The following is a 115,343-nucleotide window of genomic DNA, read 5'->3' as shown; positions in this document are numbered from 1 at the left end:
TAATCATGGTGATGAGGATGCGGAAGTAGCAAATGAGGAAGAAGCTTTGTTTTATACAGTAGAAAATAACCCTGCTTTCTTAGTAGGTAGCTATAATGTTATTGCCATGCCAGATGAATCCCCACAACATGGTTCCATAGGAAGGCAAGTAGTAGTAGATCCTGATGACGCTGTGGCATCGCCTTTTGGATGGCATGATACAGATGGTGTTGCAGGAGCAGAATCTGAATATACTATTGGGAATAATACCGATGCGTATGATGACAGCTCGAGCACGGTAACGGGAACAGGTGATGGAGACGATACCGAAAGGGCGTTTGGAGGTCCAACGTTGACGTTTAGTGACCCTTTCAATACAAATGTAACTGTGGGAGATGGTAGTATTGATGCTGCTGTAACCAACCTTTTTTATTGGGCTAATATTATACACGATGTAACCTATCATTATGGTTTCGACGAAGCTTCAGGAAACTTCCAAGTGAACAATTACGGAAATGGTGGGGTAGCTGGAGATTCGGTTCGTTCCGAAGCACAGGATGGATCCGGTACTTGTAATGCCAATTTTGCGACACCCGCAGATGGAGGACGTGGAAGAATGCAGATGTACGTATGTAATACACGCGATGGAGATTTCGATAATGGAGTAATTGCCCATGAATACGGTCATGGTATTTCAAACAGACTAACAGGTGGAGCGGGTAATGCCGGTTGCTTAAATAGATTTACTACCCCAGAACAAATGGGAGAGGGCTGGAGTGACTTTTACGGACTTCTATTAACGATGGAAGTAGGTGATACGAGAAACGATTCTAGAGGAATTGGAACGTGGTTAGTTGGGCAAGCAGCAAATGGCCCTGGAATTAGACCGACACCTTACAGTACAGATTTTTCAGTAAACGGAACTACCTATAGTGCCTTGCCATCGTCTGTTGTTCCCCATGGAGTGGGTTACGTTTGGGCGACCATGCTTTGGGAACTCACTTGGGATCTTATTGATGACCAAGGTTTCGATACTGACTTTTACAATGGAACAGGGGGGAATAATATTGCCCTTAACCTAGTAACTGAGGGAATGAAATTACAACCCTGTAGTCCAGGGTTTGTCGACGGTAGGGATGCCATCCTTGCGGCAGATGCTGCCATTTATGGAGGAGCCTATAATTGTCTTATTTGGGAAGCATTCGCAAGAAGGGGATTAGGGTTTAGTGCGAGCCAAGGAAATTCATCAAGTATTGCAGATGGATCCGAAGCATTCGACTTACCTCCGGGATTAGGATCGCCTACCTTAGATACTGTAAGTTCAGTTTGCCTTACGAGTGGTGTACAAACCGGTCTTGGAGGTGGAACTCCTGTTGGTGGCGTGTATTCTGGAATTGGTGTTACCGATGACGGAAATGGAACTACATACACCTTCGACCCTTCAATAGGAGGTGTGGGAACCACGGTGGTATCTTATACCATTACCAATATATGTACTAGCTCTGTTGAGGTAGATACCGATTCCATTATTGTGGGCGATGGAACCTTAAATATTGTATGTCCTGCAGATATTACTACATGTTACCCGGAAATCGATTACGAATTCCCTAGACCAAGTGACGGTTGTTTTGGTAGAACTAGCAATAGAGTGTCCCAGAATAATAATGAGCTAATAAATAATGGAGTGGATTGCGCCGGGGATACTTCGGGGCACTTACGTAGGTTTAATTTAACAACAGAAGGAGTAGCGAGGGATTACCTCATTACGGGAATAGACGTTGGAATAAATACAACCACAGGAGCTAACATTACGGTAAACATATACCTTGATAATACAATAGATAATGCTATAACCACCTACACGGTACCAATTTCGGACACTGTAACGCCTTATGCTACTGCGATTAGTGCAGTGCCATCAGGTAGTGGTTTTGTACATACTGTGCCATTTGATGTCTTCTTGCCAGCAGGAACAGCATTTACGGTTGAAGTAATTTCCCCTTCAACACAAGACTTTATGATCGGATATAACGATTCCGGGACCAATAATGTCCCTGATGCCACAGCGACAGGTTATACCAGTTGTAGTGGAGGATTGGCGTATTCAGACCTTATTGCTTTCGATTTAGGGGAAAATGCTGTACTTATTCAGGTACAGGGTACAGAAAGTGATAGCTTAACAACGACTCAAACAGCTGGATTGCCTCCTGGAGAGACATTCTCATTGGGAACTACAACCAATACTTTCGAGACAACTGATGGTTCCAATACCGAAAGCTGTTCTTTCGATGTGAATGTATTGGGTAATTCGGTAACCACCTACACTGGTGGAGCTTGGAATAATGGAACACCAACCACTACTGCTGTTGCAGTTTTTGAAGATGCTTATGATACCTCAGGAGCAGGTAATAGCAGTATCGATGCTTGTTTATGTGAAGTAAATTCTGGCGGGGACCTTACAGTCGCAGCTGGGGATTATCTAAATGTACAGACAGATGTTATTGTGAACTCAGGCGGTTTACTTACTGTAGCGCATACAGGAAGCGTGGTTCAGACTAATGATACTGGTGTAGCCACCAACAACGGCACGATCAACGTTAACCTTACGACGCCTAACCTTGCCTCCCGTGACTTCATGGTCCTTGGTAGCCCCATGAGCGGTGAGACGCGCGAGAGCGTTTGGAGCAGTGCCTTTTTGGTACTGGAGGCCAACACGGTGGACTTCGTCCCCCACCCTGACGTAACGGCCCTGTTCCCCGGTGCGGAGAACTTCGCTGACGACAACAACGATTTCTGGACCGAGGTGGTGACCGGCACGGCCAACCCGGGCGAGGGCTACATCGTGCGGCCACAGGCGGGCTACGGCCAGCCCGGCGGTATCTTCAACTATACCTATGACGGCGGCACCCTCAACACGGGCGACGTGGACTTCACCGTGATACAGAACACCCCCGGCCCCACGGCCGCGGACAACAAGAACGCCAGTCCCAACGTACTGGCCAACCCATACCCGTCCGCCATCTGGGCCGACGACCTTATCAACGCCAACGCCATGATAGACGAGGTGTACTTCTGGGAGCACCTTACGCCCCCTAGCCCTTCGTTGCCTGGTGCTGGCAGCATGAACTTTTCCATGGAGGACATCTCCATGTACAACCTTTCGGGGGGTACGGCGGCGGCCTCGGACCCCGGGACCTCGACGGAGCCCAACGGGTACATATCCACCGGGCAGGGGTTCGGCATAAAGGCCAGTGCGGCCGGTACGGCGACCTTCACCAATGCCATGAGGAGGACGGGCAACAACAACACCCTCCGCCTTCAGGGGCAGGACAGGGAACGCATCTGGCTCAGCGTGACCAACACGGAGTTCGGGATGCAGAAACAGGCCCTTGTGGCCTTCGACCCGGTGGCGACACTGGGGATGGACGCCGGTTACGACAGCAGGAGGCTGGCCACGGTGGTATCGCTCTACACGCACCTACAGGACGGTAGCGGGGAACTGGGGATACAGAACCTTGGGGCCTTCGACGAGTCGATGACCGTCCCGATGGGCTTCAGCACACTGATCGATACCGATACGGAGTACAAGGTCTTCATCGGTAACCTTGAGGGCGCCCAGCTTTCCGGTTCCGGGGTGTACCTTGTCGATAACCTGACGGGGGTGGTGCACGACCTGAGGGCCGATTCCTATAATTTCACCAGTGGGATGGGGACGTTCCACAATAGGTTCACGCTACAGTTCACGCCTGGTATCCTGGGAACCGACGTGGCCACGCTGGAGAGCATAGTTATGTTCCCGAACCCGACCACTGGGGAGCTCCAGATATCGTCACCCTTGGCGATGTTGGAGAAGGTGGAGGTCCATGATCTGATGGGCAGGAAGGTGACCACGGTTTCTGGGAAGAGTAATGCCTCCTTGAAGTTGGACCTTTCGGGCCTTAACAGCTCGGTGTATTTTGTGACCGTGACCACGGATCAAGGAACAGTAACCAAAAAAGTTATTAGAAAATAGGATAATAGAACAATCTAATTCTTAAGAACGCCTCCATGACGGAGGCGTTTTTAATTGTATATACTTGTTTCGAAAGCACTTTGCTACACATCTGTAAAATGTTAGCTTGCAATAGATCTTCGAATTTTATGGCTTTCTGAAAAGTAGGAAGTATCAGAAAGTACTAAATAGATGTTTTTGAATGCTTATTTAATTGAATTACAGTTCATTAATTCCCAATAATATAATATATTTATATTTCTTACTATGGTAATGTAAGTACCATGTATAAATCTTTAGCTATGAGAATGAATATTATACCATCCGTTTGTATCCGCATATTATGTTTGGGAATCCTTTGCTTTTTATCAACTGCAACTACCAATCACAATAAGAACAATCATACCCAGAGTCAATTTTCGGAAATTACCACTACTAGTAATACGCATGTCCATGCTTTGGGTAATGAATCCATCCAAAAAGAGAAGGCAGAGGCGATGATAAAAGAGCACGCTATTGCATTAATAGCTCCCTATTTGGAAAAATCGTTGAAGCAAGCTATCGAGTCAACCAAGAGTGGTTCGGAAGATTTTCTAGGTTTTCCAGCCACATGTTTTGCACCCGATACGGACCCTAAAGTTGTCGAAGAGTTTTACAGGAATAGGACAGCACTGGAAAATAGTCTTGATTTACCAGATTTAGAAGGATCTCGATTTAATTTATTGAATCGATGGAACAGTACCGCTTCAGATGGTGGGGGTTTGGGTCAAGGTGACTTTACAACCCTAACTTGGAGCTATGTTCCCGATGGAACGCCTATAGGAAATGGAGGTTGTGGGGTTCCAGGTGAATCCAGCGACCCGAGTGACTTTATAGCCTTCTTTAATGGTATCTACGGTGGTCCAACAACTCCTGGCGATTTTACTACGGCACCGTGGCATGCTGTATTCGTTAGTATGTTCGATTCTTGGTCTGCAGTGAGTGGATTAAACTTTGTCTACGAGCCAAATGATGACGGAGCAACAGTGGTTACGGGCGGAACAGGAATAATAGGGACAAGAGGTGATTTTAGAATATCGGGGCACAGGGTTGATGGTAACAGCAATGTCCTTGCATGTAATTATTTTCCTCAAAATGGCGATATGATTATCGATACAGATGATAACTATTATTCAAACAATCCAGGGGTAGGAACTACCAATGTATTGACCCATGAGATTGGTCATGGATTGGGGATTTTGCACGTATGTCCGGTACAACAAACTAAACTAATGGAACCCTTTGTAACTACTGTGTTTTCAGGGCCACAAGAAGATGATATTTTAGCCACAAACAGGAATTACGGAGATCCCGAAGGAGCCAACGACACTTTCGGAACGGCTACTTTATTGGGTAGTACGTCAAATCCAGTTACTTACGACAAGGTTCAAAGGAGTATTGATGATAATGGCGATGTAGACTTTTATTCGTTTACGATTAGTGAATCAACCTTGCTATCGGGAACACTTACGCCAACAGGAACTCAGTATTTAAGTGGCGTCCAAAATGGAGATGGAAGCTGTTCTGCAGGATCGCTTTTTAACGCATTGACGGTTGCCGATATAATGTTTGAAATACTCGATACCGATGGTACATCGGTGCTGGCAACTGCAAACGCTAATGGCGCGGGTAGCGCTGAAAGTGTTACCGATGTTCCATTATCGGGTGCTGGAACCTATTATGTAAGGGTAAGTCAGCAGGGTGGTGCAGTAGACAATGTTCAAATGTATGACTTAAGTATTTCCCTGGCTGCGGCAGTATTAACTCCCGTGATTTCCTTTGCCTCAACTACAGGGAATGGAACCGAAGGTACCGATTGTGCATTTACAGATGTTGATGTTACCCTGAATATTCTTGCAGCACCCTCGGCGAACGCCGAAGTAAGCTTTAGTATTGATGGATCCTCTAGCGCTACGCAAGGCGTTGATTTTGATTTGATAACATCAAGTGTAATCTTTAACACCGGAAGCACTGCTTCTCAGACAATGACACTGAGGATATATCATGATGCTTTTGTAGAAGGAGATGAAACCATTATTGTGAACACCTCATTAAATGCCAATGGTGGAGATGCAACCTTAAACCCCTCAGCCGATACTTTCACCTATACGATAACCAATGACGATGCTGCCCCTGTGGCTTCTGTGGTTACTAATATTTTTTCTGCGGATTTTGAGGATGTAACGGGCTGGACAGTTATCGATAATGATGGGGATGGGAATCAATGGGGTATCTTTAACCCAATTGCGCATGGTAGCCTTACGGGAAGATGGGCAGGCTCTGTTACCAATCTAGCTGTTATTGGAGGAAGTGGTACCCTAACACCGGATAACTTCCTTTTTAGTCCTTCATTTTCGATTCCAGCAGATGCTACCAATACACAGATCACTTTTGAAATTGGTGACTTGGGAACAGTTGCCGAACATTATGCAGTATATTTTGCCTCGACGAATACAGTGGCTGCTGCATTGAGCGGTACCTTGATTGAAGAATCAAATACCATTGTGAACGATACCGAAACCCGAACAGTTAATCTTGCCTCATTGGCTGGACAAACCGGGGTTCTTGCTTTTAGGCATTACAATACTACGGGAAATAGCCTCTTAATGTTAGATACCATAGATGTTGTAGTTACCCAAGGTACGGGCGTGCAAACTGCAGTGAATACGGCTAATGCTAATGAATTTAATTTTGAAAATACAGGGACTGCCTATGCATATGACGATGTCTCGGACCTTATCATGGCGGGCTTAACAAACAACAATAGTTTTAATTATGGATGTACCTCGGTCAATGTAACCCGATCTGGTACCGGTGCACAAGCTTATAATGGGAGTAGTTCTCCTGATTTTGTGACAGACAAAACCTTTACCATTTCCCCAGCAAATACTACGGGTTCTGGTAATGTAGATGTTACCTTTTATTTCTCTGAAGCTGAAATAGCTGGATGGGAAGCAGCGACAGGATTGTCCAGAACGGCTTTGGTTGCGGCAAGAGGATCCGCTTCCAGTGTTACTGAAACGGCCACGCTCACCATAGGCAGTTTCGGCACCAATGTTACGCTTACTGGAAATTTTTCAGGATTGAATGGAACTTATTATTTTGGACCTGCCGCCGCATTTAGTTCTTGCCCGGGAGTCACCAAAACTTGGAATGGAACGAATTGGAGCCCTGCTGGAGCCCCTGATGCTACTAATGAAGTCGTCTTGACAGGAAATTATGACACCAATACTAATGGAAATTTGAATGCATGTGACTTAATAGTGAATACAGGAGTTACCTTAACAGTTCCCGGAGGATCTTTTACAAGTGTGGCAGGTAATATCACGGTCGATGGAACACTAATCGTGGCACATCAAGGTAGTGTAGTTCAGACGGATGCTAATCCATCTGTGATAAACAACGGCACGATCAACGTGAACCTTACGACTCCTAACCTTGCCTCCCGTGACTTCATGGTCCTTGGTAGCCCCATGAGCGGTGAGACGCGCGAGAGCGTTTGGAGCAGTGCCTTTTTGGTACTGGAGGCCAACACGGTGGACTTCGTCCCCCACCCTGACGTAACGGCCCTGTTCCCCGGTGCGGAGAACTTCGCTGACGACAACAACGATTTCTGGACCGAGGTGGTGACCGGCACGGCCAACCCGGGCGAGGGCTACATCGTGCGGCCACAGGCGGGCTACGGCCAGCCCGGCGGTATCTTCAACTATACCTATGACGGCGGCACCCTCAACACGGGCGACGTGGACTTCACCGTGATACAGAACACCCCCGGCCCCACGGCCGCGGACAACAAGAACGCCAGTCCCAACGTACTGGCCAACCCATACCCGTCCGCCATCTGGGCCGACGACCTTATCAACGCCAACGCCATGATAGACGAGGTGTACTTCTGGGAGCACCTTACGCCCCCTAGCCCTTCGTTGCCTGGTGCTGGCAGCATGAACTTTTCCATGGAGGACATCTCCATGTACAACCTTTCGGGGGGTACGGCGGCGGCCTCGGACCCCGGGACCTCGACGGAGCCCAACGGGTACATATCCACCGGGCAGGGGTTCGGCATAAAGGCCAGTGCGGCCGGTACGGCGACCTTCACCAATGCCATGAGGAGGACGGGCAACAACAACACCCTCCGCCTTCAGGGGCAGGACAGGGAACGCATCTGGCTCAGCGTGACCAACACGGAGTTCGGGATGCAGAAACAGGCCCTTGTGGCCTTCGACCCGGTGGCGACACTGGGGATGGACGCCGGTTACGACAGCAGGAGGCTGGCCACGGTGGTATCGCTCTACACGCACCTACAGGACGGTAGCGGGGAACTGGGGATACAGAACCTTGGGGCCTTCGACGAGTCGATGACCGTCCCGATGGGCTTCAGCACACTGATCGATACCGATACGGAGTACAAGGTCTTCATCGGTAACCTTGAGGGCGCCCAGCTTTCCGGTTCCGGGGTGTACCTTGTCGATAACCTGACGGGGGTGGTGCACGACCTGAGGGCCGATTCCTATAATTTCACCAGTGGGATGGGGACGTTCCACAATAGGTTCACGCTACAGTTCACGCCTGGTATCCTGGGAACCGACGTGGCCACGCTGGAGAGCATAGTTATGTTCCCGAACCCGACCACTGGGGAGCTCCAGATATCGTCACCCTTGGCGATGTTGGAGAAGGTGGAGGTCCATGATCTGATGGGCAGGAAGGTGACCACGGTTTCTGGGAAGAGTAATGCCTCCTTGAAGTTGGACCTTTCGGGCCTTAACAGCTCGGTGTATTTCGTGACCGTGACCACGGATCAAGGAACGGTGACTAAAAGAGTGATAAAAGAATAATTGAAAGATATATAGTTTGTAAGTGCCCTGATATATGTCAGGGCATTTTTTGTCTTAATTCAAAATAAAACCGTAAAGATTCAGTTTTTAAAAAGAATGAAGAAACTCATACTAGCACTAGCATCAATTTTCGGTATCTATTATTTCTTTTTTTCAGATAGGGGGCAGGTCGTTAAAAATGTAGCCTTGAGCTATGTGGTTACACCCAGTTATCTAAATGAAGAGGGACTTACGGTTGTAGATAGGGTTATTGTTCCCGATGGATATACGCGTTCAGTGTATAACGATGGGACCTTTCAGAAATACATACAAGAATACCCTCTTAAAGAGTTTGGAAGCGAAGTGATTAATTATGATGGGGAACCTTATGTGTACCAAGCTGGACATGTAGGTGTTTTCGATCTATCAGTACCTGCTAATGGACTTCAACAATGTGCAGATGCGCTTATTCGGTTGCGTTCGGAATACCTGTGGCAGCAAGAAAGAAAAGATGAGATAGGCTTCAATTTTACTTCTGGTGATTATTGTTCTTGGCAAAAGTATGCCGAGGGGTATCGACCAAAAATAAACGGAAACAAGGTCACATTCCATAAAATAGCCACTGTGGACTCTTCTAAGGAGAACTTTTACAAATACCTAGATCTGATATTTATGTATGCGGGAACCCTTTCGCTTTATCATGAACTTCCAAAGGTCAATACGTTAGAAGACATTGAGGTAGGTGACCTTCTTATTTATCCAGGAAGTCCTGGGCACGTTATCTTAGTTTCGGACATGGCAGTGAATGAAATGGGCGAAAAAATATTTATTTTTGCACAAGGGAATACACCAGCGCAGAGTGTTCATATCCTGAAGAACCCAAACGATGCCTCTATTAGTCCTTGGTATCAGATTTCATTGGGGGAGCGTTTGGAAATTCCTACCTATTATTTTGATAACGTACAGTTGGTCCGATTTAAAGAATGAGCAAACCTCTTACCGAACAGGAATTACATAATCTCGCCATGAACATTGTAGGCAAGGATTTAGAATCCCAGGGATTTGAATTTCTGGGTGTCAATTCAAAATTGAAAAAAGACCCACAATTCGTAGCCTTAAAGAATAAAGACCTACATTTTGTCATAGTAAGGGCTATTTCTTACCCGCAAGATGCCAATGCCTACGATCCTGTTTTCATGCAAACCATTAAAGACCATGCTACTAAATTTGAAGCTAAAACGTATTATGCAGGTGTTGGATTGGGCCATGGGAGCGATTATGGAAAACCGGTCATAAAGGATGAAGACTACACGCTAATTTATAACGGAATCCAAGAAATAAAATAAAGATGAAGAATATATTCCCAGCTATTTTATTAGTGCTATTATTTAGTTGTAAAGAGGAAAAAAAGGCTCCCGAACTTAGAACGATGCAAGGAAATGCATTCGGCACTACCTTTGGGATACAGTATTTTACAGAGGGTGATATAGATATACAGAAGGGCATTGATTCTATTTTTCAAGTCGTGAATACATCCGTGAGCACTTATATGCCCGATAGTGATATTTCGAAAATTAATCGAGGGGATTCTACTGTTGTGGTAGACGCTATTTTTAAAGAGGTTTTCGAATTGTCCGAATGGATGCATCGGGAATCAAATGGTTATTTCGACCCGACCATTGGTGTGCTAAGAAACGCCTATGGATTTGGGGATGAAAAACCGTTGGCCGAAATAGATAGTCTTACTTTAGATTCGTTGATGAATTATGTAGGCTTTAAGAAAGTACAGCTCACTGATAGAGGTACAGTGAAAAAGGACAATCCAAATATTTATTTCGACTTTAATGCGGTAGCTAAAGGGTATGGTATTGATCTTTTGGGTGAATATTTGGAGGCTAATGGTATAGAAAACTATCTAATTGAATTGGGAGGCGAATTACGTGCTAAGGGCACGCACATTACAAAGGAGCAACCTTGGGTAGCCGGTATTGAAAATGTAAATTCTGGATTAGAAGATCGGTCCTATGATCAAATAATTTACTTGAAAGATATGTCAATGGCTTCTTCGGGTAATTATCGAAAATTTCGAATCGATTCGGCAACAGGCAAAAAATATGTACATACAATTAATCCACTTACCGGTAAGGCAGAGCAATTATCTATAACCAGTGCTACGGTTCTTGCCCCAACATGTGCGGAGGCAGATGCCTATGCAACCGCATTTATGGCAATGGGATTGTCTAAGGCTAAGCGCCTGTTAAAGGAGTCCGTAGATATTGAGGCATATTTTACCTATATCAATTCTCGGGGTCAGGCACAATACTTTATGTCTGGGGGATTGATTAGTTTAATGAAAAAAGAAGAACAATAGATTATTTGTAGCAGACGGGTAGTAATTCTCCTTTCGGGAGACGGTATTTTTCAATTGTTTCTTCCGAGAATTCCTTGGTGTAATCCACTGGATCTACTTTAAAGCCCACATCAGCTAACTTATCGAAGTAATCCATTCCGTAGACCCGGACGTGGTCATATTGCCCAAAAATCTTAGCCCTTTCCTTAGGATCCGTAATAGTGTCATCTTCAAAGGTAGTTTCCCTTTCCCTTTCGTAAGGTACTTGTACAATAGCGCATCCGCTAGGGGAAAGCACTCTGTATAGCTCTTGCATTGCTTTGGTGTCGTCTGGAATGTGTTCCAATACGTGGTTGCAAATAATAAAGTCGAAACTATTATCCTCAAAAGGAAGCTGGCATATATCCGCTTTAACGTCGGCGATGGGTGAGTTAAGATCTGTGGTGGTATAGGTGATGTTTGTCAATCTTCTGAAACGCTTCAAAAATGCCTGTTCGGGAGCAAAATGAAGCACCTTTATGGGTTTGGTAAAAAAGGGGGTTTCATTTTTCAGGTACAACCAAAACAGCCGGTGACGTTCCAGTGAAAATGTTCCTGGAGCCAATACATTTTCCCTTACGTTTTCATAACCATACGGCAAAAATTTTCTATAAGACTTGCCATCTATAGGATCTGTATACCTATTACCTTTTAGAAACAAAGCCATTAAAGGCCTAAGAATATAACTTATGCGTATAAGTAGGGGGCGAGGTATTAGGTTTAGAAAAAACTTTGCGATTCGCTGCATAGCAGAAATTATAGCACCAATTCGTTTTGCCTGAATTCGTCTTCTTCGTCACTCACGATCCCAAGAGCTTCATAAACATACCCAAAAGTGGAAAGTAATTCAGGTTTTCCATCTACGATGGCAATATTATGCTCGAAATGTGCACTAGGCTTTCCATCTTTGGTCACGATAGTCCAGCCATCCTTTAATTGACTTACCCTATGGGTTCCCATATTAATCATAGGCTCAATGGCTACTGTCATTCCTTCCGGAAACTTTTTGCCACGGCCTCTTTTCCCATAATTAGGCATCTCTGGGTCTTCATGAAGTTTTTTGCCAAGTCCATGTCCCACCAATTCCCGAACCACTCCATAACCAAAGGATTCGCAATAATTCTGAATGGCGTATCCAACATCACCTACACGATTATTTATTTTTAATTCACGTATTCCAATGTAAAGGGACTCTTTGGTAACCTGAAGTAATTTCTTAACCTCAGGATCCACTTCTCCTACTTCGAAAGTATAGGCATGATCTCCATAAAATTCGTTCTTAATGGCACCACAATCTATGGCAACAATATCGCCCTCCTCCAAGGGTTTGTCCGTAGGGAGTCCATGCACTACAGCTTCATTAACGCTGGTAAGTAGTGTAGAAGGGCAGCCGTATAACCCTAAAAAACCGGGTACAGCACCTTGATCGCGAATAAACTCTTCAGCAATTTTATCTAAATAGTTGGTAGTAACACCTGGCTTTACTTCTTTGGCAAGCATCCCTAAGGTTTTGGAAACCACCAGTGCACTCTCGCGCATCAATTCAATCTCTTCTCTTGTTTTTGTTATGATCATAATCTATAAGCCAAACCAGTTTTTCTTCTTTTTCTTTTTTATGGAAGACAGGTTAATGTCTCCAATAATTTTCTGATAAATCTCGCCCCAACTCACCATTCCGCCAAAGTTTCTATCATCTATGAAGATATCGGCATTAATTTTTCTACTGTATTTAGAATCGTATTTCTCCTCTGGAAAACTCTTATTAACTGCATAAAAGGTAATGCCATTTTCTTTACAAAAGGCCACAGCTTCATCCAAGGCTCTTCCGTGTCGGTACGTCCATAATACAAGACGATGTCCATTTTCCTGGAGTTTCTTTAATGTTTCGAAGGCGAACAATTGCGGTTTACCAATGTTAGGATAGTTATCTTCTACAATTGTACCATCGAAATCCACAGCGATTGTCATGGTTTCTTTGATCATAAGGGGACAGTTGAAGCCACAAAATTACGAAGAATAATTTCGTTTAGGAACTTATTCTTGGTATGCATGTTTATAGGGATCCCCTTTAAGAATTGCGATCATATCTTTTTCAAGGGTTTCTTGGGCATATTCTACAATTCGGTTTAGTTCTTTGCCATCCCTGTAAAAAATAATGGTAGGCACATATTCTATATTCAAATCCTTTTCGAATTCTTGAGGAGTCGTTTTTTCATGAGTCATGGCAATCATTTCGACATTCTCATCATTGTAATCCACTTGATCCAGTATTTTGAAAAGTGCCGGTACTTCGCGCTGACTATCTTCGCACCAAGTTCCCATAAAGGTTTTAATTGTTACATCTTTCAATAGGGGAGCCAAACTATCCACGCTAGTAGAATCCAGTACGTGAAGGTTATAATTTTCGGCAAACCATTCATTGAAAGGTTCTTCTTGCAATCCTTTGCAATTGATCGTTCCCAGCAACATCTCGCCACCATCTTCCTCGTCTGGAACACGAACGTTAATGCCATCTAAGGCCACTTCTTTCTTTACTTCTTCTGTTTGTGTGTCCGGTGTTTCTTCCTTGTTGTTAGACTTACACGCAACGATAGAAACAAGCATTAAACAAATTAAAAGGTATTTCATTGTATCAGGTTTTAAACTAGGCTGTTTTGGGTCATTGCATCGGGCTTTGCTACATCCATTAGTGTCAGGATAGTGGGTGCGATGTCTCCCAATACGCCATTTTTTATAAATTTTATGTTTTTATCCACCAATATTAAGGGAACGGGATTCGTGGTATGTGCAGTATTGGGTGAGCCATCAGGGTTTCTCATGGTTTCACTATTCCCATGGTCTGCTATAATTAGGGTTGTATAATTTTTGGATAATGCCGTTTGTACAATTTCTTGGGTACATTCGTCAACCACTTCGCAGGCTTTCATAGCAGCTTCCATGACACCCGTATGACCTACCATATCTGGATTTGCGAAATTTAGGCAAATAAAATCGGCTGTTTCTTGTTCTATTTCCGGAATGATTTTATCCCGAATATCGTATGCGCTCATTTCCGGTTTTAAGTCGTAGGTCGCTACTTTTGGGGAGGGACAAAGAATCCGTTTTTCACCATCGTAAGGTTCCTCTCGACCCCCATTGAAGAAAAATGTAACATGCGGATACTTTTCAGTTTCAGCTATCCTAATTTGGGTTTTGCCAGCTTTGGCCAAAGTTTCCCCAAGGGTATCCTTAATATTTTCCTTATCGTAGACGACTTTAATGCCTTCAAAAGTGTCATCATAATTGGTAAGGGTGACATAATAGAGTGGCATTTTCTTCATTTCGTAATCCGGAAAATCTTCTTGACTTAATACCTGTGTCAACTCACGACCCCGATCTGTTCTAAAATTGAAAAATAGAATGACATCATCATCCGATATAGTGGCTAATGGAGCACCATCCTCGGTAACCACCAATGGCTCTATAAACTCATCGGTCACACCATTGTTATAACTATCGAGAATATCTTCAGAAATATTCGTGGTTGCTTTTCCTTTTCCATGAACCAATAAATCATAGGCTTTTTTAACGCGTTCCCAACGTTTGTCCCTATCCATCGCAAAATAACGACCAATTACTGAGGCCAATTTACCTGTAGACTGATTCATATGAGCTTCCAATTCCTGAACAAAACCCACTCCGCTTTTAGGGTCTACATCGCGACCATCTGTGAATGCATGTACAAAAACATCGTCCAAATTAAAGTCATTCGCAACAGTAAGGAGCCCTTTTACATGTTCTATATGGGAATGCACGCCACCGTCGGATAGCAGGCCTAAGAGATGTACCTTTTTTTGATGGTCCTTGGCATATTGAAAAGCTTCTTGTATGGTTTTTTCATCCTTTAGGCTATTGTTCTGAACTGCCAAATTGATTTTCGCAAGATCCTGGTATACAATTCTACCCGCGCCCAGGTTCATGTGCCCTACTTCGCTATTGCCCATTTGACCCTCTGGTAATCCCACATTCATGCCATGGGTAAGAAGTTGGGCATTAGGGTATTTATGTGGAAGGGAATCCATAAAAGGGGTTCTTCCTTTAGCAACAGCAGATACGTCTGGGTTTTGTGTAATTCCCCATCCATCAAGGATGAGTAGGATGACTTTTTTGTTCATGGAACAAAGATACTAAGATCACTATAAGATTCTTAGTCTATATCGACTAAGTTGACCTTTTAATTCCCGTATTTTTCTATGGAAGCTTTAATCTGTTCTATACGATTCTCTGGATCCGGATGTGTGCTCTTATGTTCTGGCACTCTATTAGGCCCAGCTGCAGCTTTAAGGATTTGCATGACGTCGATCATTTCGTAGGGGTCATACCCCGCCTTGATCATAAAACGAACCCCAAGGTCATCGCTTTCCAATTCGTCACCCCGCCCATTGGTCAACAATTTGTTTTGCCCAATACTAGCGATAATCCCTCCAGCATCTGCACCTACCGATCCGGCAGCAGAGAGGTCTTGCCATAAACCGGCTTCAGCAATACGCTCGCTGGAATGACGCCCCAATACATGACCTATTTCATGACCTAACACACCGGCCAATTGATCCTCATTTTCCAGTTTGGAATAAAGAGCAGCTGTAATAAAAATTTGTCCTCCAGGTAAGGCAAAGGCATTAATGGTTTGATCATCTGCCAATAAATGGAATTCGAAATGCCCAGCATATTCACTTTGGGCTGCAATACTATTAGAAACCAATCGATTGCCCACTTCATCCACCGTCCTTTGTGCTCCTTGATCGGGATGCAATCCACCGTGCTGTTGTGCCATCTGTGGAGCTGTATTCAGTCCCATGGCTATTTCTTGATCTGGGTCTAAGGCAATCGCTTGCACCCTTCCGGTATATGGATTCTCTTCCTTGCTATTGCAGTATTTGAAAAAGGCAAAAGCCGCAAGGGCCAAGCCAATGATGATTCTAATTTTCCAATTGCCTCTCATGATGGTACGTTTTATACTTCCATAAATTTACGAAAGTAATTGAGGGTTGATGTCTAAAATGTTCTCTTTTCGATATTTGGCTATGAAATCATCGGTGAAATGTTCATGCCCCATAATCTTCTCTTCGTTTAGAATATGCTTCACATCCAGTTTTTTGTAATCACTTAGCATCGGAATGGAAACAGGCGCGTAGCTAAAGTGCCAAGGTTCATATTTAAATCCTTTTCGCAGGGCATTGTCCGTATATACTTCATAAAAACCAAAAGATTCAGCATGTTTATCCATCCATTCCTTGAATTTGCAAAAAGGTCCTTTTCCATGAAAATGCTGTGCCTGTAATACGCTTTCTGGTCTTGGTGCACTCGCATCAATTAGATCTAAATCGGTACCCCAGTGGTGGCGTGAAGTTCCAGGAATGGTAGAGTATTCTATAATTTTTTCAATGGCTTCCTTAGGAAGCAATCCTTGTCCTATAAAACGTTTGTATTTACCTTCGAATATTTGTTTTTGCCTATCGAAACTACGATATGCCGAAACCACTTCTATGTCTATTCCCTCAGTTTTAGCAGCTGCTTTCATTTTTGAAAGGGCTTTGGCAGTTTCCCTATGCATGGTAGAAGTATAACTGTTACCAGCGATGTCCTCATTGTACTTGCCGATAAGTTGATCACGGGTATATCCATCTTGAACCATTCCCAATGAAAGTGAAGGGAACAAGCTGCATGCTCCGGTAATTATGAGTGAAGTTTTTATAAAATCTTTTCGGTTCATTTCTTACTTTAGTGTTCTCTAAAAGTACTATTAATTTACGATTTATGTCCATCGATTTTCGCATCATACCTTCAGAATCTATTTTGGATGCCTTACCACTTATCCACAAATTGAATGACGGAAGAATTTCTGAAGAGGTTCTTACCGAAAGACTTTTGGAAATGGCACAACAACACTATGAATGTTTGGGCATTTATGATGGCGAATCCTTGATTGGGGTATGTGGTATGTGGTTTCAGACCCGCCATTATTCTGGGAAAAGTTGCGAGGTGGACCATGTAATCATAGATGATGCCTACCGGAGTATGGGAATTGGTGATAACATGATGCAATTTGTGTATGAGCACGCCTTAAAAAGGGGCTGCCGTTGGGTAGAGTTGAATACCTACGTACATAATTTTCCTTCTCATAAGTTCTATTATAACCAAGGGTTTGTCGCCAAGGGATATCATTTCATTAAGGACATCACTAAGTAAGATCGGATAGGGAGGTTCCAGAGTCTACTTCATAAGCAGCCTGTCCTTGTTCAAAAATGCGAGCAGTGTGCGATCCTTTCAAATGAATCTGTTCTCCCGATACCTGCAACCAGCTTCCTTCCCTTAGACCAACTACCGGGACATTGTTTTGTGTGTGAAATTCCTTAATTCTGGTTTCACGGGTTTCTCCCATGTGTGTGGTTCCTTCCACTGGATCCAGATAATGAGGGTTTATATTGAAAGGAAGTATTCCTAAGGTCTTGAAAGAAGGAGGGTATACAATGGGCATGTCGTTTGTGGTTTGCATGGTAAGTCCACAGATATTGCTTCCTGCACTGGTGCCCAGATAAGGCGTTCCTTTATGAATTACCTCCCTCAAGACTTCCATGACACCTGTATGGTACAATTTAGAAACCAGTACAAAAGTATTACCACCACCGGTAAATATTCCTTTGGCATTTTGTGTCGCCTCTACGACGTTTTCAAACTCATGCAGCCCTTTAATCTTCTTGTCTATTTTAGAGAAAGCCTTAGCTGCCACTGCCGTATATTCATCGTGCGATATTCCACCGGGCCTGGCATAAGGGATAAAAATAATCTCATCTACTTCAGAGAATAAAATGGATAGCTCGGGAAGTAAGTACTCCAAATAGCCACTTCCATAAACGGTAGAGGTACTTGCCACAATAAGGTGTTTCATAACTAAGGTTTGAGTTCAAATTTAACAAAACCTTAGGTGGCGCCTTAGGATTTTTCTAAGAAAACTCAGACTATATTTACGTCGTGACTAAATATACCATCCTGCTTGCATTGCTTTTTACATCTGCGCTATTTGGGCAACAAAAAAGACTATTTGGTAAGATCGAGAACGACAAAGACGTAGAAGGTATTCATATTCTTAATACTTCTTCCCGCTATAACTCGGTTACGAATCAATTGGGGGAGTTTTTCATTACCGTAAAACCATCGGACACCCTGTTGGTCTCGTCCATTGCCTATGTGCCCGAGCAAGTTGTGGTTACAGAGGAAATTTATGAAGAAGGGTTTATTTCCATTACCCTGAGGGATTTGGTGAACGAATTGGATGAGGTGTACATTGGTCCAAGTCTATCAGGAAATCTAGAGCGAGACCTAAAAAAGATCGAAGTGGAAGATCCTATTAATTTTGATGATTTGGGCATTCCTGGATTCAAAGGAAAGGCAGAAGAAAAGATACCCAATCTTGTAGGGGAGGTAATCACACCGCTTTCCGTAAATATTGAAGGCCTATACAAGTATATAAGTGGATATTATAAAAAGTTGAGGTTACGCAGGAAATGGGACGCCCAAAATGTGCTGGTTTCACTTCTCATTTACCACTATCCACAAGGGTTTTTCAATGAAGCTTATGGAATTCCTGAAGAAAGAACCTATGATTTTCTGCTGTTTTGTGTGGAAACAAGCAATATGCAAAAATACTTCGATGGAGGGAACCATGCATTGGTAATGGAAATATTTGAAACCAAAGCTGCGGAGTACAAAGAAAGATTGGCCGAAAAAAAGGAATAGAATTTGTAACATTACTTGAAAATAGGCGTCTTATTAATTTTAGAATCGATTTAAAAAAATGAAATTTTTACGAATTGCGCTTGTCGCATTGCTTATTCCTGTGCTTACTTCTTTTACTGCACACAAGTTCTACGTAAGCATAACCAAGGTAGAGTTTGCCGAAGAAGAGCAATCCCTCCAAATAATTTCCAAAATATTTATAGATGATATCGAAGACGTATTGCAAGAGCGATACGACAAGAACTTGGTGTTGGGCGAAGGATATGAAAAGGATAGCGATGTGTCGCTAATGAAAAAGTATGTACTTCAAAAATTAGACGTTCAAGTTAACGGGGTGCCTATGAAATATGAAATCCTAGGTCATGAATATGAAAACGATATCGTTAAAATTTATATAGAAATACTTCAAATTTCTGAGCTGGAATCGATAATGATAGAGAACAAAATACTCATGGATATGTTCGAAGAACAACAGAATATAATTCATGTGAAACGATACAAAAAGCGGAAAAGTTTGGTGTTGGATAGGGATAATCCTAAAGGAACGTTAAACTTCGGGTAGTCGATCCGCAAAACCGCTCAGAAAAACTATTTTTAAAGGCTTTAAAATAATCAACAATCAAATAATAATTATGAGACTAGCAAAATACCTTTCCCTCGTTGTTCTGTTTTTAATGGCAGGCATGGCGTATGCTCAGGATGATGCAGAAACAGAAGAAGAGCGCAAGCCCGGACATTACAACAACAACCGCTTCAAGCAATTGTACGAAGAATTTTCTACCCCAAACATGTACCGATCCGGTAATGGGGCTCCAGGACCTAATTACTATCAGCAGCAGGCCGATTATGTAATGGATCTTACCATAGACGATAAAGAAGCGCGACTTTACGGAGAAGAAACGATTACCTACACCAACAATTCGCCAGATGCACTAGAATATCTTTGGGTGCAATTGGACCAGAATGTACGTGCAAGGGACTCGAAATCTCCACTTATCGAGCCAAGCGGTGCGTTTCCTGCAGAAATGACCGGTTCTTTCATCAACAAGTACATGGGAGAAGGATTCGACGGAGGTTTCAAGATTGACTGGGTAAAGGATGAAAAAGGGAACCCGCTTCCGCATGCCATCAATAGAACCATGATGCGTATTGAGATGCCTAAAGATCTTAAAACGGGTGAGAAGTTTGTATTCTCAATTAAGTGGTGGTACAATATTCCAGAACATACAGTAGATCGTGCACGTAGTGGGTACGAAACTTTTGCCGATGGTAACCGAGGATATGTTATTGCACAGTTTTACCCACGTATGGCTGTATATAACGATGTAGAGGGGTGGCAGAACAGTCAGTTCTGGGGACGTGATGAGTTCGCTCTTCCGTTCGGAGATTTCGATGTTACTATTACAGTACCGGAAGATCACGTATTGGATGCCACTGGGAAATTACTGAATCGCAAGGAAGTATTCAGTAAAGAAATGATGAAGCGTTTCGAAAAGGCAAAGAAGAGCTACACAGAGCCAGTGCTTATTGTAACGCAAGAGGAAGCAGAAGAAGCTTCAAAAGGATTTGCTACGAAAACAAAAACATGGAAATTCCGCGCAGAGAATGTACGTGATTATGGATTTGCCTCTTCCAGAAGGTATATCTGGGACATGATGGCTGTTAAGATTGGTAATAGGGATGTAATGGCCGTTTCGGTATACCCGCCCGAAGGGAATCCGCTATGGGAAGATTGGTCTACGAAAGTAGTGGCCAGTACCCTCGAAACATATTCCCGTATGGCATTCGATTACCCATATCACAAAGCTATTTCGGTACATGCAAAGAACCAGGGAATGGAATACCCAATGATCTGTTGGAATTACGGTCGTCCTAATGAGGATGGTACCTACAGTGACAGAACTAAATATGGAATGTTTGGTGTTATTATCCACGAAGTAGGGCATAACTATTATCCTATGATTGTAAATAGTGACGAGCGTCAGTGGACATGGATGGATGAAGGAATCAATACCTTTGTACAGTATGTTGCAGAGCAGGATTTTGGTGAAAAACACCCAGATGCCATTGCGCCAAACAAAAAGTACCCATCACGAAGAGGACCTGCAAAAACGATTGTTGATTATATGGCAGGAAACCAAGATCGTATGGCGCCAATTATGACCAAAGGATTGAATACCTATAGTTTTGGTTCGAATGCATACTCTAAACCTGCAGTAGGATTGAATATTTTACGAGAAACCATTATGGGACGCGAGTTGTTCGATTATGCCTTTAAAACGTATTCGCAAAGATGGATGTTTAAACACCCAACCCCGGAAGACTTCTTCCGTTCTATGGAAGATGCTTCGGCGGTAGATTTGGATTGGTTCTGGAGAGCTTGGTTCTTCACTACGGATTATACGGATATCGGCGTTTCTGAAGTAAAGAAGTTCTATGTTACTTCAAAAATGAATAAGGAAATCCGTGAGATGATGGAAGCAAGGGGACTTACGGAAAGTGACCTTCCCCCATTGGTGTATTTGGTTGAAGAAGGAAGCGAAGATTATGATGAGAGCATGAAGAATGCCACGCTAGATGATGTTACAACACTTCAGGAATATATCATGGATAACATGGAACCTTCCGAAAGAGCTAACCTGAAGAGCCCTAAGTTCTTTTATGAAGTAACATTCGAAAAGCCGGGTGGGATTCCAATGCCAATCATTGCCGAATATACGTACAGCGATGGTTCTACCGAAAGGGTAACCTATCCTGCTCAAATTTGGAGAAAAGATGATGCAGCGGTAGGCAAAGTAATTGCTTCCGAGAAGGAAATCACCAAGATTGTGGTAGATCCAGACGAGGAAACTGCAGATATTGATACTTCCAATAACACTTGGCCAAAGAAGAAGAAATTGGGTGAATTCAATGATTTCAAAAACAAAGTAAAAGGACAATAGTCTTTTTAGGATAGATTTAAAAGCCCTTTCTATTTGAAAGGGCTTTTTTAGTATGACTACATTCCTAAATTTGTATCTTTGCCTTATGACACTTCCTCTATTTATTAGTGGTGCCGAGATTGCATTCATTCTATTCATCGTCCTTATGGTCTTTGGTGCTGATAAGGTGCCAGAAATTGCCCGTGGTTTGGGTAAGGGAATGCGACAAATTAAGGATGCCACCAATGATATTAAAACAGAGATCACCAAAAGTGCCGAAAAACAAGGTCTCGATGTGGACATCACCAAAGACGTAAAGAAGGAGATCGATAAGGTAAAAGAGGATGTGAATGAAATAACAGGACCTATCAAACGAAATTTCTAAATGCTAGAGACGCTCAAGCAATGGGATAGGGATCTACTGATTTTTCTTAACAATTTAGGCAGTACTACATTCGACGGTTTTTGGGTTTTTATTACGAAAATTGAAAGCTGGATTCCCTTTTTTCTCTTTTTAACTTTTATCGTATTCTATTATTTCCGTAAAAAGGAAGGTGTAAAGGTGTTTTTATGGGGGGTTGCAACCTTTGCCATTACATTATTGCTTACCGATCTTACCAAGATAGGGTTGGAGCGCTTAAGACCTAACAATGTATTGGATCTGGCACATCAGTTAAGGGTATTGCAACATCCAGATAGTTTTAGTTTTTTCTCGGGACATGCTTCTACCAGCTTTGCCATAACTACCTTCTTGGTACTTATGATAAGGTCTTTCAATAAATGGATCTATTTGGCTTACTTGTGGCCACTTTTATTTTGTGCCAGCAGAATATACGTAGGCGTTCATTATCCTTCAGATATCATGGTAGGAGCCTTCGTAGGTACGACCCTGGCAATACTTTCATACCGCATATTTGTATATATAAAAAGAAAGAGCCCAGGATCTCCTCTTTCCTAGGCCTTTCTAAAGAACTCGACTTCTCGAATTTATCTATATGAAATAGTTTATAAGAAAAGGAATCCTCCCCAAGTCGACTACGTCTTGAGTAGGACCCCCAGATATATTATTGTGGGTATACAACAAAAGAGAAAGCACTGTCACGAGCAGTTCCCGTTGCATCCTGAATACGCACTGTAAAAGTATTAGCTCCTGTAGTTTCGTATCCTGCGATTTCCGGAACACCAAAACCAATCGTAAATGGTGTAATCGTTACTATGGTGTTAGCAGGATTAGAATCAAGGTCCAACGTAATTTCGTAAACTCCTGTAGCAGAATTGTTCACAGAGTCGATACCGTAACCTGTAGAGATTCCACCTAAAGAATCAATACTTCCGTAAGCAATTGCCGTACTGTTTCCATAAATTCTATTGGCTGCTGGTGAAGTAGTGGTTTGAGTACTTTCGTAGAATCCAGAAGTAGTAGTGTTACCTGTAGCCAAGTCGATAGACAAATTAGTGGTTCCACCGGCCATGTACAATACATCATCTCCTGCATCGGAATAACCAATACCCCAACCTGGGAATCCAGGAGAGTGCTGAGCGATCATTTTGTCTGGGTTTGTGGTTCCAGATCCATAGATCATAACCTGCGCACTTTGCTTACTGTGCAGTGCTGTTGCCACACTACCAATAGCAGTTTCACCTACAGAAGTTCCGTTAAGGCTTACGTGCAACCATGGCTCTATGTCTAACCAGTTTACATTGTCTAATGGGTTAACACTTCCTACCTGTACAGAGAATACTCCGTTTGCATCGGTAGTTGGATTTTGTGTTTCATTAAAAACACCAGCTCCACCAGCTCCATTCCTGATTTCGAAATCTACAGTAACTGCAGAGTTAATGATTAGGTCACCTGCTGCATTTCTAGCAACCGCTTGGTAGTTTATTAATTCGGCAGCAGCAAATTCCCTGCTGTCGTTGTTGTCTCCTTTTTGTACTGGTACTACTTTATCCGCAGGATCCTGGGCTTTTGTAGTAGTTGTGCTTACTCCCTCAAGACTTTGAGCAAAAGAAAGTGTAGTGACCATCATAAGGGCCATTAGGGTTGTGTATGTTATTCTAGCTTTCATGATTATGGTTTTTAGTTTTTAACGATTTTAAATGTTTTGGATTTTTGGGTGGACTCCTGTACTACTTTTAGTACATAGTTTCCGGTGCTTAATGCACTTAAGGATAAGGTTTCGGCAGACGAACTAGCTTCAATTTCCTTTTGCATTACCTGTTTCCCTTGCATATCGAACAGTAATGCTTGAAATGTTTCCCCTTGCATGTCCTTGAAAGAAATGTTTAGGTAGTTGCTAACCGGATTGGGATATACTGTAGCGCTTGCCTCGAGCGTAAAATCTTCTGCTCCAAGGGTAATCTCTACAATGGCACCCAGCCAAAATCCCTGTCCCAATGATGGGCCATTGGTAATAGAACCAATTACGGGTTCACCCAAAGTAAAACTTAGGGTGTTAGATGTACCACTAATGGTTGCACCCGAATTGCCCATAACCGTTTGGCCTAGGCTTTGCGACTGTGCCGCTCCGCAGGTGAGTACCACTAACAGTAATACATAGATTGTTTTCATAGTTTTCATATTTAATGTTACGTAATTAATGATCATTTTACTGAACATGAGTTTCGAAATCACAGTGACAAAGATGAGGAGATGGGACAACTTCATCAAGAGTCAAAGGGCTATTAATGAAGGTGTTATGTACTGTGTTTTTTGTAATGGTAATTCCCTACTATTTAGAAGGTAATACCGTACATTCCATAAGTTGTTTTCTTTTCAGAAATAGGGGAAAACCCCCTAGCCCCAAGGTTTTTTTCACCTTTTTGTAGATTGGTAGGGGCTGTAAAATACTAGAAATCAAATAAATATATATAAAATTATGTAACCATACAAGATGTTGACTACTGTTTTTCAGTATTTTATCTCTAATTTTATAGGAAACTTTAACACCATAAATTATGAAATCAAAAACCCCTTTTGCAGTATTAGTTCTAGTATTTTTCTGCTCCATCCTGTTCTTTGCCTCTTGCGAAGAACCAGTAGATCCACCTGCGCAGTCCATTAATTTTGATCAAGCTGCCGAGCTTCAGAATGAATTTGTGAGAACCCGATCGGCTATTTTGGATACCGCACTCGGTTTTCAGGACACCCGGGATTTCTGGTTTTCCTTGGACACTATCAAGGAGTACATAGAATATGTAGAATACGAAGCGAAGAAAAGAGGGTATGAAGACTTGGGTATTCGTATACATTTTGCGGCCTATTCGCAACCACAGGATAATGACCGCTATCCTTATTCTACGGTAGTACTGGTGCCTACCGCTAGAAATGGCAGAAGTACTGGGATTAAGCAAGGGTTTTTCCCGATGGAACCGGACGATGAACCCGCAGATAGTATTAATTCACTAAACTTCGGTCACGGAGGGAAGCCGCCAAAAGACCTATAATAAAATGGAGCTGACCGATCTATTTTATATCACCAATGTATTACAACTAACGGCAGCCATAATGGCTACCATTCACTTTAGAAAGTACAAACAATCCCATGAACGGTATTTCCTTTATTTTCTATGGTTTACAGTTCTTGTAGATGGTTCTGGAGCCCTGCTTGCAGACGTCTTTAAAGTGAATAATTGGTGGGTATATAATAGCTTTATCATTATCAGCTTTTTATTTTATTTCAATTGGTATCACAACATACTAAAGCGCCCCAACTTTAAAAGAACGGTAATTCCTTTTACGGTTATTTTTGGAATTGTGGCGCTTCTAAGTTTATTTTTAGATAGTTGGGAGAAGTACCACACGTATACATTTTTTACGGGCGCCGTATTTTTATTGGTGCTAACCGTTTTCCACTTTTATCAGTTATTGAATAGCGATGAGGTGCTAATCGTTAAATACAAGCTTAGCTTTTGGATATCCACCGCATTGTTGTTATTTTATATGGGAATGATTCCTTTGATATTTTTGATGGAGTATGACCCGATACAGTTTTTAAGTTATTTTATCATTTTAATTAGTTTGAATCTTATTCTCTATGGCTGTTACATTATAGGATTTTTATGGACGAAGAAGGAGTACAATCGTTTCTAGTAATTTTTTCGATTATCACTTTTTGCTTGGCCTTAACGGTAATTATACTGTTCGCCATTTTTCAAAAACGAAAGAATAAATTGTTACGTGAGCAGCAGGAAGCAGAAAATAGGTTTAAGGAGGAAATTATAGAAACCCAGGTAGAGATACGCGAGGAAACACTGCGTAATATTAGTTGGGAATTGCACGATAATATCGGGCAAATGCTCACCTTGGCCAAGATACAATTGCAGAATGAGGATGATCCGTCGCCGAGCATTCACGATGCGGCCGAAACCATTGGGAAAAGCCTTACGGAATTGCGGAGTTTATCCAAATTAATAAACCCCGATACCTTCAACAGTCTTTCCCTGGTAGAAGCACTTAAGTTGGAGATAGAGCGCTTTAACCGAATGCAATATTTAGAAGCCAGTCTCACTTTTTCTAAGGAAACATTTGAGCTGGACCACAAAGTGGAAGTGATCTTTTTTAGGATGCTTCAGGAGTTCTTTACCAATACCATTAAGCACTCCAAGGCCAATAGGCTCGAAGTTCATGTAAATTATGAAGACGATGTCCTTAATATTACAGCCAAAGACAACGGAATTGGGTTCGATACGAGCCAACTGGATTCCAAAAAAGGAATAGGTCTTACCAACATTAAGAGTAGGGCACGACTTATAAATGCAAATGCGGAAATTGTATCCCAAAAAGGGGAGGGGACACAATTGAATCTAACCTATAAAAATCAAGAATTATGAGTTATTCGGTAGTAGTAGTAGACGATCATAATCTATTATCCCAGGCCATTGGAGGATTGGTAGAAGGTTTTGAACAATTTAAGGTATTATACACCTGTAAGAACGGGCAAGAGCTATTGGATAAATTCAAAAACCCAAAGAACATCCCCGACATTGTCCTTATGGATGTAAATATGCCTATACTGAACGGTATTGAAACCACGGCCCATCTATATGAACACTTTCCCCAAGTTAGGGTATTGGCTCTCTCCATAGAAGAAGACGAGTCTACCATATTAAAAATGCTTCGGGCAGGTGCAAAGGGCTATCTTATGAAGGATGTCAAGAAATTTGAATTACAACAAGCCCTCCTAGAAGTAATGGAGAAAGGTTTTCATCATACCAACACCGTTACCAAGGTATTGGTCGATTCGCTTTCAGGTAAAGAGTCCCCACAGGATATTTTAAAGGAACGTGAAATAGAATTCATTAAGCTCGCATGCACCGAAATGACGTATAAAGAGATTGCCGACGTCATGTTTTTAAGCCCTAAAACCATAGAAGGGTACCGCAATGCCATTTTCGAAAAACTAAACCTACGAAACAGGACGGGTTTGGTAATTTATGCCATTAAGAACAAAATATTTGTTCCTTAAATAATACAAATTAGAAGAACTATTTCAAAATAAGAAGCCTTTAGGGCTAAAGATGATCTCCTCATGAGTGTTGCATTTATAAAATGTACCACCTTTTAACCCCAAGTTTGATTACAAAATGCACGCAAAAGTGTACTAAGTCTTGAGACCCCATCTTAAGGAAGGGAGTCCATTTATATAATTATCAATAAACGAACTAATTAAATACATTAATTATGAAAAGAATAACCACCTTACTGCTCCTAGTTTTTTTGTCATTCACCACCTATGCACAATCCGATTGCGAACCCTATCTGCCCATTGATGTAGGCACACAATGGGAAATGACCCATTACAACGCCAAGGGTAAAAACCAAGGTAAAACCAGTTATGAATTACTGGACAAGGTGTCCAATGGCAGCGAGACCATCTTTACCGTACAGACCAAAGCCTTCGATAAAAAAGGAAAGGAACTCCTTTCGAATACTTTTGAGGCGAAATGTGTGGATGGACAATTTGAGTTCGACATGGCCATGAAGATGGACGGTACCTCTATGGGAGCCTTCCAGAATATGGATTTTGAAGTAGATGCTTCCCGTTATGAGATTCCAAGCATGGATGCAGCAGCCGGCACGTCACTGGAAGATGGTAGTTTACGCATAAGCTCCACCGGAGGACCCATTGGCATTAATATGACCATTGATATTACCAATAGGATGGTAGAGGCCAAGGAGACCATTACCACACCAGCAGGCGATTTTAATTGCTTGGTATTAACCCAAGATGTAAGCACCAAGGTCGTTATGAACATAAAGGCCACATCTAAGGAATGGTATTCGCCCAATATTGGGGTGGTGCGTACGGAATCCTTCAACAAAAAAGGAAAGATGACTGGGTACAGCGAAATTACCAGTCTGACCAAATAATAGGACCCGTTAGAAAATGAAGCGGTCCAGACCGGGCCGTTTTTCGTGGCAGGAAAACCATGGAATTCGGCAGTATTCTTTATCTTCACAAGGATAAGGATCTATTGTCAATAATACGAAGTGAAAGTACTCGGAGTAAATGCAACCTATTTAAGCCCCGATCGCAGGAGAATGGGCGCCAAGGAACCCATTGTGCAAACACAAAGGATGCTCGCCCGTGTCCCAAATTTAGATCTCTGCGTATCCTACAATGAAGCCATCCTTTTGCTTAATGGTAATGCCTCTTTCGATACCGTTATTACGAGTTTTACCCCCATTCAGATTGTACATCCAAGCGATAAGGCACTTATTTCTGGAGCCAAGGATATAGAATCCTATAGAATGATAGGAGGCCCATCCTACTTTTCTGCCTTTTACTTTTTCGATAAGCTGGCCGAACGAAACCCCGATGCTCATTTTATTATTTATTCTGGAGCTTACTCTGGGGATCGAAAGCCCGATTCGCACATTTTAAACTTCTTGGAAAAACGTACCCGCAGTTTCGATTGGATTAATAAGAGCGATGCTGATTATGATGACAAGCGGAAAATAGAAAAATCCATTATAGATAGCCGTATCGAACTGGACCTTAGCCTAAATGCCGATAACCAGATTGTTATCGTTCCTAGAATAACAAGGGGTCCTGTAGATTATCGATTCGATAATGAGTCCCATTTAATCTCCAGGCCTTCTTTTGTAAACAATAAGTACATTCTAAATCAGGAGATTCTAGAGTTTCAGGAACTCATCAACAAAGATGGTGTTACCGAACACCAGATACAGAATTTCTTGGAACGCTTTCCCAACTTTCTGCTAGGCTCTAAATACAAATCGTTACGCAGCCAGATGCACCTTAAGCGATACGATAAGGGAGATCTTATTCCCGATTTTATTTTGGAACCCGTAAATAAAAATGACTTTTGGAAAATCGTAGACCTTAAGCTTCCCGATAAAAGAATCGTAAAGGAACGTGTAAACCGGGAGGGCTTCAATTCGCAAATTATGGATGCTTTAAGCCAGCTCCGAACCTATCGCAACTACTTCGATAATCCCGAATATCGAAAACTATTGCAACAGCAAGGTATTCATGCCTATAAGCCCGAACTCTCCGTTATTATAGGGCAGGACTACGGCAACTTGTCCTATGAAGAAGTGATCGAAGCCAAGGAACCGTTTAAAAACTACAACTTCGAAATCCTGACTTTTACCGACTTATTGGAACATGCCCATAACCTGAACAAGATCCTATAATCGGGTTGAAACACCATGTGGTTACTTTCGTGAAGCTCTATCGGTACCCGCAATATTTTCGGTTTCAGTAGGAATAAGTATCTTTATCCTACCAGTAAATAAGGAACATTACCTTTTTAAAACCCCAAATACTATGAAAAAACTATATTTTCTTTCCGTACTAGCTTTTCTTTTCTCGTTCAGTGCATTTAGTCAAAGCGTTTTAGAACTAGAAGCAGATCAGAGTATGTCCATTACCGGTAAAGGCCCCGGACAGGATGCCGTTGTGAACCCACATGCGGGCCATCCTAGTTTGGCCGTTGTCGATAACAGTGGCGAAAATGCATTTGAGATCAGGGTGCAAAAAGAAGGAAAGGTGGTAGAGACCATTACCATCAAACCTGGTGAAACCAAGCACGTAAAGTTATTACAGGGCTATGAAATGTACCTGGATAGCAAACTAAAATCCGAAGCTAAGGTAGAATTTCGGGTGCTAGCGTATTAAATGGCAATTTTATGAAAACCAGTATTGAGACTGAACGCCTGGTATTGAGGGAAATTACTTTCGCTGATAAGGAAGATCTGTTTCAATTGCACACCGATCCCGAAGTACAGAAGTACACAGGAGAACCCGTGGTAGAAACCATGGAAGAAATAGAAGAAGCCATAAGGGTAAGGCATTTCGATTATGCCACTTACGGTTATGGAAGGATGGCCACTATCTTAAAGGAAACCAATGAATTCATTGGTTGGGCGGGACTTACCTATTTACCAGAGTTCGACAAGGTGGACCTTGGCTATCGCTTTAAAAAGGAATACTGGGGCAAAGGATATGCTACCGAAGCCTCAGAAGCCATTTTACACCATGGATTTCGTGTACTCAATCTGGATCTCATTATAGCCATAGCCATGCCCGATAATAAAGCCTCTTTCAAGATTATGGAAAAAGTTGGTATGCACTTTGACAAACAAGCTCCATACGATGAAACTATTCAAGACGCCATATGGTACCGATTGGATAGGACAGATTATGTGGAAAAGGCAGCAACCTAAAATAGCGGTAGTCTCATTATTTATGTGTTAGCAAAGCACTTCCTTTCTGCAAGGTATATCATATCCATATGGTTAAGCGACCAGAACTTATTTTCGTAGTTTAATTACGGATAGGGATCATGTTACTAATTTTATGGTTTTGTGATTTTTCAAAAAAAAGAATAAATATTCCATTTAACGAAATAAAAAGGGCAGTTCGCTCATTTAGGTTTTTCCAGGATACCTAGCCAAGCTAATTTAGGGGAAACCAAAATTTAAAAAATGAAACTTCTGACCACCATCGTATTTTTATTATTTACGCTACCCAATTTGGGACAACAGGTTAAGACTCCAAAAAATTTAAAAAGGGCTGTTGTCTATCTCAATAAGCATACTTCAGATAGCATCAAAAATGCAATCAAATACAGTGCGAATGATACTATAAAAAAGTGTAGTTATCCATGGGGTGGACAATTCAAAACCATTTATCATTGGACAAGCAGCGATAATTTCGGATCAAAGATAAATTCCTATCTTAAAGAAAAAGGCATTACTAATCATAAAACCGAAGTAATACTCATTGCTTTTAAAGAATATCTGACAAATGGCACCTACAATGAGGAAAAGATATTTGCACCATTTCAGAGAATTGAACGTAAGTGGAAGGAAGAAGACAAGGTTAGATTTGTAACCGATAGTTTAAGGGGCTATTATATACCTAAAAACTTGCAGGATGCTATAAGTGTCCTAGATCGTATGTATTCAGATAGTTTGAAATTGGAGATTACCAAGCTTACTGAAAAAGATTATGTATATGGAAACTATAGGTTTGGTATGGGACTATTCATGCGAAACAATTGGCAACTTTGGGGAGGTTCACGATTATCCCATTTTTTTCGAGAAAATAAAATTGGACATCCCGAATCTATGTCTGTTGTGATTTTAGAGAGCTTCTACCGTTATTTAAAAGGTGAAGACATGCGCTTTCAGGAACAGATAAGCGATTATGTAGCTTGGGAAAAAAACAGGGAATTGGAAAATCGTATACGGGAAAAAGAAGCTGAAGAGGAGAAGTTGGAAAACTTTAACGAATACAATGTTGGTTCAATCGTAGATTATGTTTTCAATTATGACTTTGCCAGTAAGAAGCAAGAAGACCATTATTATAATGATACTTGCCTTGTGAAAGGGAGGATAGTGGAAAAGGATGCAGAAAACTTAAAAATTAAAGTGGAGTTGTTGGAAGGCTGCGACAGGAAGGGCATTGTAATTTATAATAATGACAACATAAGTTATTATGATATAGAGGACAAGACATGGTCAAGACCGAAAAAGCGAGTCGTAACCTACCTCAGAAAAGGTAAATCGGCTTGGTTCGAGGTAGATGACTGGGAGACGGAATATTGAGTTTGCCCAGAATGATAATTATTTTACCATGAACTACATTTTGTAAATAATTTAACCAGCATTATTTGTGTCATATTCATTTATTGGCAATATAGTAGGAGTTGGGAAGCCCGAGGAATTTGTGTATTTTCATCTACTATTAAAAACATACCATGAGAACCTTCGTACTCCTATTGCTTATAACCTTAGCGCTATTTCCTGAACAACTGTGGGGCCAAGATCCCCATCGGTTTGATGATGCCATAGCAACATTCAAAAAAATAGCGATCCCTGAAGGAAGGGAAGTGGTTGTATTTACCGGTAGTTCCAGCATTCGTTTTTGGGAGACCCTACAAGAAGACTGCCCGGAAAAGTTTACAATCAATACGGGGTTTGGTGGATCACAAATGACCGATCTATTATATTTTTTAGAAGAAACTGTCCTACGCTTTCGACCCACCACAGTATACATCTATGAAGGCGATAACGATATTGCCGAAGGAAAATCCCCTGAAGCCATTTTGCAGACTACCAAAGAAGTAACCTCTAGGCTACTTTCGGCCCTGCCAGACACTAAAATCTATTTTATTAGCGCCAAGCCCAGTCCATCCCGTTGGAACCATAAAGATGGTTATATGGCGTTTAATGACCTATTAAGGGACTATTGCAACCAACGTGACCAGTTATCATTTATAGATGTATGGTCGCCCATGCTTACACCCCAAGGACGTCCCATTCCCGGTATCTTTATTGAAGACAGCCTCCACATGAATGGAAAAGGCTATGAGCTGTGGCGGGATGTGATCTGTGGGGACGGGGAATAAGGTCTTAAGCATCTGAACTAAGATAGCATGAGTTTTCTAAAATCACTATTTAAAACAAAGGAAGAACCGATAAAATCATACGATGATTTTTGGAATTGGTTTGAACAGAATGAGAAAAAGTTCTTTAAAGTGTTGAAAAACCAAGGGAACATCAAAAGATATTTTTTTAATAAACTAGAATTGAAGTTGAATGAGCTAAAAGAGGGATTTTGGTTTTTAGCAGGAATGTTTGATGATAATACGGCAGAACTTATTTTAACAGCTGATGGAGTTATAAAGAATATTGTGTTTGTGGAAGAATTGGTCGAGTCTGCGCCAAAAATGAGTAATTGGAAAATTACAGCACTCAAACAACCTTCTGGTTCAAATTATTTTGGAATCGAAATGGATGGGTATAAGTTCGACGAAAGTAAGTTGAATTTCTATTCCACTGTTCATGAGTCCATGCCAGATGAAATTGACATTACTATAACTCACAGGGATTTCAATGAAAATAATAGAACGGTTATTACAAACGGGGTATATCTTGCTTTAGACAACTCTCTTGGCGAGTTGAACTCTATTACTAAAATAGATAGTATTACCATCATTAATCCAAAAGAAGCATCCAAGGAATTAATTCCAATAAAAAAGCTCAGGGATTATCTATCATGGAGAGAGAAAGAGTTCGTTGAAAAGTATATGGGATTTAGGCACAATACGGAAAACGACAGTTACTCAGGACTGGAAGGCACCTTAAAAAGTGGACTTCCGCTACTAGCCGTTTTAAATATGGACTTATTGGATTGGGATAGTAAAGCTTCTCATCCTTGGATTGCAGTACTGAGAATAAAGTACAACGGAAAGAATAATGGAATGCCAGATGATACTACATTTAGGTTAATGAACGAAATCCAGGAAAGAATTATGGAAGCGCTAAAAGATTCCGAAGGTTATTTAAACATAGGAAGGCAAACGGCAGATTCGATTCGCGAGATTTACTTTGCCTGTGTTGAATTCAGGAAACCTACCAAAGTTTTATACCGGCTACAAAAAGAATACCAAGTGAGAATTGAAATAGACTTTGATATTTATAAAGATAAGTATTGGAAATCATTCAATCGTTTTCTAAAAAAATGAAACAAGAACTAATGAGTTTTAATATCTAAGAATGGATTATTTGTCTAATCCGAGATGATCATTATAGGATAATACCTGTCATACATAGATTCAATTAATTATGTATCAATAAATGAAAAGTCGTAATTTAGGATTGGGTTTTTTTGTACGATGTTAGGAGCAACACTAATTTTTAATTGAAAAGCAGATGAAGCAATATTTATTTTTGTGCATGCTATTAGTTCTATTTTCACGAGGTTATTCTCAATTTGGTCCGCAACAAATTATATCCGAAGATGCATTCGGCTATCCAAAAATTACTACTGCAGATGTTGATAGTGATGGGGATCTAGATATTCTTCTAGCAGGCCAATACGATATTTCATGGTATGAGAATACAAATGGGATGGGTCTATTTGGAGGTAAACAGGTTGTCGCGGAGAACTCGGATGAATTGGCACTGGCTGTATCTGCAGCTGATCTGGATGGAGATGGGGATCTAGATGTGCTTTCTTCTTTTTCATATGATTGGACCGGAATAAGCAAGATTGCATGGAATGAAAACCTTGATGGGCTTGGACATTTTGGCCCGCAACAAGTTATTGATGATGGTACTAATGTGTTTTCGGTCTTTACTATCATGGGAGCCGATCTAGATAATGATGGAGACACTGACGTACTGATTGTGGATCGAAATTCGGATACAATTGCTTGGTACAAAAATTTAGGTGGATTGGGTGATTTTGGGAACAGAATAACAATATCCACCGCTTTGGACTGGCCAATTGATGCAGTTATCGCGGATATTGACAATGATGGTAATTATGATATTTTATCGCATGGTCTCGAGGGGGATCATATAGGTTGGTTCGAGAATTTTGATGGACTGGGATCATTTGGCGCAGTGAAAATTATAACTACAGAAGTTGACGGTCCCTTACATATTTATGCGGCTGATATTGACATGGATGGTGATTTGGATGTTGTTTCAGGATCCATTCATGATAATAAAATAGCTTGGTATGAAAATACAGATGGAGAAGGCACATTTGGGTCTCAGATGGTAATCATGGAAGAAACTTTCTCACCGAGAACATTGTATGTTGAGGACATTGATAATGATGGAGACATGGATATTATTACTTCTTTATACGAGAACGGAATGGGAGAAATTTTTTGGTTATCCAACTTAGATGGCCAAGGCAACTTTTCTGATCCTCAATTGATCTCCAATGAGGTTTTATATACCACCTCGGTTATTGCCAAGGATATCGATCTGGATCAAGATTATGATGTGGTTTCGGCTTCACATTTTGACCAAAAAATTGCATGGTACGAAAATCAGACCATTTTAAATACTTCAGATTTTAATTATCCGAAAAGCGATTTATTTCCAAATCCATTTGATACTGTAGTTAATGTAACATCAGAGTGGGGAATCGAAACTGTGCGTGTATTTAATCAATTAGGTGAGTTACTAATATCAAGAGACTATGTTAAGGAAATTGACACACGTATTTTACAGCAGGGTATGTATTTTTTTGAATTGGTATACTCTAGTGGGGAAACACAATACTTCAAAATGATTAAAAAATAAACAAATTAATACATTGTGGATGGATGGGGCGTGTAGAGTCAATGATTATTAGATAATATTAAATGAAGTAATAATAGGGGCTAGCGCTTTCCTAGCTGCCGATGCTTCAATGGGAGTAGTTCATGGTAAAATTAAATTCAATCATATCGCTTCCCCGCACTTACTTTTCAGAGAACATTGTAGAAATTATCCTACCGAACCCTACTCACCGTCAAGCCATCGCGTATAGGCAATAGCACAGTTTCCAATTTGGGATGTTCATTGAGCGCTTTGTTGTATTCCAGAAGCACTTGGGTATCAATATCGTCTTCGGCAACCCGTTCCACAACCTTGCCGCTCCATAATACATTATCACTTAAAATTACTGCGCCAGAAGGCAGTTTGGGCAGCAGCAGTTCCAGATAGTTAAGGTAGTTCCTTTTGTCGGCATCGATAAACACCAGATCAAAAGTAGTATCCAAGGAAGGAATGACCTCTAATGCATTGCCCAAATGTTGTACGATCTGTTCCCCATGACCGGACGCATCAAAATACTTGCGTTGCAGGTCGACGAGTTCTTCGTTGCTATCTATGGTATGTAAGCTCCCGTCCTTGGCCATACCCTCGGCCAAACATAGGGCGGAATACCCAGTGTAGGTTCCTATTTCCAGGATATGCTTAGGGTGCACCAATTTGGAAATCATGCTTAATACCCTTCCCTGAAAATGCCCGCTCAGCATTCTGGGAGCCAATACTTTTTGCCAGGTTTCACGGGTTAGCTGCTGCAATAGCTCTGGCTCCGGTTGGGAATGGGCTACCGCATAATGATCTATTTTTTCGGGTAAAAAATCCATACTAAAAAGATAAGCTCCGCAATGTTACTAAAAATTGCGGAGCATTTATTATTGTAAAATGGGGAATGTTTATTGAATGGAGAATTTTTAATTTTCGGATCCTTCCGATCCCTTTCCCTCTGCACCTTCTGCACTTTCTGCACCACCGGCAGCAGCCTCAGAACCACCTTCGGATCCTGTGATGGCGTCTGCCACGGCTTCTGCTCCAGATTCGGCTCCAGCAGCTACATCGGCAGCGGCTTCAGAACCACCTTCAGATCCTGTGATGGCGTCTGCCACAGCTTCTGCTCCGGCTTCAGCTCCATTGGCCACATCGGCAGCGGCTTCAGAACCACCTTCAGATCCTGTGATGGCGTCTGCCACAGCTTCTGCTCCGGCTTCAGCTCCATTGGCCACATCGGCAGCGGCTTCAGAACCACCTTCAGATCCTGTGATGGCGTCTGCCACAGCTTCTGCACCAGATTCAGCTCCAGCAGCTACATCGGCAACGGCTTCAGAACCACCTTCGGATCCAGTAACTGCGTCTGCCACGGCTTCTGCTCCAGATTCGGCTCCAGCAGCTACATCGGCAACAGCTTCAGAACCACCTTCAGATCCTGTGATGGCGTCTGCCACGGCTTCTGCTCCGGCTTCAGCTCCAGCAGCTACATCGGCAACGGCTTCAGAACCACCTTCGGATCCTGTGACTGCCTTGGCTACAGCCTCTGCTCCGGATTCAGTTCCAGCAGCTACATCGGCAACAGCTTCAGAACCACCTTCAGATCCTGTGATGGCGTCTGCCACAGCCTCTGCCCCAGATTCGGCTCCAGCGGCTACTGCTTCAGAACCACCTTCAGATCCAGTGCCTACAGCTGCACCAGCTGCTGCCGCTCCTACAGCTTCAGCGCCAGTGGGTTCTTCTGCATCAGATTTTCCAGTAAAAAACATAATCGCACCAATAAGCACCAGTCCAATCTTAATGGCCCAGGCTACGCCTTCGCCCCAAGAATAAATCCACATTAAAATGGTAGGAACCCGATCAATAAAATTGAGCACGATTGCAAATAGGCCAAAGAAGGCCATGTACATCCCTATTTTTCTCATAAAAATTAAATTTGGTTAATTCCTTTAAAGATAGGGAATTAAAAATAGGGGCTATTCCCCTAGAATGCGCTTTTTCATATTTTCTTTTGCGGTTTCATCATTTCCGTGCAACCACTGCAGTACATTGTCCTCCCACATGGCATCGCAATCTTCCTGGGTTACAATGTTCCGTTCTTTTGCAAGGTCCAATATCTTCCCAGGGTAAGACGATTGGGGTGCGCTTTCCATTTCGCCCAAGGGATATGGATCGTCCAAGCCCATTAAAACCTGTTGTGTGCCTTGATTTTCTATAAGAAGTTTTAAGGATCCCGTATCGTGGACCAAGGTGTCGAAAAAGATGTTGGGGTGTCCTACCGCCTTTCTGGGGTGGGATTTCCCTTCAAATAGGTCGGGTCTACCATCGAACCCTTGTATGCGTCTTCCCAGATTTATCTGGGCCAATTGCCCACCATGAGCAAAACAAGTGCGCATATTGGGATATTTATCGGCATAACCATTTAGGGTTAGGAAGTGATACGCATCGGCGCATTGAGCCAGCATCCAGATAAGGTGAAAACGCCAAGCTGTATTTTCCAATTTTATGAATTTTTCGCCATCATATGGGTGAATCTCTACCGCAAGGTTGTACTTACTGGCCAATTCAAAAATAGGCTCGTTTTCTTCATCAAAAATACAACGCCAGGTTCCAATAGTATCCATATAATGAGTCGGCAAACATAATAGGCTCATGCCTAATTCTTCTACACAGCGTTCTATTTCCCAGAGGGCACCACGTACAAAACCAGGATGCACCACAAACCCACAGGTAAATTTGGAAGGGTGATCGCGCTGTATGCCGGCATTAAAATCGTTCTGAAATCGCAACGCCTGCTTCATTTCTTCCAAGCGAAGACCATTACCGTACAACTGTGATAAATTGAGCACCACGGCATGATCTATATCGTACTTACTCATCCATTCCAGCTTTTCATCTAGGAAGAAACTGGAATCGGTCACTGGGCGGCTCCAATCTTTCTGAAGCATAAATTTTCGATCTTTATCTACCCAGAAGATACCTTTATCCTGCATAAACTGTGGGATTTCCTCAGGATAGGGAAGGAGATGAGAGTGCCCATTAATTCGTAGTTTTCGTCGCGCCATGAAATGGTTTTTAGAAAGTTAGGTGTTTGGGCGTGCCCCTATTTTGCTACGCTCTAGGGTCGGGCTTTCGCTGTTACACACCTCTGCCAAGCATAGGTGGGGTAACTGGCTCAATCCCTCACGCGAATTCTATAAAGTTACAAACTTTTGGTGCGTCCACCATCTACAGGGAGATTAATTCCGTTAATATAGCCCGCAGCAGGGCTGGACAAGAATGCCACAGCATTGGCAACCTCATGGGGTTGGGCAAATCGTCTTACAGGGACCAGTTTTTTCATAAAGTCTATAGCTTCATCTTCGGTCCGGTTGGTTTTACGCGCGGCATTGGCAACAATATCGTCCAAACGGTCCGTAGCTGTAAACCCAGGAAGGACATTGTTTACTGTAATGCCTTTAGGGCCCAGCTCTACAGAAAGTGTTTTGCTCCAATTGGCGACGGCTCCTCGAATGGTATTGCTCACCCCTAAGCCCTCAATAGGCTGTTTTACTGAGGTCGAAATAATATTAATAATCCTACCATAACCATTCAGCTCCATTCCCGGTACCACACTCTGAACCAGAATCTGGTTGCAAACCAAGTGCATTTTAAAGGCATTTTCAAATTCGGCCACTTCTGCCGCATAGGCGGTTCCTCCTTTGGGACCACCCGTATTATTTATAAGGATATGGTAATTCTTCTGTAGGGTAGCATTTAATAGTTTCTCTTTCAATTCGGACGGTTTAGTAAAATCGGCCACCAAGTAACCATGTTTCTGTCCGTGTTCCGTAGAAAGTTCGGTAAGCACGTCTTTTAGCTTGTCTTCATTGCGTGCTACCAGTGTTATGGCAGCTCCCATGCTGGCAAGTTCTAAAGCGGAGGCTTTGCCAATTCCAGCGCTACTTCCACAAACCAATGCGTTCTTTTGGGTGAGATCTAAATTCATCTATAGGGTATTACGATTCATTGTAAGTGATACATATATTTTTGGGTTCGGTAAAGAACTTAAGGGCCTCAAATCCACCCTCACGTCCAACTCCACTGTCTTTTACACCTCCAAAAGGTGTTCTTAGGTCACGGTTTAACCAAGTGTTGACCCAAACTATTCCGGCCTCCAATTTTTTGGAAACGCGCATGGTTCTATCCAAATCCCTGCTCCAAAGGGTCGCCGAAAGACCATATTTTACATCATTGGCCAATGCAATAGCTTCTTCCTCGGTAGAGAATGTGGTAATGGTTACCACTGGACCAAATACTTCTTCTTGCTGTATGGTGCAGTCATTGGTATCTACCTCGATCACGGTGGGTTGTACATAGTATCCATTTTCATGGCCGGGCACTGTGACCTGTTTTCCACCAAACAATATTCTACCCCCTTCTTTTTCTGCAATGTCCATATAGGATAGCACTTTTTCCATATGGGGTTTAGAGACAAGGGCCCCGAGGTTGGTGTCATTTTCCATGGGATTCCCCACCTTTAGTCTGGACACCTTGTCCACAAAGTCTTTTTTAAATTGGTCAGCGATAGATTCCTCCACATAAATCCTACTTCCACAAAGGCATATTTGACCTTGGTTCGCAAAAGAGGATTTAACGGTTACTGCCAACATTTTATCGTAGTTGCAATCGGCAAAGATGAGGTTCGGGTTTTTTCCACCCAACTCCAATGATAATTTTTTGAACATAGGAGCTGCGGTTCTGGCCAAATGTTCTCCCGTTTTTGTTCCCCCGGTAAAGGAGATGGCTTTGATATTTGGGTGTTCCACAATGGCTTGTCCGGCGTTGGGTCCGTTTCCCTGTACAATATTGAGTACACCTTTGGGTAGTCCTGCCTCGGTAAGGATGTCCCCTAAAAGACAGGCGGTCATTGGAGTCACTTCACTGGGTTTGGCCACCACACAATTACCCGCAGCAATAGCTGGGGCCACTTTCCAAGTAAAAAGGTATAACGGTAGATTCCATGGTGAAATACAGCCCACGACCCCGATGGGTTGCCGAAGGGTAAAATTCATGGTTTGTCTTCCAACACTTTCATGTGCTTCGCTTGCAAATTGGGTAATGGCATGGCCAAAGAATCGAAAATTTGCACTGGCCCTGGGAATATCAACCGCTCTTGCCAAGGAAAGGGGTTTCCCGTTGTCCCTGGATTCTGCTTCTGCAAGTCTATCCAAATTGGTTTCAATAAGGTCTGCTATTTTAAGAAGGATGCGACTGCGTTCTTCAATTGGGGTTTGCGACCAAGCGGGGAAGGCACTTTGTGCTGCTTCAAAAGCAACTTGCACATCTTTGGAGGTACTATCGGCAATCTGTGAATAGACTTCTCCAGTGCTAGGATTGTAATTATCTATCCAGGAATTATGTAATGGATCGCTATAGGTGCCGTTTATGTAGTTACGTATTTTCAAGATTGCCTATTTTTTGGATAATAATTCTCCTGCTTTGTTGTCAAGTACGTATATGACTGCTTTTTTCATGTCTTCATAATCAAAATCCTCCTGAAACCAAATGCCCCAGTTATAATGCGTTCCATTATAGTCGGTTCCCAAAACGTATTTTGCTTCATTCAAATTTATTGCTACTGGAGAGTTTTCGGATTGAATCTTTAACTCAATTTCGTTGGTCTCACTCACTAAGAAGAAAAGGTGCTTGTAATATAGTTTGCCATCACCTTGCTCATATCGTTCGAATACCTGAACCAACTGACCGTTCCAATTAAACTGATCGAAACAGAACATATCCTCCAGATAGCCTTCCAAAAGTCCTGCCTCCTGGGCCTCGTACATTTTTTGCTTCAATGGTATGGCTTTGTCGTATTCTTTTTTACCATAGTATACTTGTATGAGTTTGGAAACAGAAGGGTAGTCTTCTGGAATCAATCCCAATAATTCCAAATAAGCCGCTTCTGCCTTGTCGTACTCCTGTTTAAGGAATTCATATAATCCAATATTGTAAAGGGCAATGATATAGGATTGGGATTGTTTTGAAATGTTATTTTTTGACTGATAGAACGCTTTAAGGGCTTCTTCTGGTTTGTTTAGGGCAGCATACACTTGCGGAATCATGGTAAAAGCCCTTTCTGCAGGTTCTTTTTGCTCTATGGCTTTATTGTAGGCCGTTAGGGCTTGATCAAATTCTTTCAAGCTAAAATAGGTGTCCCCCAATCCGCTGTAATGCTCAGAGTTGGTAGGGTCTAATTCTATGGCCTTGTTTATTGAAGTAATCGACTCTTGAAATTGTCCCGAAAAGCTCAGGGTAATTCCCTTCATGAAATGTGCACTTGCATTATTGCCGTCTTTCTCAATGGCAAGGTTCATGAATTTTATGCAATTGGGATCATCTTCTTTCGCATAATAAGTCATTCCAACAATGTATAGTGCTTTTGAAGATAATCCTTCGGTATTTTCACCATAGCGTGTTATTATTTCATCCAATTCACCTGCTTCGTATGCTTGCTGTATTTCGAGTTCAATTCCCTCTTGCGCTATAATGCTTAGGCCAAAAAGGAAAAACAAGGCAAGTGTAAAATACTTTGTCATATTATAGTGGTTTGTAGGCCATGGCCTTAATTTCTACCACAAGATTAGGATGGGGTAGTTGATGCACCGCTACTGTGGTTCTAGCTGGTCCAGTTTCTTTATTGAAATACTCGGCATATACTTCATTGTATCCAGCAAAATCGTTCATGTTCACCAAGAAACTGGTCACATCTACCACATCTTCCATGGAAGCACCTTCGGTAGCTAGATAGTCCTTTATATTTTCTAACACGGCCCGTGTTTGTTCCCTAACATCCAATCTCATGGATCCCATCTCATCTACTTGATGTACCCCTGCGAAGGTATTATCGGGCAAGCGCGAACTGGTACCGCTTATAAAGATGAAGTCACCCACACGTTTTACATGGGGATAGGCGCCACGTGGTGTTGCTTTTCCTTCTACTAATCTACTCTTATTGCTCATGGTTATGATAGGTTATATGCTACTTCATCGTCGTGAAGTATGTCTTGTGTTTCTTTTTGCACCAGTTCCAACTTTTCCTTTAGTGAAAGGTGATCAGGCAGTTTGCCATCATCAAGTAAGTTGAGAATAGCCTTATCCTGGGCCCTTCCTCGGGTCATGGCTTCGTGGTACGTAATGTTTTCATTAAAGGTTACCAACGAATATTTACTGTTGTATTCATTGGGGAACTCATTTTCGAAAGCTACTTCCAATTTCCTTTTTTCCTGGAACAATGCACTGGCAGTATGTTCTTTCATCTCATGGAAATTATCGACAGCCAAGTCTGCGATGGCATCTGTATCTTTCTTTCGGGCTTTTTCATACGCTTGAAAAACAGCCAACCAGTTTCCTTCGTGGCGATCCACTGCTTCATCAAAAACAATGACATCCTCGAAAGAGGCATTCATTCCCTGCCCGTAGAAAGGTACAATTGCATGTGCTGCATCACCCAGCAAAAGGGTCTTTCCGTAACTATTCCAAGGGGAACATTTTATGGTTCCCAGTGGGCCGGTTGGATTCTCGAAAAATTCTTCAACAAGATTAGGCATAAGGGCCACGGCATCAGGATACTCTTTGTTGAAATATTCAACTACCTTTTCTGGGGTGGTCAGATTATCGAATCCGTAATCGCTATCCGAATAGGGAAGGAAAAGGGTCACAGTAAAGCTTCCATCCAAATTAGGCAGTGCAATCAACATATCCTCGCCTCTGGGCCAAATATGCAATGCGTTTTTATACGTTCGGTATCCACCACCTTCGGCGGCAGGAATGGTAATTTCCTTGTAGCCATGTGTAAGCCAATCTTGCGAAAAACTGAAAAGAAATTTTTTATGATCGAACATACTCTTTCGTACCATGGACCCAGCACCATCGGTACCAAGGATAATATCTCCAGTATAGGTTACTTCTTCCTTGGTTTCGTAATCGAAGAACGTGGCAGACGGGCTTTCCAAATCAACTTGAATACATCCTTTGTTGAACACAATTTCCACGTTGTCCAATTTTTCTGCCTCATCGAGCAAAAGCATATTCAATCCTGGGCGGGAAATGGAATTGATGTATTCATCTTCGCGTCCACTATACTTGCTCAAGAAAGTGTTGCCTTCTTTATCGTGTATCATCCGGCCGTTCATTGGGATGCAAAGTGCACGGGCCTTGTCTTCAACACCAGCCAGCCGCAATCCCCTTAAGCCACGATCGCTAAGGGCTAGGTTAATGGAGCGTCCAGCATCCTGTTCAATTCTACGGAGATCTGGCCGTTTTTCTACAAGGGTAATGCTATATCCTCTTTGTGCCATGCGCAGCGCCAAAAGGCTACCGCAAAGTCCTGCACCTATAATGAGTATGTTTCCTTTTTCTTTCAATTGAGTATGTTTTTCAATCGTTGTATAAATTCGTAAACGTCTTCGAAACTATTATAAAGTGGAGTAGGTGCAACCCTAATTACATCGGGTTCGCGCCAATCGCTTATCACTCCAGCTTCTGTTAATTGGGTGTGCAATTGCTTGTTAGCGCTTTTCACCTGTATACTTAACTGACAACCGCGTTCCTCCGGATTTCTCGGTGTGATAATGTGTATTCTTGGATCATTCATTTCATCTACCAAAAACTCCAAATAGCCTGTTAGCTTTCTTGATTTCTCCCTCAGATTTTCAAACCCCGCTTCCATAAACACATCTAAGCTTGCCCTAATGGCAGCCATACTTAAAATGGGAGGGTTACTCAATTGCCAACCTTCTGCCCCTGGTAATGGATCGAATTCGTGCCGCATATTAAAACGCGTTTCCTTATTATGTCCCCACCAGCCAACAAATCTTTTTAGGTTAGGATTTTGGGCGTGTCGTTCATGTACAAAGAGGCCACCCAAACTTCCAGGGCCACTGTTTAAATACTTATAACTACACCAAACGGCAAAATCGGCACCAGTTTCGTGCAAGTTTGGAGCAATATTCCCAGCTCCATGGGCTAGATCGAAACCGACCATACAGCCATGTTTATGACCTAACTCGGTAATCTTTTGTAAGGGAAAGTGTTGCCCGCTATAGTAATTGGTGCTGCCAATCATTAATAAAGCTATTTCCTCCCCTTGCTCATTCATTATGGCTTCCAGATCTTCAAATCTGCAAAGTTCCTCTCCTTCCCTCGGCTTCCAAAGAATCAATCCTTCTTTGGGATCGAATCCATGAAAGCGCAACTGACTTTCCACCGCATATTTGTCACTTGGAAAGGCATCGCTTTCTACTATAATTTTGTATTTGGTCTTTGTAGGCTGATAGAACGAGACCATTAATAAATGCAAGTTGGTCGTTAGGGTATTCATAACCACCACTTCATTGGGTTTGGCACCCACAATGCTAGCCATGCTTTCTGTAAGGAATTCGTGGTAGGGCAACCATGGGTGGGAAGCATCGGTATGCCCTTCTACTCCAAAAGCAGCCCAATCTTTTAATTCTTGCTCTATATATGATTGTGTGCGTTTGGGTTGCAGCCCTAGCGAATTTCCACAAAGGTAAACAAGGGGGTTTCCTTTAGGGTCCTTAGGAAACAGAAATTCATTCCTGAAAGAGGACAATGGATCTTGTGCATCACATGTTTTGGCAAATTCGCGGTTGTTTTGGTAGGTCAATGTGTTGTTATTTGTGGTTAGGCTGTCGTGCATCTTATTTTACTTCGATATTGGTAAAGTGCAATTTGAAATTTCCAGTGCTGTCGCGATGCGTTTTCGCAATCTTTAATCCGTTAAAGTCTTCATAGTCTTCGAAGGAATTTATCATGGATGGTTTTGCCTGATTGCCCTCTCTAAAGACCCATTCCCGGATCATGAAGTCTTTTCCGAAGTAAAAATCGTAAGCATCGCCCGGAGTATAGCCCCCTTCAGATCCATAAGTAATGGTAAGCATGTCTAAAGTGTCTTTGGACAATGGCGCTACTTGGTTTTCTTTTTCCGAAAAAGAGGTGCCTTCATCCCAAATGAGCTGAAATTGAGGTAACAACCAATACTTGTCATTTATAAACGCTTGGTCTGCTTTGGTTTGCAAAGAGTCCAATGCTGTTCCTCTTTTGTAGGCAATGGAGTCTTGGCCATTCATATAAATAACTTCATCCGTTTTCGTAAACCAAATAAAGGAACGTTCGAAATGACGTTCGCCCCGGTCTACATTAAACGTGAATGAAACTTCATTGACATTTTTCCAGTGTTCGAATCCGCTCTTATAGGCAATGGTCTCAGCGGTCGATAATTCTTTTTCTTCGGTCTTTGTTTCATCTGCGCTTTCCCCTTTAGTATCACTATTGGTTGATGTGTCCTTACAAGCAAAAAAAGTGGCTACTACTAACAAAGCCCATAGGAATTTGTTCATGATTTTGGTGTTTTCAGTAAAAATACGCAAAGTATTTTTTGGCACATAATTTTTGTATTTTTAAAATATGGATATAAGAAAAGAATACACCAACGGAGATATTACCGTCGTTTGGAAACCGGGGCTATGTTTTCATGCGAAAGAATGTGTTAATGGCCTGCCTGGGGTTTTTAAGCCAGGGGATAAACCATGGATACAAGTAGATGCCGCCACCTCAAAAGATCTCATAACCACCATAAACAAATGCCCTAGCGGTGCGTTGTCCTATTACAAAAATACAGACGGCAGACCCTCGGAAGAAAAGGATAAAGATGGAATGGGGAAAGTCGAGGTGCTAGCCAATGGCCCGCTATTGGTGTATGGCACCATTGAGGTGAAGCATACCGATGGACGAACCGAAACCAAGAAACGAAGTACCGCATTTTGTCGTTGTGGCAAAACTGGAAATAATCCTTTCTGTGATGGTTCACATAATTCATAAGAATGGAGCTAGAGGTATACGAAAACAAGGAAAAAAGAAGGTTTGAAGCTTCGGTTCAGGTAAAGTTAGCATTCATTGAGTACATTCGCGCCAAAGGAGCGGTCTATCTTACGCACACTGAAGTTCCGCGTGAGTTGGAAGGAAAAGGTGTGGGTTCAGAATTAGTGGTTCAGGTGTTGCGTATATTAAAGGAAGAAAATAGTTTATTGGCACCTTTGTGTCCTTTTGTGGCGGCGTACATTAAGCGCCATCCAGAATGGAAGGAATTGTTGGCTCCAAATTACAATGTTTAGTTATGGATTTGAAAAAAGCCTTTGAGGTAAATAAGGAAACTTGGAATCAGAAAGTGGCGATTCATGCTGCCAGCGATTTCTATGCACTTGAGGATTTTAAAAAAGGGGAAACATCGCTAAACTCCTATGAATTAGAATCTTTGTGGGATGTGTCTGGTAAGAGTTTATTACACCTTCAATGTCATTTTGGGCAGGATACTATGAGTTGGGCCCGAATGGGAGCAAAATGTACGGGTGTGGATTTGTCTGACGAAGCCATTGGGTTGGCAAGAAGCCTTTCTAGTGAATTGAATCTGGATGCCAAATTTGTATGTTGCAATGTGCTAGATACTTCTGAACACGTTTCTGAACAATTCGATATTGTATTTACAAGCTATGGAACCATTGGTTGGTTGCCAGACCTGAAACCATGGGCTCGTATGATTGCGGAGCGATTAAAACCTGGAGGTGTTTTTTATATTGTGGAGTTTCATCCTATTGCTTGGATGTTTGACTATACGGTTTCTCCACCTGAAATGAAGTATGGGTATCATCAAAAAGAGGCTATTTATGAGGAATATGAAGGTACGTATGCCGAAGATGGAAAAACCAAAATGGTGAGCAAAGAGTATGGATGGAACCATTCTTTGAGTGAAGTGATTGGGGTCCTACTTGAAGCTGGTCTTACAATTGAAGTAGTAAACGAAATGGATGCTTCACCGTATGATGTATTTCCCGATTTGGTAAAAAACAGCGATGGATGTTATGAGCTAAAAGAGAAATTATATCCTTTGTTGTTTGAGGTGAAAGCTCGAAAATAATGACTTAGTCGAAGATAGGAATGGTTCTCCAGATAAGTGTTAAAGGGAAAATAATCAAGCTGATGATCAAGATGGTTTGCCCGTGTTTTCTATCTTGGTAGCTATACGAAAACACCTTTTCGCCATTGGGCAAGGTTTTCTTCGATTTCCACAGTAGATAGCCAATTACGATTCCTATAAAACCGCCCAAAATAGCAAAAAGGTATCCTGCATAAATCCAGGTCTTCTGGTTTCCTTCAGGTTTGGCAAGATCCTCAAGACGTTGTTTCTTTAACGAATCCAGTAATTCCTTGTCAACGGGCTTTCCCCTTTTTTTGAGTATTTGTTGTGAAAGCACATAATCGAATTCGTTCCATTCGTCGGGTTTCAATAGGATGTCATACAATTCTTGATCTTCGAATGAAAACAAATAGTAGTCTTTGTCTACGGTTTCGATGGCATTTTCGGCTTCTTTTTTTAGGATTTCCTCTGCTTTTTCGAAATCGTCTTTAGGGATGCGAACCTCAATACTGTATTGCAAAGAGCTGCCACCAAAGTTGGAATCGACGGGTGCTGAATTATCACCTATTTGGGTTTCGATGTTGTGTTGTTGTAAGGTGTTGGCAAGTTCTAATGCCAATTCCATATTTTTTAGCTGCTTAAAAATGCTGAATTCTTTTTGTGTCAAATTGTAAGGGTTGGTTAGAGACTGCAGTCAGTCGAGGATTCTATTTGCCATTCCTCCGGATCATATCCATTTCCAAAAACGGAATATTCGGGGAATCCACCGCTTAAATCCGACACGACAGTGTTTTGCATGTAGTTGGTAAGACCACAGAAGTCCGTTAGATTTGTATTCCCACCTACATAGAAATATATGGATTTTTCATTAACACTATCTACCAAATTTGAGAGATCATCCATGTTTTCCAATTGATCTAAGGAACCAAGGTTGATCCAAGTGGTGTATTGCAGACTATTTAAAGGGCTAAAATCACTCACATTGGGGAGATATAATAATTCTAATCCGCCGGATGATACCAAATTAAAACCTTCCAAAGAGGTTAGAAGTGGTAAGTTATTTAGTTCGAAGCGACCTGTATTTGTTTGTAGATTGGAAATACCCGATATAGAGTTCAAATTGGGGAGATCAATCAACTGAAATGTCTCGGGAAAACCTCCGCCGTTGATTTCAATTAAATTGGAGAACCCATCCAAGTTAGATATTGCTAAATCTTCCAAATTCAATTTTCTCGTAAAGTTCAAGGAAGGAAAAGACAATTCATTTACCAAAGGGAGGTTTTTGAATTCTAACCATCCAACCACGGTTTGAAGGTTATCTAAATTTCCGATATCCGCAAAACTCGCACAATCAACAATTCTAAGATCTCCGTCAATAGTACTAAGATTGGGAGCACCATTTAATGATGTAAGTGTTTCCAAATTATCAAATATCAATGATTTGGCACTTTGAAGATTATCAAGTCCATCTAGGCTCGAAATGGGGAAATCCACATACAAATCATCATTTAGTGCCTGTAGGCTATTGAGTCCTTGAAATGAACTTATATTGGGTGTGTCTTCCAAGCGAAACCAACCGATGGTTTCAATATTGTTCAAACCTTCAAAAGAAGTAAGGTTTGGTAAATCCAATAACCAAATACTCCAAACATTTGCAGGGCTTAAAATGCCATCAAAATTTTCAATTGCCATGTTTTCTACATAAAGCCTGTCTGCATTTTCTGAAAGCCCCAAGCCATCCAAGTTTGCTAAATTAGGGTTGTCCTTTATCTCTAACCAATCGATTTGATCCCTAATTCCTTGCAGGGCTGATACATCTTCAAGGTTTTGGTTGTTGGTAATGACTATTTTCCGAGGTCCTTCATTGAGATTGGTTAAATTTTCAAGCCCATTGAGATTTTCCAAATTAGAATCACTTATATATAAATTTCGGACACTCTCCAAGGAAGCTAAATTTGATATGTCCGTGACATTTGTTATGAGTAGATCAAGGCTTATAGAGGTGAAATAAAAATTATCGGCCTTTTCTTGGGTGTCAACTACATAATGTCCTGCGTGTGTTAGGTCTAATGAAGTAGTAAATTCAAAATTGGCGAAGGTTTGATTGCCATTCTGCTCTATAGCAAATACCACTCCGTTATAAGTGGTGGTTTCTTCCAGACCGTTTAAGTTATACATTGATCCTGTGTATCCTTCACGTACTGTTTGTCCACTCAATACTATTTCATAAACCACGGGAGAAGTATTGCCCTCCAACGTCCAGCTTATAACAGCATTCTGTTCACTAGTTTCGTTTACGGTAACCGTAAGGGTTAGGTTTCCATTTTCTGCATTACCGTCATTGTCATCATCACTGGAGCAAGCAATAAATAGAAGAATAATCGCAAATAGGTTGATTAGCTTTTTCATAGGTAAAAAATAAGCGAATCCGTCTGGATTCGCTTAAAGTTACTAAAAAAAGTGAATGGCTATTAATGCTTTTGATCGGCTTTCAACAATTGCGGGAACTTTTGTTGAAATCGGATCAATCTCGGAAGCGATACACCAAGGATATATGAGTTGTACGGATTCCGCTTTTCATAATTCTGATGATAGTCTTCGCCCACCCAAAACTTTTGGAAGGGTAGCACTTGTGCGGCCACTTTGCCTTCACCATAAATAGCTTCCTGTTCTTTTACTTTTTCGTCTATAATCTTTTTCTGTGCATCATTTTGATAGAAAATAATGGAACGGTATTGGGATCCGCGATCCGGTCCTTGTCCATTTACCTGGGTAACATTCTGGGATCCGAAATATACATCTACCAAATCACTAAAGGAGACTACGGAGGAATCATAAATGATCTCTACAGCTTCTGCATGTCCTGTAAGCCCTGTGTTACTGGATTCGTAGGTAGGATTTTTAGTATGGCCACCGCTGTATCCCGAAATGGACTCCTTTACGCCTTTTACACTTTCGTAAATGGCTTCAACACACCAAAAACATCCACTCGCAAAATAGGCACGTTCGTAACCATCATTTATTTTTACTTCTACTGGTGTTTGTTCTTTTTGGGCTTTGGCCTGATCTTCCTTGTGTTTCTTGCTCATATCTTGGCAAGATGCCTGGGTAGCCAACAATACTAAGGAAAAGGAAAGTAATACTATTTTTTTCATCGTTTTTAAAGCTAATTCGTTGTATTAGTTCGGAGATTTTTGCAAACCTTACCTAAAGAAACAAAAAAAGCCCTCACGAAGGTGTGAAGGCTTTGTTATATCTAATTGGATAAATCTTATTTCAATTTAGTAAAGAGTTTGTTCATTTTCTCTCTTTCTTCCTCTGCCAATGCAGGATCTACCAAAATACGACCACTGTGTTCATCTGTAATGATTTTTTTGCGGGATGCAATTTCCATCTGCACCTGCGGTGGGATCGTAAAGAAAGATCCACCGGAGGCACCTCTTTCTACAGGCACTACAGCCAATCCATTCTTTACATTGGATCGGATGCGCTTATATGCATTTACCAATCGATCTTCAATGTTCTTCTCGTATTTGGCTGATTCTTTAAGTAAGGCCTCTTCTTCCTTTTCGGTTTCGGCCAGGATTTCGTTGAGTTCCCCTTGCTTGTGCTTTAGGTGCTCTTCGCGTTCTTTTAATCGTCCCTTGGTCGTTTCGATCACTTCATTCTTCTGTTCAATCTGCGCCTTAAACTCCTTAATGTGCTTTTCGGCCAACTGAATCTCCAATTCTTGGTATTCAATTTCCTTGCTCAAACTATTGTACTCACGGTTGTTTCGCACGTTGTCCTGCTGGGAAGTATATTTTTTGATCAACCCCTTGGATTCTTCGATCAAGTTTTTCTTGTCCTTAATGCTTTCCTCGATTACCTCTAAATCGGCATTCATTTTTTCCAAACGGGTATTCATTCCCGCAACTTCATCTTCCAAGTCCTGTACTTCTAAAGGAAGTTCTCCACGAACATTTCTAATCTCATCCACGCGTGAGTCGATAAGCTGTAAATCGAACAATGCTCTTAACTTCTCTTCTACAGTACTTTCTGTTTTCTTAGCCATAAGTTTAATAATATGTAATAGGATTGGTGTTAACCCTTGATAAAATCACCTTGCTTTCCGTCAAGGCAGGTGCAAAATTAGTAATTTTTTTCCTAAGGTGAGCAACTAATAAATCTTTTGTATACTGCTCACTTTCATAGTGTCCCACATCTGTGAGCAAGATTCGGTTTTCTGCGCTGAAAAAGTCGTGGTATTTTAGATCGGCGGTTATGAAGGCATCGGCTCCTTTGCCTTGTGCCGCTTTAATGGCGAAACTTCCGCTACCGCCTAATACAGCTACTTTCTTAATGCTTTTTCCAGTGAGTGCACTATGGCGAACGCAGCCTGTTTTAAAAACGGCTTTGGTATGTTTGAGAAAGGCTTCTTCAGATAATGATTCTTCCAATTCCCCTATCATCCCCATCCCAATATGTTGGTTGGTATTGTTCAAGGTGGTTACTTCATACGCCACTTCTTCATAAGGATGGGCTTGGAATAGCGCCTTTAGGATAACAGGTTCTAGATGTTTCTGAAAAGTAATCCCTATTTCTATCTCCGGTTCAAAATGCGTTTCCCCCACATTGCCCACGGTAGGATTGGCATCTTCATTCCCTTTAAAGCTGCCCATCCCAGAGTGGTTAAAACTACAATTGCTATAATTGCCAATTTCACCTGCCCCGGCCGCAAAAAGTGCTTCCCGTACTTGCTCTGCCGCATTATGGGGCACGTACGTAGCCAATTTACGGATGGTTCCCGATTGGGGAATAAGTATCTGTCTATTTTGTAAGCCCATTTTTTCACACATCATGGCATTGACGCCATTCCATGCATTATCCAAAGCGGTATGAATGGAAAAAATGGAAATATTGTGGGCGATGGCTTTTAGTACGACTCTTTCTACATAAGTTTTCCCTGTGATGCGTTTTAACCCTTTGAAGATAATAGGATGAAAACTTACGATAAGGTTACAGTTGTTTTCGATGGCTTCCTCTACTACGGCCTCCAAGGTATCCAGAGTAACGAGGATGCCCGATACTTCATTCTGCGCATTGCCCACCAGCAACCCTGTATTGTCAAAATCTTCAGAATAGGCAAGGGGAGCCAATTCTTCCAACAGCTGAATCACATCTTTTACCTTCATATGGGTGTATTTTACCGTAAAGATAAAAAAGTATACTTTCGTTATATGAACTTTCGCAAACTCCTTTTTCCTTTTTCCATTTTGTATGACGGAGTGACCACCCTGCGCAACAAGGCCTATGATATGGGGTGGAAAGAAAGTACCACATATGATATCCCTGTCATTTGCGTTGGGAATCTTTCGGTGGGCGGTACAGGGAAATCACCCATGATCGAGTACCTATTGCAATTGTTGAAGGAAAAATATAATGTGGCTGTGCTGAGCCGAGGATACAAAAGAAAAACTTCCGGATACCTGGAAGTACAACTTGAAAGCACCGCCGAAGAGGTAGGGGATGAGCCCCTGCAATTCAAAAATAAATTCCCAGGGATAACGGTAGCGGTATGTGCGGATAGAAGGGAAGGAATCGAACAGTTGAAGAAAAAAGCAGGAGTCATTTTATTGGATGATGCGTTTCAACATCGAAAAGTGAAACCCTCCTATACTATTGTTCTAACGGCTTTTGATGACCTTTTCCTTGACGACCACTTACTTCCGGCAGGTAACCTGCGAGAATCAAGGGCTGGAATTCAGAGGGCTAATGTGGTTATTGTGACCAAATGCCCGCAAGATGTGCCGTACGCCACACTTCAGGAAATTCAATATCGAATGAAATTGAATCCGGAACAGCGCGTGTTTTTTTCAAGGATTGGCTATGGTAAGTTCATTCAGGGCAAAACGGAACAGTTGCCTGTTGAGTATCTCATGGATAAACCTTTTTCATTGGTAACGGGAATTGCCAATCCCAAGCCATTGACTGCTTATTTAAAAAAGCGGGGTTTTGTTTTCGAGCATTTAAAATACCCCGATCATCATCACTTTTCCCAAGGTGAAATAGAGCTGCTTAAGAAAAAGGAAATCGTGCTTACGACCGAGAAGGATTATATGCGTTTACAGCCCAAACTAGATAAGTTTGCTTTGTACTATTTGCCCATTACGACCGAAATTCTAAATGATCAGGCATTCACATTAAATGAATTGGTGTTGGATGCAATACAGGGTTTCCGCAACTCCTAATTATTCACCAGCAGGTTTCGGCTTTCTAGCGTACGGTAAATCTTTTCGAAGAACTCCTCTGTTTTAAATGGCTTTGGAATGATCTCGTTGAATCCAGCCCGATAGAAGTCATCAAGGTTTTCATCAATGGTTACGGCTGTCAAAGCAATTATTGGAAGGTCTTTATTGAATTTTCGAATTTCCTGGGTGGCTTCAATACCACTAATACCCGGCATGTGAATATCCATAAGAACCACATCGAAGTTTTTCTCTTTAACCAAGGCAACAGCATCCGAACCGTTATCTGCTACCAAACATTTCATCTTGTTCTTTTCAAGAATCTTTTTGGTAATCATTTGGTTAATTTTATTGTCCTCTACGACCAAGATGTTTCTGTTTTCAAGGGCCACGTAATCTACGTCGTAAATAATATTTTGTGGGTTTCTTACCTCCCGTACTTCTTCAACTAGGGCAAAGTTAATATCGAACCAGAATTTGGAGCCTTTACCCAACTGGCTTTCTAGTTGAATCTTACTTCCCATTAACTCCAGCAAGTTCTTAACAATGGAAAGACCAAGTCCTGTACCACCGAATTTACGGTTAATCTGCAAGGAAGCTTGAGAGAATGTTTCAAAAATACTTTTCTGCTTTTTCTTTGAAATACCCACACCATTATCTTCTATTTCAAAACGAAGCGTTACACGTTCCTTACTTTCACCCAACTTCTTTATACGAACATTTACATCACCGTTTTGGGTAAATTTCAACGAGTTACCGATAAGGTTAATGAGAATTTGCGAAAGTTTTAATGGATCCCCCATAAGCTTCTCTGGGATGCTTTCATCAAACTCGAAATGAAGGTTGTTCTTCCTGTCGTCGGCCGATTTTTTAAGCGCAACCAATACATCGTTCGCCCTCTTTTTAAGGTTGAAGGATGTTTTTTCTACCTCCACTTTATTCGCCTCCAATTTATTTAGGTCCAAAATATTGTTGATAAGCGATAGTAGGTATTCACCAGAGAACTTCAATGAATTGAGGTGTTCTTTCTGATGCGGTTTTGGATCTTCTTCAAGGAGTAAATGGGTAAGTCCAGTAACTGCGTACAAGGGTGTTCTTAACTCATGGGTAATGGTAGATAAGAATTGGGCTTTTGCCAATGATGCTTTCTCAGCCTTTTCCTTGGCCAATTGCAGCTCATTATTCTTGTCTTGTAATAGTTCGTTTGCCTTGGCCCTTAAGTTATTGTTCTTATACAAAGAAAGGGTAAGCAGGGAGAGTATAACAATTAGGGCAATACTAAGCCCTGTGGTCATCTTACCGAAATTAATGGAGCGTTGCTGCTTGTCAATATTGTCCTGCTGGTCTTCAATAATCTTATTGAGGTCACCCACATTGGTTTCTGCATCTATCCCCTTCGATATGGCGCTTAAGTATATTTGGTACAAAGAATCATTTCTGGTTTCATATATCCGCATGCTTTCTTCGGCTTGCGTAAAATTGTTTTCCTTGAGGGCGATATACGATTGAATTTTGTAACTATCTATCTCTAACCTTGTGTAATTGTTTTCCAAGATAATAGTCAAGGCGTCATCAAGTGCCTTTTTCGATTTGCCAAGCCCATTGTCCACATCGGTATTACTAAGATGTAGCAGTGCTTCGGCTTTGTTCAATAAAGTAAAGGCTCTTTGGTATTGCCATTTGGGTTCTTCAAAATTGGGCAAGGCAGCATCAAAATAATTTACCGCATTCTTATAGGAATCTTTCTTTAATTCAAGAATACCGAAACCGAGCAACACATTCGCCCTATTCTTTTCATCATTGTTTTTAGTAAACCAATCATCCGCTTTGCGAAGGAATTCTTCCGACTTCTGAAATTCGCCAGTCCTTGTGGAAATTAGCCCCATTAGTGTATGGGCCTCTGCCAATGCCCTTTTATCAGCGGTATTTTCCAGCAGGGTAATGATCTTTTGGGTTTCCAGCGCCGCCTTCTCATAATTCTGGATAAAATAATTGACCTGTGCTATACTGAAAAGGACTTCTACACGCTCACTATTGTATTGCGCCGAGTAGGAAAGCTTGTAAGCCTTGTTTAAATTGATAATTGCTTGATCGTAACTTTGCGTGGAAAGGGAAGAAACCGCATCGGCATGAAACTTTTTGATTAGGGCCAAAGTATCTTCGTCTTTTTGCTGGCCCCATATACATAGCGGGGTAAGTAGGATAGCAAAAAGAAGGGCAAGTTGCGGGTATTTTCTTCGTATGTAAAGCATTAATTTTAACGCACTTCGCCGATAAATATAGTTATTTCCTCGATAATTGTAAGATTAAATCTACAATTCTTGACGAATAACCTATCTCGTTGTCGTACCAACCGATGATTTTAACCATTTTACCGATCACCGATGTCATTCCGGCGTCAAAGATACACGAATGCGGGTTTCCCACAATATCGATTGACACAATAGGATCTTCGGTGTACTGTAAAATACCTTTAAGTTCGTTGTTTGCAGCATGTTCGAAAGCTAAATTAATTTCTTCAATACTGGTATTTTTTGAAACGTTGAAAGTGATATCTGTTAAAGAGCCATTGGCTACAGGAACGCGAATACCACAGCCCCCGATAACATCCGCTAGCTCTGGGAATACCTTGGTTAATGCCTTTGCAGCCCCAGTAGTAGTGGGGACAATAGATTGCCCTGCAGCACGAGCACGCCTTAAATCGCGATGGGGTTGATCATGCAAACTTTGATCGGTAGTGTAGGAGTGTACCGTCGTAATATATGCCTGTTCAATACCGCATAAATCATGGATTATTTTTAGCATGTGAGCCGCATTGTTGGTCGTGCACGATGCATTGGAGACAATGGTGTCTTCTTCAGCGATAATAGCATCGTTTACACCCAATACGATGGTCTTAATAGAATCTTCTGAAGGAGGAACCGAAAGGATTACTTTTTTGGCACCAACCTCAAGATGTTTTTCCAAACTTGCTCTATCCCTATATTTTCCAGAGGCTTCGATCACAATATCAATATCATTCCAAGGAATGTTTTCAATGTGCTTTTCCGAGGAAAACCGCACTTTTTGTCCGTTTACAATAATATGGTGCTCATCATAGGTCACTTCCCGTTCTAAAACCCCATGAATACTGTCATATTTAAGTAAATGACTGAGGGTTCTGGCATCCGATATATCATTTATAGCGACCACTGCAATGGACGGATGATCTAGCAATAAGCGAAAAAGATTCCTTCCAATACGTCCAAAGCCGTTTATTCCAATCGTTATTGGGCTTTTCATGAATTGTTAGCGGTTAAGTAAGGTGTTTCTGAGCCTTATATGAAGAACGGACCAAGGCACCACTTTCTACATGGCGGAAGCCCATTTCAAGTCCTATCTCTTCATATTTCTTGAATTGTTCTGGAGTAATGAATTCTTTTACGGGAAGGTGCTTTTTTGAAGGTTGCAGGTACTGGCCAATAGTAACGATATCCAATCCAACACCACGAAGGTCTTCCATGGTTTGAAGGACTTCCTCTTCAGTTTCACCAAGACCAAGCATGATTCCACTTTTGGTACGACGTATTCCTTCTTGTTTTAGATAGCGAAGTACTTCTAAACTGCGCTCGTATTTTGCTTGAATCCTTACTTCCCTGGTTAAGCGTTTCACGGTTTCCATATTATGGGACACCACTTCTGGAGCTACCTCAATAATTCTGTCGATGTTCCTTGTGTTTCCTTGAAAATCAGGGATCAATGTTTCCAGGGTGGTCTCTGGATTCATTCTTCGAATGGCTTTTACTGTTTCTGCCCAAATAATGGATCCCATGTCCTTAAGGTCATCCCTATCTACGGAGGTGACCACCGCATGTTTTATATCCATTAATTTGATGGAGCGAGCCACTTTCTCTGGTTCGTCCCAATCTACAGTTTCTGGCCGACCCGTTTTTACTCCACAAAAACCACAGGATCGCGTACAAACGTTCCCCAAGATCATGAAGGTAGCGGTTCCCTCGGTCCAGCATTCTCCCATATTTGGACAGCTTCCCGAGGTGCAAATTGTGTGCAGATTGTATTTGTCTACCAATCCGCGTAGTTCCGTATACTTTTTACCCGTGGGTAATTTCACCCGAAGCCATTTTGGCTTTGGTGCTGGTTTCTGAATTTCTAGGGATGTTGTTTCCATAGCTGTGCAAAGATACTACTTAAAACGTCCAAATTCCAATTGCAGTGTTTCAAAAAATGAAGGGTTGTCATAAGCCGGAAATAGAATAGATATACCACGCGCTAAACCCAATGAGCACCAGTATGGAAACGACACTAAATACCCGGTAGTATTTCTTGGGTCTGGCAGCGGCAGGTGTATGTTTTCCGTTTATAAGCTTGAAATTTAAAATGGCATAAAAGGGAGCGGTTAAAAATGACAATACGGTGGCCACTTTAATGAGAAGCCCCATTTCGGCAATAAAAAAGAAGAAAATGGATAGGGTTCCCAGCACTAAAACCAGCAACCAGGTGATATATCCTTTTTTCAGGGGTCGATTTGCAAAAATTTCGCTTGTTCTGTGCATCACTCGCGGGGAGGCATCCAGAGTCGTTAGGGTAGTACTGAACATGGTTGTTAATGCAGCTATGCCGATAATGATTTTGGCCCAATCCCCTAAGCTGGAGGTGTACATGGCAACCAATTGATTCGCAAATACAGTTCCATTGGATGAGAACTGTGTGCCACTATTAAACATAATGAGAGCACCCAAGGCAACAAATCCGATAGCCAAAATAGTTGTGGCAATGTAACCCACATTAAAATCGAACTTAGACTGTGAGGGCGTAATGGTCGGATCAATCTTTTTCTTTTCTACCGTCCATATGCTCTGCCAAATCGATATGTCCAGCGGAGCTGGCATCCAACCCATGAAAGCAATAAGGAAACCAATAGACATGGCATCCTTGGGCAGTACCTGCGAAAAAGTAACGCTTTGAGTTTCTTGAAAAGCTAGGGTAACAGCCAAGATTGTGCTAATGGTAAGCCCGATAACAATAATTTTCATGAGGCTGTCTAATACCTTGTACCTTCCCAGCAACAAAATCACAAAGCAAATTCCTATAATTACTGCTGTCCAGATTTTTGGATTACCTCCAAACAAAGAAGAGGCAATTCCAGCAGTTACAATGGTTACCGCTGTTTGTATGGTAAACATTGTGGCGAATGTGATAATGAAATAAGCAATTAGAACACCCCTGCCCATTTTTTCATACCCTTTGAGTAAGCTTTCCCCTGTGGCGCTGGCGTAGCGCGGTCCAAACTCGAAAAAGGGATATTTAATTAGGTTAATAAGGAGCAGTGCCCAAAGAAGTCCAAATCCAAAATCGGCCCCGGCCCTTGTAGATTGAACCAAATGGGATACACCGATGGCTGCTCCTGCAAATAAAAAACCAGGACCTAGTTTTTTAAGGGTTTCTTTCAACTTTTTCTGTTTTGGGTAATGACTTCCAGCAATAGTTTCCGTGCTCGTAACAAACGCACTTTTACGTTGCTCAAAGGTTCTTTCAAGATTTTGGAAATCTCATTGTAGCTCATTTCCTGAAAGTATCTCAAATTAATGATCTCTTGGTAATCAGGTTTTAATTCCTTTATACACCTCAGTAGTTCAGCTAGGTTTTGTTCGCGTATGAGTTGATCTTCTGGCGACGGTGTGCTGTCCACAATTTTTCTAACCTGTTCATCGGTAGCCTCTGTGGTTTGAGAATGTATCGAAGCATTTTTCTTCCGGCTTTTATCTATCTGAATGTTCTTGGAAATAGTTACCAACCATGTGCTGAAATTATAATTCGGATTGAAGCTGGAAATTTTATCAAAGGCCTTGGAAAACGTTTCAATGGTTATGTCCTCGGCATCGTGTTCGTTTTGTACCCTTTTAAGCTGAAAGCCATATACCGTATTCCAGAAATGATCTAACAAAAAGTTGAAGGCACTTTGGCTTCCCTCTTTGGCTTTCTCTATTTGTTCTTTTACTTCGACCGGATTTATTTCCACTTTTTAGGTTTTGAAATGGAATTGGTAATAAAGATAGTTAATTGAAATAATACCAAAAACAGTTCTAATAGTGGGATGAAGGGAGTCAGGTCTTTTTCCTTTAGAACTTTAGCCCCATTGCCTATGAAAATATATTGGAGGGCAATTCTAAATATGAAAACACCTAATGTCATTTTCCAATCAACAAATGCAAAGCACAACCCTGTCAATACCCAAAACAATAAGTTGCTACTGTAATAAGCGGCTAGCAAAAATCTATGCTTGGGTTTGTAATGAGTGGCCGTGGTCACATGCCTTCTTTTTTGGGTAAACCAACTTCCGAAAGAAGACTTAGGTTCGGAATGAGTGAAGGCATCTTCGTGAAAACATATGGAGGTATTATTTTTTGTAGCCGACTCATTTACAAACAAATCATCATCGCCAGAAGGAATATCCATATGGGACATAAAACCCCTATTGTCATAAAAAAGTTTACTCGTATAGGCCAAATTCCTGCCTACGCCCATATAAGGCATTCCTGCTTTAGCATACGAGAAATATTGAATGGCTGTCACCAATGTTTCGTACCTCACAAATCTATTGAGTAGGCCCTTTCTTTTTTCGTAGGCACCATACCCTAGCACGATTTCAGTCTCTTCCGATAATCGCTGGGTCATAAGGGATAACCAATTATTACTGGCGGGTTTGCAATCGGCATCGGTAAACAGCATGCGTTTATTCACTGCCCTTTTTATACCTAGTGTTAGGGAGTATTTTTTATTGGACCAAAAGGCTTCATTGTTTTCAATGTTTACGGTATGCACGCGATTATCCTTTTCGGCAAAGGACTCTATAATCTCCTGCGTATCATCTGTAGAAGCATCATTAATTAAAATAAGTTCAAAACTGGGATAGTCCTGTGCAAGCCAAAGGGGAATGTTCTTTTTAAGGTTGTCCGCCTCATTTTTTGCACATACAATAATGGAAACAGGGAATGCTCCATTTTTTTCCTGGGCCTCGGGTTGTAAAAAGGTGAATTTGGAAAAAAGGAGAAAATAGGCCGTATTAATAAGTACAACGGCTATGAATAACCACAGTAGCAACATTTTGGTAAGCTACAATTTAGTTGTGTTCTTTTTCGTTACAGCTGGAAAACTGTTCCGGGGTTTTTCCACAAAAACTGCAATTCTCGCCATCTTGGTTCAAAAAAGGACTTTGACTCGCACAGGTTCCGGCAAACTTGCCATCCTTCTTAGCCCATATTTTTACTGCAATTCCAGCGAAAGCCAGCAACAAAAGAACAAGCGTGATAAGTAGAATTCCCATATAAAACAATTAGGGTGCAAAAATACAATCTTTCTTACTGAAATGATAAGATTTTAGCTATTTTTAGCATCAAAATAATACAATCTCATTATGAATTTTTTCCGTTGGACCCTTTGTTTTGTATGTGTTGGAGTGTTATTCGTTTCATGTAAATCCGATTCAAAAAAAGAGGGTGATCAAATTGAAGCAAATGTACCCGCAAAAGAGGAAGTTGTTGCCGTGAAACAGGATTTGAACGATAAGAACCTCTTGGTAAAGACGATGTCAACCCCTGAAGCCAAGGTTTTTACCAGTGCTTTGGTCACCACCGGATTAACGGATTTATTGAACGCAGATGGGCCCTATACCATTTTTGCACCCTCTTCAGAAGCATTTGATGGGGTAAACAAGACCAAATTAAACTTCTACCTAAACCCTGAGAACAAAGAAGCTTTCACCCAACTTGTCCGAAATCATATAGTCGGCGTAGATATGAGTTCGGCCGATTTGTTGCAAGCGGTGAGAAAAAATAAAAACTACGAGTTAGAAACGCTTGGAGGTGCCGTTTTGAAAGTATCTGTGAAAGACGGCAACTTGTTTTTGACGGATGCGCAAGGCAATGAGGCGTCATTAGGTAAAACGGATATTTTGGCTTCCAACGGAAAGCTGCATATCATTGGTAATGTGCTCAGCGTAAACGCTAAATAACATTTACTTCGGGTTCTATATAGATTCCGAAATCTTCTTTTACTTTCTTTTGAATTTTTAATGCCAATTCCCATAGTTCGGAACCTGTGGCTTCTCCATGATTTACCAAAACCAACGCTTGGTTTTTGTGAACCCCTGCATCTCCATAACGCTGTCCTTTAAAACCAGCTTGCTCAATGAGCCAGCCCGCAGGGATTTTAAATTCGGTAGGGGAGACCTCGTAAAACGGGGCATTGGGATAAGCAAGACGGAATTTTTGAAAATCATCGGTACCAATCACAGGATTTTTGAAAAAGCTGCCACTATTTCCAATTTTAGCCGGATCCGGTAACTTGGATCTTCTGATGGCTATAACAGCATCGGACACATCCTTGATAGAAGGGGAAATCACGTTTTGTACTTCCAACTGATTTTTTATGGCACCATACGAGGTGCTTAGTTCGTGGCTTTTGGTTGTAAGCTTTAAAACCACACTGGTTATAATGTGTTTTCCTTTAGCCTCATTCTTAAAAATAGAATCCCGATATCCGAATTGACAGTCGGACCGATTAAACGTTCGCTCTGTAAGGCCGTCTATTTCCAAGGCCTTACAACTCACAAACACATCTTTTAATTCAACTCCGTAGGCTCCGATATTCTGTATGGGTGCAGTTCCCATATTACCAGGAATTAAGGAAAGGTTTTCTACACCACCATAGTCATGCGCTACGCAATGCATGACGAATTCGTGCCAGTTTTCGCCAGCACTCACTTCGAGGGTTATAGTACCATGGTCTTCAGAAAGGACTGTTATGCCTTTTAAATTCACATGAACAACCAAGGCGTCTATGTCTTGGGTGAGCAACAGATTGCTTCCGCCACCCAGTACAAAATGCGAGGGATGTACTTGCTTAGATAGAAGGGTTTTTAGTTCGGCAACTGTTGTGACCGATGCAAAATACCGTGCTTTGCAGTCGATCCCAAATGTATTGAAGGATTTTAAAGATTTATGTTCTTCAATTAACATTAATCTTGATATTGCTGTAATGCCTGCCTCAATATTTCAACAGCCTTAATAAGGCTCTCTTTTTTCAGTACGTAGGCAATTCTTACTTGATTTAAACCTTCGCCAGGAGTGGAATAAAACCCTGCTGCTGGAGCGACCATAATGGTTTCTCCATCCAAATCGAATTCTTCCAATAGCCATTGGGCAAAGCGATCACTGTTTTTAATTGGAAGTTGTGCTATGCAATAGAAAGCCCCTTTGGGAATACCCACGGTAACCCCAGGTATTTTTTGTAGTTCGGAAATCAAAGTGTTTCTACGATCTACATATTCTTCAATCACATCATCAAAATAACTTTGAGGCGTATCCAAAGCCGCCTCGCTGGCTATTTGGGCAAAAGTGGGTGGGCTCAATCGAGCTTGTGCGAATTTTAATGCAGTTGCAATCACTTGCTTATTTTTAGAAACCAAACATCCAATTCGCGCCCCGCACATACTATAGCGCTTGGAAACAGAATCGATAATGATACCGTTTTCCGCCATGCTCTCTTCCTGTAAAATAGAATAGTGCTCCAATCCGTCGTAAACAAACTCACGATATACTTCGTCCGCTACCAAAAACAGATCGTGCTTTTTCACGATTTGGGTTAGCGTCTGAATCTCCTCTTTTGAATATAAATAACCTGTTGGATTCCCCGGGTTACAAATGAGAATGGCTTTGGTATTGGGTGTGATTAATTTTTCGAACTCCGAAATAGGGGGCAACGCAAAATTGTCTTCTATTTTTGAGATCACAGGAACAATCTTCACCCCCGAAGCTGTTGCAAAACCATTGTAATTGGCATAAAACGGCTCGGGTATGATCACTTCATCACCTGCATCACAGATACTTCCCATAGCAAATAGTAAAGCTTCACTTCCTCCGGTGGTTACAATGATATCGTCGGCGTCAACTGGAATATTGTTTCGTTGGTAGTAGGCTGCTATTTTTTCACGGTATTCTTCCGAACCTTCCGATCTGGAATAGGCAAGCACATCAATACCGTGCTTAGCCACCGCTTCCATAGCCATGGAAGGTGATTTAATATCGGGCTGACCAATATTGAGATGGTATATATGTTTATTTTCTTTTCGGGCTTTTTCTGCGAACGGAACCAACTTACGAATAGGTGATTCCGGCATTTGTAATCCTTTACTGGAAACTGTTGGCATATTTTAAAAATTGAGACAACAAAGTTGCAAAATATTTATTAAAAACATTGCAATTGAACCTAATTTGAGGGTTTTTTTATATCTTCTTCATTCAATGAAAAATTGGCGTTCATTTCGTCCTATGGGAATAGGACTCACTTTGTTTTTCCTGATCTGTGGTTACGGGTATGGACAAGAAGGTTTTAGGCTTCCGAATGGACAAAAAAAGGATAGGATAGCATTCGATTTTGTAAATAATTTGGTGGTTATTCCTGTTGAAGTAAACGGCAAACCCCTTTCCTTCCTGTTAGATACCGGGGTGAACTACACCCTGTTATTCAGTTTATACGAAAACGATTCCCTTCAAATAAATAATGTGACACCTGTTAAGATACGTGGGGTTGGGAGTAACGGAAATATTGACGCACTAAAGAGTGTCCATAACAACCTTAAGATAGGTGATGCAGAAGACAAGGATCATACTTTCTATGTCATTTTTGATGAGGCCATCAATTTTTCCCCTAGAATGGGTATTCCCATCCACGGGGTTATTGGCTTCGATTTTTTTAAGGATTTTGTGGTTCGAACCGATTATGTTGCGGAGCACATTACAATTTTTGACCCATTGCAATACAAGAAGAAGCGGTGTAGGAATTGTGAAGAAATGGACCTGAGGATGATAGGTAAAAAGCCGTATATATCACAAAAGATAGAATCTAATGGAGCCACATACGATGTCAACCTTTTAATAGATAGTGGGGCTAGTGATGCCATTTGGTTATTCGACGAAGGAATGGGTATTGTAGAACAGCCGAAGAACTATTTTAAGGATTTTTTGGGCCTTGGTCTTAGCGGAGGCGTTTTTGGGAAACGATCAAAATTGGATAAGGTGCTATTGGGGCGGTTCGAAATACCCCGGGTGAATGTGTCCTATCCAGACAGTATAGCGCTTAAGAGTTTTAAGGCATTCAAGGATCGTAGCGGTACGCTTGGCGCTGGAATTTTGAAGCGATTTACGGTTACCATGGATTATAGGTCACGGCAAATGACCTTGCGCAAAAATAAATTTTTCGGGGATCCCTTTCACTATAATATGGCAGGTTTAATCGTAGAACATGATGGTTTGGTACCAGCTTCCGAGGTGAAAAATGGAACGGGTAGAAGCTTTAATTTTGCTTCTGATGAGAACGATAGCACAGGAAAGGTTAGCTTCAACCTGCAACCGGTTTTTACCTTCTTTTTAGCTCCAAAATATATCGTTTCGGAAGTCCGAAAGGGCTCGCCTGCAGATCTGGCTGAGATTCTTCAGGGGGACGAGTTAATATCGATAAATGGCAAGGCTGCCTATAAATATGACCTAGAGAGCATTACGGCACTGTTCTCCTCAAAAAGTGGTAGGAGGATTAACATAGTTGTAAATAGGGATGGGGCCATACTCCGAAAAAAATTCTTCCTTAAAGAAGTGCTATAAAAAAAGCCCCCTGAAAAGCAGGAGGCTATTTTCTCTACATGAATTTTTTATTTGGTCTTCTCCAATACGCTTTTATCGGCTAAGACCTCTCCTTTAATCTTCAAGGCCTTAATGGGCTCTGAAGCATTAGAGTATACGGTAATGGTCTTTCTAATCTTTCCAACTCTCTTTGTGTCATACTTTACCTTGATCACACTAGACTCACCCGGTTGTACAGGGTCTTTTGGTTTTTCAGGTACTGTACAGCCACAGCTTGATTTAACATCGCTTATAATGAGAGGTTCGTTTCCGGTGTTAGTGAATTCAAAAGAACGTACACCATCACTTCCTTTAGCGATTTGACCATAGTCTACCGTTTCTTGTTTGAACTCAATGTTGGCTTGTGCATGGGCGGCAAAACTAACTAAAGTTATTACTGCCATTAAAATAAATTTTTTCATCATTTTAAAATTTTGGGATTACTAAAGTAGGTAACTTTTGTACAACTGACAAAAGAAGTTATTCACTTTAATAATTTTATAATAAATAGGATATACCTACTTTTGCAAACTATATTTCAAAAATCAGACCAAAAATGGCTTTAGAGGCAAAATATAACGCTCAAAACGTTGAAGACAAGTGGTATAGCTACTGGATGGAGCACAACTATTTCCATAGTGAAGTAGACGAAAGAGAGCCTTATAGTATTGTCATTCCACCTCCTAATGTGACAGGTGTCCTACATATGGGGCATATGTTAAATAATACCATTCAGGATGTGCTAATCCGTAAAGCTCGTCTTAATGGGTACAATGCGTGTTGGGTACCTGGAACGGACCATGCTTCTATCGCCACAGAGGCCAAGGTGGTTGGGAAATTGAAAAAAGAAGGAATTGCCAAGGCAGACCTTACTAGGGATGAATTTTTAGAACATGCTTGGGAATGGACCCATAAGCATGGCGGAATTATTCTTGAACAACTGAAAAAATTAGGAGCCTCATGCGATTGGGAACGTACCAAATTTACCATGGATGAGGATTTGTCTCAGTCTGTAATAAAGGTATTCGTGGATTTGTATCGCAAAGGGCAGATCTACCGTGGATATAGAATGGTAAATTGGGATCCACAGGCCAAAACAACCTTGAGCGATGAAGAGGTAATCTATGAAGAGAAACAAGGGAATTTATACTACTTAAAATACCAAATAGAAGGGTCTGATGAATACGTTACCATTGCGACCACACGACCTGAAACCATTTTAGGGGACACGGCCATATGTATTAATCCCGAGGATGAGCGTTACGCCCATTTAAAGGGAAAAAAAGCCATTGTTCCTATTTGCAATCGCGTGATCCCGATTATAGAGGACGACTATGTAACTATGGAATTCGGTACTGGTTGTTTAAAGGTGACACCTGCCCATGATGAGAATGATAAGATGTTGGGCGATAAGCACAATTTGGAAGTGGTAGATGTACTGAATGATGATGCTACGTTGAATAGCTTCGGATTGCATTATGAAGGAATGGATCGCTTTGAGGCCCGTAAAAAAATCGCCAAGGAATTGGAAGGGATGGGTGTGGTTGAAAAAATTGAACAGCATATCAACAAAGTAGGAACCAGTGAGCGCACTGGTGCGGTGATTGAGCCCAAATTGAGTGATCAGTGGTTTTTGAAGATGAAAGCATTGGCCCAACCTGCATTGGATGCCGTTCTGGAAAAGGACGTGAACCTCGTTCCAGAGAAGTTTATTAATACGTATCGCTATTGGATGGAAAATGTTCGCGATTGGAACATTAGCCGACAGTTGTGGTGGGGGCAGCAAATCCCGGCATATTTCTATGGGGATGGCAAAGAAGATTTTGTGGTTGCCGAAAGCATGGAAGAAGCAATCGAATTTGCCAAAGAACGCACAGGAAATGCCAATATATCTGCTTCCGACCTGAGACAAGATCCGGATGTGGTAGATACTTGGTTTTCGTCTTGGTTATGGCCAATCACGGTTTTTAATGGGATTCTTGAACCTGACAATAAAGAGATTAATTATTACTATCCCACCAATGATTTGGTGACAGCACCTGAGATTCTGTTCTTCTGGGTGGCTCGTATGCTCATTGCAGGTTTTGAATATAGAAATGAAAAACCTTTCACCAACGTTTATTTAACGGGAATCGTGCGCGATAAACAACGCCGTAAGATGAGCAAGTCACTGGGTAATTCCCCTGATCCAATTGGCTTGATGGAGCAATATGGAGCCGATGGAGTTCGTGTAGGGATGCTATTGAGTTCACCAGCCGGAAATGACCTTATGTTCGATGAGGATCTTTGTAAGCAGGGGAGTGCCTTTATAAATAAAATTTGGAATGCCTACCGATTGATCGATGGCTGGGAAGTGTCCGAAAGTGAGGAAGAAACGGAAGCTGCGAAAATTGCGATCCAATGGTATCGTAGTAAATTTCAGAAGGTGCTGGCCGAAATTGAGGATCATTACAGCAAGTACCGAATTAGCGATGCCTTGATGGCTACGTATAAACTAGTCTGGGACGATTTCTGTTCTTGGTTGTTGGAAGCCGTTAAGCCGGCATATGGAAGGCCAATTTCTGCTGCCACCAAAGCTGAGGTAATTTCCATCTTGGAGGACAATCTTATTATATTACATCCTTTTGTTCCCTTCATTTCGGAAGAAATCTGGCAACATATTACCGAGCGTACCCCTGAAGAAGCTTTAATTATAGCTTCTTGGCCCAAGTCAACATCCTTCGATGCACAAATGATCGAGGATTTCGATTTGGCATCTGAAGTAATCTCTGGAATTCGTACCATTAGAAAGGAAAAAAACATTTCTTTTAAGGAAACCATCAATTTGTCCGTGATTAACAATGAAAAGGCTTCCGATGCCTTTGATGCATTGATTTCCAAATTGGGAAATATTGAAAACCTCGAGTACATTACCGAAAAGTTGGATGGTGCATTGACATTCCGTGTAAAATCGAACGAATACTTTGTTCCTATTGTTGGTGCTATAGATGTAGAAGCAGAAATTGCTAAACTCACCGAGGAACTTAAGTATACTGAAGGATTCTTGAAAAGTGTCCAGGGCAAGCTTAAGAACGAGCGTTTTGTGAACAACGCCCCAGAGCAAGTAGTAGCAAGCGAGCGCAAGAAAGAAGCTGATGCCTTGGCAAAGATTGAAACGATCAAGGCAAGCTTAGCTGGACTAAAAGGGTAAAACTATTGCATTTTCGAACTCGAGAGTTCAATATCGGCTGTAGCCCAAATGGTTTCTAGTTTTTCTGTGGTTTCCTTCAACATTTCGGTATCATTGAGATGTAAATAGGCCTGCTTTAGCCCATGCAGGGCCCAACCGTTTTTTGGATAGGTTTTTAGGTCTTCTTCAAAGGTTGCAATAGCATCTTCATAATTTCCGGCCTCCACCTGAACGGCACCTAAGTTATGTCGAACAGAAAAAAACCAATCGGGCGGTTCTTGATATACCAAAGCATCTTCTAACGCTACAGCTTCTTTTAAGAGCTGGATACTCTCGTTGTAATTGCCCTCACTAGCCAGTATTTCGGCTCGCAAAACGCGTGATGCGATTTGCAACAGTTGGTGTACATTGTTGAAATCCCAAATAGTAACCGTTTCTAATCCTTTGTTGTCGGCATAGGTCTGTAATGCTGCTAGCTCTTCCTTCGCGTTATCAAGGTTTTTCAACCCAATATAGGCCATTCCTCGAGCGTAATGCCTTATGGCATCGGGATATTCCAAAGAAACTCCCTCATTATTCATTTCAATTATTTCCTGCCATTTGCCGAACTTCACCATGACATAATATGGGATGGTATAATAATGTTGAATGGTTCCCCAACCTTCCATTTTCATGAGTTCCTTATTGGCATTTTCGGCTACCTTGTTGGCGGCCAATATTCCGAGTTCACTATTTCCTTCCAATGTAGCCGTCGCCGCCAGAAAGTGATAATTATGTGGATATAGAGTTAATGGATAGGTTCCTTGTGCATGACAAGTAGTAAGGTAGGAACTATCTACTTTCACCGATCTAATATTAGCTAGGGTTCCCTTATGATAATCGCCCGTTCGTATATAAATGTGCGAGGGCATATGAACCAGGTGTCCCGCTCCAGGAACAAGATCTTCATCATACAACTGGGCACTCCGCAATCCTCTTTCAGGATTAGCGGAAGCTTCTACCGCATGTATGTAGAAGTGATGGGCACCGGGATGCAAAGAATCGATTAAAAACAAATTGTCGAATTCGGATATGATTTTAGGTGTCCATGTTTTAGGCTCCCCGGCTATGTCCCATAAGTCCCAAGGGTGTAAATTCATTAAGGATTCTACATAAAGACAACCAACATCAGCATCTTGTGGATACGCTTCAAAAACTTCCTTCATGGCATCCGAATAGGCTTCATCTAGAGCCATTCTATCGTCTACCGGCTCTTTGACATAGCGTTTTGCAAGTGCCGCTATTAGCATCTTTTCCTTGGCGGTAGAATTGTCTTCTGACAGTTCGATAGCTTTCTGAATAGCATCATACGCTCTTTCATAGTTGTCGCTCTCCATTCCCGCATTGTAATTGGGGCCTAAAACATAAGCAAAACCCCAAAAGGCCATGGCGCAGGCAGGATCGAGTTTGGTGGCATAATAAAAAGAGCGAGCGGCTTCAGCATGATTAAAGCCATAAGCAAGTATTAAACCTTGATTAAAATATCGCTGTACTAATGAATCATTGGTGGTTATGGGAAAATTAAGTACATCGAGCCCTTCAATGATAGGTGCGGTATTGTCTATTTTGTACCAATCCTTATCCGATAAAACCGGAGGGGCACAACCAATTGAGGTGCGCTCGGTTATAGATGTCGTCTTAGGCTCTGGCTGTTTGCATGCAAATAGCAATAGGAATATGACTACGGGGAAATAATAGAGAGGTTTCATATCGTATTGGTTAGGTTTCCATAAAGATAAGAAGAATAGTATAAATATATCGTATAGATCTAATAGTCAACCACTTGTATAAAGAAGGGCTATTTTTCCTCAAACTCAGGGCAATCCAAACGAATGTCTTCACGGGCTAAAGGTTGTTGCAATAGGTTGCAATAGTCTGTACTTCCGTTTTTTTCATAGAACTTGCACTTAAAACAGGTCCGTTGTACGGCAAGAATCCCTTTTTGATTAAGCTGATAGATAAGTTTGCTCAATGTATGGAAGATGTCTTCTTGATCTGAAACATCCAACACATCAATTTGAGTTTTTAATGGAGCAGCAAAGTCCTTGCTCTCCGATACAATGTTTTGCCCTTTAGGGGATAACCGAATGGTATAACTTCTACTGTCGGCTGAAGAATGATCTTTCACGATCAGTCCTTTTTTGTCCAGAACCTTTACGGCATCACTTATGGTAGGTTTTGTTACGTTGAATTCTTTAGACAGATGACTCACATTGCAGAGCTCTTCTTTATGAAAAGCAACAAAGATGAGGATACGAATCTGTATGGGGCTTAGTCCAATCCTTTTGGCCTTTTCCCAGAGCAACACTTTAAAGACTTCAGAGATACGATCGAAACCTGCAATGATCTTGCTAGACATATCCTGCTGTTGCTGTTCTGGATTAAAAATGCTGTCTTTCATTATAAAGCCTGCCTTATAACTGGGAGGGGCAGGCTAAGTTAGTAATCCTAATTAAACTAATCACAATTTTCCATCTCAATGATATCATAACCCTTTAATCCAATCTGTGTTATCATAGTAGGTGTAGCTACTTCGATATGACAGAAACGGCATTCTTTTGTAGCGAGATTAGTATTGGAAATCGATTTCTTTTTTAAATACTCCTTACCGTATTCAAACACGGTGTTTTTGTCAGTAACATGATCCGGTACCAAAATATCGAAGTGCATAATACGGCCATCATGTCGTTTTACATAGGTGTCCCAAACAGAAACTTTCATTCGTTGTTGTTTTGTGTTTTATAGGTGAGAAGAATGTGTTTTCATTTTCATGAAGAGTAAGATAATTGCCCATAAAGTTAGCACTCCTAACTTTATGGGCTAAAAAATTAGGCCTTTACATCGGCCATGGAAGCACCGAAGTTAATGTGAAGTGCATTGCCGTTGGGTGTTACCAAGGCTGGGACCGATTGTACCCCAGCATTTTCTGCTTCAGGGATTCTCGAGGTGTCCTCACCTAGATGTACCACTTCAACGTTTTCCTGTCCGATAAGGTTTAGGATGTCGTGTTCCGCACTAATGCAAACAGAACATCCAGCGTGATAAAAAATGGATTTACTCATGTGTAGTTTTTTTAGTTAATGTATTATTTTGATACAAATATAGTAAGGAATCCTAACTAAACAAATTTTCTTCAGAACTTTTCACTTTAAAAGGTGATTTGTGGAAGATCAATAAATGGCTTTAGGTGAATTGAATGCACTGCTTCTTCAATTTGTTCAAATATCTAATTAGAATGAATAAAGGAAGGGACCAAATGATTCCATTTAGAATTGAAAGAACTGAAAAAAAAGTAAGTTGTTTTGGTAATGAACCATCCAAAACTTGTGTGATGGGAAACTCTTTTTTGATCTTTGTTTTGGCAAATTGGTAGAGGTGTGATACGGCTTCAATGAACCATAACTGTTGTTTCGCTGCGTTTTTTCGTCCAGTTTTTATATATTATCGAAACATTTACTGGTTGCATACCATGAAACTTCTTCTCAAAAACAATATTGGCTTTATAACTGATTCCATATTTCTCAAGTGCTGAATCAATCTTGTATTTCTCCCAATTCGCAATTTTTAGTTTATTCCTAAAACTGTTTAGTTTGGCAAATGCAATCGATAAAATAGTAATTCCTACTCCAATGATTTCAACTTGGTATAACCAAAAATACATTGTGCTGTGAAATAATTCAGCTAATTTCTTGTTTCCAGCGATCAATAAAAATCCAACACTTATAAGGAAATAATAGGTAAGGTGAATGGAATATTTCTTTCGGCGAATTCTTTCCAATTCAATAGTAACAGCCTCTATCTTGTTTTGAAACTTTCCATCCAGTTTAATATAAGAACAAGTGTTTTCGAAAGTTGGCTTTTTATTTGTCAATCCACAAGTCAAACCATCTTTTAGGCTTTTCTGTTCATGTTCGCATAACGCGCAATGGTGGTATTGACTCATTTACTCTAAATGCTAATGCAATTCACTTGGTTCACCTCTTTGCGGCCATTATCTTATTTACGGTACAAAAAATACTGGGTCACAGCTTCGATATATAGTTTCTTGGCTTCTTCGGCAGTGAGACCTTGGGTCTGGAATAGGGCATTGGTTTTAAAAGCATTTATAAGCGGATTGCTACTTCCGGGGGAAGATTGATCATTGGTAGCATGCTTGTAATAAGCGTATAGTTTCAACAGGACATCTGCAGGAAATGGATCCGTATGTTTATTGATACTTTCCACAGCATTATTAAAAGCGATATCCAGTTCTTCCGGCTTCATTTACTTTGTCGTTGCAAGGATACTAAGTCCTCCTTTTACTTTTTCGTTCAAAGATACATGTACTTTGGCATCTACTGGTAAAAACACATCCACTCGGGAACCAAACTTAATAAACCCACTATCGCTTGTTTGAATAACAGATTGACCTTCTTCTGCGTAGTTAACGATCCGTTTGGCTAAGGCTCCCGCAATTTGTCTATGAAGTACTTCGCCAAATTGTTCACTTTTCACTACCACAGTGGTGCGTTCGTTTTCTTCACTGGCTTTCGGGTGCCACGCCACTAGGTATTTTCCTGGATGGTATTTACTGAAGGTAACATCCCCGCCCACTGGATAACGCGTTACATGCACATTTAGTGGGTTCATGAACACTGAAATTTGAAGGCGTTTGTCCTTGAAATATTCCTTTTCGAACACCTCTTCTATCACCACCACCTTACCATCTACTGGAGATAGCACCTGTTCTTCGTTAGGGTTAAAACTGCGCTTGGGGTTCCTAAAAAACTGCAACACCAATACCAACAGGACAATGAGTGTAAGGAGCAATAGCATTCGAAGCCATTCCAATGTCACAAAATGATTTACTGCCAATGAAGCTCCAATGACAATAAAAAAAGTGATGATAATGATTTTGTGTCCTTCTTTATGAAACATAATCCATGATTTCTAAAAATGCATAAATAAACGGGCTAACGAATATAATACTATCCAATCTATCATAAATACCTCCATGGCCCGGCATCAGGGAGCCACTGTCCTTGACCCCTGCTTGCCGCTTGAATTTAGATTGGATAAGGTCTCCAAAAGTTCCCAATACGGTTACCATTACAGCCAAGAAAAACCACGATCCCAGGCTGAGTAATTGGGTATAGTTAAAGATAAGAAATCCTGCCAAAAATGTTCCAGCAAAACCTCCAATGAATCCTTCTACGGTCTTTTTAGGGGAAACACGTTCCAGTAGTTTCCTTTTACCGAAATTCTTCCCTACTAAATAAGCAAAGCTGTCGTTTGCCCAAATAAGTATAAAAACACCAATGATAAGCCAAATCTGATAGCTGCCATTGTGATATGGAATAAGGGTTAAGAATACAAAACCACTAATGATGTAAAAGATAAGAGCGATGTATTTCTTTTTTTCGAACATTGGTATCTTGCTCACCACCAATAGGTCTTTCAACAAAAAAAGATTCACAAAGATCCCTAGGATGGCATACACATAAATCGCATTTTCATCCCATACGAGATAACTAAGGAAATACAATAAAACAGCCAGAATGGGATAAGATATAAAGCTCTTGAGGTGTACCAATTTTTGAAACTCATAAATAGTGATCGCACCCAAAAGAAAGAAGAGAACAAGGAACCACTCTCGTGAAGCAAACATGGAAAATAGAATGATCGAGATATAAAGCAACCCCGAAATGCTGCGAACGATGAGTTCCTTCATAAACTATAGGTCTTCGAGTAGCAGCAAATATAGGTTTTTTGTGCTACTTCCATAACTCATAAAGTCTTTTTCCTTATTGTTTTCGAAGTCCTGAATAGTGGTAATATTACTGGGAATGTATTGGCGACTTTGGTTTTTTATGATGCGTAAACCCTCGCTAATGTTTTCTACCAACTGACTTGTGGTAGCTAAGATCACAAAGTTAGATGGCAGTTCATGTAATTTCTTTTCCTTTATCTGATTGGAGGAAAGCAGAATGGACCCATTGTTGGCAACGAGCGATTCACAATCGCACAGAAAGAAGGAAGCTTGGGTGTTTTTGCCGAAACTTAAGTTATAGCCCTGAAACTTGTCGCATAGCTTTTCGTTGATGCAAAAAACCTCCTTCTCGTACCAATCATTTTCCAAAAGGATGTTATCGAACGCCTCAGAGATTTCGTCCCAGTTTTCACAATACAGGAATTTACCTCCATTTTTATTGAAATTATAGGTGAATTTCTCGTCTATTGGAAGCTTTTCTTCAGGAAAATACTTACTATGGTCAGAGTTTTTTGCTTTGGGTTCTGACTTAGTACTTGATTTTAAAAGTCTTTTAAACAGACTCATGAAGGTCTAATTGAGGAGTTTATCAACGTTAATCTTCAAATATATAAAATATGGGGGTAAGTTTTGTAAGAAAAAATTAAACATTCCTACCCCAAAAGTTAAAATTGAAAGGTTATGTGGTCGCGATATTTTCCTCTGGAGTCTCTGTCTCTTCTTCTTTTCCGAAAGGTCTTTTTCCGAAGATACGTTCCAAACTCTCCTTAAAGATCACTTCTTTCTCAAGAAGTTCATTTGCCAATTCGGTGAGTTTGTCCTTATTCTTTTCAAGAAGGTCGATAGCTCTTTGGTACTGCTCCTCAATGATACGGGATATTTCCTTATCTATCAACTCGGCGGTCTTTTCACTGTACGGCTTACTGAAATTGTAGTCCGTTTGTCCCGAAGAATCGTAATAGGTCAGGTTTCCAATTTCATCATTTAAGCCATAGATAGTCACCATGGCACGGGCTTGTTTGGTCACCTTTTCAAGGTCACTCAACGCTCCTGTTGAAATTTTATCAAAAATTACCTTTTCGGCTGCACGTCCACCCATGGTAGCGCACATTTCGTCTAACATTTGCTCAGGACGAACAATTAGACGTTCTTCTGGTAGGTACCATGCGGCACCCAGGGATTGTCCTCGGGGCACTATGGTTACTTTTACCAATGGTGCAGCATGTTCTAGCATCCAACTTACGGTAGCATGACCCGCTTCATGAAAGGCAATCGCTTTTTTCTCGTCCGGTGTAATGATCTTGTTTTTCTTTTCGAGGCCACCAACGATTCTATCCACAGCATCCAAGAAGTCTTGTTTGCCTACTGCTTTTTTCTCGTTTCGGGCTGCAATAAGTGCCGCCTCATTACATACATTGGCAATATCTGCTCCAGAGAATCCTGGAGTTTGTTTTGCTAAGAAATCAGTATCTAGGGAATCGTCTTTTTTCAGTGGGCGCAAATGCACTTCGAATATTTCCTTTCGCTCACGCACATCGGGTAAATCAACATAGATTTGGCGATCAAATCGACCGGCCCGCATCAAGGCCTTATCAAGTATATCGGCACGGTTGGTTGCAGCCACCACAATAACATTGGTGTTGGTGCCAAAACCATCCATTTCGGTCAGTAATTGATTCAGTGTGTTTTCACGCTCATCGTTAGATCCGGAGAAGTTGTTTTTTCCCCTGGCACGACCAATGGCGTCGATCTCATCTATAAAAATAATGGAAGGGGACTTTTCTTTTGCTTGTTTAAACAAATCGCGAACACGGGAAGCTCCCACACCGACAAACATTTCTACGAAATCGGATCCGGAAAGCGAGAAGAAAGGTACTTTGGCCTCTCCTGCAACAGCTTTAGCCAATAAGGTTTTACCTGTTCCTGGAGGTCCTACCAATAAGGCGCCTTTTGGAATTTTACCTCCTAAAGAAGTATATTTTGTTGGATTTTTAAGAAAATCTACGATTTCCTGAACTTCCTCTTTAGCACCTTCTAAGCCAGCTACATCCTTAAACGAAGTCTTAACATCGGTCTTTTCATCGAATAATTTGGCTTTGGACTTTCCTATATTGAAAATCTGACCACCGGCACCACCTCCACCTCCGGCAGACATTCTGCGCATGATGAAAATCCAGATCCCGATAATGACAATAAAAGGCAGTAGGGTAAGTAATAGTTCTCCCCACATATTGGAATCCGTTTTCCATTCTATGTACGTGGCAAGTTGGTTATCCTGCTTTATTTCGTAAAAGTTATTCTCAAAATTCTGAAGGTCCCCAAATTCAAATTCATATACCGGATCATTGGGTCCAGGGGCCAGTATACTGTTACTGGATTTTGGTTTGTGTTCTTCCTTTGTCCTAGCATCTGGAGTAAGGTATACTTGAGCTTTGTTCTTGTTAATTATAATGATTCGCTCTACATCTCCATCTTTCAAGTATTCTTCGAATTCTCTTTGAGTGGTTTCTTTTGGGCGCGTTAAGTTACCTCCGCCAAAAAACTGAATCCCAACGAATAGGGCGAAAATACCAATGTATATCCACCATGCATTAAACTTGGGCTTTTTAGCTTCCGGTTTTTTATTTTCTTCTGCCATAGGGCGTTTTTCTAATTTTAATAAGTAGTTTCTATAGTAACCGTTTTGGCATCTCCCCAGAGGCCTTCAATATCGTAAAATTCTCTGATGTGCCTTTGGAATACATGTACCACGACATGTACGAAATCCATCAATACCCATTCTGCATTGTCACTTCCTTCAATGTGCCAAGGTTTTTCTTTAAGGGATTTGCTAACGGTTTTCTGAATGGAATTTACAATGGCATTCACTTGTGTATTCGAAGTACCGGTACAGATAATAAAATAATCGCATACTGTATTTTCTATTTCCCTTAGGTCTAGGATTTGTATGTCCTGTCCCTTTATCTCTTCAATTCCTTTAATTATTTGAGTTACAAGTAGGTCTGTACTAACTTCTTTTTTTGCCATTCAATCGTTTTAATCCAACAAATTTATTACTTTTTTGTTTCTTGCTGCCGATTTCAAAGGCAACATTAACACAATATTAATTTAGGTGAATATAATCAAACTTAATGCCATTGGCTCTACCAATGATTACTTAAAAGGACTGAGCAAGGAAACGCACCTAGAAGATGGTACGGTTGTGCTAACGGAAGACCAAACAAAGGGACGTGGCCAAATGGGTTCTTCTTGGCAGTTTGAACGTGGAAAAAGCCTTGCGTTTAGTGTGTTTAAGAGGTTTGATGGGATCCTTGTAGATCATCAATTTGCCATTACCGTTCAGGTCTCCTTAACGCTTTTGAATTGCCTGGAACAATTTGGCATACCCAATTTGACCGTAAAATGGCCTAACGACATTATGGCAGGTGACAAAAAACTATGTGGAATTTTGGTAGAAAACCAATTGATGGGTAACCAAATAAAAGGTTCTGTTGTTGGAATAGGTCTAAATGTAATGAATAGTTCATTTGTAGGGCTTCCAAATGCGACTTCCATGTCACTCATTGCCGGAAATTCGTTCGATGTAGAAGAGGTTTTTTCTACCATCGCAGAGGAAATCGTTTTTGACCTAAACCATTTCTATGCGGATCATTTCCACTTATTTAAAATGTACGAAGAATCATTGTATCGGAAAGGCCAAGTGTCTGTCTTTTCCGATGGGAATGAACCATTCAACGGAATCATAAGGGGTGTTGACGGTAACGGCGAGTTACGTTTGGAGATTGAAGACGGCACAGTGAAGACGTATCGCCTCAAGAAAATTAAGCTACTTAACTAAGATCACCCATTTTCGTGGATAGAGTTTCCAAAAATTTGGTGATAGGTCCTTTAACCATCATTGCCATCATAGGGTTGAAGTTTCCTTCAAATTTTAGTTCGGCTTCCGAGGTAGATTCAGAAACCTCAGAAATATTCCCAGTTAAGGTAAATGGAATTTTGTCGCTTATAGCACCTAAAACAACTTTAGTAGGGGCGGTTACCTCTTTTATTTCCAATGCGATTTCGGGCATTCCACTTAATGCAAATACAAAAGCGTCTTCCCTGATAACCTCAAACTTGGTAATATTATCGGGCATCAAGTTTTCAAAATTTTTAACGTCGCTCAAGTAATCACACAATTCTTGCGCAGATTTCTGAACGCTTACTTTTTTACTATTAATTTCCATAAAGGTTTTTTGTTTATCGGTGTACGACAAATAGTGTGCCTATTTCCAGTTGGCAGGATCTTTTCTCCAATTCGCCAACGTGGCAGCTTCTTGAGCAGTGATATACTGGGCTTTTTCGGCTTGCTCCAGTAAATTATCATAATTGCTCAAGGTATTCAGGGATAGGTTCGCTTCTTCAAAGTTTTCGGTAGAAACATCGAATCCGTAGGAGAAGATGGCCAACATGCCTTTTACTTGTGCTTTGGCTTCCCGAAGCGCTTCTACGGCCAATAGGCTGCTCTTACCCGTACTAATAAGGTCTTCGACCACTACTACTGTTTGGTGTTCCTGCAGATTACCCTCAATTTGGTTTTTTCTTCCGTGTTTTTTCGGTTCTGGGCGAACGTAACAAAAAGGGAGATTCATATAATCGGCTACCAACATACCAATGCCAATAGCACCTGTGGCTACACCGGCTATCACATCGGGTTTGCCGTATAACTCTTCTATCTGATTTGCCAAATGCTCCCGTAAATAGTTCCGAATGGGCGGATATGACAGGGTTATTCGGTTGTCGCAATAAATGGGAGACTTCCAACCAGAGGCCCATGTAAATGGGTTTTGCGGTTGCAATTTTATTGCATTAATTTGCAGAAGTAATTCGGCTGTTTTCTGAGCAGTTTCCTTATCTAGAACCATTGTGCAAATGTATAAAGTTTTTGTGAAAGACGTTCCGATTATTCTGTCTACTCAGAAAAATATTGGAAAGCAATACACAGCCATTCCCCTTAAGTTAGCACGTTTTAAGAAGATCATTAAAAAGATCAATAACGGAAAGCTTGTTTATGTGAATCTTTATCACAAAAATGAGGAAAAGATTGAAAAATTCTTACGTAAAAAACTTCCCCTTGTAGAAGCCGGTGGAGGATTGGTGTATAATGGCAAAAAAGAAATTCTCTTCATTTATCGAAATGAAAGGTGGGATTTGCCCAAAGGGCACTTAGATAAAGGAGAGCGTTATGAAGATGCTGCCAAAAGGGAAGTGGAGGAAGAGACAGGCGTGAAAGACTTAGAGGTGAAGCGGTTCCTTCAGAAAACGTATCATGTGTTTAAACGAAACGGCAAGTTTAAGCTAAAGGCAACCTATTGGTATGAAATGTATACGGAATACGATGGGGAATTGACACCACAGAAGAACGAGGGTATTAAAAAGGTGAAGTGGAAGAACTTCGAGAAAACCCAAAAAGCCTTACAGAATTCTTATGAAAACATCAAATTATTATTCCCTAACGAATACCTAACCACCCACCCGAACGATCGGATATCGCAGATGTGATTTTTCGTAATGATTGGATTTTTTATGAATCCAATCTAATTGGGCGAACCAATTGGCTGCAAATTTTTCATCGCTGGCCTTTTTGGCTTCAAATTCAGCTTTAACCTCTGGGTTTTCCTGCAAGAATGCCTCAGCCTTATCTTCCCATACATAGGGAGAGAATCCTTCCTTTTGTTGAAGGACGGTATCGAAATAATTCCAATTAAAAAAAGAATCAGGTGCTGTGGGCTCTAGGGTTTCCAACAGGTAGCGCACACCAGGTTGTTGCGTTTTTACGATATAGTCACCTTTGGCAACTTTCATTTCCTCTGTGGATATGCGTACTGTAGTATTATAATGTTGGTAATGCCCTTCATAAGGACTTCTTCGGGATTGGTAATCTGCTATATGATATACCTGGACCATATAACTAGTATCTTTTCGAACCCTATCGTAGTCTATGTTATTGTTCTTTAGTTGCTCCATTACGTTCCAATATCCTTTGGGGATAATATATTTTTCGGGAATTGTAGTAGTGGTGATAGGTGTGAAATAGTTGTAATAGGTTATATCCTTAACAAAGGGTTGGTTGGCATCATATTTTAACCGGTCAGATCCAGTGACATTACTCGGGACCATTTCGCCCTCATAACCCTTAAAGGAAAGGGTAGTGGTTTGGCTACTGTCCACTTTCCAGGAAAGGGGGTATTCATTACCCACTTTATGCCTTGTCATGGCATTTTTCCTTAGTTCCTTGATTACATCGGCTTCATTGTCTGCAATGGCGATAAAACTTTTCATGAGCTCGTAGGTTCCTTCTACGCGGTCTTTGTAAGGTTTCAGCATATGGGTTTCGACCATCATTCCCAACGTATTGAATAGAGTAGTATAACCAGTAGAATATCTTGGAGAATCCATAAACTGGGAAAACCCACTTTCTGGAGTAGTACCCCAAACATTCACATAGGGTGTAATATCCCATTTTTTTACGGTTAACGAATCTTCTAATTGAGGCATAAAGCTAGTATGCAGATAATTGCCAAGCGGGCCACCTAATTTATTGTGCTGCGTAAATAAATGTGTTAGGGTGTATTGATAGTCGGCTCCATTGCTTACATGGTTGTCAATGAACAAATCGGGGTCTAGCGCATGAAAGATTTGAGCAAAGGAGCTCGCGTTTTTCGTGTCAGCTTTTATAAAATCCCTGTTGAGGTCATAATTTCTTGCATTACCCCGAAAACCATATTCCTTGGGGCCATTCTGATTGGTGCGGGTGCCCGTATTTCTATTCAATGCACCGCCAATATTATATACGGGAATAACCGCTATGATTGTATTTTCTGGAGCTTTTATTTTTCCTTCCGCAAAATCCCTGATAAGTAACATGGACGCATCTATCCCGTCGCTTTCGCCCGGATGGATCCCATTGTTTATAAGAAGAATGTTTTCCCGCTTGTCATCCGAAAATTCTGATTCGAATGTCCTATTTGGATTAAAGGTTACCAAATGCAATGGCTCTCCACTATCTGTAGGCCCCATTTTATACATGGCGACACTGGTGTGCACATCGGCCAGATTTTGGTAGAAGGAAATTACCTCTTCGTAAGTAGCTGTTTCAGTTCCATCGCTCTTTTCGAATTGGGTTATGAAGTCGAAATCTGAAGCTTCTTCTTTAGATCCACAGTTCGATAAAACGAATGTGGATATAAGGAGCAGGAAAATTTTTTTCATGGGAATAGGCTTTTTCCAAAGATATGTAAGTCTTGAAAATATTGGAAGCGATGGAGATTTAAGTTTAAGGATGTCTTCATTTATGTTTTTGGAGTAGCGGGATTTGGATTTACGGTAATTCAAAAGTGATTTTTCTATCTTTGGTTAAACCTTTCAAAAAAGCCAATTATGAAAAAGATAATTACCCTTATAACGATTTTCATGTTTTCCGCTTTCACTATTGCCCAGAACGATGCGCAATTGGAAAACATTTTGGCACGCTATGAAACACTTAAGAATTCGCCCCTAAGTTTCGACCATGTTCTAAATGAGAATTTTACCTTTCAAGAGCAACAATTGCTGTTAGCCCATTTGCTGGAGAATAGGGAAGTTCCAACTGCCAACAGAAATTCTTCCATCCCCTTTCAGTTCTATGCACAGAACATTCGTGGTGATGCAGATTCTTTTGGAACCTTGCCGGGGACGCCACCATATGATACCTTTAATGTTCTTAATGAGAATGGGTTAAATATTTTTGCCGACGATTTTGATGCAAATGATACGCTTTACGCCATAGATTACGATACAGATGGAGATGTAGCGACTTTGGTTACTATAGATCCCCTGACCGGAAACTTTTCCGTAATAGATACTGTTGTAGGATTTTCTACCGGACATTCTCCGACAGGATTGAGTTATAATTTTAACGATGGAATCATGTATCTCCTTTCTACAAATGGAAATGGCACTCAGTTGTATTCCCTAAACCTTCTTACAGGTTTGCTAACTGCTATCGGGACGGGTACTGGGACCAATGTTGGAATTTGGCTGGAAATAGATAATGACGGAAATGCTTGGATGGCAGATGCGAGTAATGATCAATTTTATTCAGTGAACCTCACTACAGGATCGGCGACAGCTGTAGGACCCTTAGATATCGATATTAACTTTGCTCAGGATGTGAGCTACGATCATGAAAACAACGAGCTGTTTATGGCAGCCTATTTCGGTGGAGGTACCGGAGGAATTTATAGTGTGAATACCGATACAGGTTTGGCCTCTTTTATAGGTCAAACGGACCCTATTAATGTCGAACTTGGTGGGTTTTCCGTTCCTCCTCCAACATTAGGGGTAGACGATCTTTTTGCCAAGAAAATTTCGGTATATCCAAATCCTGTGCAGAACGAATTGCGATTGGAATCGAACAACGGAATTGAAATAACACAAGCAAAATTGTATAACGTATTGGGAAGTGATATGGGAATACCCTATGCCAATGGAACAATGGATGTATCTGTTTTGGCCCAAGGGATATACATACTAGTTGTTGAAACGACCCAAGGAAAGTCAAGTCGGAAGGTGGTGAAGAAGTAAAAATTGTTATGAAAAAGAAAAGCCCATTGAAATTCAATGGGCTTTTTTTTTTCCGTATTTGAACCCATCAATCGCATTTATGAATTTTATGAGTACATCTATACAGTCCCTATTTTCTAGATGCCTTGGAACCAGTAGTTTTATGGAATTGAAGAGCTAAAGCAGCTCTTCATGATAACCGTAAAATATATTGGTATGAAAAAAAATACTATTTGTTTGTCTTTTCTTTTTCTTATTTGCTTGACCTTTCGAGGATACGGACAGGAGGTGAATTTGGAAAATTGCTTACAACGCTATGACGACTTGTCCAAAACGGCACTCAGTGAAGCCTATGTGTTTCATAAATTTTTTAGTGCAGAAGAAAGAAAATTGCTGTCCAATTACTTCGAGCAGGAACGGCAAAAGGGACTTTCACAAGACGGGTCCATTGAGAGTTTTCTGGATCATACGTTTTATGTACATAACATAAGGTCTACGGGGAGTCTTGTGTTCGGTACGCTAGACGGTGAAGCTCCTTTTGATGAGATCGATATCATTGTGGAGCCCTTGTCTGCAAGCTGTTTTGCCGGAGATTTCGACAATACTGGAACATTGTATGCCCTAACTACAGAACCTGACCCAATAACGGGTTCTACTAATGTAAAGGACTTGGTAACTATTGATACAAATGATGGTTCCATTACGATTATTGGGGATATGAGTACATATATGGGAGCTGATATACCTTCTGGACTTACTTTCGATTTTACAACCTCTACCATGTATGCGGCTACTGGAGATGTCCTATTTAGGGTAGACCATATTAACGGTACCGCAGAGCCTATTGGTCAATTCAATACCAATGGAAATGTGGTGATTTGGATTGAAATAGATAACGATGGAAATGCCTTTGCGGCAGATGTGGTAGACGATTCATTTTATTCTGTCGATCTGGAAACAGGAAACACCGAACTAATCGGCCCATTGGGCTTCGATATTTCTTTTGCCCAAGAGGCGGCAATCGATCCTGTTACCAATACCTTATACATGGCTGGATATCAAGGCGGAGGTGTGGGCGCTATTCATTCGGTAGACAAAACTACGGGAGCTGCTACTTTTATTGGCGAAACAACACCATTGAATGTAGAGTTAGGCATTATGTCTATTGAAGGGGTTCCGGTACTAGGTCTTGAAGATAATGATGAACATTATGTTAGAATATATCCCAACCCAGTAGCCGATGAGTTAACCGTAACTGGGCTTGCGGGAATAGTAATAGAAGAGGTATCTGTTTTGGATATGCTAGGGAGAAATACTGGTGCTGTATTGAATGAAGATAAAGTAGATGTTTCCCAATTGAGTAAGGGAGTATATATACTTTCCATTAGAACTTCCGAAGGCATGTTAAGCAAAAGGATAGTTAAACGGTAGATAAATTTTTAAGTTAAATGAAAAAAGCCTCGCATTGCGAGGCTTTTTCTATAATGTAAATCTTTCTATTTATCCGTTCATGGAAATCAAGAATTCTTCGTTATTACGAGTTCGCTTGATACGATCGTTAATGAACTCCATAGCTTCTACAGGGTTCATGTCGGCCAAGTACTTGCGCATTACCCACATTCTCTGAATGGTATTTTCATCCAATAATAGGTCGTCCCTTCTTGTACTTGAAGATGTAAGATCGATAGCAGGGAAAATACGACGGTTAGAGATCTTTCTATCCAATTGTAGTTCCATGTTTCCAGTTCCCTTGAATTCTTCAAAGATTACCTCGTCCATCTTGGATCCTGTTTCGGTAAGTGCCGTGGCAATGATGCTTAACGAACCTCCGTTTTCAATATTCCTTGCGGCACCAAAGAAACGTTTTGGCTTATGTAATGCATTTGCATCTACACCACCACTTAATATCTTTCCACTAGCTGGTTGAACGGTATTGTAAGCACGTGCCAAACGTGTTATGGAATCCAGTAGGATCACTACGTCGTGTCCACACTCTACCAAACGTTTTGCTTTTTCAATTACCAAGTTTGCAATACGCACGTGTTCAGAAGCTTCTTTGTCAAAAGTAGAAGCAACTACTTCACCGCTTACATTTCGTTGCATATCGGTAACCTCTTCAGGTCGTTCATCGATAAGCAATATGATTTGATATACTTCTGGGTGATTGGCAGCAATACCATTCGCTATATCTTTCAATAGCATGGTTTTACCTGTTTTAGGCTGTGCCACAATCATTCCCCTTTGCCCTTTTCCGATAGGAGAGAACAAATCGATAATACGTGTAGATACATTGCCTTGACGATCCGCTATTCTAAATCTCTCTTCCGGGAACAACGGAGTTAAGTGCTCAAAAGAAACGCGATCCCTAACCACATTGGGGGATAGTCCATTTATTTTGTTCACCTTGATAAGAGGGAAATACTTTTCGCCTTCTTTAGGAGGTCGTACCTCTCCTAATACTGTATCACCAGTTTTAAGACCGAACAAGCGAATTTGAGATTGCGATACATAAATATCATCCGGGGATGACAGGTAATTGTAATCACTGGACCTCAAAAACCCATATCCATCCTGCATGATATCCAATACTCCTTCGCTTTCGATTATTCCATCGAATTCGAAGTCAGGCTCACGGTAACGATTACGGGTATCTTTGTTCCCGTTTTTGTCACTTCCTCCTTTATTGTTTTGTGGCTTGTGCTGTTTTTGCTGATTGCCTTTTGGTTGTTGTTTCGGCTTTTGTTCAGCAATGTTTTCTTTTGCTTCACCGTTGTCCTGGTGCTTTCCTTCTTCAGCATGCTTTTTGGGAGCATTGTCCTGCTTGTTCTGCTGATTTTGTTGGTTTTTCTGATTTCGCTGATTGCGATTATCATTCCTAGGACTGCGAGCCCTTCGTTCTTTAGGCTCGTTCTTTTGGTGTGATTGTTTTCTCTCTTGCTGAGGTTGTTTTCTTTCTTGTTGTGGCGCTGCGGGTTTTTCTTCCACAGCTACTACTGCCTTTACAGCCGAAGGATTGGCTGCTTGGTAATCAAGAATTTGATATACCAAATCTAACTTTTTCAAGCTTCGATATTTAGGGACGCTCAAGGTTTTTGCAAGCTCCTGAAGCTCGGGCAGCTTTTTTGCTTTTAATTCTGAAATTTCGAACATTTAAAAATGATAATAAATTAATTGAGATAAAGAATATCTGTCGATGTAGGTAAATTAGTTGAAAATAAGTCGAAGACTAAGTAACCTCTATTGAAATGGTTACGAACTGTTGATGCAAGTATACAACAATAATTTAAAACTTGTAGTTAATTTATTCAAAAGAAACCTTATTTTTGCCCTCGTTACTTTAAAAAACAATGTTACAGCGTATACAGACTATATATATTGTTATTGCAGCCCTTATAATTGGGGCGTTGTATGTATGGTTTCCCGCGCTTCAGGATGAGGCAGGCAATGCGATATTGTCTAAAGAAGATCCCATTATATTGGGGCTTATGGGCGCGGTTGTTTTGTTGTGTATTGTTTCCATTTTAAACTTTAAAAAGCGGCAGTTGCAGTTTGTGCTGAACCGTTTGTCTATCATATTAAACTTTGTATTACTGGGAGTTTTCGTATATCGATCTCTAACCATATCCGGAGAAACCTTGGTTTCCGAGAAGGGTATTGGGATGCTACTTCCCATCATTTCTATCGTTTTTTTAGTGCTGGCCAATAAGGCCATTAAAAGGGACGAGGATCTCGTAAAATCTGTAGATCGTTTACGCTAAAACTATAGCTTAGTATTATTAGTGCGAAACCCCCGAAGTATGCCAGCTTAGGGGGTTTTATCTTTTAAATTCGATCACTTCCAAGTTTTTGATTTCCTTTCCATCAATTTCGAAGCGCAACATGGTCCTCACTTTATGAAAGCCATGCTTTCCTATGGCTCCGGGATTCATATGCACCAATTTCAGTTTGGGATCGGGCATTACTTTAAGGATATGCGAATGCCCCGTGATGAATAACCGAGGCGGATGTTCCCTGATTCCTTCTCGAATTCTTTGATCGTACCTTCCTGGGTACCCGCCGATATGTGTTATCCATACATCAACTTGTTCACACATAAAGCGATTGTCCAAAGGAAATTCGGTACGGGCTTGGGCATCATCGATATTGCCATACACTGCCCTTAGGGGTTTCAACCTTTTTAAAGTGTCGGTAACCCTTAGATCCCCAATATCCCCAGCATGCCAGATCTCGTCGGCTTCAGAGGCATATTTTATGATTGTGTCATCAATATAGCTATGTGTGTCGCTTAGTAGGAGAATTTTAGTCATGCGGTCTTGTAATGCTCTTACAAATGTAATTTATTAAGAAAGGATTAACCTTTTTGCGGAAGGTGTATTTTGTATTTTTACTGAAATTTTGAAAAGCATTCGCTTGCGGTATTTTATTCAATTATCATATAACGGAAAGAACTATCACGGATGGCAAATCCAACCAGATGCCATTAGTGTGCAGGAAGTGCTTGAAAAGGCTATATCGACTTTACTGAGAACGGAAACAAAAGTAACAGGGGCAGGAAGGACCGATACAGGGGTACACGCTAAGCAGATCTTTGCACATTTTGATGCCGAAAAGATTGCAGACCTTACAGAGTTGAAATTTCGAATCAATTCGTTTCTTCCCAAGGATATAGCCGTTCAGGATATATTTCCGGTAAAGGAAGATGCCCATGCACGATTTCAGGCTGTTGAAAGGGAATATGAATATGTACTGGTTTTCCAAAAAGATCCGTTTAAGCAGGAATTTGCTTATTTCGTTCAGAGGAAACCTGACATGGATCTTATGAACGAGGCGGCACATATTCTATTGGACTATCAAGATTTTCAATGCTTTTCGCGAACAAAAACCGATGTAAAAACGTATCATTGTGATATTAAATCGGCTTCTTGGAAAGAAACAGAAAACCAGATGGTTTTTACCATTAGCGCCGATCGTTTTCTCAGGAATATGGTTCGTGCTATTGTGGGGACACTGTTGGAAGTGGGTTATGGAAAAATGACCTTGGATGATGTACACGAAGTAATTAAAAGTAAGGATCGGGGAAGAGCAGGGGCTTCGGCGCCAGCACATGGTTTATACCTCACAAAAGTGATCTATCCTGAAGATATCAAATTATAAAATGAATTATGGCAGACGCGAAAGGTAAAGCGTTCGATTTTAAATTGTTTAAACGACTTATGGGATATACCCGTAAGTACCGTCTTACTTTTTATTTTACTGCATTTGCCGCCATTACGATGGCAGGATTGGCAATATTGAGCCCGGCTATTCTGAAAAGGGTGATAGATGACGCCATCCTAAAATATAATTATACCCTAATGGTTCAATTGGTAACCATTATGTTGGCCATTCTTATAGCCGAGGTGTTGTTTCAGTTTGCTTTCATCTACTTTGCCAATTGGTTGGGACAAAATGTGATTAAGGACATTCGGGTGAAGCTCTTCAAATTAATGCTGAGTTTCAAAATGAAGTATTACGATAAAAGCGCGGTAGGAAGGTTAACCACCAGAGCGGTAAATGATATTGAAACCATATCCAGTATTTTTAGTCAAGGACTCTTTATGATTGTAAGCGATCTCCTGAAAATGCTAGCAGTTGCCGCATTTATGCTTTACGAGAGTTGGCAATTGGCCTTGATCGTGTTTTCAATCTTGCCTTTCATAGTATATGCAACACGAGTGTTTCAGCGAGCAATGAAGGGTGCTTTCGAGGAAGTGAGAACCCAAGTGGCCAATCTCAATTCGTTTGTGCAAGAGCGAATTACAGGTATGAAAATCGTACAGGTGTTTGCTAGGGAGGCGAAAGAATACAGAGAGTTCAAAGAAATCAATACCAAGCATAGAAAGGCATGGATAAAAACGGTTTGGTATAACTCGATTTTCTTCCCTATTGCCGAAATGTCCGGCTCACTTGCCATAGGTCTATTGGTTTGGTATGGAGGGCTTAGGGCCGTAACGGAGGATCTTGCCGGTCCCGGAGACATTACTTTGGGTCAGATAACTATTTTTATTACCCTTACCCAGATGTTGTTTCGCCCATTGCGACAAATTGCCGATAAATTCAATACGTTGCAGATGGGAATGGTGGCTGCCAATAGGGTATTCGAAGTTCTTGATACCAAATCGCATATTACAGATGAGGGTACAATTGAATTGAATCAGGTAAATGGATTTATAGATTTCAAGAAGGTTCATTTTGGATATAATGAAAAGGAGGAGGTCATTAAGGGGATTTCGTTTTCGGTTGCTCCTGGACAGACCATAGCACTTGTGGGTGCTACAGGCGCTGGAAAGTCCACCATCATCAATTTACTATCACGGTTTTATGAAATCAACGATGGTGAAATTTGCATAGATGGTATTTCTATAAAAGAGTATACTTTACAGTCCTTAAGAAGCCATATCGCAGTCGTATTGCAAGATGTCTTTTTGTTTGCAGATACCATTTTCAACAATATCACTTTAGGGGACCCATCTATTTCGGAAGAAGAAGTTATTGCGGCAGCTAAGGAGATTGGGGTTCATAAGTTTATCTCTTCCCTGCCAGAAGGATATCAATACAATGTAAAAGAAAGGGGAAGTATGTTGTCATCGGGGCAGCGTCAACTCATCGCCTTTTTACGGGCCTATGTGAGCAAACCCAGTGTGCTGGTCCTAGATGAGGCCACCTCCTCAGTAGACACCTATTCGGAAGAGTTAATACAAAATGCCACCGACAAAATCACCCAGGGAAGAACGTCTATTGTGATTGCCCATAGATTGGCAACGATCAAAAAAGCGGACCAGATTTTGGTGATGGATGCTGGTAAAATTGTTGAAAAAGGTACGCACAAAGAGTTGTTGAAAAAAGATAATGGCTTTTATAAAAACCTCTATGAAGTCCAGTTTATGATAGAGGAAACGATATAGCTAACGCCTCTTTTTTCTTTTTCCGCTTGAATCATTTCTTCCAGACCACCAGAGAAGTATAGATATGCGAACTGTATGATTCCGGCAACAATCATAAGGCCTAGCAAAACACCAAAGAAAAGAAGAGTTCTAAGAATTATTTTTCCGAGGGATAATGGGTACAGTTTTTTATAAATGTAGCCTACATAGATCATGAGCAATAAATTCATTGCGTTACCAACTATAAAATAGTTTCCTCCCAAAGCTACACTGGCGGTCAGAATAATAAAATTGGTAATGGCAAACTGGGCCGCTGCATATGACATGACTACCAGATGTTCTGTATAATTGAATTTCTTCAATCCCGTATAGGTGAGCTTTGCAAGAAGCGCATAAAGCGGAAGGTTAATTAAGGCCAAAAAACTATAATAATCGAAGGCCCAATCTATGTTAGCCACCTCCTGGGGCTGGGTAGTCGGGACAAAATTCAAATCCATGGATTCTGGGTAGAATTTACGAATCACAAATAATTGAATCCCGGTAAAGGTAAGGGCTATGGCGTAATAGCTTAAAACGTTCACATACTTCTTACGGGTACCGTTAATATAGGATCCGATCACCTCGTGAGGTTTTCGAAACATCGAAAGATAGGTTTTTAAAAACCTATTGTCGTAATTAAGGAATTGCTCTTGAAAGTCTTCCCAAATATTCTTTATGGTAAGCCTATTTCGAATAACTTTCGCACCACATTTTTCACAATAATTATGTGTAGAATTAAGTACAGATGAACAATTCTTACATTCCATGGTATTAAAAACTGAGGTCTTTTTTGAGTAATGATTGAAGTTCATCCAAACCATCGTATAGCACAAAATCACCTTCTTTCAAGTAAGAAATCTGGCCATTTTCTTCCGAGACCACAATACACACAGCATCACTTTTTTCGGTAATCCCGAGAGCAGCGCGGTGCCGCAAACCAAAACGCTGAGGTATTTTCTTTTCATTGGAAACAGGGAGGATCACCCTAGTGGCCGTAATGATATTCTCTTCAATTAGGATGGCGCCATCGTGCAAGGGACTATTCTTGTAAAAAATACTTTCAATGATGGGTTGGTTTACTTCAGCATTCATTTTATCGCCGCTGTTCTTTACGAATTCCAAACTATTGTTTCGCTTAAGCACTATGATGGCTCCCGTATGGCTTTGGCTCATTTTGGCACAGGCCCGAAGGATAGCAGAAATATTGGTTCGGGATTCTTCATCGGAGAAGAGATTAAACCGCTGTAACATTCTTTTACGGGCAGAGAAGTTGGTAGAGCCTATCATGAGTAAAAACTTCCTGATTTCTTGTTGGAAAACAACCACTAGGGCCACCATTCCGACACCCAGAAAACCTCCTAGGATACGACTAAGTAAAAGCATATCCATAAGGACGGTAAGGCGCCAAATTCCATACATGATTACGATCCCAACGAATATATTGATGGCCACAGTTCCTTTTACCAATTTATAGAGGTAATACATAAGGGCCGCCACAAGAACGACATCAATAATATCTATAATCCGTATTTCCTGGAAATCGAATAATTCCAATGCTATTAGGCTTTTTGTAAAAGTAGGTTAATTTTTGAAATCTTAAGAAAGCTGTTTTAGGTTTTCCAACAATGTGACGCACTCCATCGCTTCTTTTACATCGTGTACCCTTAGAATGGAAGCGCCTTTTTGTAATGCAATGGCATGAAGGGCAGTGGTTCCATTCAATGCTTCATTGGGGGTGCTGTTAAGTGCCTTATAAATCATTGATTTTCTGGAAACCCCAACAAGAATGGGTTCTTCCAACGGCAATAACAGATCCAAATCGGCAAACAATTCAAAATTCTGTTGAAGGGTTTTTGAAAATCCAAATCCCGGATCCACAATAACATCGTTTATCCCGGCCTGTCGAGCGGCAGCCAATCGTTCCGAAAAATAGTAGCGTACCTCTGTGGTTATATGGTCGTACCTTGTATCTTCCATCATTGTGTGGGGTGTTCCGCGCATGTGCATTATAACATAGGGAACTTGATACTTGGCAACGGTATCCAGCATGTTATCATCCAGGAGTCCACCGGAAATATCATTCACCATACAAGCACCCATTTCAAGGGCATTTTTTGCGACTTGGCTTCGAAAAGTGTCGACCGAGATTAGGGCTTTCGGAAATTCTTTTAGTATCGTTTCAATGGCTGGTAACACACGTTTCAATTCTTCTTCCTCACTAATTTCGTCAGAACCAGGCCGAGTGCTGTAACCTCCAACATCTAAAAACGTGGCACCTTCCTCTAAATGGGTGGAGGCCTTAGCGAGAATTTCGGATGTTTGAGTGGCCCTGCTAGCCTCAAAAAATGAGTCTGTCGTAACATTTACAATCCCCATTATCTTAGGTTTGGAGAGATCGACTAGGGTGCCTTTACAATTGAGGGTGTACAATTTTTTAAATTGATTTATTTAAGCGAAATTTACACAAATTCTTACACATATTTATGTCAGACACTTCCCTTCAGTATGATAGCGTTATAGAAACCTGTAGATCGCTGTTCATCAATAAAATGAAAGACTATGGTAGCGCTTGGCGCATTCTTAGATTACCTTCCTTAACGGACCAAATATTCATAAAGGCCCAACGTATTAGGAGTCTTCAGCAAAATGAGGTTCGAAAAGTGGACGAGGGGGAACGGAGTGAATTTATTGGGATAATCAATTATTCCATTATGGCACTGATTCAGTTGGAGATGGGTGTGGTAGAACAACCGGATTTAGATGTGGAGAAGGCAACTAGATTGTACGATGAGCAAATAGCGGTTACCAAAAAGCTTATGATGGATAAAAATCACGATTACGGTGAAGCTTGGAGGGACATGCGCGTAAGTAGTTTGACCGATCTTATCCTTCAGAAATTATTACGGGTGAAGCAGATTGAGGACAACCAAGGTAAGACGTTGGTAAGTGAAGGTATTGACGCAAATTATCAAGATATGATCAATTACAGTGTTTTTGCTATGATTCATCTAAACGAATCCATTGGCTAATTAGCACTCCATAAACTATCGAATATGAAAATACTTGTTGGGATTACCCGAATATTTGTTGGAATTCTCTTTATCATCAGCGGAATGATAAAACTCAACGATCCAGTTGGGTTCTCGTTTAAGTTGCAGGATTACTTTGCACCCGAAGTGCTGAATTTAGAATTTTTGGTTCCCTATGCGTTGGGAATTGCCATTTTCGTAGTGGTTTTTGAAGTGCTTTTGGGCATTATGATTATTGTGGGCTATGCCAAGAAATTTACACTCATAAGTCTCTTGGGGATGATCATTTTCTTCACCTTTCTTACCTTTTACTCGGCCTATTTCAATAAAGTTACGGACTGTGGATGCTTTGGTGATGCGCTTAAATTGACCCCATGGCAATCGTTTTGGAAAGACATAGTGCTTTTGGTACTCATCCTTATCCTCTGGTTTGGAAGAAAGCATATTCAACCTTTCTTCTCTAAGATAGGACGGAGCCTAATCGTTACGGCTTCATTGGTGTTTTGTCTGTGGTTTGGATACCATGTGTTAATGCATTTGCCGGTTAAGGACTTTAGAGCTTATAAAATCGGGGCCAATATAGAAGAGGGGATGACCGTTCCCGAGGATGCCCTCCCACCGATTATTGAATATATGTGGGAATACGAAATCAATGGCAAGAAAGAAGTAATTGTAAATACAACCGGTCGTGATCCCAAGCCAGAAGGCGGAACACGTATTGGGGTAGAAACGCGATTTGAACGCGAACCCTATGAACCGCCCATTCACGATTTCTCTATGGAACGGGATGGCGAAGACTTTACGTTCGAATTTTTAGGGGAGGAACACCTCCTAGTGGTTATAGCCTATAATCTTGATAATACCGAACATCAAGGATTTGGGAATATTAAAACGGTAACGGACGATGCCCTTAAGAAAGGGTATAAGGTCATTGGGCTCTCTGCCTCCAGTACGGAGGAAACAGAAGAACTGGCAAAACGGCATAAGTTGAATTTCAAGTTCTATTTCTGCGACATGACCACCCTCAAGACGATCGTTAGAAGCAACCCCGGAATTTTAGAATGGCAACAAGGAACCATTATGCAAAAGTTGCACTGGAACGATGCTTTGGATTTACAATTAAGTGAGCAGGAAGGTGCTATGCCCAATCTGGATTTTAAATTAAAGCAAAGCTTGGATAGTATAGGCGTTTTGGATCAGCGTTACCGTGCACTCATGTATACCGATTCTGAAGAAGAAAGGGCACAATTGGCAATGGAAGCTGGTTTTGAAGAAGAAGATTATGGGATAGATGCCCTTTGGGGCAAGCAATCTGCCATAGATTCTACCAACATGGAGTTTGTTTCAAAAATATTTGATGAAAAAGGATACCCGGGTAAGTCTATTGTTGGGGAAGAAACCCAAAGTGTAGCCTGGTATGTATTGCAACATAGCAAGCGAATTCCAAAGTACATCCCAATCATTAAAAAAGCTGGTGAGGATGGAGAGTTACCCATGAAGTTGGTAGCCATGATGGAAGACCGTTATCTAATGGGTAAGGGAGAGCCCCAGATTTACGGAACCCAAGGACAAACCATGAACGGCAGAAGCTATATTTGGCCGATTTCCGATCCTGATAATGTAAATGCAAGAAGAACTGAAATTGGCTTTACCGAACCCATCGAAGCATACGCCAAGCGTTTATTTGGTGATGATTTCGAATATGAGGTGCTTACCATAGATGATTTAAAAAACTAGGAGGATGAGGTACGTGCTTCAAAAATTGGGTTATTCCATACTCACTTTATTTGGAGTGGTTACCGTCATCTTTTTCCTGTTTACCATTTTACCGGGCGATCCTGCGCGTATGATGCTCGGACAAAACGAAAGTGAGGAGCAGTTGGCCATTGTTAAGAAGAAGTATGGGTTCGATCAGCCCATCTATAAACAATATCTCTATTACCTAAACGACCTTTGCCCACTTTCCTTTCATAGCAGGACCGAGGGAGATTATACTTATCTGCGGGAAGGCAAGTACGAGGCGTCTGCGTTATTTTCATTGGGCAATACCGAGGTGGTTTTTAAATGGCCCTATTTACGGGAGTCCTTCCAAAAGAATGGAAAGGAGGTAAGTAGTGTAATAAGGGAAACCCTGCCCAATACTTTTATTTTAGCCATATCGGCCATTTCCATTGCTATTTTTTTAGGAATTGGCTTGGGAATCATTTCTGTGGTGTACAAAGATGGATGGATAGATAAAACCATACAGTTGGTAAGCACCTTGGGCATGAGCGTGCCTTCCTTTTTTAGCGCCATTGTTTTTGCATGGTTGTTTGGCTACGTGCTTCATGAATATACCCAATTAAATATGACAGGAAGCTGGTACGAAGTAGATGACTTTGGGGAAGGAAGTTATATTCAATGGAAAAACCTCCTGTTACCAGCAATTGTATTGGGGATTCGCCCATTGGCTGTCGTAAGTCAATTGATGAGAAATTCCTTGATCGAAGTACTGGCCCAGGATTATATTAGGACTGCCAAGGCAAAAGGCCTGTCTTATTTCACCATCATAAGGAAACATGCCTTAAAGAATGCATTAAACCCTGTAGTTACAGCAGTTTCCGGATGGTTTGCGTCCATGTTGGCAGGAGCCGTGTTTGTTGAGTATATATTTGGTTGGAATGGTTTGGGAAAGGAAATCGTAGATGCATTGAATACTTTAGACCTACCTATCATAATGGGCGCTGTTTTAATCATAGCCCTATTATTTATAATCATTAATATAGTAGTAGATGTACTTTATGGTTGGTTAGACCCTAAAGTGAAAACATAATAGTTATTGAAAATACCAGAATTATGAGAAAAAATATTGTAGCAGGAAATTGGAAAATGAATTGTGACCTGTCGGAAACGGATTATCTATTGTCCCGATTAATGGAACAAAAATTGGACCCTAGCGTTCAAGTTATTGTTACACCGCCTTTCGTTAATTTATATAGTGCCTATAATCTTCTTAAAAACACTCCCATCCAGGTAGCGGCGCAAAACATGCATCAAGAATCGAATGGTGCGTATACAGGCGAAGTGTCCGCCCAGATGCTGAAAAGCGTAGGTGTGGAGACCGTTATTCTCGGACATAGTGAAAGGCGTGCTTATTTCGGTGAGGATAATGCTTTGTTGGGGAAAAAGGTTTCTGCGGCATTGGAAAACGAAATGAAGGTGATTTTTTGTTTTGGGGAAGAATTGAATGAACGCAAGGAAAACAGGCATTTCGATGTGGTAAAACAACAATTGGAAGAAGGATTGTTTCATATTTCTAAAGACGATTGGAAGCAAATAGTATTAGCGTATGAGCCAGTTTGGGCCATAGGAACAGGAGAAACAGCAAGTCCGGCGCAGGCGCAGGAAATGCACCATTTTATTAGACAGACCATTGTTGGGGCTTATGATGAATCTATTGCAAACGAGGTCTCTATTCTATATGGAGGCAGTGTAAAACCGAACAATGCGGCCGAAATTTTTGGCAAGCCCGATGTGGATGGTGGTCTCATTGGAGGGGCCTCTTTGAAGGCTGAAGATTTCTCTGCAATTGTGAATGCATTTAATTAATCTTAGGTAGGTGTCCACGTATATAGAATATGATTTTAGGGTAACCCCTTTGCAACCGGGAGTTGAGATTTTAATAGCTGAATTGGGATATGCCGGATTCGAAAGCTTTGTTGAAAATGAGAAGGGGGTGAAGGCGTATATTCAAAAAGATGATTGGAGCAATACCATTTTGAATGATATCCAAATTTTACACTCTCCCGAGTTTCAGATCAACCATAGCCATACAGAAATTGAACAGGTAAACTGGAATGCGGAATGGGAGCGTAATTTCAATCCCATTGTGGTGAATGATGATTGTGCCGTAAGGGCTCCTTTTCATGAACCTTATAATGTAACCTATGAAATCATCATAGAGCCTAAGATGTCATTTGGCACGGGACATCATGAAACCACCTATATGATCCTTCAGTTCATTTTGGAAAATGATTTCGAAGGTAAAACAGTACTGGATATGGGGTGTGGTACGGCAGTTTTGGCGATACTTGCCGAAAAACGGGGAGCCACACAATTGGATGCTATAGATATTGACGAATGGTGTGTGGAAAATAGCGTGGAGAACTGTGAAAGAAATCAGTGTCAACATATCAAGGTGCAATTAGGGGATGCCGCATTGTTAACGACCGAGCCTACTTACCATACTATTATTGCCAATATTAATAGGAATATTCTTCTTAAGGATATGCCTGTTTACGAAAGTGCGTTGTTGCCGAGTGGTGAGCTGTACCTTAGTGGGTTTTATAAAGAAGACCTGGATAGGATCAAGGCATGCTGTGAAGGCTTAGGAATGAAATATGTAACCCACAAAGAGAAGAACAACTGGATTGCTGCGAAATTCGTTAAGTCGTAAATTCACGATCTAACAAATTGATAATAGGGTTTTTGTGCAAAAATTTTTAAATTTGGGGTACTATGGGAACTCAGGAAAAACTGCAAGAAGACCTCTTGGTCTTGGAACAAGAGGATAAAGAAAACCAGATTGTACTCTATAATGACGATGTAAATACGTTCGACCATGTTATAAACATGCTTATCTATGCCTGCGACCATACTCCGGAGCAGGCCGAACAATGTTCCATTATTGTCCATTACAAAGGAAAGTGTACCGTGAAATCTGGGTCCTTCGATGACCTAAAACCACGCTGCAGTAAATTGCAGGAAGCGGGCTTATCTGCCGAAATTATCTGATTTTACGGTTTTACCCTACTGAATTTATGGATTAATGATTTATCATGTTTAACGCATTTTCATTGAATTAAATTTATAAAAAATAGATTTTTGATGGATTATTAATAAAAATTTACTAAATTTGAGCAACAAACCTAATTTAGTACTAATCACTAATACCATCAACAATGAAAAAATTCAAGTATGGATTTTTAGGCACTTTGTGCCTAGGTCTTATTTTGGTTTCCTGTTCCAAAGATGAGGAAATCGCAAATGAACAGGAATCCGCCAATCTTACCAAAGAGATTCCTCAAGACGTAGTAGATGCCGCTGGCATTTTAGAACTCAACACCAACTTCATTAAGTACGATACCTTCTACTTTCCCGACGGAACTTCGGAGGAACGATTGTTTTTCGAAGAGGACGTGGTGTTAAGTGAAGAAGAGCTTTTTGCCCTAGCGAAAGCAGCCGAAGATCAGCAAAGTGAAACCGATCGACAGTATCGTACGTTCAACCTAGTAAGCCAAGGAAGAAACATTTCTATAATTGGTTACACGGGTGGAGGCGGATTTGGTCTTTCCAGCAAAGAGCAAACGGCCTTGCAATGGGCGGTGAATAACTACAATCGTCTAAGTGGGGTTTCCATTAGTTTTACCCTGACCTTTGGAACCAATTGGCAGACAAAGGATATGGTAGTATACCGTAATCCTAACCAATCCGGATCTGGAGGAAGTGCAGGATTTCCAAGTAATGGATTGCCTTATCAATTTGTTCAGATTTATGGATTGTCCGGATACAGTACGAATGTGAATGAGCATGTAATTACGCATGAAATCGGACATTCGGTAGGATTCCGTCATACCGATTGGTTCAGCCGTCAGAGCTGTGGCCAAAATGTGAATGAAGGTGCTGGTAGCATTGGCGCCGTTCATGTAAGTGGAACTCCAACTGGATATGATTCAACTTCTGTAATGCTGGCATGTTTCAGCAGTAATGAGGATGGAGAATTTAACGGTAATGATATTACCGCATTGCGCAATATGTATTAACAAACCGACCTTAGTATTGCAACAATGAACCGCCATTGAGAGATGGCGGTTTTTTCATTTTAAATTTGATTTAATAAACAAAAAAGTTTTATATTTGCAGCCCTTAAAACGGCCTCGTGGCGCAACTGAATAGCGCATCTGATTACGGCTCAGAAGGTTGCAGGTTTGAATCCTGCCGAGGTCACTTAAAGTATAAATCCACTCCTTGACGGAGTGGGTTTTTCGTTTCAGGGAATGTCAAAAGCCACTGCTTTTGTAAATGGATTGAAATGAAAATGGATATCGCCATTTTCGGCGATGAGAGCTTTATATTTTCACATGGGGATTCAAAGGAACACCGAAGGATAATCCTGCCGAGGTCACCACAAGCGGAATCCCGATGCATTTTAGCATCGGGATTTTTCATTTCGAAGATGTATTCGGCTTTTGGACGTTATTGATCGCTTTAGAACCTGACCTTATGCTATACGCTAGGATCGCTTCAACAATACCAACTGCTAGATACAGCAGATGCAAATAATGGATGGATTGGAGAAAATAGACTTGAACCACGATCCAAGCTATTAAAATTAACCCTAACCAAAAGCCCAATCTTCCGGCATATGGTTTCTTAGTAAGCGAAGACCATGCACCGATGGCATGAAAAACACCATTAAAAGTAAAAAGGAAAATTCCCGGAATTAGAAAGTCTTGAAAAGGGGAGTGCTGTAACATTTCAAGCGGTGCTCCTATAGCCGAGCCGCTGGGGTCAATAATCACAAAAAGTCCAGCCGGAATAGCCCCTATGGCTACAAATGCCTGAATTAAACCTAAGGTACTCATTGCTTTTTTCATCGTACTCTTCAAACTATTATCATTATCCTTGAACTATGACTTGATCTATAGGCCTGCGCATTGTTTTTGGCATTTCAGGACCGTACCCAAAACGCACTAGCAGATCCGTTCGACGGTCTCCAATGCCCAAATAGTCTGCAAATTGAGCTCTCACCTCTGGTACTTCAACAGGTTGATTTATAAAGGCATGTTTTAGCCCTAAGGCCGTAGCTTGTAAGGCAAAGCGCTGATAACTTCTTCCTGCCTTGATCCAATGTTCTATAGTATCCTTGTCCGAAATGAAGGCTATTACACCTGCAGAGCTTCGCATTTGTTCCATATACTTGTCGTTCTCCGCTTTTTCGGTAAAGGCCATACTAAAGATCAAGTCTCCCAGCCAATTGGGTGCCGTGGGGTTGCCCGTTGTTGCCGAGAACAGGCCATCACCATGTTTGCGTGCAGAAGAGGCATTGTACCTTATCCATTTCTTAAGCTCTCTTATAAAAGCTTCATCGCGCATTTGAGCAGTATTGCCTTCAACTAAATATTCCAAAATAGTTTCCATATCCTTTTTATCGGTAAATAGTTGCGTGGATATCCCTTCATCTTGAGCGGACATTTCCAATATCTTTAGCTCATTTCCTGCTACTTTCTTTCCATTATATGTGACTTTTGTACATTGTCGTTTGGGTATGGCCTGAAACAATTGAGTGTTTTCAATGGACATAGGTTCAAAATCTATTTCAATCGTATTATTTTGAACATAAACGTTGGCTTTTAACCCAAAGGCTTTGGCGGCGTGTACAATGTTTTCTGTAGCACAACCCAGACTGGCGTACAGATGGTGATCATCTGGATCAACAACTGGACATCTGCGGTCAAAATCAGGAGAAATGGTAATACTTCGTTTTCCTATTTTGAAAAGCCAAGGTTGGGTATTGTGACTGTTAGCTGCTAAAGTGGCATATCGAACCAATTCTTTCATAACGACTTCATCTGACCCAGTAAATTTGCTTGAATGGCTCCAAATAGTAGCCACGTCCTTATTGTATTTACTCATTTGGTAATTGTTATTGATAAAATAGGTTGCTCCGCCAATGGCTACAACTCCTATCCCTGCAAGGGTTATAAATTTTCGTCTTTTCATGGTTTTAAATCTTCATTGTTGGGCTAAAAATGCCAACCTAGCTTAAGCGAAATTTCGGGTGTAAAAAAAGGTGTTTTGTAGGTGCTTTGGTCTACTCCTACGTCTTTATCCCCGGCTATTCTAAGATGTCCTGCTACCCAAGGATTCAAATAAAAATTTTTATAGAACTTCCAGACATATCCTCCGCCAAGGGTGAATATGAAATTTTCGTATTCCGAAATTTCCAATTCTGCATTGGTTTGTATCTCAGCATCCCAATACTCTATTCCTGGTCCTATCCACCAGCCATTAAAGTCTGGTTTAAAAAAATAATCCACAATGGCGGCATAAACTTTCATATTATTATTGGTAAATCCATCTTCTAGGATAAAGTCTGGTGTTTCTATTTTTGTAATAACTGCCCTATATCTGAAATGCTTGTGACCGATCCAGATCGAGCCATAATATCCCTTGAAAATATACGGTACTGCATCAAGTTCAAATCCGACTGTGGTTTCATGGGTTGTTGAACTATCGGTTTGACCAAAACATAACCCCACAGAAAGGATAAGTAAAATGGAAAAAAAATGTGCCTTCATGATTTTTGTTTTAAGTCACAAAGTACTTCCTTAGAGCATTATATAAAATGATGAAAATCAGTTTGTTGATTGAATTGAGATGGTTTGTTTATAAACCTTATTCTTCCTGTAGAAAATTGAGAATTGTTCGGTTTACTATCACTGATTGGGAATGTGTTATATCATGACTGGCATCAGGTATAATCTCTGTTTTTATTTGTGGCGCAACGTAATTAAGCCGCTGCACAACTTTATTTGGAGCGTACAAAACTTCTTGATCCCCTATAAGATATAATGTAGGAACTTTCAGGTTTTGTAAATCACGATCCGACATTACAGTTGAATTGACAAATTTTCTTTTTTTAAAACACTTTCCTGCCAATACAACTTCTTCAATCATTTGATCGGCCTTAGCTCGACCTACTGCTCCTTGTTTTACCAAACATTTTCTTTCCCAATTCACCAGTCTTCTTACAAAAAAATAAGTTGGGAAGAAATGGGTTATTATGGCAATTATTAAGTACCCAACTCTTGGTTGCATCACCGTTGAGGAGGGGGAGATTAGTATAACTTTATTAAGTCTTTCGGGATGTGCAAGGGCATAGATACTGGTTAGCCATCCACCGTATGAGAATCCCAAGAGATTAATATCATGTTTCAAATTTAATGAGTTAAACAATTCATTTAACCAGTTAACAAAATCTGCCGGCTCTTTCAATGGACGGGAATATATGCTACGGCCATTATCATAAATTTGGTCTAATGCATAGGTTCTGTACTGTTCTGAAAAATCCTTTATCTGAGGTATCCATGACAGTGAATTTTCAGTATCTCCAGGCAAAAGAATTAAAGGTGGTTTATCTTCTGGACCACTTATCCGGACATAGGTCTGACCATAAGAAGTTTCAATATATTTATTCTCTGATGGGACAGGCCATAGTCTAGCATGTTCATCATAAAATGCAAGATATTTTTCTTTCGCCTTTTCTGACTTAAACGGATGATATGATTCATTCATTGTAATAGTCTATTTTGGTAGTATCTTCCTTTTTACAATTAGCCAGATACTTAGTGAAAGTTCCGCAATAGCCATTATTAGCATTAGAATTGTCATTAATGCTTCAGGTAAATTAAGATCTACAAAAAATACTATATACGTGAACGAAGCAAGAATCAATAATATGCCAAGACTTTTCGGTATATATCCTGATTTGAAAACCGAATACCCAAGTACCAAGATATGCAAGGTGAAGAATAAGTATCCAATAAGTTTAAGGTTTGCATACCCATAAGCATCGATAATTTGCAATGCCAGAGCAATCATCCCAATCATCACTGTAAAAGCGTAGAGCAACCTGAGAGCCGAGGTAATCAAAGCAAGACTTTTGTTGGTCGGCTTAAGCACTACATAAAGTGCGAGGCCAATAATAGAATCAAGTACAAGTACTATGAAGTAACCAATAAGAGCAAAAGCAAATAGCCTTCCATTTGCCTCAATATCTCTAGCAAGTGCTGCGGTGTCTCCCGGCACAACGAAATTGGCCAAAATAAAATCATCTACTGCGGTGACGAATATAGTTGAAGTAATAAACGCAATCCCAACAGTCATACCAGCTTTGCTGATTGATAAATTAGTGATGAAATATTTCATGTTAATTTCTTCTTTTCCTGAACTTTTAACCCTTTGCTAATGAGCCATATTGCAAACACCATTTCTTGTATTCCTATTATAAAATCTAGGGCTTCCGTTACTTTTATATCAAAATATTTCAATAGTACTATGGTCATGGTTACTAGGGCTCCAAGAAAACCCCAAGCGGACAACCACCTAGGAACGAGTGCAAATCGGAATAATATGTAATTCAGTATCAGGGCAGAAATAGTAAAAACGATACCGAGTCCAATGTCGAATGTGGCTTCTGCTAGCATCAATAGGGAATGACCTATGGTTTGGAAGTTATTTACATCATGAACACTACTTACTGAATAATCCTTGCTTATGGACAATACAGCTAAAAATGCCGCAACATGAGCAGCGAATAGAAGCCCTTCCATAATACGCATACCTACATACCCCAGTGCCAAGCCTTCATTTTTCTGTTTAAGAATAGGAAATAATAATATGGCGATAAATGCAACTGAAATGGCATCTACAAGCATAAGAAGTGCTGCTATTGTAATTTGACTTGATTTGTCAGAAAATGCCTCTAGTAAATTCGCGGCTCCAAAAATGGGTTCGGTGATCCAGATGCTCAGTGAAGAAGTAGCCGTAGCCATGATAAATAATATTCCAACAATTTTGGTTATACGATTTGTTGAAGACATAATATCTATTTTTTATTGCAGATTACTTATGAAAGCATCTTAACTTCCATAGCCTTTACTTTTTTAAAGCCTCCGTAATAGCCGATAACAATTAATGTAATTTTCATTTAATTGAAGCTTAGTTTACTATGCGACTTTCAGAACCAGTTTGCCTAATTTCTCTCCGGAAAAGAGTCTTAGAAAAGCATCGTGAAAGTTTTCTATTCCCTCAATAATAAATTCTTTAGACCTTAATTTCCCCTCCATCATCCATTGCCCCATTTGCTTAAAGGCAATTGGGTAGTCCTTGGCGTAATCTATGACAACGAACCCTTCCATTTTCGCTCTGTTAGTGAGTAAGTGGTAATAATTAGCAGGCCCTTTGAACTTCGTGCTATTGTACTGGGAAATTGCACCACATATAACAATGCGCGCCTTTCTATTGATCTGAGCGAGGGCGATATCCAGTATTTCACCGCCTACATTGTCATAATAAATATCAATTCCGTCTGGGCATAATTCTTTGATTCGAGTTCTTACATCCTCATTTTTGTAATCAATAGCGCCGTCAAAGCCAAGTTCATTCACTATGTAATCGCATTTTTCTTTGCCTCCTGCAATTCCGACAACACGGCAGCCTTTGATCTTTGCTATTTGCCCCACAACACTACCAACTGCACCGGCCGCACCAGAGACCAAGACGGTTTCTCCTTCTTTTGGTTGGCCTATATAGAGCAATCCGAAATATGCTGTACGACCTGTCAAGCCTAATACACTAAGATATTTGGGCAGCGGAGCCAGATTTGGGTCAACTTGTACCCAACCTGTACCATCTGTCACCACATATTGATGTACACCGCTAAACCCGGCGTAATAGTCACCTACTTTTATGTTTGAGTTATTAGACTCAATTACTTTACCTACACTAGCGGCGCGCATCACGGCTCCAACTTGTACTGGTGGCAGATATGATTTCTTATCAGTGATCCAGCCACGCATGGCGGGGTCTATAGATATATATTCTGTTTTAATCAAGGCTTCACCTTCTTCAATAGTGGGAATAGGCTGCTCTTCTAGTTGCCATGTTGATTCGTCAGGCAATCCCTTCGGCCTTTTGGCTAATAATACGCGCTTATTCATGAGTTTAATGATTAAATGTTGAGTTCCTTTTCCAGTATATTCCTGAAACGAGTGGCACTTAAGTAATGGTCGTCTAACAGCTTACCATCATGCAACAAATTAAAAACACCAAAACCAGAAGGGGCCATTTTAACTTCTTGCACGGTGTTGAGTTTAGATACTTTTAAATCTATTCCATAGTCCATAGCAACGTTTAGTATCGCTGCCACCGACTTCTCATTCCATGGACACTGATCGGCATATAGTAAGTGCCAGCCTTTATACTTTTCCTGTTGGCTGGTCCAATTGTGAAATTTCGGTTTCGCCGCTTCACGGTTCCATGTTTTAGAAAGTAGTTCGAATCGGTCCTTTGCTTCAATCTGTTCAAAACCATTTTTCTCAAAAAGGGTTTTATTGGCTAACCAACCTCCTTTGCTGGTTATTACACAGACTCCATCCATGTTTTTGGCTTTTGCCACTTTTTCCGCATCTTCAATAAGCATGGAACCAAAGCCCTTACTTCGCTCTTTTTTGGAATAAATGTAGGTGCAATGGATGAACATATAGTTATCGGCATCTATAGGTCGCCAAGCGAATTTGGCTGGGACATATTCTATGAAACCAATCATCTTGTCTTCATCGTTTTTTAAGATCTTTATACGGAGGCCTTCCTTATAGCGTTTTTTAAACCATTTGACTTTATCTTTAAACCCTTGTCTTTTGGTATCTTTTATGCAGAAGAAGGTTTCTTTTATCGCATTCTCAGGGGTTACTTCTACTAATTTCATAATTTTCCTGTTATAGCTTTTATCACTTTTGCCGTATGAACAATAGGGATGTCCCAGGCTTCTTTGATCTTACCATCAATAATACACCATACAACAATGGCGTCAATCTCCATGGGTCCACCATCTAGTGACATTGTGTCCTTGACATGGGTAATGATTAGTTCATCTCCCATTGGGGTTATGGATACAGGATTTACCTTAAAGGAACCACCGGTACGACCAGCCAATCTATTGAAGAAATCCTTCAAACCAGAGAGGCCGAAATAGTCTCCCTCTAAATCGGACAGCTCCGGATTAATATAATGCCATACGAAATCTTCTGCTAACACCTCAGCCAAAGTATCTGGGTCTGCGGGGTTGAACCTCATTAATATGTTGATGTTGGGATGTTCTTTGTTCATGATGCTAATTTTTTACCAGTTCTTTTTTAGAGCGAAATGCTGTTAAAGTCAAGGCTCCATACGTAATTGTTAGAACAACAACAGAAAGTGATATCCCTACCCAAGGGATCATCGTTATCAAGCGAAGGAGGATGGTACATAGTAAAGCCAGTAAGGTGATGCTCCAAAACCCCCATTGTTTACTTTTCTTATGTTTAAAATAATATACCACCATTAAGGAAGCGATATAGTGACCAAATAGAAGGCTAAATATGAAAATTGCGGTTATGAAAAGGCTTAATGGGATGCCAATAGCAATTAATAAAGCAATAATTACGGCTAGTGGAATACCCACTAGATAGATCAATCCAAAACCAAAACTTTTAAGCCAATTTCCTTCTAGGCCTTCTACAGCATTTGGGAATGTTTTCCTAAAGAGGGTATGTAGAAATAGAATAGCTAGAAAGGCAGACAATATATAACCTACCCATAATTTAAGTGACTTGGTCCCGTAACTTGTTAAAGATAATTGCGATGCATCGGCTTCAAGATCTTCATTGAATTGGGCTTCAGCATTGACTAACGAATTCTTAAAATCTATTTCGCCATCGCTATTCCAATACTCAACTTCTTTATGGAATTTGGCATTTGACCCGATAGTGAAATCTTCCGCTATTACTTTTGAGGCTTCATGTATTGTTCCATCGACGAGCACATCGGCTCCTTTAATGTCAAGTTTTCCAACTATGTTGCCATGTATTTCTATATTTCCGGCAAAACATGTAAGATTCCCATGTATTTTTGCGTTTTCAGTTAGGATAACTTCTCCGCCAAAAACAACCAAATCATCACCTATTTCAGAATCAATTGTTGCCCTGCCTACGGCTATCCGAACATCATCGGCTACATAACTGTTGAGAAATAATTCACCTCCAGCCGCTGTCAAATCTCCATTAATGCTATCGTTAACAACAAGATTCCCTCCGGCCATGACCATGTCGCCTTGAATCACGGCATTTATCTCAATGGTTTCTCCAGCGCGGTACGTATCATCCTGCTGCAAATTACTAATGGAAATAGCACTGGTATTTTCGGTCTGTCCAATAGACAGTATTGCGTACAACGCAAAAAACAAAGTAGCTATAGTTTTCATAGGTGTTAAGTTTGTGGTTGAATTTCAAACGTACTGTTTATCAGTTGTTTAAAAAATGACATTAATCATTGACTATGCTGTTTCATACAGGTTAGGGGAATGCGTATTTCGTAATTTGGAATGATAACAAATTTGTATTTTTACAATAAACCTATGACAAGGGACTTTATACATATTAACGACTTTATTGTTCTGGTTGAGGAAGCCAGATCTACTATGGTTGAAGTAGATTCCTGCCGCTTTGAAGAGCCCTTAATTTCCGTTGCATTTTACGGATCGGGTAATGTAGATCTTGCTGTGAAATATGGTCAAAAGAAGAAGGATTTTCATCACACCAAGGGATTGGCACTCTCTTTTTATGCCAATGAGCACGTGGAATTTGAGCATACTATTTCAGCAGGGAAAAACCTAGAATGTATTGTGGTAGCCACCGCACTCCGCCATTTAGATGGATTACCCAATCAGGAAGGGGAAATTTTTAAAGAGCTGCTTCAGGAATTGGTGCAGCCTAAAGATCATTATGTGGAAGGCCCAAGTTTTTTTATGACTCCGGAAATGGAGCGAATTGTAGATGCCATCTTTGCGAATAAATATTCGGGAAAGACAAAGATGATGTTCTTTAGAAGTCAAATTACAGCTTTGCTTTCTCATTTCTTTGGACAATTGGCTTTGATGCATGAAAGCAATTCGAAGCCCGATCATAGGGATAAGCTTAACAACGCCAAGGAAATTCTATTGAACAATCTTGAAAACCCACCATCCCTCATTGAACTTTCCAAACAAATTGGTCTAAATACCACCAAGCTAAAAAAGGAATTTAAAGCTGTTTTCGGACTGCCAGTATTTAAATATCTGCAGAATGAAAGATTGGAAACGGCTCATACCTTAATACGTGAAAAACAAGCTACAGTCCAAGAAGCCGCTTGGGCAGTGGGTTACGATAGTTTGGGTTCATTCTCTAACGCCTTTGAGAAAAAGTTTGGATACAGACCTAGCCAGGTGTAAAATTCTTTTCGAATAAATCATAATTCTTTTGGAATAAGTGGCTGGTATACAGCAGCTATAGATTTGCGTCATAATTAAAACCAAAGATTATGACAACAAATAGACTACTTAGTATTGCCTGCGCTTTTTTAGTATGGGCATTAGGTGTAAGTTTTTACCTCGGATCGTTCTATGTTCCAATTTTAGAAAACCCAGAACAACAAGCGAATATCGTATTGGTATTGGCCATTATTCCCAGCGCTTGTCTAGGAACGTATTTGTTCTATAAAAAAGGGCAAATGAAACCATCTGTACTAGCCCTTACGTTTGTAATTGTTGCTGCTTTATTGGATGCATTTATAACCGTGCCGGTCTTCGTCATTCCTGCTGGGGGCAGCTATTCAGGATTCTATAGTGACCCAATGTTCTATACCATTATGGTAGAGTTCTACTTCATTGTAATGTACTTCGGAACGTTTGTAACCCAAAAAGTGATCGTATGAAAACCATCGTCTTTTTAATTATTGTAATCGGCCAAAGCATGGTGGTTTGGATAAGCGAACCAGAAGTTATGACCAATAGTTATATATCAAGCGTGAATGTAGCAACATCGATCGAAGACCCTATCAAAACCAGCGCTTTCCAAGTTCTTTCCAAGAAATGCAACGTCTGCCATAGCAAACGGAACAGGCGATGGGTATTCTCAGAAGAAAATATGAACCCAAGGGCGACAGATGTGTACAAGCAGGTTTTTGTAAAAAAACGAATGCCAAAGGGAAAGGGAAACAAACTCAGTTCCGAAGAGAATCAAATTCTATTAACGTGGATTTCAACTTTAAACAATCGATAATCATGGAAATATCAATTAAATCAATCGTATTGCTATCAAGCATTTTACTTACGGGTCTCACTGCTGGATTGTGTTTTACTTGGTCCAATGCAATAACACCCGGTATTGGAAAACTCACGGACCTAATGTTTTTGCAATCTTTTCAGTCAATGAATCGGGTTATTGTAAACCCTAGTTTTCTCATTGTCTTTTTTGGACCCATTATTCTATTTTTTGCAAATACCTACTATTTCCGTAATACGAACCCAGACTTTTTCTGGACCCTTCTTGTGGCAGCATTGCTATTCTTTGTAGGTGTAGGCATGATAACCATATTTAAGAACATCCCTTTAAATGAACTCCTGGATAAAACACAATTAGAGGTGCTCAATGCATCTGAATTGAAAGATCTAAGGCAAACATTTGAAAAACCATGGAATAGATGGCATATGGTACGAACCATAAGCTCTTTTACCTCATTTGCCTTGCTACTCTCAGCAATCATATTCAATAAATAATTATAAATCATAAATCAATTTAAAATGAACAAAGAAATGAAATCAGAAAACGTACTCGTTATCGGTGGAACCGGAAAAACGGGCAGAAGAATTGTTGCACAACTTGAAAGCAAGGGGCACCACGTAAGGGTGGGTTCCAGATCGGGCAATCCATCATTCGATTGGCATCAACCAGAAGGTTGGGCAAAAGCACTTGACGGAATGAAAAAGATATATGTTACGTATCAACCAGATTTAGCCGTTCCCGGTGCCTTGGAGGCAATTGAGCAATTGGTAAAAGAGGCGAAGAAAGCTTCAGTAGAAAAAATAGTGTTATTGTCAGGAAAGGGCGAACGGGAGGCAGAATTGTGTGAGCAAGTGGTCATTCATTCTGGATTGGAGTATACTATCGTTAGAGCCAGTTGGTTCAATCAAAACTTTAGTGAAAACTTCCTGCTCGACCCTATTCTCGACGGATTTGTTGCACTGCCCCAGGCAGATGTCAAAATTCCTTTTGTGGATGCCGATGACATTGCAGAAGTAGCCGTGAAAGCACTTTTAGAGGATGAGCACAACGGGCAAATTTATCAGCTAACAGGCCCTAGGCTTTTAACTTTTAAGGAAGCTGTGGAAGAAATAGCCTTGGCATGTGACCGCAACATCACTTTTGTTCCCATTTCGGTTCAGGAATACGGTGAGACGATGCGCAAAATGGATGTGCCTGAGGATTTCGTGTGGCTTATCGAATATCTATTCACGGAAGTTCTGGGTAATCCTCGCAATTCTGAAATTACCAATGATGTAGAGAAAATCCTAAAACGCAAACCGATAGATTTTAGTGAGTTTGCTAAGGAAGCTGCGTCTAAGAATGTATGGAGCGTGGCGGTTAGTTAAATCACAAAAGCGCAAAATAGCCTGGGATGAGTTTAAGACTATATCCCAGGCTTATTTTGTTTAAAATTCTTATAAAATTCAGTTTCAAACTGTTAAAAAAATAAATAAGGTTTCAATTTTGGCTAACTTGTGTGTGACTACTAAATCAATTCGTTATGCCAAGCTACTCTCTCAAAATCAATGGAAAAGACCTGAACGTAAACGTTGATTCCGATACCCCGTTATTATGGGTGTTACGGGATGAACTAAATATGGTAGGTACAAAATACGGATGTGGAATAGGACAATGTGGAGCCTGTACAGTCCATATAGATGGTTCAGCAGCAAGAAGCTGTCTTACCCCTGTTTCCACAGTTGATGGAAACGTAACAACTATAGAAGGACTTTCAGAGGACGGGTCCCATCCGCTTCAGGAAGCTTGGAGGGAAGTAGATGTGCCACAATGTGGTTATTGCCAGTCAGGTCAGATCATGACGGCAGCTTCATTTTTGAAGGAAAACCCAAGTCCTTCACAATCAGAAATAAGAGAAGCGATGAATGGCAACATTTGTAGATGCGCTTCCTACAACAGAATAGAAAAAGCAGTAGCCATTGCAGCTCAAAAATCCAACTAACCTTTCAACAACATGGAAACTCAAAATACACCCTTCACGTTTAGTAGAAGAAATTTTCTAAGGACCACTGCACTTGCCAGTGGCGGTATGCTCGTAGGTTTCAATTTGTTTACGGCTTGTAAGTCGGAAGTTGAAATGCCCATTGATATTGCCAATTTAAATTTCAATGATTTTAATGCTTTCATAAAGATTGCAGATAATGGAATGGTGACTATATTTTCTCCAAATCCTGAAATAGGACAAGGCGTGAAAACGTCCATGCCCATGATTATTGCCGAAGAGCTGGACGTGCCTTGGGAACATGTGCATGTAGCACAAGGGATTTTAGACAATAAAAACTATCAGAGACAAGTAGCTGGAGGAAGTCAATCCATCCGTTTTGGCTGGGATGCCCTGCGGCAAACAGGAGCTACTACACGACAAATGTTAGTAAATGCAGCTGCTGCCCGTTGGGGGGTGGATGCATCTACATGCTCTGCCTCCGATGGCGTGATTACAAATGCTAATGGTGAGACATTGGGTTATGGAGAGGTGGTAAAGGAAGCCGCCGTATTGGAAGTTCCAGAGAATGTGACCTTAAAGGACCCTAAAGACTATAAGATCATTGGTACTGATGCGATCAATGTGGATATGGATAAAATCATTACTGGAGAACCACTTTTTGGGTTGGACTATAAAGCAGACGGAATGAAGTATGCCGTAGTTATGCGTCCTCCTGCCTTTGGCAAGAAACTGGTGAGTTACGATGACACTGCCGCAAAGACTGTCAATGGAGTAGAGGAGGTCATCCGTTTTGGGGATAAGGTAGCAGTGTTGGCAACCAATACTTGGGCAGCTATGAAAGGGAAAAAAGCATTAACAGCAGAGTGGGAAGACGATTCCAAACTGGAAAGCACGGAAGAGCATGACACTTTGCTGAATGACATTCTCGACGGAAACTCATTTGAAGAGCGCCGTAATGATGGGAATGTTGCGGCGGCATTTGCCAATGCAGATAAAGTTATTGAGCGTACCTACGATTCTCCTTTCTTGCCACATAATTGCATGGAACCCATGAATTTTTATGCCAATGTAACAGCCGATAAAATTCATTTGGTGGGGCCCATTCAAACACCTTCGGGTACAGCACGGAGGGTAGCGGAAATGCTGGAAAGGGAGGAAGATGAGGTTTATTTGGAAATGACTCGAATGGGAGGCGGCTTTGGAAGACGTTTGTATGGGGATTTTGTAATGGAAGCAGCCGAAATATCCAATTTATCAAAAAAACCGGTTAAGGTAGTCTACTCTCGGGAAGATGACATGGCTGCTGGGATTTATCGACCTGCAATAAAATATAGGATTGCCGCCTCCATAAAGGATGGAAAGATTACAGGATATCATTTAAAAGAAGCCGCCATTAATAGAAATATGTATGGGCTGATACCCCACTTTTTCCCAGCGGGATGCATTGAAAATTATAAGGTAGAAAGTGCCAATTACCAAAGCAATATTACCATTGGGGCTTGGCGGGCACCCTATACGAACTTTCTCGCATTTGCCGAGCAAAGCTTCTTTGATGAGTTGGCGACCGAATTGGAACAGGATCCGGTACAGTTGCGTATAGATCTGCTTCAAAATGTAAAAGGAACGACAGACGAGAATATCCAATACTCTGGAGAACGGATGGAAGGCGTCATCAAACTAGTTGCCGAAAAATCCAATTGGGGAAATGCTCCGGAAGGTGTGTACCAAGGATTGGCAGCCTACTATAGTCATAACACCCATGTGGCCGAAGTAGCCGAGGTAGAAATAGATAGTTATGGTAATCCAGTGGTTAAGAAAGTTATTGTTGCTGTGGATTGTGGAATTGTAGTGAATCCTTCAGGAGCAAAAAATCAGATAGAGGGTGGAGTGCTAGATGGTATTGGCCATGCCATGTATGGAGATTTGGAGTTTGAAAATGGAGCACCCAAAACAACCAATTTTGATGGATACCGACTTATAAGAATGACGGAAACGCCACAAGTAGAAACCTATTTTGTTGATAATGGACTTTCGCCTACTGGTTTGGGAGAACCCGGTTTGCCCCCAGCAGGAGGTGCAATAGCTAATGCTATTAAGGCAGCTACAGGACAACGTTTAACAAAACAACCCTTTGCAAAATACATAAATAAGGAAGTGAAGGAAGTGCAAGGGTAGGATACAATTTTATTCCGATGGTAAACGCTGCAGCTTTTCATAAGCCTCAGGCGTATCGATATCAAAGTAGGGTTCGGGCCAAGTAAAGTCTGTAACCCTTTCTTTATGGGATTGTACCACGTTTTTGGCTCCCTCTTCCGAGGATAGTTTTTCCAATTCCAAAAAATAGGACCGGTTGAATACGGCAGGCACGCCCTTTACATCTGAGTAGGCTGTTCTGGTGATGTCGTTACCTTGAGAAATATGAAATTCAATAAGGGATTCATAGAACGTACTATCTAACAAGGGGAGATCGCAAAGAGTAATCAAAACCTGTCCGAAGGTGGAATTCTTTTTCACTTCTCGTATTCCTCTGGCAAGACTACTGCCCATTCCCATTTCCCATTCTGCATGATGAATAATTTCGATATCGAATGAAGCTATTTCCTTAGTTACCTCTTCCTGAAAGGCTCCTGTCACCACAAATATCTGTACGGAACTAAGATTGGTAAGCTGTTTAAGGGTATGGCCAATGAGCGTGGATTCCTTGTAGGCTAGCAGTTGCTTAGGCAACCCCATACGGGAGGAATTCCCTGCTGCTAGAACAATAATGGCGGTACGAGACACAATTAATGGATGCTTCCTGTTTTGTCTTTTAAAGATACGGGTTTTTCGTTTCGGAAGACCGTGAGTATTTCTGCAAGGATGGAAATGGAAATTTCCTGGGCTGTTTCGGCACCAATATTAATGCCTGCTGGTCCGTGAATGGCATCCAAAAATGCATCGGACAGATCACCGTGTTGATCCAGCAATTCATTCAGCAAGCGTTCCCGGCGTTTTTTAGGTCCTAATAATGCGATATAGGAGAGCTGCTTATCCATTAAAGCAGAAAGGTATTTCAGGTCTTTAACGAAACTATGGGCCATAAGTACCACAGCAGTTTGCGGATCGAATGACAGTTTGGAAAATTCCTTTTCATCTATTCCAAGGTACTTTTTGGCTCCAGGGAAATGGGCAATGCTTTTGGGGTCGTCCGGTGGTGCAACCACTAGTACCTCCCAACCCGTAAGGGCTGCATATTTTGTAAGTTGTACAGCATCGTGTTCGCTTCCCACGATAATGAGTCTAAAAGCTTCTTTTACGTGTTGCGTGAATTTATCGAGCTTTGGATTTACTTCAAATTCGGATAGTTTATAAGATTCCTTTTGGGAAAATATAAATTGACTGCCTCCATAAAACCGATGGGCTTCTTTTGTTGAAAAGAAACTTTCAATATGAAAAGGACTTCTTGATTCTTGTTGTTCCCTAAATGCCTCAAAAAAACCATTCTCAGGCATAAATGGTTCAATTAAAATATAGAGTATGCCTTCACAGCCCAACCGAACACGTCCATCATAAAGCATCAGTTTTGATTGGCCGTCTGTGAGTACGGATTGCGCCTGATTTCGCACTTCTTTTTCTACACAACCTCCACTTACTGCACCCACCATTACTCCGTCTTCACGCACAAGCATGCGAACACCAGGTCTGCGGTAGGAAGAGCCATTGAGTGCCACTACCGAAACGAATGCACACCGAATACCGCTCCTTTTAGCTTGATGAGCACTACTGATAATTTCATTTAGTTCATGCAACATCGGGTATCCAAGATTATCATAATTACCGGAATTAAACTGTTTTCAGCAAATGAAAATACAAGCAATAACCATAATCCACAAGGACTTTGGCAAAGGTTTTAGAAATGTCCTCTGTTAGATTAAAAACATCCTCCTATTACCCATCGGATTTGTTTCGCTTTTCCTTACGCTCTTTTTTCCTGAAGTACCGTCGGAACAAAAAATTATCCCGTAAGGCTTCCATATTCTCGTTAAACCTTTGCGTACTCTCTTTAATATGGATAAGCGTGGTATCGATTTGGCGCACTGCGCTGGTATCTGTTGTTAAATAGGACAATACACCATTTCCATTTTCAATGGTGCCCATAATGCTATCCAAACTTGCACCAACTTCATTAAAGCGTTCCCCAAGTGTTTCAAAATGGGTGAGGGTCTTTTTTATTTTGTCCCCTTCGATACTATCCGTAAGCATGAGGCCCATCGCACTGTTGTCCATATCAATGGAGCCGACCTTTGCCTGTAAATCTTCAATCATTGCAGAGGTGCTCACACTAGCTATGCGTAATTGCTTGATGCTCACTTTGAGATCTTGAGCGAGGCTCTCATCCCTTATAAGCATGGCAAGTGCACCATCACCTTCTAGGATTTCTGTTGTTATTTTCAATAAATCGGCAGTGAGCAATGCAGCATTTTCATTGGTGACATTTAAGGTGGTGAGCATATCATCGGTACCAATACGGCTATAGCTTCTTATAGTATCTCCTTTGGTTAAGGGCAAAGAGGTACCTTCCCTTGGAATGATATTGA

Annotated in this window: 118 protein-coding genes and 1 tRNA gene (2 of these 119 running past the window's edge); 52 read left to right on the top strand and 67 right to left on the bottom strand. The window is 41.0% G+C overall.

Annotated features, from left to right (window positions below; translation table 11 throughout):
• The 5 genes from AC6JAD_RS01890 to AC6JAD_RS01870 all read left to right on the top strand — a co-directional run.
• A protein-coding gene (locus tag AC6JAD_RS01890; RefSeq protein ID WP_497865915.1) for a M36 family metallopeptidase crosses the window boundary here: on the top strand, positions 1-3,991 show its 3' portion. Its footprint begins 701 nt before the window's first position; the window shows 3,991 of its 4,692 coding nt (coding positions 702-4,692); the start codon falls outside the window, past its left edge; the stop codon is at positions 3,989-3,991.
• A gap of 281 nt (positions 3,992-4,272) precedes the next feature.
• Positions 4,273-8,841: a DUF8693 domain-containing protein gene (locus AC6JAD_RS01885; RefSeq protein WP_497865913.1), complete on the top strand. Its 4,569-nt coding sequence runs from the start codon at positions 4,273-4,275 to the stop codon at positions 8,839-8,841.
• Between the two features lie 96 nt (positions 8,842-8,937).
• Complete coding sequence (locus AC6JAD_RS01880) at positions 8,938-9,807, top strand: DUF4846 domain-containing protein (protein WP_461304340.1); 870 nt, start codon at positions 8,938-8,940, stop codon at positions 9,805-9,807.
• A complete protein-coding gene (locus AC6JAD_RS01875; protein ID WP_461304339.1) occupies positions 9,804-10,166 on the top strand; it encodes a DUF8840 domain-containing protein in 363 nt (120 codons plus the stop codon). Before AC6JAD_RS01880 ends, AC6JAD_RS01875 begins: the two co-directional genes overlap by 4 nt.
• A 2-nt stretch (positions 10,167-10,168) precedes the next feature.
• On the top strand, positions 10,169-11,191 hold the full coding sequence (locus tag AC6JAD_RS01870; RefSeq protein WP_461304338.1) for an FAD:protein FMN transferase: 1,023 nt from the start codon (positions 10,169-10,171) through the stop codon (positions 11,189-11,191).
• Position 11,192: 1 nt separating this feature from the next.
• On the opposite strand, the gene AC6JAD_RS01865 is transcribed toward AC6JAD_RS01870, so the two are convergent.
• The 7 genes from AC6JAD_RS01865 to AC6JAD_RS01835 are packed head-to-tail and all read right to left on the bottom strand — an operon-like array spanning position 11,193 to position 16,961.
• Entirely contained in the window at positions 11,193-11,957 is a 765-nt protein-coding gene (locus AC6JAD_RS01865) for a methyltransferase domain-containing protein (RefSeq protein WP_461304337.1), read from the bottom strand.
• An 8-nt stretch (positions 11,958-11,965) separates the two neighbouring features.
• Entirely contained in the window at positions 11,966-12,784 is an 819-nt protein-coding gene (gene map / locus AC6JAD_RS01860) for a type I methionyl aminopeptidase (protein WP_461304336.1), read from the bottom strand.
• 3 nt (positions 12,785-12,787) lie between these two features.
• The gene (locus AC6JAD_RS01855; protein ID WP_461304335.1) at positions 12,788-13,192 is read right to left on the bottom strand and encodes a BT0820 family HAD-type phosphatase; all 405 of its coding nucleotides are present in this window, start codon (positions 13,190-13,192) and stop codon (positions 12,788-12,790) included.
• A gap of 51 nt (positions 13,193-13,243) precedes the next feature.
• A complete protein-coding gene (locus AC6JAD_RS01850; RefSeq protein WP_461304334.1) occupies positions 13,244-13,837 on the bottom strand; it encodes a TlpA family protein disulfide reductase in 594 nt (197 codons plus the stop codon).
• A gap of 11 nt (positions 13,838-13,848) precedes the next feature.
• Positions 13,849-15,363: a 2,3-bisphosphoglycerate-independent phosphoglycerate mutase gene (gpmI, locus tag AC6JAD_RS01845; RefSeq protein WP_461304333.1), complete on the bottom strand. Its 1,515-nt coding sequence runs from the start codon at positions 15,361-15,363 to the stop codon at positions 13,849-13,851.
• A gap of 59 nt (positions 15,364-15,422) precedes the next feature.
• Entirely contained in the window at positions 15,423-16,193 is a 771-nt protein-coding gene (locus AC6JAD_RS01840; RefSeq protein ID WP_461304348.1) for a M48 family metalloprotease, read from the bottom strand.
• A 24-nt stretch (positions 16,194-16,217) separates the two neighbouring features.
• The gene (locus AC6JAD_RS01835; RefSeq protein WP_461304332.1) at positions 16,218-16,961 is read right to left on the bottom strand and encodes a M15 family metallopeptidase; all 744 of its coding nucleotides are present in this window, start codon (positions 16,959-16,961) and stop codon (positions 16,218-16,220) included.
• Between the two features lie 44 nt (positions 16,962-17,005).
• On the opposite strand from AC6JAD_RS01835, the gene AC6JAD_RS01830 reads away from it, so the two are divergent.
• Positions 17,006-17,437 carry a GNAT family N-acetyltransferase gene (locus AC6JAD_RS01830; protein ID WP_461304331.1) on the top strand — a complete coding sequence of 144 codons (432 nt, stop codon included), beginning with the start codon at positions 17,006-17,008 and terminating at the stop codon, positions 17,435-17,437.
• On the opposite strand, the gene pepE is transcribed toward AC6JAD_RS01830, so the two are convergent.
• Positions 17,430-18,137: a dipeptidase PepE gene (gene pepE, locus AC6JAD_RS01825; RefSeq protein WP_461304330.1), complete on the bottom strand. Its 708-nt coding sequence runs from the start codon at positions 18,135-18,137 to the stop codon at positions 17,430-17,432. The genes AC6JAD_RS01830 and pepE overlap by 8 nt on opposite strands.
• An 83-nt stretch (positions 18,138-18,220) precedes the next feature.
• Here pepE and AC6JAD_RS01820 point away from each other — a divergent pair, with 83 nt between their 5' ends.
• The 5 genes from AC6JAD_RS01820 to AC6JAD_RS01800 all read left to right on the top strand — a co-directional run bounded on the left by AC6JAD_RS01820 (position 18,221) and on the right by AC6JAD_RS01800 (position 22,864).
• Positions 18,221-18,985 carry a peptidase associated/transthyretin-like domain-containing protein gene (locus tag AC6JAD_RS01820; protein WP_461304329.1) on the top strand — a complete coding sequence of 255 codons (765 nt, stop codon included), beginning with the start codon at positions 18,221-18,223 and terminating at the stop codon, positions 18,983-18,985.
• A gap of 58 nt (positions 18,986-19,043) precedes the next feature.
• Positions 19,044-19,547, top strand: coding sequence for a DUF6702 family protein (locus AC6JAD_RS01815; RefSeq protein WP_461304328.1), 504 nt, complete (start codon positions 19,044-19,046; stop codon positions 19,545-19,547).
• Between the two features lie 70 nt (positions 19,548-19,617).
• Positions 19,618-21,927 carry a M1 family metallopeptidase gene (locus AC6JAD_RS01810; RefSeq protein ID WP_461304327.1) on the top strand — a complete coding sequence of 770 codons (2,310 nt, stop codon included), beginning with the start codon at positions 19,618-19,620 and terminating at the stop codon, positions 21,925-21,927.
• Between the two features lie 85 nt (positions 21,928-22,012).
• The gene (locus AC6JAD_RS01805; RefSeq protein ID WP_461304326.1) at positions 22,013-22,291 is read left to right on the top strand and encodes a Sec-independent protein translocase subunit TatA/TatB; all 279 of its coding nucleotides are present in this window, start codon (positions 22,013-22,015) and stop codon (positions 22,289-22,291) included.
• Positions 22,292-22,864, top strand: a complete 573-nt coding sequence (locus AC6JAD_RS01800) for a phosphatase PAP2 family protein (RefSeq protein WP_461304325.1) — start codon at positions 22,292-22,294, stop codon at positions 22,862-22,864. It begins immediately after the preceding gene.
• A gap of 106 nt (positions 22,865-22,970) precedes the next feature.
• Here the strand turns inward: AC6JAD_RS01800 and AC6JAD_RS01795 are convergent, their stop codons facing one another.
• Both AC6JAD_RS01795 and AC6JAD_RS01790 read right to left on the bottom strand, forming a co-directional pair.
• On the bottom strand, positions 22,971-23,975 hold the full coding sequence (locus tag AC6JAD_RS01795; RefSeq protein WP_461304324.1) for a DUF8740 domain-containing protein: 1,005 nt from the start codon (positions 23,973-23,975) through the stop codon (positions 22,971-22,973).
• 11 nt (positions 23,976-23,986) lie between these two features.
• Positions 23,987-24,478 (bottom strand): T9SS type A sorting domain-containing protein, encoded by a 492-nt coding sequence (locus tag AC6JAD_RS01790; RefSeq protein ID WP_461304323.1) that lies wholly within the window; start codon positions 24,476-24,478, stop codon positions 23,987-23,989.
• Between the two features lie 386 nt (positions 24,479-24,864).
• Between AC6JAD_RS01790 and AC6JAD_RS01785 the strand changes: the two genes are divergently transcribed.
• From AC6JAD_RS01785 to AC6JAD_RS01730, 12 genes are all read left to right on the top strand, one after another.
• Positions 24,865-25,353, top strand: coding sequence for a hypothetical protein (locus AC6JAD_RS01785; RefSeq protein WP_461304322.1), 489 nt, complete (start codon positions 24,865-24,867; stop codon positions 25,351-25,353).
• Positions 25,354-25,357: 4 nt separating this feature from the next.
• Complete coding sequence (locus tag AC6JAD_RS01780; RefSeq protein WP_461304321.1) at positions 25,358-25,999, top strand: hypothetical protein; 642 nt, start codon at positions 25,358-25,360, stop codon at positions 25,997-25,999.
• Positions 25,969-26,739, top strand: a complete 771-nt coding sequence (locus AC6JAD_RS01775) for a sensor histidine kinase (protein ID WP_461304320.1) — start codon at positions 25,969-25,971, stop codon at positions 26,737-26,739. Before AC6JAD_RS01780 ends, AC6JAD_RS01775 begins: the two co-directional genes overlap by 31 nt.
• Positions 26,733-27,374 carry a response regulator transcription factor gene (locus tag AC6JAD_RS01770; RefSeq protein ID WP_461304347.1) on the top strand — a complete coding sequence of 214 codons (642 nt, stop codon included), beginning with the start codon at positions 26,733-26,735 and terminating at the stop codon, positions 27,372-27,374. Before AC6JAD_RS01775 ends, AC6JAD_RS01770 begins: the two co-directional genes overlap by 7 nt.
• 215 nt (positions 27,375-27,589) lie before the next feature.
• Positions 27,590-28,279, top strand: coding sequence for a TapB family protein (locus tag AC6JAD_RS01765; protein WP_461304319.1), 690 nt, complete (start codon positions 27,590-27,592; stop codon positions 28,277-28,279).
• Between the two features lie 120 nt (positions 28,280-28,399).
• Entirely contained in the window at positions 28,400-29,569 is a 1,170-nt protein-coding gene (locus tag AC6JAD_RS01760) for a Shedu anti-phage system protein SduA domain-containing protein (RefSeq protein ID WP_461304318.1), read from the top strand.
• Between the two features lie 133 nt (positions 29,570-29,702).
• Positions 29,703-30,053: a hypothetical protein gene (locus AC6JAD_RS01755; RefSeq protein ID WP_461304317.1), complete on the top strand. Its 351-nt coding sequence runs from the start codon at positions 29,703-29,705 to the stop codon at positions 30,051-30,053.
• 11 nt (positions 30,054-30,064) lie between these two features.
• Positions 30,065-30,601, top strand: a complete 537-nt coding sequence (locus AC6JAD_RS01750; protein WP_461304316.1) for a GNAT family N-acetyltransferase — start codon at positions 30,065-30,067, stop codon at positions 30,599-30,601.
• 261 nt (positions 30,602-30,862) lie between these two features.
• Positions 30,863-31,987 carry a DUF6794 domain-containing protein gene (locus tag AC6JAD_RS01745; RefSeq protein ID WP_461304315.1) on the top strand — a complete coding sequence of 375 codons (1,125 nt, stop codon included), beginning with the start codon at positions 30,863-30,865 and terminating at the stop codon, positions 31,985-31,987.
• A 152-nt stretch (positions 31,988-32,139) separates the two neighbouring features.
• The gene (locus AC6JAD_RS01740; protein WP_461304314.1) at positions 32,140-32,790 is read left to right on the top strand and encodes an SGNH/GDSL hydrolase family protein; all 651 of its coding nucleotides are present in this window, start codon (positions 32,140-32,142) and stop codon (positions 32,788-32,790) included.
• Positions 32,791-32,817: 27 nt separating this feature from the next.
• Entirely contained in the window at positions 32,818-33,909 is a 1,092-nt protein-coding gene (locus AC6JAD_RS01735; protein WP_461304313.1) for a DUF695 domain-containing protein, read from the top strand.
• Between the two features lie 211 nt (positions 33,910-34,120).
• Positions 34,121-35,485 carry a T9SS type A sorting domain-containing protein gene (locus tag AC6JAD_RS01730; RefSeq protein ID WP_461304312.1) on the top strand — a complete coding sequence of 455 codons (1,365 nt, stop codon included), beginning with the start codon at positions 34,121-34,123 and terminating at the stop codon, positions 35,483-35,485.
• A gap of 191 nt (positions 35,486-35,676) precedes the next feature.
• Here the strand turns inward: AC6JAD_RS01730 and AC6JAD_RS01725 are convergent, their stop codons facing one another.
• The 10 genes from AC6JAD_RS01725 to AC6JAD_RS01680 form a co-directional block, all read right to left on the bottom strand.
• On the bottom strand, positions 35,677-36,318 hold the full coding sequence (locus tag AC6JAD_RS01725; RefSeq protein WP_461304311.1) for an O-methyltransferase: 642 nt from the start codon (positions 36,316-36,318) through the stop codon (positions 35,677-35,679).
• 87 nt (positions 36,319-36,405) lie between these two features.
• Positions 36,406-37,401, bottom strand: a complete 996-nt coding sequence (locus AC6JAD_RS01720) for a hypothetical protein (RefSeq protein WP_497865904.1) — start codon at positions 37,399-37,401, stop codon at positions 36,406-36,408.
• 51 nt (positions 37,402-37,452) lie between these two features.
• A complete protein-coding gene (locus AC6JAD_RS01715) occupies positions 37,453-38,541 on the bottom strand; it encodes an amidohydrolase family protein (protein ID WP_461304309.1) in 1,089 nt (362 codons plus the stop codon).
• Positions 38,542-38,678: 137 nt separating this feature from the next.
• Positions 38,679-39,464: an SDR family oxidoreductase gene (locus AC6JAD_RS01710; protein ID WP_461304308.1), complete on the bottom strand. Its 786-nt coding sequence runs from the start codon at positions 39,462-39,464 to the stop codon at positions 38,679-38,681.
• A 10-nt stretch (positions 39,465-39,474) separates the two neighbouring features.
• Positions 39,475-40,923 (bottom strand): aldehyde dehydrogenase, encoded by a 1,449-nt coding sequence (locus tag AC6JAD_RS01705; RefSeq protein ID WP_461304307.1) that lies wholly within the window; start codon positions 40,921-40,923, stop codon positions 39,475-39,477.
• A 6-nt stretch (positions 40,924-40,929) separates the two neighbouring features.
• Entirely contained in the window at positions 40,930-42,054 is a 1,125-nt protein-coding gene (locus AC6JAD_RS01700; protein WP_461304306.1) for a tetratricopeptide repeat protein, read from the bottom strand.
• A 1-nt stretch (position 42,055) separates the two neighbouring features.
• Positions 42,056-42,478: a RidA family protein gene (locus tag AC6JAD_RS01695; protein WP_461304305.1), complete on the bottom strand. Its 423-nt coding sequence runs from the start codon at positions 42,476-42,478 to the stop codon at positions 42,056-42,058.
• A 2-nt stretch (positions 42,479-42,480) separates the two neighbouring features.
• Positions 42,481-43,881, bottom strand: coding sequence for an FAD-dependent oxidoreductase (locus AC6JAD_RS01690; RefSeq protein WP_461304304.1), 1,401 nt, complete (start codon positions 43,879-43,881; stop codon positions 42,481-42,483).
• Positions 43,878-45,176, bottom strand: a complete 1,299-nt coding sequence (gene kynU / locus AC6JAD_RS01685; protein ID WP_461304303.1) for a kynureninase — start codon at positions 45,174-45,176, stop codon at positions 43,878-43,880. The genes AC6JAD_RS01690 and kynU overlap by 4 nt, the downstream gene beginning before the upstream one ends.
• Before the next feature lies 1 nt (position 45,177).
• Positions 45,178-45,876, bottom strand: coding sequence for a hypothetical protein (locus AC6JAD_RS01680; RefSeq protein ID WP_461304302.1), 699 nt, complete (start codon positions 45,874-45,876; stop codon positions 45,178-45,180).
• A gap of 67 nt (positions 45,877-45,943) precedes the next feature.
• Between AC6JAD_RS01680 and AC6JAD_RS01675 the strand changes: the two genes are divergently transcribed.
• From AC6JAD_RS01675 to AC6JAD_RS01665, 3 genes are read left to right on the top strand one after another with little or no spacing between them, the layout of a single operon-like run.
• Positions 45,944-46,357 (top strand): (4Fe-4S)-binding protein, encoded by a 414-nt coding sequence (locus tag AC6JAD_RS01675; protein ID WP_461304301.1) that lies wholly within the window; start codon positions 45,944-45,946, stop codon positions 46,355-46,357.
• A gap of 2 nt (positions 46,358-46,359) precedes the next feature.
• The gene (locus AC6JAD_RS01670; protein WP_461304300.1) at positions 46,360-46,650 is read left to right on the top strand and encodes a GNAT family N-acetyltransferase; all 291 of its coding nucleotides are present in this window, start codon (positions 46,360-46,362) and stop codon (positions 46,648-46,650) included.
• 2 nt (positions 46,651-46,652) lie between these two features.
• On the top strand, positions 46,653-47,450 hold the full coding sequence (locus tag AC6JAD_RS01665) for a class I SAM-dependent methyltransferase (protein ID WP_461304299.1): 798 nt from the start codon (positions 46,653-46,655) through the stop codon (positions 47,448-47,450).
• A gap of 4 nt (positions 47,451-47,454) precedes the next feature.
• Here AC6JAD_RS01665 and AC6JAD_RS01660 read toward each other — a convergent pair whose 3' ends face one another.
• The 5 genes from AC6JAD_RS01660 to AC6JAD_RS01640 form a co-directional block, all read right to left on the bottom strand.
• Positions 47,455-48,075, bottom strand: a complete 621-nt coding sequence (locus AC6JAD_RS01660; protein WP_461304298.1) for a putative signal transducing protein — start codon at positions 48,073-48,075, stop codon at positions 47,455-47,457.
• A gap of 56 nt (positions 48,076-48,131) precedes the next feature.
• On the bottom strand, positions 48,132-49,859 hold the full coding sequence (locus tag AC6JAD_RS01655) for a leucine-rich repeat domain-containing protein (protein ID WP_461304297.1): 1,728 nt from the start codon (positions 49,857-49,859) through the stop codon (positions 48,132-48,134).
• A 62-nt stretch (positions 49,860-49,921) separates the two neighbouring features.
• Positions 49,922-50,605, bottom strand: a complete 684-nt coding sequence (msrA, locus tag AC6JAD_RS01650) for a peptide-methionine (S)-S-oxide reductase MsrA (protein WP_461304296.1) — start codon at positions 50,603-50,605, stop codon at positions 49,922-49,924.
• A gap of 116 nt (positions 50,606-50,721) precedes the next feature.
• Positions 50,722-51,504 (bottom strand): zinc ribbon domain-containing protein, encoded by a 783-nt coding sequence (locus tag AC6JAD_RS01645; protein ID WP_461304295.1) that lies wholly within the window; start codon positions 51,502-51,504, stop codon positions 50,722-50,724.
• A gap of 4 nt (positions 51,505-51,508) precedes the next feature.
• The gene (locus AC6JAD_RS01640) at positions 51,509-52,624 is read right to left on the bottom strand and encodes a Nif3-like dinuclear metal center hexameric protein (RefSeq protein ID WP_461304294.1); all 1,116 of its coding nucleotides are present in this window, start codon (positions 52,622-52,624) and stop codon (positions 51,509-51,511) included.
• A gap of 45 nt (positions 52,625-52,669) precedes the next feature.
• Here AC6JAD_RS01640 and lpxK point away from each other — a divergent pair, with 45 nt between their 5' ends.
• A complete protein-coding gene (gene lpxK / locus AC6JAD_RS01635; protein ID WP_461304293.1) occupies positions 52,670-53,680 on the top strand; it encodes a tetraacyldisaccharide 4'-kinase in 1,011 nt (336 codons plus the stop codon).
• Here lpxK and AC6JAD_RS01630 read toward each other — a convergent pair.
• The 7 genes from AC6JAD_RS01630 to AC6JAD_RS01600 all read right to left on the bottom strand — a co-directional run bounded on the left by AC6JAD_RS01630 (position 53,677) and on the right by AC6JAD_RS01600 (position 61,001).
• Positions 53,677-55,929 (bottom strand): tetratricopeptide repeat-containing hybrid sensor histidine kinase/response regulator, encoded by a 2,253-nt coding sequence (locus AC6JAD_RS01630; RefSeq protein ID WP_461304292.1) that lies wholly within the window; start codon positions 55,927-55,929, stop codon positions 53,677-53,679. The two genes, lpxK and AC6JAD_RS01630, sit on opposite strands and share 4 nt — an antisense overlap.
• Positions 55,930-55,960: 31 nt before the next feature.
• Entirely contained in the window at positions 55,961-56,959 is a 999-nt protein-coding gene (gap, locus tag AC6JAD_RS01625; RefSeq protein ID WP_461304291.1) for a type I glyceraldehyde-3-phosphate dehydrogenase, read from the bottom strand.
• 13 nt (positions 56,960-56,972) lie between these two features.
• Positions 56,973-57,845 carry a lipoyl synthase gene (lipA, locus tag AC6JAD_RS01620; protein WP_461304290.1) on the bottom strand — a complete coding sequence of 291 codons (873 nt, stop codon included), beginning with the start codon at positions 57,843-57,845 and terminating at the stop codon, positions 56,973-56,975.
• 67 nt (positions 57,846-57,912) lie between these two features.
• Entirely contained in the window at positions 57,913-59,127 is a 1,215-nt protein-coding gene (locus AC6JAD_RS01615) for an Nramp family divalent metal transporter (protein ID WP_461304289.1), read from the bottom strand.
• The gene (locus AC6JAD_RS01610) at positions 59,124-59,696 is read right to left on the bottom strand and encodes an RNA polymerase sigma factor (protein WP_461304288.1); all 573 of its coding nucleotides are present in this window, start codon (positions 59,694-59,696) and stop codon (positions 59,124-59,126) included. The genes AC6JAD_RS01615 and AC6JAD_RS01610 overlap by 4 nt, the downstream gene beginning before the upstream one ends.
• Positions 59,687-60,781, bottom strand: coding sequence for a glycosyltransferase (locus tag AC6JAD_RS01605; RefSeq protein WP_461304287.1), 1,095 nt, complete (start codon positions 60,779-60,781; stop codon positions 59,687-59,689). The genes AC6JAD_RS01610 and AC6JAD_RS01605 overlap by 10 nt, the downstream gene beginning before the upstream one ends.
• A 16-nt stretch (positions 60,782-60,797) precedes the next feature.
• Complete coding sequence (locus tag AC6JAD_RS01600) at positions 60,798-61,001, bottom strand: membrane or secreted protein (RefSeq protein WP_461304286.1); 204 nt, start codon at positions 60,999-61,001, stop codon at positions 60,798-60,800.
• Positions 61,002-61,091: 90 nt separating this feature from the next.
• Between AC6JAD_RS01600 and AC6JAD_RS01595 the strand changes: the two genes are divergently transcribed.
• Positions 61,092-61,688 (top strand): fasciclin domain-containing protein, encoded by a 597-nt coding sequence (locus AC6JAD_RS01595; protein WP_461304285.1) that lies wholly within the window; start codon positions 61,092-61,094, stop codon positions 61,686-61,688.
• On the opposite strand, the gene murB is transcribed toward AC6JAD_RS01595, so the two are convergent.
• Together murB and AC6JAD_RS01585 are read right to left on the bottom strand one after the other, a co-directional pair.
• Entirely contained in the window at positions 61,681-62,694 is a 1,014-nt protein-coding gene (gene murB / locus AC6JAD_RS01590; protein ID WP_461304284.1) for a UDP-N-acetylmuramate dehydrogenase, read from the bottom strand. The genes AC6JAD_RS01595 and murB overlap by 8 nt on opposite strands.
• Complete coding sequence (locus AC6JAD_RS01585; RefSeq protein WP_461304283.1) at positions 62,694-63,884, bottom strand: pyridoxal phosphate-dependent aminotransferase; 1,191 nt, start codon at positions 63,882-63,884, stop codon at positions 62,694-62,696. Before AC6JAD_RS01585 ends, murB begins: the two co-directional genes overlap by 1 nt.
• 94 nt (positions 63,885-63,978) lie before the next feature.
• On the opposite strand from AC6JAD_RS01585, the gene AC6JAD_RS01580 reads away from it, so the two are divergent.
• Positions 63,979-65,334, top strand: a complete 1,356-nt coding sequence (locus AC6JAD_RS01580) for an aspartyl protease family protein (protein WP_461304282.1) — start codon at positions 63,979-63,981, stop codon at positions 65,332-65,334.
• A 47-nt stretch (positions 65,335-65,381) separates the two neighbouring features.
• Here AC6JAD_RS01580 and AC6JAD_RS01575 read toward each other — a convergent pair whose 3' ends face one another.
• The gene (locus AC6JAD_RS01575) at positions 65,382-65,774 is read right to left on the bottom strand and encodes a DUF1573 domain-containing protein (protein WP_461304346.1); all 393 of its coding nucleotides are present in this window, start codon (positions 65,772-65,774) and stop codon (positions 65,382-65,384) included.
• Between the two features lie 134 nt (positions 65,775-65,908).
• Between AC6JAD_RS01575 and AC6JAD_RS01570 the strand changes: the two genes are divergently transcribed.
• The gene (locus AC6JAD_RS01570) at positions 65,909-68,542 is read left to right on the top strand and encodes a valine--tRNA ligase (RefSeq protein WP_461304281.1); all 2,634 of its coding nucleotides are present in this window, start codon (positions 65,909-65,911) and stop codon (positions 68,540-68,542) included.
• Positions 68,543-68,544: 2 nt separating this feature from the next.
• Here AC6JAD_RS01570 and AC6JAD_RS01565 read toward each other — a convergent pair whose 3' ends face one another.
• From AC6JAD_RS01565 to rsfS, 11 genes are all read right to left on the bottom strand, one after another.
• A complete protein-coding gene (locus AC6JAD_RS01565; protein WP_461304280.1) occupies positions 68,545-70,269 on the bottom strand; it encodes a tetratricopeptide repeat protein in 1,725 nt (574 codons plus the stop codon).
• A gap of 89 nt (positions 70,270-70,358) precedes the next feature.
• A complete protein-coding gene (locus AC6JAD_RS01560) occupies positions 70,359-70,961 on the bottom strand; it encodes a MarR family winged helix-turn-helix transcriptional regulator (protein ID WP_461304279.1) in 603 nt (200 codons plus the stop codon).
• A 56-nt stretch (positions 70,962-71,017) separates the two neighbouring features.
• Positions 71,018-71,281, bottom strand: coding sequence for a DUF2024 family protein (locus tag AC6JAD_RS01555; protein WP_461304278.1), 264 nt, complete (start codon positions 71,279-71,281; stop codon positions 71,018-71,020).
• 107 nt (positions 71,282-71,388) lie between these two features.
• Positions 71,389-71,622: a thioredoxin family protein gene (locus AC6JAD_RS01550; RefSeq protein WP_461304277.1), complete on the bottom strand. Its 234-nt coding sequence runs from the start codon at positions 71,620-71,622 to the stop codon at positions 71,389-71,391.
• 326 nt (positions 71,623-71,948) lie between these two features.
• Complete coding sequence (locus AC6JAD_RS01545) at positions 71,949-72,503, bottom strand: hypothetical protein (protein ID WP_461304276.1); 555 nt, start codon at positions 72,501-72,503, stop codon at positions 71,949-71,951.
• A 53-nt stretch (positions 72,504-72,556) separates the two neighbouring features.
• The gene (locus AC6JAD_RS01540; protein ID WP_461304275.1) at positions 72,557-72,823 is read right to left on the bottom strand and encodes an acyl-CoA-binding protein; all 267 of its coding nucleotides are present in this window, start codon (positions 72,821-72,823) and stop codon (positions 72,557-72,559) included.
• Entirely contained in the window at positions 72,824-73,477 is a 654-nt protein-coding gene (locus AC6JAD_RS01535; RefSeq protein WP_461304274.1) for a phosphatidylserine decarboxylase family protein, read from the bottom strand.
• Positions 73,467-74,270: a phosphatidate cytidylyltransferase gene (locus AC6JAD_RS01530; protein ID WP_461304273.1), complete on the bottom strand. Its 804-nt coding sequence runs from the start codon at positions 74,268-74,270 to the stop codon at positions 73,467-73,469. Before AC6JAD_RS01530 ends, AC6JAD_RS01535 begins: the two co-directional genes overlap by 11 nt.
• A 3-nt stretch (positions 74,271-74,273) precedes the next feature.
• Positions 74,274-74,876: an LUD domain-containing protein gene (locus AC6JAD_RS01525; protein WP_461304272.1), complete on the bottom strand. Its 603-nt coding sequence runs from the start codon at positions 74,874-74,876 to the stop codon at positions 74,274-74,276.
• A 112-nt stretch (positions 74,877-74,988) separates the two neighbouring features.
• The gene (gene ftsH / locus AC6JAD_RS01520; RefSeq protein ID WP_461304271.1) at positions 74,989-76,947 is read right to left on the bottom strand and encodes an ATP-dependent zinc metalloprotease FtsH; all 1,959 of its coding nucleotides are present in this window, start codon (positions 76,945-76,947) and stop codon (positions 74,989-74,991) included.
• Positions 76,948-76,964: 17 nt separating this feature from the next.
• Positions 76,965-77,336, bottom strand: a complete 372-nt coding sequence (rsfS, locus tag AC6JAD_RS01515) for a ribosome silencing factor (protein ID WP_461304270.1) — start codon at positions 77,334-77,336, stop codon at positions 76,965-76,967.
• An 85-nt stretch (positions 77,337-77,421) separates the two neighbouring features.
• On the opposite strand from rsfS, the gene AC6JAD_RS01510 reads away from it, so the two are divergent.
• Entirely contained in the window at positions 77,422-78,147 is a 726-nt protein-coding gene (locus tag AC6JAD_RS01510; RefSeq protein ID WP_461304269.1) for a biotin--[acetyl-CoA-carboxylase] ligase, read from the top strand.
• On the opposite strand, the gene AC6JAD_RS01505 is transcribed toward AC6JAD_RS01510, so the two are convergent.
• Together AC6JAD_RS01505 and pyrE are read right to left on the bottom strand one after the other, a co-directional pair.
• Positions 78,140-78,535 carry an SRPBCC family protein gene (locus AC6JAD_RS01505; RefSeq protein WP_461304268.1) on the bottom strand — a complete coding sequence of 132 codons (396 nt, stop codon included), beginning with the start codon at positions 78,533-78,535 and terminating at the stop codon, positions 78,140-78,142. The genes AC6JAD_RS01510 and AC6JAD_RS01505 overlap by 8 nt on opposite strands.
• A gap of 39 nt (positions 78,536-78,574) precedes the next feature.
• Positions 78,575-79,213 (bottom strand): orotate phosphoribosyltransferase, encoded by a 639-nt coding sequence (pyrE, locus tag AC6JAD_RS01500; protein WP_461304267.1) that lies wholly within the window; start codon positions 79,211-79,213, stop codon positions 78,575-78,577.
• 7 nt (positions 79,214-79,220) lie between these two features.
• On the opposite strand from pyrE, the gene AC6JAD_RS01495 reads away from it, so the two are divergent.
• A complete protein-coding gene (locus AC6JAD_RS01495; protein WP_461304266.1) occupies positions 79,221-79,850 on the top strand; it encodes an NUDIX hydrolase in 630 nt (209 codons plus the stop codon).
• Here AC6JAD_RS01495 and AC6JAD_RS01490 read toward each other — a convergent pair.
• Complete coding sequence (locus tag AC6JAD_RS01490; protein ID WP_461304265.1) at positions 79,812-81,560, bottom strand: M14 family metallopeptidase; 1,749 nt, start codon at positions 81,558-81,560, stop codon at positions 79,812-79,814. The genes AC6JAD_RS01495 and AC6JAD_RS01490 overlap by 39 nt on opposite strands.
• Positions 81,561-81,728: 168 nt before the next feature.
• Between AC6JAD_RS01490 and AC6JAD_RS01485 the strand changes: the two genes are divergently transcribed.
• Together AC6JAD_RS01485 and AC6JAD_RS01480 are read left to right on the top strand one after the other, a co-directional pair.
• On the top strand, positions 81,729-82,913 hold the full coding sequence (locus AC6JAD_RS01485) for a T9SS type A sorting domain-containing protein (protein WP_461304264.1): 1,185 nt from the start codon (positions 81,729-81,731) through the stop codon (positions 82,911-82,913).
• Positions 82,914-83,108: 195 nt separating this feature from the next.
• Positions 83,109-84,323, top strand: coding sequence for a T9SS type A sorting domain-containing protein (locus AC6JAD_RS01480; protein ID WP_461304263.1), 1,215 nt, complete (start codon positions 83,109-83,111; stop codon positions 84,321-84,323).
• A 69-nt stretch (positions 84,324-84,392) separates the two neighbouring features.
• Here the strand turns inward: AC6JAD_RS01480 and rho are convergent, their stop codons facing one another.
• Entirely contained in the window at positions 84,393-86,042 is a 1,650-nt protein-coding gene (gene rho / locus AC6JAD_RS01475) for a transcription termination factor Rho (protein WP_461304262.1), read from the bottom strand.
• Positions 86,043-86,239: 197 nt separating this feature from the next.
• On the opposite strand from rho, the gene AC6JAD_RS01470 reads away from it, so the two are divergent.
• The gene (locus tag AC6JAD_RS01470) at positions 86,240-86,650 is read left to right on the top strand and encodes a DUF4293 domain-containing protein (RefSeq protein ID WP_461304261.1); all 411 of its coding nucleotides are present in this window, start codon (positions 86,240-86,242) and stop codon (positions 86,648-86,650) included.
• Positions 86,651-86,707: 57 nt separating this feature from the next.
• Here AC6JAD_RS01470 and AC6JAD_RS01465 read toward each other — a convergent pair whose 3' ends face one another.
• Entirely contained in the window at positions 86,708-87,199 is a 492-nt protein-coding gene (locus tag AC6JAD_RS01465; protein ID WP_461304260.1) for a metallophosphoesterase family protein, read from the bottom strand.
• Between the two features lie 88 nt (positions 87,200-87,287).
• On the opposite strand from AC6JAD_RS01465, the gene truA reads away from it, so the two are divergent.
• Both truA and AC6JAD_RS01455 read left to right on the top strand, forming a co-directional pair.
• A complete protein-coding gene (gene truA, locus AC6JAD_RS01460; protein WP_461304259.1) occupies positions 87,288-88,046 on the top strand; it encodes a tRNA pseudouridine(38-40) synthase TruA in 759 nt (252 codons plus the stop codon).
• A gap of 8 nt (positions 88,047-88,054) precedes the next feature.
• Entirely contained in the window at positions 88,055-89,836 is a 1,782-nt protein-coding gene (locus AC6JAD_RS01455) for an ABC transporter ATP-binding protein (protein ID WP_461304258.1), read from the top strand.
• Here the strand turns inward: AC6JAD_RS01455 and AC6JAD_RS01450 are convergent.
• The 3 genes from AC6JAD_RS01450 to folP are packed head-to-tail and all read right to left on the bottom strand — an operon-like array spanning position 89,800 to position 92,230.
• Positions 89,800-90,621, bottom strand: a complete 822-nt coding sequence (locus tag AC6JAD_RS01450) for a DUF3667 domain-containing protein (protein WP_461304257.1) — start codon at positions 90,619-90,621, stop codon at positions 89,800-89,802. The two genes, AC6JAD_RS01455 and AC6JAD_RS01450, sit on opposite strands and share 37 nt — an antisense overlap.
• A gap of 4 nt (positions 90,622-90,625) precedes the next feature.
• Complete coding sequence (cdaA, locus tag AC6JAD_RS01445) at positions 90,626-91,408, bottom strand: diadenylate cyclase CdaA (protein WP_461304256.1); 783 nt, start codon at positions 91,406-91,408, stop codon at positions 90,626-90,628.
• Positions 91,409-91,450: 42 nt separating this feature from the next.
• The gene (gene folP / locus AC6JAD_RS01440; RefSeq protein ID WP_461304255.1) at positions 91,451-92,230 is read right to left on the bottom strand and encodes a dihydropteroate synthase; all 780 of its coding nucleotides are present in this window, start codon (positions 92,228-92,230) and stop codon (positions 91,451-91,453) included.
• A gap of 107 nt (positions 92,231-92,337) precedes the next feature.
• On the opposite strand from folP, the gene AC6JAD_RS01435 reads away from it, so the two are divergent.
• The 8 genes from AC6JAD_RS01435 to AC6JAD_RS01400 all read left to right on the top strand — a co-directional run bounded on the left by AC6JAD_RS01435 (position 92,338) and on the right by AC6JAD_RS01400 (position 98,868).
• Positions 92,338-92,883 carry a DUF1599 domain-containing protein gene (locus tag AC6JAD_RS01435; protein WP_461304254.1) on the top strand — a complete coding sequence of 182 codons (546 nt, stop codon included), beginning with the start codon at positions 92,338-92,340 and terminating at the stop codon, positions 92,881-92,883.
• A 24-nt stretch (positions 92,884-92,907) separates the two neighbouring features.
• A complete protein-coding gene (locus AC6JAD_RS01430; RefSeq protein WP_461304253.1) occupies positions 92,908-94,620 on the top strand; it encodes a BT_3928 family protein in 1,713 nt (570 codons plus the stop codon).
• 4 nt (positions 94,621-94,624) lie between these two features.
• Positions 94,625-95,695: an ABC transporter permease gene (locus AC6JAD_RS01425; RefSeq protein ID WP_461304252.1), complete on the top strand. Its 1,071-nt coding sequence runs from the start codon at positions 94,625-94,627 to the stop codon at positions 95,693-95,695.
• A 23-nt stretch (positions 95,696-95,718) separates the two neighbouring features.
• Entirely contained in the window at positions 95,719-96,471 is a 753-nt protein-coding gene (gene tpiA / locus AC6JAD_RS01420; RefSeq protein WP_461304251.1) for a triose-phosphate isomerase, read from the top strand.
• 10 nt (positions 96,472-96,481) lie between these two features.
• Positions 96,482-97,318, top strand: coding sequence for a 50S ribosomal protein L11 methyltransferase (gene prmA, locus AC6JAD_RS01415; protein ID WP_461304250.1), 837 nt, complete (start codon positions 96,482-96,484; stop codon positions 97,316-97,318).
• A gap of 62 nt (positions 97,319-97,380) precedes the next feature.
• On the top strand, positions 97,381-97,656 hold the full coding sequence (locus AC6JAD_RS01410) for an ATP-dependent Clp protease adaptor ClpS (RefSeq protein WP_461304249.1): 276 nt from the start codon (positions 97,381-97,383) through the stop codon (positions 97,654-97,656).
• A 167-nt stretch (positions 97,657-97,823) separates the two neighbouring features.
• The gene (locus AC6JAD_RS01405) at positions 97,824-98,684 is read left to right on the top strand and encodes a M57 family metalloprotease (protein WP_461304248.1); all 861 of its coding nucleotides are present in this window, start codon (positions 97,824-97,826) and stop codon (positions 98,682-98,684) included.
• 110 nt (positions 98,685-98,794) lie between these two features.
• Positions 98,795-98,868: transfer RNA gene (locus AC6JAD_RS01400), tRNA-Arg, on the top strand.
• A 218-nt stretch (positions 98,869-99,086) separates the two neighbouring features.
• Here the strand turns inward: AC6JAD_RS01400 and AC6JAD_RS01395 are convergent.
• The 10 genes from AC6JAD_RS01395 to AC6JAD_RS01350 all read right to left on the bottom strand — a co-directional run bounded on the left by AC6JAD_RS01395 (position 99,087) and on the right by AC6JAD_RS01350 (position 106,945).
• A complete protein-coding gene (locus AC6JAD_RS01395; protein WP_461304247.1) occupies positions 99,087-99,518 on the bottom strand; it encodes a hypothetical protein in 432 nt (143 codons plus the stop codon).
• A 22-nt stretch (positions 99,519-99,540) separates the two neighbouring features.
• On the bottom strand, positions 99,541-100,644 hold the full coding sequence (locus AC6JAD_RS01390) for an Acg family FMN-binding oxidoreductase (protein ID WP_461304246.1): 1,104 nt from the start codon (positions 100,642-100,644) through the stop codon (positions 99,541-99,543).
• A 23-nt stretch (positions 100,645-100,667) separates the two neighbouring features.
• Entirely contained in the window at positions 100,668-101,222 is a 555-nt protein-coding gene (locus tag AC6JAD_RS01385; protein ID WP_461304245.1) for a hypothetical protein, read from the bottom strand.
• Positions 101,223-101,319: 97 nt separating this feature from the next.
• The gene (locus tag AC6JAD_RS01380; protein ID WP_461304244.1) at positions 101,320-102,219 is read right to left on the bottom strand and encodes an alpha/beta fold hydrolase; all 900 of its coding nucleotides are present in this window, start codon (positions 102,217-102,219) and stop codon (positions 101,320-101,322) included.
• Between the two features lie 9 nt (positions 102,220-102,228).
• Positions 102,229-102,852 carry a DUF4386 domain-containing protein gene (locus AC6JAD_RS01375; RefSeq protein ID WP_461304243.1) on the bottom strand — a complete coding sequence of 208 codons (624 nt, stop codon included), beginning with the start codon at positions 102,850-102,852 and terminating at the stop codon, positions 102,229-102,231.
• Positions 102,849-103,526 carry a DUF4386 domain-containing protein gene (locus tag AC6JAD_RS01370; RefSeq protein WP_461304242.1) on the bottom strand — a complete coding sequence of 226 codons (678 nt, stop codon included), beginning with the start codon at positions 103,524-103,526 and terminating at the stop codon, positions 102,849-102,851. Before AC6JAD_RS01370 ends, AC6JAD_RS01375 begins: the two co-directional genes overlap by 4 nt.
• A gap of 126 nt (positions 103,527-103,652) precedes the next feature.
• On the bottom strand, positions 103,653-104,645 hold the full coding sequence (locus tag AC6JAD_RS01365) for an NADP-dependent oxidoreductase (RefSeq protein ID WP_461304241.1): 993 nt from the start codon (positions 104,643-104,645) through the stop codon (positions 103,653-103,655).
• A gap of 11 nt (positions 104,646-104,656) precedes the next feature.
• Complete coding sequence (locus AC6JAD_RS01360; RefSeq protein ID WP_461304240.1) at positions 104,657-105,412, bottom strand: GNAT family N-acetyltransferase; 756 nt, start codon at positions 105,410-105,412, stop codon at positions 104,657-104,659.
• A complete protein-coding gene (locus AC6JAD_RS01355) occupies positions 105,409-105,813 on the bottom strand; it encodes a nuclear transport factor 2 family protein (protein ID WP_461304239.1) in 405 nt (134 codons plus the stop codon). The genes AC6JAD_RS01360 and AC6JAD_RS01355 overlap by 4 nt, the downstream gene beginning before the upstream one ends.
• 4 nt (positions 105,814-105,817) lie before the next feature.
• Positions 105,818-106,945: a bactofilin family protein gene (locus AC6JAD_RS01350; protein WP_461304238.1), complete on the bottom strand. Its 1,128-nt coding sequence runs from the start codon at positions 106,943-106,945 to the stop codon at positions 105,818-105,820.
• 153 nt (positions 106,946-107,098) lie between these two features.
• Here AC6JAD_RS01350 and AC6JAD_RS01345 point away from each other — a divergent pair, with 153 nt between their 5' ends.
• The 7 genes from AC6JAD_RS01345 to AC6JAD_RS01315 all read left to right on the top strand — a co-directional run bounded on the left by AC6JAD_RS01345 (position 107,099) and on the right by AC6JAD_RS01315 (position 112,941).
• Positions 107,099-107,950: a helix-turn-helix domain-containing protein gene (locus AC6JAD_RS01345; RefSeq protein WP_461304237.1), complete on the top strand. Its 852-nt coding sequence runs from the start codon at positions 107,099-107,101 to the stop codon at positions 107,948-107,950.
• An 89-nt stretch (positions 107,951-108,039) separates the two neighbouring features.
• Complete coding sequence (locus AC6JAD_RS01340) at positions 108,040-108,432, top strand: hypothetical protein (RefSeq protein ID WP_461304236.1); 393 nt, start codon at positions 108,040-108,042, stop codon at positions 108,430-108,432.
• Positions 108,429-108,779 (top strand): hypothetical protein, encoded by a 351-nt coding sequence (locus tag AC6JAD_RS01335; RefSeq protein WP_461304235.1) that lies wholly within the window; start codon positions 108,429-108,431, stop codon positions 108,777-108,779. Before AC6JAD_RS01340 ends, AC6JAD_RS01335 begins: the two co-directional genes overlap by 4 nt.
• Positions 108,780-108,781: 2 nt before the next feature.
• Complete coding sequence (locus tag AC6JAD_RS01330) at positions 108,782-109,276, top strand: anthrone oxygenase family protein (protein WP_461304234.1); 495 nt, start codon at positions 108,782-108,784, stop codon at positions 109,274-109,276.
• Positions 109,277-109,300: 24 nt separating this feature from the next.
• The gene (locus AC6JAD_RS01325) at positions 109,301-110,149 is read left to right on the top strand and encodes an SDR family oxidoreductase (protein ID WP_461304233.1); all 849 of its coding nucleotides are present in this window, start codon (positions 109,301-109,303) and stop codon (positions 110,147-110,149) included.
• A gap of 155 nt (positions 110,150-110,304) precedes the next feature.
• Positions 110,305-110,763 (top strand): (2Fe-2S)-binding protein, encoded by a 459-nt coding sequence (locus AC6JAD_RS01320; protein WP_461304232.1) that lies wholly within the window; start codon positions 110,305-110,307, stop codon positions 110,761-110,763.
• Between the two features lie 12 nt (positions 110,764-110,775).
• On the top strand, positions 110,776-112,941 hold the full coding sequence (locus tag AC6JAD_RS01315; RefSeq protein ID WP_461304231.1) for a xanthine dehydrogenase family protein molybdopterin-binding subunit: 2,166 nt from the start codon (positions 110,776-110,778) through the stop codon (positions 112,939-112,941).
• A 9-nt stretch (positions 112,942-112,950) separates the two neighbouring features.
• On the opposite strand, the gene AC6JAD_RS01310 is transcribed toward AC6JAD_RS01315, so the two are convergent.
• From AC6JAD_RS01310 to AC6JAD_RS01300, 3 genes are all read right to left on the bottom strand, one after another.
• Positions 112,951-113,547: a nucleotidyltransferase family protein gene (locus AC6JAD_RS01310; protein WP_461304230.1), complete on the bottom strand. Its 597-nt coding sequence runs from the start codon at positions 113,545-113,547 to the stop codon at positions 112,951-112,953.
• Between the two features lie 2 nt (positions 113,548-113,549).
• A complete protein-coding gene (locus AC6JAD_RS01305; RefSeq protein WP_461304229.1) occupies positions 113,550-114,557 on the bottom strand; it encodes an XdhC family protein in 1,008 nt (335 codons plus the stop codon).
• 136 nt (positions 114,558-114,693) lie between these two features.
• Positions 114,694-115,343: the 3' portion of an MlaD family protein gene (locus tag AC6JAD_RS01300; protein ID WP_461304228.1), read on the bottom strand. 334 nt of this gene lie beyond the right edge of the window; 650 of the gene's 984 nt are visible here — the last part of the coding sequence; its start codon lies beyond the right edge, outside the window — the gene reads right to left on this strand; the stop codon is at positions 114,694-114,696.

Source organism: Aureisphaera sp. (assembly GCF_059726885.1).
Note: the sequence above shows the minus strand (reverse complement) of the source record. Positions and strands in the feature narration are given on the sequence as shown.

What these genes read in the sequence shown, in the direction of transcription:
- AC6JAD_RS01735 (WP_461304313.1), top strand. Translation starts at nt 32,818, where the DNA reads ATGAGTTTTCTAAAATCACTATTTAAAACAAAGGAAGAACCGATAAAA.
- AC6JAD_RS01710 (WP_461304308.1), bottom strand. Translation starts at nt 39,464, where the DNA reads ATGAATTTAGATCTCACCCAAAAGAACGCATTGGTTTGTGGAAGTAGC.
- AC6JAD_RS01645 (WP_461304295.1), bottom strand. Translation starts at nt 51,504, where the DNA reads ATGGCTAAGAAAACAGAAAGTACTGTAGAAGAGAAGTTAAGAGCATTG.
- AC6JAD_RS01330 (WP_461304234.1), top strand. Translation starts at nt 108,782, where the DNA reads ATGGAAATATCAATTAAATCAATCGTATTGCTATCAAGCATTTTACTT.
- AC6JAD_RS01810 (WP_461304327.1), top strand. Translation starts at nt 19,618, where the DNA reads ATGAGACTAGCAAAATACCTTTCCCTCGTTGTTCTGTTTTTAATGGCA.
- AC6JAD_RS01325 (WP_461304233.1), top strand. Translation starts at nt 109,301, where the DNA reads ATGAACAAAGAAATGAAATCAGAAAACGTACTCGTTATCGGTGGAACC.
- AC6JAD_RS01365 (WP_461304241.1), bottom strand. Translation starts at nt 104,645, where the DNA reads ATGAATAAGCGCGTATTATTAGCCAAAAGGCCGAAGGGATTGCCTGAC.
- AC6JAD_RS01805 (WP_461304326.1), top strand. Translation starts at nt 22,013, where the DNA reads ATGACACTTCCTCTATTTATTAGTGGTGCCGAGATTGCATTCATTCTA.
- AC6JAD_RS01835 (WP_461304332.1), bottom strand. Translation starts at nt 16,961, where the DNA reads ATGAACCGAAAAGATTTTATAAAAACTTCACTCATAATTACCGGAGCA.
- AC6JAD_RS01605 (WP_461304287.1), bottom strand. Translation starts at nt 60,781, where the DNA reads ATGTTGCTACTGTGGTTATTCATAGCCGTTGTACTTATTAATACGGCC.
- AC6JAD_RS01375 (WP_461304243.1), bottom strand. Translation starts at nt 102,852, where the DNA reads ATGAAATATTTCATCACTAATTTATCAATCAGCAAAGCTGGTATGACT.
- AC6JAD_RS01430 (WP_461304253.1), top strand. Translation starts at nt 92,908, where the DNA reads ATGAAAATACTTGTTGGGATTACCCGAATATTTGTTGGAATTCTCTTT.
- AC6JAD_RS01350 (WP_461304238.1), bottom strand. Translation starts at nt 106,945, where the DNA reads ATGAAAACTATAGCTACTTTGTTTTTTGCGTTGTACGCAATACTGTCT.
- lipA (WP_461304290.1), bottom strand. Translation starts at nt 57,845, where the DNA reads ATGGAAACAACATCCCTAGAAATTCAGAAACCAGCACCAAAGCCAAAA.
- AC6JAD_RS01800 (WP_461304325.1), top strand. Translation starts at nt 22,292, where the DNA reads ATGCTAGAGACGCTCAAGCAATGGGATAGGGATCTACTGATTTTTCTT.
- AC6JAD_RS01505 (WP_461304268.1), bottom strand. Translation starts at nt 78,535, where the DNA reads ATGGAAATTAATAGTAAAAAAGTAAGCGTTCAGAAATCTGCGCAAGAA.
- AC6JAD_RS01765 (WP_461304319.1), top strand. Translation starts at nt 27,590, where the DNA reads ATGAAAAGAATAACCACCTTACTGCTCCTAGTTTTTTTGTCATTCACC.
- AC6JAD_RS01585 (WP_461304283.1), bottom strand. Translation starts at nt 63,884, where the DNA reads ATGCCAACAGTTTCCAGTAAAGGATTACAAATGCCGGAATCACCTATT.
- gap (WP_461304291.1), bottom strand. Translation starts at nt 56,959, where the DNA reads ATGAAAAGCCCAATAACGATTGGAATAAACGGCTTTGGACGTATTGGA.
- AC6JAD_RS01785 (WP_461304322.1), top strand. Translation starts at nt 24,865, where the DNA reads ATGAAATCAAAAACCCCTTTTGCAGTATTAGTTCTAGTATTTTTCTGC.
- AC6JAD_RS01395 (WP_461304247.1), bottom strand. Translation starts at nt 99,518, where the DNA reads ATGAAAAAAGCAATGAGTACCTTAGGTTTAATTCAGGCATTTGTAGCC.
- folP (WP_461304255.1), bottom strand. Translation starts at nt 92,230, where the DNA reads ATGGGGATTGTAAATGTTACGACAGACTCATTTTTTGAGGCTAGCAGG.
- AC6JAD_RS01875 (WP_461304339.1), top strand. Translation starts at nt 9,804, where the DNA reads ATGAGCAAACCTCTTACCGAACAGGAATTACATAATCTCGCCATGAAC.
- murB (WP_461304284.1), bottom strand. Translation starts at nt 62,694, where the DNA reads ATGTTAATTGAAGAACATAAATCTTTAAAATCCTTCAATACATTTGGG.
- AC6JAD_RS01745 (WP_461304315.1), top strand. Translation starts at nt 30,863, where the DNA reads ATGAAACTTCTGACCACCATCGTATTTTTATTATTTACGCTACCCAAT.
- AC6JAD_RS01725 (WP_461304311.1), bottom strand. Translation starts at nt 36,318, where the DNA reads ATGGATTTTTTACCCGAAAAAATAGATCATTATGCGGTAGCCCATTCC.
- AC6JAD_RS01790 (WP_461304323.1), bottom strand. Translation starts at nt 24,478, where the DNA reads ATGAAAACAATCTATGTATTACTGTTAGTGGTACTCACCTGCGGAGCG.
- AC6JAD_RS01595 (WP_461304285.1), top strand. Translation starts at nt 61,092, where the DNA reads ATGAATTTTTTCCGTTGGACCCTTTGTTTTGTATGTGTTGGAGTGTTA.
- AC6JAD_RS01885 (WP_497865913.1), top strand. Translation starts at nt 4,273, where the DNA reads ATGAGAATGAATATTATACCATCCGTTTGTATCCGCATATTATGTTTG.
- AC6JAD_RS01560 (WP_461304279.1), bottom strand. Translation starts at nt 70,961, where the DNA reads ATGAAAGACAGCATTTTTAATCCAGAACAGCAACAGCAGGATATGTCT.
- AC6JAD_RS01665 (WP_461304299.1), top strand. Translation starts at nt 46,653, where the DNA reads ATGGATTTGAAAAAAGCCTTTGAGGTAAATAAGGAAACTTGGAATCAG.
- AC6JAD_RS01660 (WP_461304298.1), bottom strand. Translation starts at nt 48,075, where the DNA reads ATGGAATTGGCATTAGAACTTGCCAACACCTTACAACAACACAACATC.
- AC6JAD_RS01405 (WP_461304248.1), top strand. Translation starts at nt 97,824, where the DNA reads ATGAAAAAATTCAAGTATGGATTTTTAGGCACTTTGTGCCTAGGTCTT.
- AC6JAD_RS01355 (WP_461304239.1), bottom strand. Translation starts at nt 105,813, where the DNA reads ATGAACAAAGAACATCCCAACATCAACATATTAATGAGGTTCAACCCC.
- AC6JAD_RS01545 (WP_461304276.1), bottom strand. Translation starts at nt 72,503, where the DNA reads ATGAGTCAATACCACCATTGCGCGTTATGCGAACATGAACAGAAAAGC.
- pyrE (WP_461304267.1), bottom strand. Translation starts at nt 79,213, where the DNA reads ATGGTTCTAGATAAGGAAACTGCTCAGAAAACAGCCGAATTACTTCTG.
- AC6JAD_RS01680 (WP_461304302.1), bottom strand. Translation starts at nt 45,876, where the DNA reads ATGAACAAATTCCTATGGGCTTTGTTAGTAGTAGCCACTTTTTTTGCT.
- AC6JAD_RS01465 (WP_461304260.1), bottom strand. Translation starts at nt 87,199, where the DNA reads ATGACTAAAATTCTCCTACTAAGCGACACACATAGCTATATTGATGAC.
- AC6JAD_RS01490 (WP_461304265.1), bottom strand. Translation starts at nt 81,560, where the DNA reads ATGAAAAAAATTTTCCTGCTCCTTATATCCACATTCGTTTTATCGAAC.
- AC6JAD_RS01640 (WP_461304294.1), bottom strand. Translation starts at nt 52,624, where the DNA reads ATGAAGGTAAAAGATGTGATTCAGCTGTTGGAAGAATTGGCTCCCCTT.
- AC6JAD_RS01370 (WP_461304242.1), bottom strand. Translation starts at nt 103,526, where the DNA reads ATGTCTTCAACAAATCGTATAACCAAAATTGTTGGAATATTATTTATC.
- AC6JAD_RS01525 (WP_461304272.1), bottom strand. Translation starts at nt 74,876, where the DNA reads ATGAGTCTGTTTAAAAGACTTTTAAAATCAAGTACTAAGTCAGAACCC.
- AC6JAD_RS01655 (WP_461304297.1), bottom strand. Translation starts at nt 49,859, where the DNA reads ATGAAAAAGCTAATCAACCTATTTGCGATTATTCTTCTATTTATTGCT.
- AC6JAD_RS01795 (WP_461304324.1), bottom strand. Translation starts at nt 23,975, where the DNA reads ATGAAAGCTAGAATAACATACACAACCCTAATGGCCCTTATGATGGTC.
- AC6JAD_RS01600 (WP_461304286.1), bottom strand. Translation starts at nt 61,001, where the DNA reads ATGGGAATTCTACTTATCACGCTTGTTCTTTTGTTGCTGGCTTTCGCT.
- AC6JAD_RS01675 (WP_461304301.1), top strand. Translation starts at nt 45,944, where the DNA reads ATGGATATAAGAAAAGAATACACCAACGGAGATATTACCGTCGTTTGG.
- AC6JAD_RS01570 (WP_461304281.1), top strand. Translation starts at nt 65,909, where the DNA reads ATGGCTTTAGAGGCAAAATATAACGCTCAAAACGTTGAAGACAAGTGG.
- AC6JAD_RS01730 (WP_461304312.1), top strand. Translation starts at nt 34,121, where the DNA reads ATGCTATTAGTTCTATTTTCACGAGGTTATTCTCAATTTGGTCCGCAA.
- AC6JAD_RS01575 (WP_461304346.1), bottom strand. Translation starts at nt 65,774, where the DNA reads ATGAAAAAATTTATTTTAATGGCAGTAATAACTTTAGTTAGTTTTGCC.
- AC6JAD_RS01550 (WP_461304277.1), bottom strand. Translation starts at nt 71,622, where the DNA reads ATGAGTAAATCCATTTTTTATCACGCTGGATGTTCTGTTTGCATTAGT.
- AC6JAD_RS01870 (WP_461304338.1), top strand. Translation starts at nt 10,169, where the DNA reads ATGAAGAATATATTCCCAGCTATTTTATTAGTGCTATTATTTAGTTGT.
- AC6JAD_RS01470 (WP_461304261.1), top strand. Translation starts at nt 86,240, where the DNA reads ATGTTACAGCGTATACAGACTATATATATTGTTATTGCAGCCCTTATA.
- AC6JAD_RS01360 (WP_461304240.1), bottom strand. Translation starts at nt 105,412, where the DNA reads ATGAAATTAGTAGAAGTAACCCCTGAGAATGCGATAAAAGAAACCTTC.
- map (WP_461304336.1), bottom strand. Translation starts at nt 12,784, where the DNA reads ATGATCATAACAAAAACAAGAGAAGAGATTGAATTGATGCGCGAGAGT.
- AC6JAD_RS01535 (WP_461304274.1), bottom strand. Translation starts at nt 73,477, where the DNA reads ATGTTTCATAAAGAAGGACACAAAATCATTATCATCACTTTTTTTATT.
- msrA (WP_461304296.1), bottom strand. Translation starts at nt 50,605, where the DNA reads ATGAAAAAAATAGTATTACTTTCCTTTTCCTTAGTATTGTTGGCTACC.
- AC6JAD_RS01630 (WP_461304292.1), bottom strand. Translation starts at nt 55,929, where the DNA reads ATGCTTTACATACGAAGAAAATACCCGCAACTTGCCCTTCTTTTTGCT.
- kynU (WP_461304303.1), bottom strand. Translation starts at nt 45,176, where the DNA reads ATGCACGACAGCCTAACCACAAATAACAACACATTGACCTACCAAAAC.
- AC6JAD_RS01670 (WP_461304300.1), top strand. Translation starts at nt 46,360, where the DNA reads ATGGAGCTAGAGGTATACGAAAACAAGGAAAAAAGAAGGTTTGAAGCT.
- AC6JAD_RS01740 (WP_461304314.1), top strand. Translation starts at nt 32,140, where the DNA reads ATGAGAACCTTCGTACTCCTATTGCTTATAACCTTAGCGCTATTTCCT.
- AC6JAD_RS01855 (WP_461304335.1), bottom strand. Translation starts at nt 13,192, where the DNA reads ATGATCAAAGAAACCATGACAATCGCTGTGGATTTCGATGGTACAATT.
- AC6JAD_RS01390 (WP_461304246.1), bottom strand. Translation starts at nt 100,644, where the DNA reads ATGAAAAGACGAAAATTTATAACCCTTGCAGGGATAGGAGTTGTAGCC.
- AC6JAD_RS01695 (WP_461304305.1), bottom strand. Translation starts at nt 42,478, where the DNA reads ATGAGCAATAAGAGTAGATTAGTAGAAGGAAAAGCAACACCACGTGGC.
- tpiA (WP_461304251.1), top strand. Translation starts at nt 95,719, where the DNA reads ATGAGAAAAAATATTGTAGCAGGAAATTGGAAAATGAATTGTGACCTG.
- AC6JAD_RS01340 (WP_461304236.1), top strand. Translation starts at nt 108,040, where the DNA reads ATGACAACAAATAGACTACTTAGTATTGCCTGCGCTTTTTTAGTATGG.
- AC6JAD_RS01830 (WP_461304331.1), top strand. Translation starts at nt 17,006, where the DNA reads ATGTCCATCGATTTTCGCATCATACCTTCAGAATCTATTTTGGATGCC.
- AC6JAD_RS01750 (WP_461304316.1), top strand. Translation starts at nt 30,065, where the DNA reads ATGAAAACCAGTATTGAGACTGAACGCCTGGTATTGAGGGAAATTACT.
- AC6JAD_RS01530 (WP_461304273.1), bottom strand. Translation starts at nt 74,270, where the DNA reads ATGAAGGAACTCATCGTTCGCAGCATTTCGGGGTTGCTTTATATCTCG.
- AC6JAD_RS01555 (WP_461304278.1), bottom strand. Translation starts at nt 71,281, where the DNA reads ATGAAAGTTTCTGTTTGGGACACCTATGTAAAACGACATGATGGCCGT.
- AC6JAD_RS01425 (WP_461304252.1), top strand. Translation starts at nt 94,625, where the DNA reads ATGAGGTACGTGCTTCAAAAATTGGGTTATTCCATACTCACTTTATTT.
- AC6JAD_RS01880 (WP_461304340.1), top strand. Translation starts at nt 8,938, where the DNA reads ATGAAGAAACTCATACTAGCACTAGCATCAATTTTCGGTATCTATTAT.
- AC6JAD_RS01315 (WP_461304231.1), top strand. Translation starts at nt 110,776, where the DNA reads ATGGAAACTCAAAATACACCCTTCACGTTTAGTAGAAGAAATTTTCTA.
- AC6JAD_RS01540 (WP_461304275.1), bottom strand. Translation starts at nt 72,823, where the DNA reads ATGAAGCCGGAAGAACTGGATATCGCTTTTAATAATGCTGTGGAAAGT.
- AC6JAD_RS01775 (WP_461304320.1), top strand. Translation starts at nt 25,969, where the DNA reads ATGGACGAAGAAGGAGTACAATCGTTTCTAGTAATTTTTTCGATTATC.
- AC6JAD_RS01335 (WP_461304235.1), top strand. Translation starts at nt 108,429, where the DNA reads ATGAAAACCATCGTCTTTTTAATTATTGTAATCGGCCAAAGCATGGTG.
- AC6JAD_RS01305 (WP_461304229.1), bottom strand. Translation starts at nt 114,557, where the DNA reads ATGTTGCATGAACTAAATGAAATTATCAGTAGTGCTCATCAAGCTAAA.
- AC6JAD_RS01455 (WP_461304258.1), top strand. Translation starts at nt 88,055, where the DNA reads ATGGCAGACGCGAAAGGTAAAGCGTTCGATTTTAAATTGTTTAAACGA.
- AC6JAD_RS01450 (WP_461304257.1), bottom strand. Translation starts at nt 90,621, where the DNA reads ATGGAATGTAAGAATTGTTCATCTGTACTTAATTCTACACATAATTAT.
- gpmI (WP_461304333.1), bottom strand. Translation starts at nt 15,363, where the DNA reads ATGAACAAAAAAGTCATCCTACTCATCCTTGATGGATGGGGAATTACA.
- AC6JAD_RS01495 (WP_461304266.1), top strand. Translation starts at nt 79,221, where the DNA reads ATGTATAAAGTTTTTGTGAAAGACGTTCCGATTATTCTGTCTACTCAG.
- lpxK (WP_461304293.1), top strand. Translation starts at nt 52,670, where the DNA reads ATGAACTTTCGCAAACTCCTTTTTCCTTTTTCCATTTTGTATGACGGA.
- rsfS (WP_461304270.1), bottom strand. Translation starts at nt 77,336, where the DNA reads ATGGCAAAAAAAGAAGTTAGTACAGACCTACTTGTAACTCAAATAATT.
- pepE (WP_461304330.1), bottom strand. Translation starts at nt 18,137, where the DNA reads ATGAAACACCTTATTGTGGCAAGTACCTCTACCGTTTATGGAAGTGGC.
- AC6JAD_RS01485 (WP_461304264.1), top strand. Translation starts at nt 81,729, where the DNA reads ATGAAAAAGATAATTACCCTTATAACGATTTTCATGTTTTCCGCTTTC.
- AC6JAD_RS01865 (WP_461304337.1), bottom strand. Translation starts at nt 11,957, where the DNA reads ATGCAGCGAATCGCAAAGTTTTTTCTAAACCTAATACCTCGCCCCCTA.
- AC6JAD_RS01580 (WP_461304282.1), top strand. Translation starts at nt 63,979, where the DNA reads ATGAAAAATTGGCGTTCATTTCGTCCTATGGGAATAGGACTCACTTTG.
- AC6JAD_RS01720 (WP_497865904.1), bottom strand. Translation starts at nt 37,401, where the DNA reads ATGAGAAAAATAGGGATGTACATGGCCTTCTTTGGCCTATTTGCAATC.
- AC6JAD_RS01780 (WP_461304321.1), top strand. Translation starts at nt 25,358, where the DNA reads ATGGAGCTGACCGATCTATTTTATATCACCAATGTATTACAACTAACG.
- AC6JAD_RS01320 (WP_461304232.1), top strand. Translation starts at nt 110,305, where the DNA reads ATGCCAAGCTACTCTCTCAAAATCAATGGAAAAGACCTGAACGTAAAC.
- AC6JAD_RS01565 (WP_461304280.1), bottom strand. Translation starts at nt 70,269, where the DNA reads ATGAAACCTCTCTATTATTTCCCCGTAGTCATATTCCTATTGCTATTT.
- ftsH (WP_461304271.1), bottom strand. Translation starts at nt 76,947, where the DNA reads ATGGCAGAAGAAAATAAAAAACCGGAAGCTAAAAAGCCCAAGTTTAAT.
- AC6JAD_RS01410 (WP_461304249.1), top strand. Translation starts at nt 97,381, where the DNA reads ATGGGAACTCAGGAAAAACTGCAAGAAGACCTCTTGGTCTTGGAACAA.
- AC6JAD_RS01850 (WP_461304334.1), bottom strand. Translation starts at nt 13,837, where the DNA reads ATGAAATACCTTTTAATTTGTTTAATGCTTGTTTCTATCGTTGCGTGT.
- AC6JAD_RS01700 (WP_461304306.1), bottom strand. Translation starts at nt 42,054, where the DNA reads ATGACAAAGTATTTTACACTTGCCTTGTTTTTCCTTTTTGGCCTAAGC.
- rho (WP_461304262.1), bottom strand. Translation starts at nt 86,042, where the DNA reads ATGTTCGAAATTTCAGAATTAAAAGCAAAAAAGCTGCCCGAGCTTCAG.
- AC6JAD_RS01480 (WP_461304263.1), top strand. Translation starts at nt 83,109, where the DNA reads ATGAAAAAAAATACTATTTGTTTGTCTTTTCTTTTTCTTATTTGCTTG.
- AC6JAD_RS01715 (WP_461304309.1), bottom strand. Translation starts at nt 38,541, where the DNA reads ATGGCGCGACGAAAACTACGAATTAATGGGCACTCTCATCTCCTTCCC.
- AC6JAD_RS01345 (WP_461304237.1), top strand. Translation starts at nt 107,099, where the DNA reads ATGACAAGGGACTTTATACATATTAACGACTTTATTGTTCTGGTTGAG.
- AC6JAD_RS01755 (WP_461304317.1), top strand. Translation starts at nt 29,703, where the DNA reads ATGAAAAAACTATATTTTCTTTCCGTACTAGCTTTTCTTTTCTCGTTC.
- AC6JAD_RS01435 (WP_461304254.1), top strand. Translation starts at nt 92,338, where the DNA reads ATGTCAGACACTTCCCTTCAGTATGATAGCGTTATAGAAACCTGTAGA.
- AC6JAD_RS01815 (WP_461304328.1), top strand. Translation starts at nt 19,044, where the DNA reads ATGAAATTTTTACGAATTGCGCTTGTCGCATTGCTTATTCCTGTGCTT.
- AC6JAD_RS01385 (WP_461304245.1), bottom strand. Translation starts at nt 101,222, where the DNA reads ATGAAGGCACATTTTTTTTCCATTTTACTTATCCTTTCTGTGGGGTTA.
- AC6JAD_RS01380 (WP_461304244.1), bottom strand. Translation starts at nt 102,219, where the DNA reads ATGAATGAATCATATCATCCGTTTAAGTCAGAAAAGGCGAAAGAAAAA.